This window comes from Roseateles albus (assembly GCF_028595345.1).
In the GTDB taxonomy this organism is placed as follows: Bacteria; Pseudomonadota; Gammaproteobacteria; order Burkholderiales; family Burkholderiaceae_C; genus Paucibacter_A; species Paucibacter_A albus.
Genome location: NZ_JAQQXT010000002.1, coordinates 402321 through 515711, shown reverse-complemented (window position 1 = coordinate 515711; position 113391 = coordinate 402321). Strand labels below are relative to the sequence as shown.

Below are 113391 nucleotides of genomic sequence, written 5' to 3'. Positions count from 1 at the left end.
CAAAAGGTCGGTATTGCTTTCTCCGGCGGCCTGGACACCAGCGCTGCCCTGCACTGGATGCGCAACAAGGGCGCGATCCCCTATGCTTACACCGCCAATCTGGGCCAGCCGGACGAGCCCGATTACGAGGAGATTCCGCGCAAAGCGATGCAGTACGGCGCCGAGAAGGCAGTGCTGGTGGACTGCCGCGCGCAACTCGCCCACGAAGGCATTGCCGCCCTGCAAAGCGGCGCCTTCCACATCAGCACCGCCGGCATCACCTACTTCAACACCACCCCGCTGGGGCGCGCCGTTACGGGCACCATGCTGGTGGCCGCGATGCAGGCTGACGACGTCAATATCTGGGGCGACGGCAGCACGTTCAAGGGCAATGACATCGAGCGCTTCTACCGCTACGGCTTGCTGACCAACCCGGCGCTGAAGATCTACAAGCCCTGGCTGGATCAGCAGTTCATCGACGAGTTGGGCGGCCGCGCCGAGATGTCGGCCTTCATGACCGCAGCCGGCTTCGGCTACAAGATGTCGGCCGAAAAAGCCTACTCGACCGACTCGAATATGTTGGGCGCCACCCACGAAGCCAAGGACCTGGAGTTCTTGAGCAGCGGCATCAAGATCGTCAACCCCATCATGGGCGTTGCCTTCTGGCGCGATGACGTCGTCGTCAAGGCCGAGCAGGTGACGGTGCGCTTTGAAGAAGGCCAGCCGGTCGCGCTGAACGGCGTCGAGTTCAATGACCCGGTCGAGCTGCTGCTGGAAGCCAATCGCATCGGCGGGCGCCACGGCCTGGGCATGAGCGACCAGATCGAAAACCGCATCATCGAGGCCAAGAGCCGCGGCATCTATGAGGCCCCCGGCTTGGCCCTGCTGCACATTGCCTACGAGCGCCTGCTGACCGGCATCCACAACGAGGACACGATCGAGCAGTACCGCATGAACGGCATGAAGCTCGGCCGCTTGCTGTACCAGGGCCGCTGGTTCGACCCGCAGGCCATCATGCTGCGCGAGAGCGCGCAGCGCTGGGTGGCGCGCGCCATCACCGGCGAGGTTAGCATCGAGCTGCGCCGGGGCAATGATTACTCGCTGCTCGACACGCGCAGCGCCAACCTGACCTACAAGCCCGAGCGCCTGAGCATGGAAAAGGTCGAGGACGCGCCCTTCTCGCCGCTGGACCGGATCGGTCAGCTGACCATGCGCAATCTCGACATCGTCGACACGCGCGAAAAGCTGATGACCTATGCCAAGGTCGGCCTGCTCTCCCCGGCCACGGCCAATAGCTTGCCGCAGCTGCAGGGCAAGCCTGAGGACAAGCCGGCCAGCAAACCTTGATCCGGCAGCGCGCGCACCATGGCTTGCCCCGTCAGCTTGGCGGGGCGCTGGCCCGGTTCGCCTTGCTTGCGGTGTTTGCCGTGTTTGCGCTGTTCGCAACGGGGTCGGCTTGGTCCCAGGTGCGACCCAGCGGCAGCGTCGTGCTGACCATCAGCGGCGCGGGTGTGCCGCGCGAAGCGCAGTTTGACATGGCAATGTTGGCCGCCCTGCCCCAGCACAGCTTCACGACCCGCACGCCCTGGTACCCGTCTGCCCGCAAATTCACCGGGCCTTTGCTTCGGGATGTGCTGGGCGCAGCCGCAGCACAGGGCAAGGAGATAGAGGCGATCGCCATCAATGACTACAAGGTCAACATCCCGATCGAGGACGCGCAGCAGCGCAATTTGATCGTGGCGCGCCTGCTGGACGACAAGCCAATGTCGCTGCGCGACAAAGGCCCGCTCTTCATCATCTATCCCTTTGACAGCGACGAAAGCCTACGCAACAGCGTGTATTACAGCCGCGCGGCCTGGCAGCTAAAGGCATTGCGGGTCAAATAAGCCGGCCCCGAGCAAAGCATGAGCACAGCCAGCACCACCGCATCCACAGGAGCCAGCAGCAGCCAGAGGCGCCGCTTGCGCATGTATCTGGCCGGCATGTGCTGCTTGCTGGTGCTCACCTTTGGCGCGGTGGCTTGGCTGCAGACGCGGCAATTCAGCTTGATCAGTTCGGCGCAGCGCTACCAGGACGACTATGTGGTCTGGAGCTTGTTCCAGTTTGAAGTCGACTACCTCAAGCTGCACCAAGCGCTGGACCAAGCTCGGAGCGCGCAATTTGAGCGGCAATCGGCAGAGATCGCGACGGCGGCTGAGTTGGTGGAGCGCCGCTATGAAATTTTCGTCAGCCGTCTCGTGCTGGTTGAGGACGAGCACACCACCCGTTTGCTGCAGCGCGAGCCGGACTACGCGCTGACCCTGGCGAATATCCGCAACTTTGTGCAATGGGCGGACAAGCTGCCCTTGTCGGCCGAGCATCTCCTCAAGAACCCCGAAATTGGCGAGGCTGTTTTAGCCCAGATGAAGGGTCTGGCCGAAGGCATACACGGACTGTCACTGACCGCCTCGCATCAGGTTTCGCTGGATGCCACCGAGCGCAGCGATATGGTGCGCCACCAAGCGCGGCTTAGCCTGTGGCTGACGCTGCTGCAGTGCGCATTGACGCTGGGTTTGGTGGCCCTTGTCGTGCATCAGTTCACAAGCCTGCTACGCCATGCGCGCGAGCAAAAAGACCAGGCCGCCAAGCTGCTCCAAGCACAACATGCGGCGGAAGCCGGCAGCCGGGCCAAGAGCCTGTTCCTCGCCAATATGAGCCATGAGTTGCGCACGCCTATGCACGGTTTGCTGGGCATGCTTGATCTGCTCAAGGCCGCGCCCTTGAATCCCGTGCAACAAGCGCAGCTGAAAGCAGCGGACGACTCCAGCCATCATTTGCTGGCGGTGCTGAACGACATCCTGGACATCTCCAAGATGGAGGCCGGTGGCATCAGCATCACGCGGCAAGCGGTGAATTTGCGCAGCCTGCTGGGCGAAGTGGAGCAGTTGAGCCGCTCGCAGGCCAGCGCCGGCGGGCTGGCATTGGCCGTCAAGGCCGAGCCGGGTCTACCCGACTGGGTCAGCACCGACCCCACGCGCTTGCGCCAGATCTTGCTCAATTTGATCGGCAACGCGATCAAGTTCACACCCAGCGGTCAGGTCGTGCTGCACCTGTTGCGCCAGGACGGGGCAAGCAGCCCGGCGCAGTGGCAGTTTCAGATCCGCGACACCGGCATAGGCATGGATGCGGCCACGATGAAGAAGCTGTTTCAACGTTTCAGCCAGGGCGATGATTCAAGCTCAAGGCGCTATGGCGGCAGCGGTCTGGGCTTGGAAATTTCGCGCAATCTGGCGCGTGCCATGGGCGGCGACATCACTGCGCAGAGTCGACTGGGGCATGGTTCGACCTTTGTTTTGTCCTTGCCGCTGGACGAATGCCCGGCACCTGACCTGCCCGCCGCCGCCTCGCCCCAAGCGCTGAGCGGCAAGAGCTTGCGCATCCTGGTGTCGGAAGACCACCCAACCAATCAAGCCTATCTGAAGGCGGTGCTGGAGCGCCTCGGGCATCACGCCGTCTTCTGCGATAACGGGCTGGAAACCCTGCAGCGCTTGCAGCAAGAAGAAGGAGAAGGCTTCGATCTGGTGCTGATGGATTTGCACACGCCGCTGATGGACGGCTACCAAGCTAGCCAAGCGATACGCGCGCTGCCCGGCCCCAAAGCGGGCATCAAAATCATTGCCTTGTCTGCCGATGCCTTCGAGGAGTCGCGTGCTCGCGCGCTGAGTTGCGGCATGGACGACTTTGTGGCAAAGCCGGTCAGCTTCGAGGTGCTGGCCCGCCTTTTGGGTGGCCAAATCGGGCTGGCCGCTACAAGCACGGCAACCACAGCAGCCCCGGCGACGGCCCTGTGCTCAAGCCTTGAGTTCGAACCGGCCGCTTTGCAAGCCTTGCGCGACAACCTGCCCGAGACCGTAGTTGGCAAACTCTACGCGACCTATATCGCCAGTCTGGCCCAGACCCGCCAAGCGCTCAAGCAAGCCTGTGATCAGTGCGACCGCGACGCCTTGCAGGCGGCCGCTCACGCCGTCAAGGGTGCGGCCGCCAACCTCGGCCTGATCCTGGTTCAGGAGCCGGCCTTGGCCTTGGAAATACGGGCCAAACAAACAGAGGACCAAGGGCTCAGTACCGAGCAAGCTTGGGCCGACTTGCTGGCCCTCACGCAAACGCTATTGCAAGCGCTGCTGCGCAGTGAAGTGCTTTGTGCCGAACAAGGTCTGCTGACCCGACCCTAAAGCAAGAGCGGCTCGGTTTCCAGGCGTATGCCAAAGCGCCCATAGACGCTCTCTTGAATCGCGCGCGCCAAAGTGACGACTTCCGCGCCGCGCGCTTCGCCCCGGTTGATCAAGACCAACGCCTGACGCTCATAGACCGCCGCGCCACCCACGGCCTTGCCCTTCCAGCCGCAGGCATCGATCATCCAGCCGGCGGCCAGTTTGACGCTGCCGTCGGGCATGGGGTAATGAACGATGTGCGGGTCGCGGCCAATGATGTCGCGGCATTGCTCGGCGCTGACCAGCGGGTTCTTGAAAAAGCTGCCGGCATTGCCGATCACGGCCGGGTCGGGCAGCTTGGCGCGACGGATTTCGCAGATCCAGTCAAATATTTGGCGGGCCGTCGGTTGCGGCGTCCCGATTTCGGCCATCTTGCGCTCCAACTCCAGATAACCCAGCACCGGCTGCCAGGGCTTGGGGCAGCGCAGCCTCACATGGGTGATGACGCTCTTGCCGGCCAGCCCGCCAAACCCGCTTTGCTTGAAGACGCTGTCCCGGTAGCCAAACTTGCAAACCGAAGCCGGCAGCAGCGCGCTGCGCCCGGTGACCAAGTCGACCACGGCCACGCTATCCAGCCTGTCCTTGATCTCAAGGCCATAAGCGCCAATGTTTTGCACCGGCGCTGCACCCACCGTACCGGGGATCAGGGCCAGGTTCTCCAGGCCCGGATAACCCTCCTCAATCGTCCACTCAACCAGTTGATGCCAGGAGACACCCGCGCCTGCCTCGATAATCCAGGCGTCCGGCCTTTCTTCCAGCAGGCGAATGCCAGGTATTTCCATCTTCAACACCACCGCTTCGACGTCTTGGGTCAACACGATATTGCTGCCGCCGCCCAAGACAAACTTGGGTGCCCGGCCCAGCAGCGGATGATCTACAACTCGGCGCACGTCGGCCACCGAGCGAATGCGCACCAAGCGCTGCGCGGTCGCGGGCAGGCCGAAGCTGTTGTAGGGCTTCAGATTGACGGCCAACTCGATAGGCAAGGCAAGGCGCGCCGTTTCGAGTTGGGACTCATTCGGGGGATTTACAGCTTGATCCTGCATGGCAGAATTTTCCCAGATCAATCGGGCTATCCTTGGCCCATCAACCACTCAAGCGTAAATAAACATGCCAAGTTTTGACACCACCCTCGAACCCGATATGGCCAAGATCAAGAATGGCGTTGACACCAGTGCCAAAGAGATCGCCACTCGCTTCGACTTCAAGGGCACCAGCGCCGAAGTCGTCTTGAAGGAAAAAGAAAAGGAAATCCACGCCACCGGCGACAGTGATTTCCAACTCGAACAGATCGAGGCCGTGTTCTACGCCAAGCTGATCAAGCAAGGCGTGGTCATCAGCTTTCTGGACAAGCAGGAAAAGATCGAGAAGCTCGGCGGCGACAAGGTGCGCCGGGTCTACAAGATCAAAAACGGCATCGAGTCGGTGCTGGCCAAGAAGATCGTCGCGGCCGTCAAAGACGCCAAACTCAAGGTGCAAGCCTCGATCCAGGGCGACACCGTGCGCATCACCGGCAAAAACCGCGATGACCTGCAAGTCGGCATCGCCTTGCTGAAAAAAGAATTCGCGGACGTGCCGCTGAGCTACGACAACTTCCGGGACTGAAAGCCGATGAAGCTGGCCGCTTTGTTGAGCTTGGCCTGCGCCTGCGGCTTGATGGCCGCGTCAGCCCATGGCCAAACAGCCGGCACGGTCAGCTTCAATGGCAGTTTAGGCAACAAGGCTGCGCTGCTCTTGATCGACGGCGAAGCCCGCACTGTGACGGTGGGCAGCACGGTGCGCGGCGTGCGCCTGGTCTCGGTGGATGAAAGCCGGGCCGAGGTCGAGGTTGGCGGGCGCCGCCAGTCGCTGCTGATGGGAGCGACGCCGGGGCGCATCGGTGACGCCGGCCCCGCCGCCAACGCGGGTCGAAAAATTATTCTGAGCGCCGGCTCCGGCGGGCACTTCACCAGCATCGGCAGCATCAACGGCCAAAGCACCCAGTTCTTGGTGGATACCGGTGCCACCGCCATTTCGATCAGCCAGGCCGAGGCCGAGCGCATCGGCCTGAACTATTCGGCCGGGCGGCGCATCATGACGCAGACCGCCAATGGCGTGGTGCCGGCGCACATGATGCAGCTGGGCAGCGTGCGCATCGGCGATGTCGAAGTGCGTAACGTCGAAGCCATCGTCATTCCGGGCCAGATGAGCCATGTCTTGCTGGGTAATAGCTTTTTGACCCGATTTCAAATGCTCAGGCATAACGATGTGCTGACGCTGGATTTGCGCTACTGAAACTGGTTCGGGCAGGTCCCGTCTTGGCGCCTTCAGGGTCGCCAGCAGACCTTGGCCGTGAAGCAGCTGACGCAAAGCTCACAGAGCACCAGCAGGACGGGCCTGGCGCGCCAGGCATCCTCGCGGACATACATCCCTGCCGCCCCTGCAGCAACTTGTCGCAGCCGAGACAAAAAGAAATAGCACGTTCGTGCTAAAACCCGGTCGGTTTAGGAATGTTCAGAACAAGGCGGGCAAAACAGCATGGACTTGAACTTCACGGCGGAAGAAATGGCCTTCCGCGCCGACATTCGGCAATGGGTGGCCAAACACTTGCCGGCGGACATCAGCGCAAAAGTGCATCAGGCGCAGCGCCTGGACAAGAGCGATATGCAGCGCTGGGCCAAGATTTTGGGCCGACAGGGCTGGCTGGGCTGGGCCTGGCCCAAGCAGTTTGGCGGCCCCGGCTGGAACGCCGTGCAGCGACATCTGTTCGAGGAAGAATGCGCGCTAGCCGGCGCGCCCCGCATCGTGCCTTTTGGCCCGGTGATGGTGGCACCCGTCATCATGGCTTTCGGCACGCCCGAGCAACAGCAGCGTTTCTTGCCCGGCATTGCCAGCGGCGATGTCTGGTGGAGCCAAGGCTATAGCGAACCGGGCTCAGGCTCGGATCTGGCCTCGGTCAAATGCAAGGCCGAACGCCAAGCCAGCGGCAGCTTTCTCGTCAACGGCCAAAAGACCTGGACCACGCTGGGCCAATATGGCGACTGGATCTTCTGCCTGGTGCGCACCGACTCCATGGGCAAGCCGCAGACAGGCATCTCCTTCTTGCTGATCGACATGAAGTCCAAAGGCATCACCGTGCGCCCCATCATCATGCTGGACGGCGAACATGAGGTGAACGAGGTGTTTTTCGACAATGTCGAGGTGCCGGCCGAGAACCTGATCGGCGAGGAGAACAAGGGCTGGACTTACGCCAAATATCTGCTCGCCCATGAGCGCACCAATATCGCCGATGTGAACCGCGCCAAGCGTGAGCTGGAACGCCTCAAACGCATCGCCAAGGCCGAGGGTTTGTTGGACGGCGACGCGCGCTTTCGCGATCAAATCGCACTGCTGGAAGTTGACATCATTGCCCTAGAGATGATGGTGCTGCGGGTGCTGTCTGCCGAGAAAAGTGGCAAGCAGTCGCTTGACGTGGCGGGTCTGCTGAAGATCCGCGGCAGCGAGATCCAGCAGCGCTATGCCGAGCTGATGATGCTGGCGGGCGGCCCCTTCAGCCTGCCCTTCATCTTTGAAGCGATGGAGGCGGGCTGGCAAGGCGACCACGTCGGTGCAGCGCATTGCGCGCCGCTGGCCAGCCACTATCTCAATATGCGCAAGACCACCATCTATGGGGGCTCGAACGAAGTGCAACGCAATATCGTCGCGCAGACGGTCTTAGGCTGAAAGGGACGAAAAATGGACTTTGACTTCACCGAAGACCAAGACTCGCTGCGCGACGCGGTCAGCCGCTGGGTCAGCAAAGACTACGACTTTGCCCAGCGCCAAGCCATTGTGCGGGCCGGCGGCTTCTCGCGCGCAGCCTGGAGCGGTTTGAGCAGCCTGGGGCTGATGGGCTTGGCGGTGCCCGAAGCCCATGGAGGACTCGGGCTTGGCGCTGTGGACGCGATGGTGGTGATGGAAGAGCTCGGGCGCGGCTTGGTGATGGAGCCATTTGCGCAGGCGGCATTGATCGCGCCGGCGGTGCTCCAAGCCGCACCGCCGGCCCTGCAGGCCGCTTGGCTGCCCAGAATCGCCGCCGGCGAGGCCTTGATCGTGTTGGCTCAGCAAGAGCGGGCTGCACGTTATTGTTTGAGCCATGTCAGCACCCGCGCCGTGGACGGCAAGCTCAGCGGTGTCAAAAACCTGGTGGCGGCGGTTGATGAGGCCGATGCCTTCATCGTGCCGGCGCGCGTACAAGGCGAGGTCAATGAAGCCCAGGGCATTGCGCTCTACCTGGTCAAGCGCGGCGCAGCCGGTGTCAGCACCCGCAGCTACAGCCTGCAAGACGGCTCACGTTCTGGTGATCTCAGCCTCATCGAGGCTGACGCCACCCTGCTGGTCGGCCCCGAGCAGGGTCTGGCCGTGCTGGAGTTGGCCGTCGACTTGGGGCTAGCCGCGCTTTGCGCCGAAGGCGTCGGAGCGATGGAAAAGCTGCTGGCCATCACCGCCGACTATATGAACCAGCGCAAGCAATTTGGGGTCTCAATCAGCAGCTTCCAGGCGCTGCGCCACCGCATCGCCGACGTCAAGATGCAGCTGGAGTTGGCCCGCTCAATGAGCTACTTTGCCAGCCTGAAGCTGGGCGAGGAGCCCGCTGCCCGAAGGCGTGCGCTGGCACAAGCCAAGCTGCAGCTGGGGCAGTCGATGCGTTTTGTGGGCCAGCAATGTACGCAGTTGCACGGCGGCATCGGCGTCACCGACGATTACATCTCCAGCCACTATTTCAAGCGTCTGACCGTGATGGAGATGCAGTTCGGCGACAGCCTGCATCAACTCAGTGAGGTCAGCGCTCGCATGACGGATGCGGCCGGGGTGTTTGCCTGAGCCGCCGGTCTTTTCAGGGCGCCAGCCCATCGTCGGCATAAATCGCCAGCACCGGCTGCTCCCCTAGCTTGGCATAGCCCCGGTACATGCCTTCGGAGTTGAAGCTGAAGCAGACATCGCCGTTCGCGGCCACCGCGATCAAGCCGCCGCTGCCGCCCAGGCGCGGCAGCTTGGTTTTGACCACATTGTCGGCCGCCTGCTGCACAGGCAGGCCCAGATAAGCCATCTGCGCCGACACATCAAAAGCCGCACAAGCCCGCATAAAGGCCTCGCCTGTTCCGGTGCAAGACACGGCCACCGTGGCGTCATTGGCGTAACAGCCCGCGCCGATGATGGGCGAGTCGCCGACCCGCCCGGGCTGTTTGTTGGTCATACCGCCGGTCGAGGTCGCGGCAGCCAGATGGCCGGCGGCATCCAGCGCCACCGCGCCGACGGTGCCGAGCTTGCGCCTGTCATCAATTGGCCCCGAACTCGGCGCATCCACATCATGGTCCAGTCGGGCGCCGCCGAGCGAAGCTTGCGCTGCACCGAGTTGCGCCCACCGCAACTCGGTGCCAAACCAAATCGGCTCGACCTGCTCCAGCTGATGACGGGCTGCAAACGCATCACCCGCACTGCCCACAAACATCAGGTGCTCGCTGTGCTGCATCACCGCACGCGCCGCCAGCACCGGGTTGCGGGTTGTGCGCAGGCCCGCCACCGCGCCGGCTTGCAAATTGCTGCCGTCCATCACGCTGGCATCCAACTCATGCGTTCCATCCGCGGTGTAAACCGCGCCACGCCCCGCATTGAAAAGCTCGCACTCCTCCAACTGCCGCACCGCTTCCACAACCACATCCAAAGCCGCAGCACCGGCGGCCAGCTGGGCCTGACCGGCCAGCAAGATGCGCTCCATCGCAGCCAGGTACTCGCTCTCCATCGCCGCCGTCATCTTGCTGCGCAGCAAGGTGCCGGCGCCGCCGTGGATTGCCAAGACGGGCTTGCCCTGAGGGCGGGAGATCGAATTCATATCGCGTCCGTTTCATTTTTATGACCGCAAGACCGGGCCAGCCTGGGGCGCATTCTTGCAGAGCAAGTCCTGCGCCAGTGGCTTGAATACCGAGCCCGGCCTTGAGGGACAATGCCCACATGAAGATGCATATCGCCCAAATCCTGTTTTCCCAAGGCTTCGGCAGCCGCCGCCTGTGCTCCGGACTGCTGTTCAACGGCGAGGTCAGCGTCGGTGGTCACGTCATTGCCGACCCCTGGGAAGAGTTCGAAACCGAAGGCCTGGAGTTCGAGGTCTCGGGCAAGACCTGGCCCTATTACGCCAAAGCCTTGGTGCTGCTGAACAAGCCCAGCGGCTATGAATGCTCGCGCAAACCCAAGCACCACCCGAGCGTGATGAATTTGCTGCCCGCGCCTTTGCGGGAACGCGATGCGCAGCCCATTGGCCGCCTCGACGAAGACACCACCGGCCTGCTGCTGCTCACCGACGACGGCGCGCTGATCCACAAGCTGACCAGCCCCAAGCACCATGTTCCCAAGGTTTACGAGGCGCAGTGCAAGCACCCCGTAACGCCTGAAATGGTGGCACAGTTGCTGGCCGGCGTGGAGTTGCGCGAGCCTGAGTCCAGCAAGCCACCAGGAACCCCAGGCGGCAAACCCGTCCGCACCGTGCCCTACAAACCCGAGCAAGTGCGCGCCGAGGGGGCCGAGGCCTTTGGCACGCACGGCCTGCGTTTGACCCTGATCGAAGGCAAATACCACCAGGTCAAGCGTATGGTGGCAGCCGTCGGCAACCGGGTTGAAAGCCTGCATCGCCCGCAGTTCGGCGCCCTCACGCTGCCGCCCGACTTGAAGCCGGGTGAGTGGATGTGGATCAGCAGCCCCAGCCTGATCACGCCAACATAACAAGTTGATGACACGGCATAGCCGATCGGTGTTTGCCCTAAAAATGCGGCCTGGGTGCAACACCTAGCTAAGGCTTCAGGGTAGACCCGGTTCATCTTGTAACAAAGTGTCTGTAGAACCTCGGACTTAGCACGGCGGTATAAATACCAATGTCAAAGAGCTGCCACAAAAGTGCAGCCGAGTTGTCGAGGGAAACAGATTTATGACTGCAGCATCTGCGCTGGGACAGGTGAGCGCCAAGGCGCCCCACCTGCCATCGCCAAGCCCTGTGAGGCCTGTTGAGTTGACGCGCCCGGACATTTCCGAACAGGTCTTGTCGGAGCGCTTCGCCTCGTTGAGCGAACGCATCACCACCCCCACCTTGATGGGGCTGGCGTTCAGCTTGATGCCGGTGCTGCTGTTTTGGCCTTACCTGCCGCATGCGGTCTTGCTGGCTTGGTTCGGTCTGAGGCTGCTGCTCAGCGGCCTGCGCTGTGCGGATGTCCTGCGCTTTCGGCGTTATTGGCAAAGTTGCCCTAGCACCCCAAGCTCCGCCGAGCTGGCGCCGTGGCGACGTCGCTTCACGGCAACCCTGGCCTTGGACTCCCTCAGCTGGGGCCTGGCCGGTTGGTTCTTTCACGCCGAAGCAGCGCCTGAACTGGAGGGCGTCATTCTGGCCTCGCTGGTAGCCATGGCCGGCATTGCCTTGCTCAATTTAGGGGGCCGCTGGCGCGCCAATCTCGTCTTCAGCAGCCTCGCCCTGGCCCCGCTTATCGCGCATCACCTGAGCCTGGGCAGCCAGTTGGGCGCCTTCACGGCGCTGGGCTTGATGGCCTTCATCGCCATCGGTTTGAATGAATCCCGCCGCGCCGACAAACGCAGCACCGAGTTGCTGCGCATGCGCTTGCTCACCGACCGACTGGCGCAAGAGCGCAAAGAGGCACTGCAATCGGCCGAGCAGTCCAGCACCAGCAAAAGCCGCTTCGTGGCCAATATGAGCCACGAAATTCGCACCCCGCTGAACGGCATTCTGGGCATGACGCAGTTGCTGGAACGCTCGGGCCTGGATGCGCAGCAACGCGAGCAGGTCGACATCATGCGCCGCTCGGGCCATCACCTCTTGGCGTTGGTGAATGACATCCTGGACCTCGCCCGCATCGAGTCCGGCAAGCTCGCCGTGGACGCGGGCCCGGTCAATGTTCGCGAGACGGTCGATGATGTTTGCCGCCTGCTGGGCGAAACCGCGCGCGACAAGGGCCTGGACTTCAAACTGCACCTGAGCCCTACCCTGCCCCATTTCGCCTTGGGTGACGCCTCGCGCATCAAGCAGGTGCTGCACAACTTGATCGGCAATGCGATCAAGTTCACCGACCGCGGTGGCGTTTCGATCGAGGTCGGCACGACCTTGGACATGCGTGCAGGCACCTTGCTGCGCTTTGCCGTGCGCGACACCGGCGAAGGCATTGCCGCCGACCAAATGGAGCGCGTATTTGCGCCCTTCGAGCAAGCCGAACAGGCCGAGGCTGCCCTGGGCCAAGCGCGCAAGCCGCGCCGCCAAGACGGCACCGGTCTGGGCCTGACGATTTCACGCGAGTTGGCGCGTGCCATGGGTGGCGACCTGCGTTGCAGCTCGGTACCTGGCCAAGGCTCCTTGTTTGAATTCACGCTGCCGCTGCAAGCCTGTGTGAGCGAAATCCCGCCGCTGAACAGCGCGCGCGGTGTCGTGCACCCCGCGCCAAAGCTGTCCGGCCGCGTGCTGCTGGTCGACGACAGCATGGTCAATGTGCTGGTCGCCACCGCCATGTTGGAAAGCTGTGGCCTGCAGGTCGAGCAAGCCGAAGACGGCCTGCAAGCCTTGGAGCGACTCGAAGCCGCCGCCTACGACCTCGTCCTGATGGACTGCCAAATGCCCAAGATGGATGGCTTCGAGGCCACACGTCGCTGGCGCGCCCATGAACGCCAGCTGTCGCTCGGCCATGTACCCATCGTCGCCTTGACGGCGAGTGCCGTGAACGGCGACCGCGATCGTTGCATCTCCGCCGGCATGGACGACTATCTGGTCAAGCCCTTCGAGATGGACGACTTGGTGGCCGTCGTGCAGCGGCATATTCAGGTGGCGGAGCTGGTCTGAATCGACCGAAGCCGACCCCATTGCGCATGGCCGGCGAAGCCGACAACCCTGCCGATCAAAAGTCTGGTCGCACCCTGTGGCTGCTGTTCAGCGTTTCGCTGATCAGCGCATTCATCATCGGCTGCGTACTGCTGCTAGTCCGCCAATACCGAGGTGACGGCGCGAGTGCGGTGATCGAAAAGCCGACGGAGATCATCGCCGAGGCCATCACGCTGATGCGAGCCAAGGCACTCAAAGGTGAGCGCTCGGATTGGCCGGAAATTCAAAGCATTGCCAATCAGATCGCCCACAACAATGGCGGAGAGCGTGAAGGCGACCTGGATACAGCCTTGCGCTACCTGGTGTCAAAGCTAGAGGACGGCCACTCCTCCTATCTGTCGCGAGCAGAAGTCCAGGCCTTGCTTGCGCCCGCAACTGCCGCCCCGGGCAAACCGGCGTCGATTGCTGATGCAGCGACCGTTCAGCGCTACGCCATGATTGCAACACATGGCTTCAGCGGCCTTGACCCTGCAACAGAGCTGGCCGCTGCCCAATACTTGAGGGCATTGCTGAATGAAAGCGTGGGCCGCAGCAATTGCGGCTTGTTGATGGACCTCAGAGCGAATTCAGGCGGCAATATGTACCCGATGCTGAGCGGTCTGCTGCCCCTGCTGCCTGAAGGCTTGATGCTGAGCTTCAAGTCGGGAAAAGGCGTTTCAAGCCTGGTCTCCCGCCGAGGCGGTGAGATCTGGGTGGAAGGCGAAAGAATCACCGCAGCGCTTGAGAGCGCCCCTTCGGCACCTGTCTTGCCGATTCATATCGCTGTATTGACCGGGCCGCAAACCGGCAGTTCGGGGGAAATGGTGGCGCTGGCCTTCAAAGGCCGCGCCAAAACCCGCTTCTTCGGTCTGCCTACGGCCGGCGTCACCAGCGCCAACCAGCCTTTTCCACTCAGGCATGGCGGCATATTCAATTTAGCGACCTCGATGACCCTGGACCGAAGCGGCAAGCCGCACCCAGGTCCGATTCAACCGGATGAGCTGATCGAAGCCGCAGCCGCTCAAAAGAGCGCCGAGCAAGCAGCTGCGGCTTGGCTCGACAAAAGCTGCAAGTGAACGCTGCACAATCGATCAGCGGTTTGGCTGCACAGCGCTTGAGGCCTAGGAGCGGCCACACTCAGCCCAGTACTTCGCTTCCGGTCTATTCGCCCGACGGATAATCCGCGCCATGCATGTTTATCGCGGCTTCAACCACCCCGGCATCGCGCCCGCTTGCGCGCTGACCATAGGCAATTTCGACGGCGTCCACCGCGGGCATCAAGCCATGTTGGCCCTGCTCAAATCGGAGGCGCAGCACCGCGGCCTGCCCTCATGCGTGATGAGCTTCGAGCCGCATCCGCGCGACTTCTTTGCCGCCAAGCTGGGCCAACCTCATCTGGCGCCGGCGCGAATCGCCTCCTTGCGCGACAAGCTCAGCGAGCTGGAGCGCTGCGGCATTGATCAAGTGGTGGTGTTGCGCTTTGACGAACGCCTGGCCAGCTTGAGCGCACAAGATTTCATTCAACAGGTGTTGCTGCAAGGGCTGGGCGCCAAATACATCCTGGTCGGCGACGATTTCCGCTTCGGCACCAAGCGCCAGGGCGACTATGCGACCTTGGATGCGGCAGGTCGCGCCAAAGGCTTTGATGTCGCGCGAATGATGAGTTATGAGGTGCACGGTCTGCGCGTCAGCAGCTCGGCCGTGCGGGAGGCACTGAGCAGCGGCGATATGCCGGCGGCGGCCCGGCTCTTGGGTCGCCCTTACTCGATCTCCGGCCATGTGGTGCATGGCAAAAAGCTGGGCCGCAGCCTGGGGGAATCGACCAAGGGCGCGGCCGACGGTTTTCGCACGCTGAATCTGCGCTTTACCCATGACAAGCCCGCCGCCCAGGGCATCTTTGCGGTGCGCGTGCAGGGCTTGGCCGCGCGTGCCCTGGACGGGGTCGCTTCGCTTGGCGTGCGCCCTACCATTGAAGACGCCGGCCGCGTGCTGCTGGAAGTGCATTGCCTGGACTGGCCGGCTCAGCTAGGCGCCAACGGGGCCTACGGTAAACTCGTGCGTGTGGAACTACTGCATAAACTTCGCGACGAGGCCCGCTACGACGGGCTGCCCGCCTTGACGGCCGCCATCCAGCAGGATGTATCGGACGCCCGCGCCTTTTTGGCCACCCATGCTTTGACGCTGCGCCAGACCACCCGCGACCGAATTTGACGCTGCTGCTGCGGCCTTTTGAATCTCGCGCCGCTCGCCTCTAGATTCGCACCAAACGCTGTCTCGCACATGCGCCCTTCCTCCCTAGCTGCGGTTTCATGCATCAAGCGTGAAGACAGCCCCAAAGTTTGAGTTCTGCCATCATGACCACCGACAAAAAAGACTACCGCGCCACGCTGAACCTGCCGGACACCCCTTTCCCGATGCGGGGCGATCTGCCCAAGCGCGAGCCGGGCTGGGTCAAGGCCTGGGAAGAGCAAGGCACTTACCAGCGCTTGCGAGAAGCCCGCGCCGGTGCACCCAAATTCGTCTTGCATGATGGGCCGCCCTACGCCAACGGCCAGATCCATATCGGCCACGCCGCCAACAAAATCCTGAAGGACATGATCGTCAAGGCGCGTCAGCTGGAAGGCTATGACGCCGCCTACATCCCCGGCTGGGACTGCCACGGCCTGCCGATCGAAAACCAGATCGAAAAGACCTTCGGTCGCGGTCTGCAGCGCGACGAGGTGCAGGCCAAGAGCCGCGCCTATGCCGGCGAGCAAATCGACGCGCAGCGCCAGGACTTCAAGCGCCTGGGCGTATTGGGCGATTGGAGCAATCCTTACCGAACCATGGACTTCAAGAATGAGGCCGGCGAAATCCGTGTACTCAAACGCTTGTTCGAACGCGGCTTTGTGTATCGTGGTTTGAAACCGGTTTACTGGTGTTTTGACTGCGGCTCCTCCTTGGCCGAGTTCGAGATCGAGTACCAAGACAAGCAAAGCCCGGCGGTGGACGTCGCCTTCCTGAGCGCCGAGCCGGCCAAGTTGGCCGCAGCATTCGGCTTGAGCAAGCTGGACAAGGAAGCCTTCACCGTCATCTGGACCACCACGCCCTGGACCATCCCTGCCAATCAAGCGCTGAATCTGAACCCGGATCTGATCTACGCGCTGGTCGACACGCCGCGCGGTCTCTTCATGATCGCCGAGGCGCTGGTCGAGAAGTGTCTGAGCCGCTGGCAGCTCGAAGGCAGTGTGCTGGCCACCACGGTCGGCAAGAATCTGGCCGGCCTGAACTTCAAGCATCCTTTGGCCCATGTGGACGCCGGCTATGACCGCCTGAGCCCTGTCTACTTGGCCGATTACGCCACCGCCGATGACGGCACCGGCGTCGTCCACTCGGCGCCCGCCTACGGCCTGGATGACTTTCAGTCCTGCGTGGCGCACGGCATGGCCTTCAAGGACATCATCAACCCGGTGCAGGGAAATGGTGCTTACGAGACCGAGTTGCCGCTGTTTGGCGGCATGCACATCTGGAAGGCCAACCCGGTCATCGCCCAAGCGCTGGAAGACGCCGGCCGCCTGCTCTCGCACGTCAAGATCACCCACAGCTACCCGCATTGCTGGCGCCACAAGACGCCGGTGATCTACCGCGCGGCGGCGCAGTGGTTTGTGCGCATGGACGAGGGCGAGGGTCTGTTCGCGACCGAGCACCCCGAAAAATCGCTGCGCCAAACCGCGCTGGAAGCGATTGACGCGACTAGTTTCTACCCCGAGAACGGCCGTGCGCGGCTGCGCGACATGATCGCCGGCCGGCCCGACTGGTGCATCTCGCGCCAGCGTTCCTGGGGCGTGCCACTGCCGATCTTTTTGCACAAAGACAGCGGCCTGGCGCACCCGAACACGCTGGACTTCATCGAGCGCGCCGCCGTCATCGTCGAGGCCGGTGGCGTCGAGGCCTGGGCCAAGCTGGACCCGGCCGAGTGGCTGGGCGCCGAAGCCGAGCAGTACAGCAAGGGCAGCGACATTCTGGACGTCTGGTTCGACTCCGGCTCGACCTTCCAGCATGTCTTGAAGGGCAGCCATTTGGGTGCAGCTCACGCCGAAGGCCCCGAGGCCGACCTCTACTTGGAAGGCCATGACCAGCATCGAGGCTGGTTCCACTCCTCGCTCTTGATCGCCTGCGCGCTCTACGGCCGCGCGCCCTACAAGGGCTTGCTGACCCACGGCTTTGTGGTGGACGGCCAGGGTCGAAAGATGAGCAAGTCGGTCGGCAATGTGGTGGCACCGCAGACCGTCAGCGACAAGATGGGCGCGGAGATCATCCGCCTCTGGTGCGCATCCACCGACTATTCGGGTGACTTAGGCTTGGACGAAAAAATCCTCGCCCGCGTCGTCGACGCCTACCGCCGCATCCGCAACACCCTGCGCTTCTTGCTCGCCAACACCAGCGACTTCGACGCGGCCAAGGATGCCGTGCCGCTGGATCAGTTGCTGGAAGTAGATCGTTACGCGATGGCCCGGGCGGCCGAGTTGCAGGGCGAAATCCTGGCGCATTTCCAGCGCTATGAGTTCCACCCGGTGGTGGCCAAGCTGCAAGTCTATTGCTCGGAAGACCTCGGCGGTTTCTACCTCGATGTGTTGAAGGACAGGCTCTACACGACCGCGCCCGGCAGCCTGGCACGGCGCTCGGCGCAGACCGTGCTCTGGCACTTGAGCCACGCGATGCTGCGCTGGATGGCGCCCTTCTTGAGCTTCACGGCCGAGGAGGCTTGGGGCGTTTTTGAAGGCGGCCACGAGGGCAAGAGCATCTTTGTCGAGACTTACTGGAAGTTCGAGGCTGTCGATGCCGAGCTGCTGGCCAAGTGGAGTCGCATCCGCGAAATCCGCGAAGCGGTCAACCGCAGCATCGAAGATGTGCGCAAGGCCGGTGATGTCGGATCCTCGCTGCAGGCCGATGTGCTGGTGGGTGCGCCGGCGGCCGATCTGGCCCTGCTGCAGACCTTGGGCGACGATTTGAAGTTTGTCTTGATCACTTCGGCGGCTACCCTGACCGAAGCAGCCGAGTTGACGGTAACGGTCACGCCGTCGACGCAGCTGAAGTGCGAGCGCTGCTGGCATTACCGCGCCGATGTGGGCACAAACGCCGAGCATCCAACGATTTGCGGCCGTTGCGACAGCAATCTGCACGGCAGCGGCGAAACCCGCCTGGTGGCCTGAACCATGGCGAGCAAAGGCAAAAGCAGCGGCGGCAACAAGCTCGGGCTGTGGCTGGGCCTGGCCCTGATCGTGATCCTGCTGGACCAGTTCACCAAGGTCTTGATCCTGGGGAATTTCCAGTTAGGAGATAGCCGCTTCGTCACCAGCTTCTTCAATGTCGTGCGGGTCCACAACACCGGCGCGGCCTTCAGCTTTCTGGCCGGCGCCGGGGGCTGGCAGCGCTGGTTCTTTGTCGGCTTGGGCGCGGTCGCCACGATCTTCATCACCGTGATGCTGCGCCGCCACGGCCAACAGACGCTGTTCGCAACAGCGCTGAGCCTGATTCTGGGCGGCGCCATCGGCAATGTGATCGACCGCCTGCTGCACGGCTATGTGGTCGACTTCATCCAGGTGCACGCGGGCGGCTGGTACTTCCCGTCCTTCAATATCGCAGACAGCGCCATCACAGTCGGCGCGGTGCTGCTGATCTGGGATGAGATCCGGCGCGTGCGGCGCGGCTGAAACTTGAATTAGTTCGCCGCTCTGCTGGAAAGCCCGGTGGCGCGCCGGGCCAGCTGTGCACTACGCTGCGCGGATGATGCCCAACACGCCAGCAGAACCAGCGCCACTCGACAACTCCTTCAACATCCCACTGCGGAATTTGCGGCTGCGCGACCCCTTGTGCTGGCTGGCTGCGGGCTTGCGGGACTTTCGCCGCGCCCCCGCCATCGGCCTGTTCTACGGCCTGTGCTTCATGCTGATGGGTTGGGCGATTCTGGGCGTGTTTCAGCATGCGCCGATTTACACCTTGGCCCTGTCCGCGGGCTTCTTGTTGATGGGACCCTTCATGTGCCTGGGCCTCTACCAAGTCAGCGCGCGACTGGAGAGGGGCGAGAAGCCGACCTTGCTCGACTCGCTGACCGCATGGCGGCGGCGCCTGTCGCAGATCGCCATCTTTGGCGGTGTGCTCTTGATTCTGGAGATGATCTGGGGGCGCGCAGCACTGATTGTTTTTGCTGTTAGCTTTGACGGCATGCCCGATTTTGCCGGCTCGATCACCAAGCTTTTGGACCCCGACAACCTCAGCTTCATCGTCGCTTACTTGGCGGTTGGTGGCCTGTTCGCGGGTTTGATTTTTTCCATCAGCGTGATTGCAATGCCCATGCTTTTGGCCCGCCAGGCCGACGCGGTGACGGCCGGCCTGACGAGTTTGCGCCTGGTGCTTGCGCAGCCGGGCGTGATGCTGTTCTGGGGCTTTTTGATCACCAGCATCGTGGTGCTGGCACTTCTGCCTTGGTTTGCCGGGCTCCTGATCGCCGGGCCGGTGCTGGGACATGCAAGTTGGCACGCTTACCGCGCGGCTGTGATCGATTGAGCACTACTTGGGCGCGGGTCAGGACACAATGTGAGCCCCGCTCCTCCTCTTGTCCGGTCCCCTCTGAATCCCATGCTCGACTTTTCTTGTTTGACGCATTACGACTGGCTCGACGTGCCCATGTGGGTCTTCGACGCCGAGCGCCAGCGCAATCTTTGGGCCAATGCGGCCGCTCTGCGTTTTTGGCAGGCAGGCTCGGCCGAGAAATTTCTCTCCAGTGATTTTTCGGACACCAGCGTAGCCGTGCGTGAGCGTCTGGCCGTCACCGCGGCCGACCATGCGCAGGGCAAGATCGTGCGCGAGCAATGGACGCTCTACCCCAAGGGACAGCCGACCACCGTGATGCTGGTTTCGCGCGGCATCCTGACGCCGGATCGCCGCCAGGTGATGCTGTTCGCAGCCGACTCGCTGGCCAGCGGCGTTGACCTGAGTGCGCTGCGAGGCATCGAAGCGCTGCAACACACCTCTGTTCGCATTGCGGTGTTCAGCCTCAAGGACGGCAGTTGCTTGATGCGCAATCCGGCCGCAGCGCTGGCCTTCGCAAAGCCCGCGCTCGCCAAGCCTGCGCTGCAAAATGAATTGAACGCCGTCTTCGCCCATGCCGATGATGCCGCTCATGTGATCGCACAGGTACGCGCGGGTCAGAGCGTCAAGGCGGATTTCGAGCTACGCACGAGTGCCGGCCTATGCTGGCATGGCATCAACGCCAGCCCGATGCGCGACCCCGCCACTGGCGAGCCGGTCCTGCTCTTGAATGCCCGCGATATCGCCGACTTGAAAGCCAGCCAGGCGGCACTCGAGACCGCACGCGAAGCCGCTGAAGCGGCCAGTCAGGCCAAGAGCAGCTTCCTGGCCAATATGAGCCACGAAATTCGTACCCCGATGAATGGCGTACTCGGACTGACCGAGTTGGTGCTTTTGACAGAATTGACAGACAAGCAGCGCAAGTTCATCGAGTTGGCCCACAACTCGGCCAAGGGCTTGATGGTCATCATCAACGACTTGCTTGACGTGGCCAAGATCGAGGCCGGCCGGGTGCAAATAGATCAGGCGCCCTTCTCCCTGCACGACTGCTTGCGTGAGGCCCTGCACCCCTTGCTGCTGCAGGCGCATGAAAAAGGCATACAGCTGCACGCCCGCGTCCAACCTGGCGTGCCTCAACGCGCCTTGGGTGACGCGCTCAGGCTGCGCCAGGTGCTGGTCAATCTGGTCGGCAATGCACTCAAGTTCACCGAAAAAGGTGAGGTTCGGCTGGAAGTGCAGATCGTAGAGTTCGAACCCAGCGAGGCAGCAGGCCATCAAGCGCCGCCGGGCGAACTCAGGCTTCGCTTCAGCGTGCACGACACCGGCATCGGCATGACCAAGGACCAAATCGCGCAGATCTTTGAGCCCTTCACCCAAGCGGACGGCAGCATCACACGTCGCTATGGCGGGACTGGCTTGGGCCTGACCATCGTGCAGCGCCTAGTCAACCTGATGGGCGGGCGCATCCTGGTGGAGAGCCAGCCCGGCACCGGCTCTTGCTTCAGCTTTGAAGTCGCTTTGCAGTTGGAACCCAAGCCGGCCTCTCCGGCGGGCTCCTGAGGCGCACGGCTTTGCGCCTCAGCGCCCGCTTGGCATTGATGCTGACACTGCCCCCCTTGATGTGGGCAGGCAACGCGGTCGTTGGCCGCTTGATGGTGGGGAGCGTGCCACCCTTGGCTTTGAACGCCATGCGCTGGGCCTTGGCCGCCCTGCTCTTGCTGCCGCTGGCTTGGCGGATTCTGGCAAGGCCCGCACCGCTCTTGCAGCATTGGCGCTATCTGGCACTGACCGGCTTTCTCGGCATGGGTTGCTACAACGCCTTGCAGTACCAGGCCCTGCGCAGTTCTACCCCACTCAACGTCACCCTGATTGCCGCCAGCATGCCGGTCTGGATGCTGGCCGTGGGTGCGGTGCTGTTTGGCGTTAGGCCGAAGCGGCCGCAATTGATCGGCGCGGTCTTGTCGCTCGCCGGCGTGGCCTGTGTGATTGCGCGCGGCCAATTCGCCACCTTGGCGGCGGTGCAATTCGTCAGCGGCGATTTGCTGATGCTGTTGGCGGTTTTCAGCTGGGCCATTTACAGCTGGCTGCTGGCGCGCCCGCCGGCAACGATGCAAGGAGCCGCCAAACCCGACTGGAATTGGGCCGAGCTCTTGCTGGCGCAAGTTCTCTTTGGTCTTTTGTTTGCGGGCAGCATGGCGGGGCTGGAGCAACTCAACACGCCGGCGCCGATTCACTGGGGGCCAAGCCTAGCCTTTGCGCTGGCCTTTGTGGCGATAGGCCCATCCCTGATTGCCTACCGTTGCTGGGCTCAGGGCGTCGCCGAAGCCGGGCCGGCCGTGGCGGCATTTTTCAACAACCTAACGCCAGTGTTCGCCGGGCTGCTGTCGGCAGCGCTGTTGGGCGAATGGCCACATTGGTACCACGGCCTCGCCTTTGCCCTGATCGTGAGTGGAATCTGGGTGTCGGCGAAGGGCCAACAAGGTTGAATTAGGTGCAACGCCCATAGCCCATGAAACTCCCGAAGTTTTTCGCGGGCTGAAATGAGAAAAGGCCCGCTAGAAACTAGCGGGCCTTACTCAATTTCATCTTGGCGGAGTCGGAGAGATTCGAATTCATATCCCTCATAAGCCATTGATTCCTATAGGAATTTAGGAATTTCTGCTCGTACTGTACGCCAATGTGTACGCCATTCAGGCGGTGCAAAACCCGTGACAGGCTGGACAATATCACTGTTCAAAGAACCGAGGCAAGTCAACCAGCTATTTCAAGCAGAGTCTCAAAGCTGGGCAAGAATGGTCTGAAAGGCCTTGTCGCCACGCTTGTAGCCTGACCGAGGGCCAGCGAAAACCTGGGACTGAACGCTTGCGCCGAACATTTCATCGACGTGGAACATTTTCCAGCCTACATGTTCCCCTGACTCACTACCGCCGGCCACCTGGTAGGCTCTTAACGCCATGTGACCCTTCGTGTCCCGGCCCAAGGTGTGAGGTTCAACGACGCGACGCAAGCCGTCATAGGAGAAGGACAAGAGATTACGATTTTGGATTGCTATGGCTATGCTCATCTCGCGCCTTCCGGCTCTGGCTCTTCATCGCAGTAGCTGTCCCACCAGGAACTGGTGTCGACGCACAGTGAATTCTGGACGACCTCAAGCTGTTCTGGTTCAGCCACTCGACTGAAGAATTGGCAAGTCAATGGGTAAGAGTCTTGAATCACCGCCCCCTCATCCCGGCGCACATCGCTATTGGAGCCCCATTGAAGCTGCACGCCTACGGAGCCATGGGCAGTGAAGTGAATCTTCTCGTGGTCAAGCAATGTGATTTCCACCTCGTAGACATCGACATCCTCAATGCAATGATGCGTCGCGAGTTCGTCAAGGGATTGGATGGTGTCGCCGATAGCTTCGCTCACCACATCATCGTGAATGCGTTCCTCGACTCTGCTGCATAGGAGTCGGCGCGCCTCATCTGCGCAGTCAAGAAATGATTCAAGCGCTTCGCATGCATCCAGCACCTGCTTTTCGACTTCTTCGGGGGCACTCCCAAAGGAGTCTTCGTTGACATGAGTGAATTTATTTAGTCGGTCAATACACTTTAGGAGGCCTTTTCGCTCGGCAGCGATGTCTATTCCAAGTTCGTCGGTGACGTACTCCGGGTCCAAGCCACCGTGGATTACAAATGCCACCTTTTGGCTGCGGGTGACTTTGCCCTTTGCCAATGGGTCAGGCTCGAACCACATGCAGGCGGACACGCTCCTTTCGGGAGCCAAGCCAACAAGAATATGCCGAAACAGTTCTCGAAAAGAAGCCGAGAAATTATTCAGCCGCAGTGGGTTTGAATCCTCTCTCGCACTTTGCAACGAGGCTGCGAGTAGCATCCGTTGAAACTCGTTGGCCAGCCTAGGTTTGAGCTTCTCTAAAACATTGAGCGAAGATTGCACTTAAATTTTCTCCTAGGTCAGGCTGCCTTCTTACCCTGAAACGGCAGTTGCAATTCTTCAATGTCTAAGGTGAAGTCGAGCGGCACCTGGATTGGCCTTTGGGCTGGGTCCTTGGCGTTATAGACGTCCACATCGGTCTTTAGCTGAAAACAGTCGCCAACGATTTGCTGGCGCCGTTGGGAGAACGAGCGCACAAAGTGGTCGCGCGGCGCTCGCTCATCGTCCATATCGGCCCAGAGCGACATGGATTTGTCGCCCTTTTTGGAGCGGACCGCATGCATAGCGCGATATCGCTGCCCCTTCGCATCAGTCCGATAGTCCTCGCGGAATTGCTGGGCGATGTCTGTAGCAATAGCATCCACCACCGTGCGAATGCTTGGCTTATGGAGTCCATTTCGGTATGCCCACTCAGCCACGGCATGAGGGTCAAGCAGACCATCGCCGCCTACTTCTACTTGATAGCGCTCGATGTAGGATTTCACCTGATTCGCGTAAGCTGACATAACGACTCCCAACCAATAGTTGATTACTCGGAAAACGAACCCCAACCATCGACATCAGCCGCTGGCAACACAAACGCCCGCACTTTCACTTGATGCTTGCGCAAGAAGTCATGACGACCCAGCCTACGCTGGAGCTGCCCGACGACCAAACCGGGGTGCACATTGATGCGTTGCGCAAAGCGCAGTACCTTTTCTTCTGAAAAGTAAGGCTGTACTCGGGCTATGAAATTTTCGAACTCAAGTGCCGGCACGCAAAAATCCGCACCGGCCGCATTCGCTTTTCGCTCGCACTCGGGTAACTCTTCCTTTGCGTCACCGACATCCATGTCTATGACTGCCTGGTTCTCCGCCCTTCCGTCCTCCTGCAACACATGCTCCAACTCATGGCGCAGAACGAACCAAAAGTTGTCAATGCGGTCGAAACGTAGAGTCATTCCAATGACGGGCTTGTCTCCGTCGAGCCAAAAACAGGCACCGTCCATCTTCGAGCCAGCCATTGGCTCGACAAACACGACCCGCACGCCAGCCTCAGCCAAGATACGCGGCACATTGCGAACTTCCTCTGGCGCCAAGATGAGTGACTTAAGCCTATCCAGTGCATCCAGAAGCTTGGCCTTGGAGTAAGCAGGAAGAACCTGTTGAGTCGCCATTGCTCTAACCCGGAAGAGCCAGGCCAGCTGCAACGGCGTGACCTGCGCCATTGCGTGGGTCTTCTTAGCGTTGTGGCAAAGCTCGGGCTCTGCATCCATGCTGGACACACCGAAAAACTCGCAAAAGCGCTGCTCCACAACATCGATGTTTTCGCTCGCACGCACCCAACCACGGCGCAGCATCTCGCGAACGGGAAATTTGCCGTAGAGGCGCGCCTTACGCGAAACGTTGTCATTGGAGACCTTGACCTTGGAGAGCTGGTACTGGCTCTCCAAGTTCATCCAATAGTCGGGCGACGTACCAAACGCTTCAGCGAGACCCTTGGCGGTCTCAGGGGTAATTGCGCGTTTTCCGGCAATGAGCTCGCTAATGAGACGCGGCGGACGGTCAAGAATATCCGCCAACTCCTTCTGGCTCCAGTCCCGCGCTTCCAACTCCTCCCGCAGGAACTCCCCAGGCGGGAATACTTCAGCAGGCACGCGTGCGTTCATGATTTCTCCAATATTTTTAGTGATAGTCAACGATTTCAATGATTCCGACGACTTTGCAAGGGTGGGTCCCCCGGATTTCCAAGACCAGACGCCACTGCAAATTCAGACGGATTGAGTGCTGTCCCTCCCGATTGCCCTTGAGCTTTTCGAAGTGCAAGGATTTAAGAGCCATGAAGTCGCGCTCATCCTTGAAGGCGCGAATCTGCTGCATCTTCTTTCGAAAAGCACGCACCACCTCCTGCGAGAACCCGGCCGTGAATTGGGCATCTATCTCAAGGCGGTCCAAATCTTCATCGTCGAACTCAACATCCATAACTGAAGTTTAGGTTTCAACGCAAACTGCGTCAAGTCCTAAATTACACCAAGTGTAATGATGGACTTTTAAATCATAATTTTCTTGACAGGACTCTCTGCGGGCCACTTCAGCCGCGAAAGATGGAAGCTCATTCAGCTAGCCCGGTGCGTCTTCGGCCAAAACTCAAAACTTCAACAATCAATTGAATCCTGATTACGCACACGGGAAAAGTCACGCCTTCTAAGTTGTGAGGCCGGCCCTTGTCCCTTCGGTGATGGGCTCGAATTTGCCGCGTGGCCTAGCCCTGCGTGCTGCAACCGCTCCATCTGCCGACTACTCAGTGAGCGCTAGCCTGCCCTCACCTGGATTGCAGCGAGAATGCATCGACTTTGGCCGTTAAGACACAAAACAAAACAAAAGGGAGTTCCGTGAATCATCAAGCGCTTTCATCTTTCATTTGGTCCGTCGCCGACCTGCTTCGCGGGGACTACAAGCAAAGTGAATACGGCCGCGTCATCTTGCCTTTCACCGTGTTGCGCCGCTTGGACTGTGTGCTGGAATCCACCAAGCCCGCCGTCCTGGCCGAGTTCGAGGCCAAGACCAAGGCCGGGCTGAACCCGGACCCCTTCTTGCTGCGCAAGGCCGGCCAGAGTTTTTACAACACCTCGCCGCTGGACTTGGTCAAGCTGCTGGGCGACCAGGACCATATTCGGCAGAACTTGTATGCCTACATTCAGGCGTTTTCGCCGGCGGCGCGGGACATTTTTGAGCGCTTCGACTTCTTGACCATGGTCGAGCGCCTGGCCAAGTCGAATTTGCTCTACCTGGTGGTTGAGAAGTTCGCCAATATCGACCTGCACCCTGACACCGTGGACAACGGCCAAATGGGCTTGGTGTTCGAGGAGCTGATTCGCAAGTTTGCCGAAATCAGCAACGAAACCGCCGGGGAACACTTCACTCCGCGCGAAGTGATTCGCCTCATGGTTAACCTCATCTTCATCGAGGACGACGACGTGCTGACCTCTGGCAATGCTGTGGTCCGTACGATTTACGACCCCACCGCTGGCACCGGCGGCATGCTCTCCGTGGCGGGCGAATACCTGCTGGAACACAACCCGCAGGCGCGGCTGACCATGTTCGGCCAGGAGCTGAATGACGAGTCCTACGCCATCTGCAAGGCTGACATGCTCATCAAGGGGCAAGATGTCGGCAATATCGTCGTCGGCAATACCTTGTCAGACGACGGACATGGCGGGCGCAAATTCGACTACATGCTGTCCAACCCGCCGTTTGGTGTTGAGTGGAAAAAAGTCGAAAAAGCCGTGCGCCAGGAGCATGAGCAAAAGGGTTTTGATGGCCGTTTCGGCCCCGGCCTGCCGCGCGTCAGCGACGGCTCGATGCTGTTCCTGATGCACCTGTTGGCGAAGATGCGGCCCGCCACCGACGGCGGCAGCCGCTTCGGCATCGTGCTGAACGGCTCGCCGTTGTTCACCGGCGGCGCGGGCAGCGGCGAGAGTGAAATCCGCCGTTATGTGCTGGAGAACGACCTGGTCGAGGCCATCGTCGGCCTGCCCAGCGATATGTTCTACAACACCGGTATCGCCACCTACGTCTGGATTATTTCCAACAAGAAGCCCAAGGACCGCCAAGGCTTTGTGCAGCTCATCGACGCTTCGGGCCTCTGGCAAAAGATGCGCAAAAGTCTTGGCTCAAAGCGCAAGGAAATGAGCGACGAGCACATTGCCACGGTCACGCGCCTGTTCGGCAATTTCACCGAGGCCGAGGTGGTGACCGTGTTGGACAGTGCTGGTCAGCAGTTGGAGCAACGCATCGTCACCGGCACGGATGTCGCTCCCGCTGCACCTGAAGGCGGCAAGCTCAAGCGCGTGCCGCTGTCGCGCATCTTCCGCAATGAAGATTTTGGTTACTCGACCATCACGGTGGAGCGCCCGCTGCGTGATGAGGCCGGCCACCTCATGTTGGGCGAGCGCGGCAAGCTCAAGGGAAAGCCACAACCCGACAGTGCCTTGCGAGATACCGAGAATGTGCCGCTATCCGATGACGTGGCCAGTTACTTCAAGCGCGAGGTGCTGCCCCATGCGCCGGACGCCTGGATTGACCCGGAGAAAACCAAGGTCGGCTACGAAATCCCCTTCAACCGGCATTTCTATGTGTTCGAAGCGCCGCGCAGCCTGCATGAAATCGACGAAGAACTGAAAACCGTGACGACCAGCATCATGAAGATGCTGGAGGAGCTGGCGGAATGAGTTTGCCGAAGTACGGAGAGTACAAGGACAGCGGAGTGACTTGGCTAGGCCCGGTGCCGGCACACTGGACAGTCGTTCAGAGTCGCCGCTACTTCGCCAATCGCAACGAGAAGGCTGTTGCGGGGGACAAGCAACTTACAGCTTCCCAGAAGCACGGGGTCATATATCAGACGGACTTCATGGAACTGGAGGGCCACAAGGTAGTGCAGGTTATTGTCGGCGCCGACATCCTCAAGCGCGCCGAGCCGAACGACTTCGTCATCAGTATGCGCAGCTTTCAGGGCGGCATCGAATGGTGTGGCCTACGTGGCAGCATCAGTTCTGCCTACGTGATGCTCGTTCCCAACGACGCCATTTGGTCTCCGTTCTATCGCTATCTGTTTAAAAGCGCTCCCTACATCCAAGCTTTGCAAGCGACGACGAACTTGGTCCGGGATGGCCAGGCCCTGCGGTTCTCAAACTTCGCTCAGGTCACACTGCCGCTTCTCGCCGTCGAAGAGCAACAGAAAATCGCCGCCTTCCTAGACCGCGAAACCAGCAAGATTAATGTGCTGATTGCCGAGCAGGAAAAGCTCATCACCCTGCTCGCCGAAAAACGCCAGGCCACCATCTCCCAAGCCGTCACGCGCGGCCTCAACCCCGAAGCGCCGATGAAGGATTCCGGCGTGACATGGCTGGGGAATGTGCCGGCGCATTGGGATGTCCGACGCCTGAAGCATCTCGTTCAAGACAGCATCGCCGGCCCCTACGGTTCATCGTTAACCAAATCGATGTACGTCTCCGCTGGATATCGCGTGTACGGCCAACAGCAAGTGATACCCGACGACTTCTCACTGGGCGATTACTACATTTCGGAGGAGAAGTTTGCTGAAATGTCCCGCTATCGGGTAAGACCAGACGACGTTCTGATTAGCGTGATGGGGACCATCGGCCGAGCGGCTGTAATTCCAAACAATGCAGAGCCAGGAATCATCAATCCCCGGCTGGTCCTGTATCGAGTTATCGAGCAGCTGATTTCCCCAAGGTACTTGCAAACCTTCCTTAACAACTCTACGAGTCAGAGATACTTTTCGTTGGCAGCGCAGGGCACAACTATGGAGGGGTTGAACATGGCGTCCATTGGCGAACTTTACGTTGCTCTGCCGCCGCCGAGAGAACAGGTGGAGATTTTGAAGTTCATTCGACTTGAATGTCAAAAGCTCTTCGCCCTTTCGGCAGAGGCAGAGCGCGCCGTTTGTTTACTCATGGAACGACGCTCCGCACTCATCGCCGCCGCCGTCACCGGCCAAATTGACGTGCGCCAAGCCTGACCCGATACAACAATTCCTAGGGAGTTTCAATTGACCCAAACACTCACTGCCAAAGAGCAGTCGTTGGCCAAGATTTTCAGCGATGACTATGTCTTCACCATTCCTGGGTTTCAGCGCCCTTATGCCTGGGGCAAGGAGCAAGCCCAGGAATTGCTAGATGACTTGCTGGGCGCACTCAGGAGCGCACCGGAACAACTCAATGAAGCGGCGCCATACTTTCTTGGCAGCATCGTGCTCATCAAGGGCGAAACTTCGGCGGAGGCGACGGTGGTTGATGGTCAGCAACGGCTGACCACATTGACCTTGCTGCTCTCTGCGATACGTGCCACGGTGCAGGACGGTGCAGTTCAGACTGGCATCACCAAACGCATCTATGAACATGGTGATGTGGTGTCGGCCACCGAAGCGCGCTACCGACTCTCGCTGCGCGACCGGGACCGAGATTTTTTTCGTCAGTACATGCAGCATGAAGGAGGCTTAAAAGCCCTCGTCGCCCTCAACGCCAAGCTTCCTGACGCACAGGCCCGGCTGCGAGCCAATGCAGAAGTCTTCTTGAGCGAGTTGGCCAAGTTGGAACAGCCCGAATTGACGCGGTTGGTTCAGTTCATCATTACCCGTTGCTACCTTGTGACCGTGGCGACGCCCGACTTGGATTCGGCCTACCGCATCTTTGGCGTGCTGAATAGCCGAGGGATGGACCTCAGCGCGACCGACATCCTCAAGGCCGAAATAATCAGCAAACTCCCTCCTGAGCTTCGCGACGAATACACCAAGAGGTGGGAAGACGAAGAAGAAAATCTAGGGCGTGAAGAGTTTGGAGACCTCTTCAGCCACATACGGATGGTCTATCGCAAAGCGAAATCTCAGGGCACCTTGCTCAAAGAGTTTGAAGCACATGTGAAGCCGTTCCAGCAGCCACGCAAGTTCCTGGACGATGTCTTGTTGCCCATGGCCAAGGCCTTCGACGAACTTCGCAGCGCCGATTACGCCAGCCAAAAACACGCCGAGCAGGTAAACGAGCATTTGAGCTGGCTCAACCGGCTGGAGTTCACGGATTGGCTACCGCCAGCCTTGGCCTTTTTTGTGCGGCACCGCGATGAGCCGGATTTGGTGCTGAGTTTCTTCAGCGATTTGGAGCGGCTCGGGTATTCGATGTTGGTACGCAAGAGCGGCGTGAACGAACGCATCGAGCGCTTTTCGGCGCTGACCGGCGCCGTTGAAAAGGGCCAAGACCTGTCGGCCTCGTCATCGCCTTTGCAACTCACGCCGCTGGAACAGCACGAGACCTATACCGCGCTCAGCGGCCCCCTGTATGAGACACATTCGTCACGTGCTTTGGCGGTTTTGTTGTTGCGGTTGGACCGCTTGCTGTCTGCGGCGGGCGCGAGCTACCAACACGATGTTGTGTCGGTGGAGCATGTGATGCCGCAACAACCGGCGCCGAACAGCCAATGGCTGAATTGGGTGCCGGACACCCAGATACACCAACGCTGGGTGCACCGCTTGGGTAATCTGACTTTGCTCAGCCGCAAGAAAAACAGTTCGGCCAGCAATCACGAGTTCGAGAAAAAGAAGACAGCCTATTTCACCAAAGGCGGGATTTCATCCTTCGCACTCACGACCCAGGTTTTGCAGCACAACACCTGGACTGAAGAGGTCATGCAGCAGCGTCAAGACGAGATGATGAAGGCGCTGGATGCTCACCTGCGACTGCAAGACCGACGAAGCAAAGTCGATTTGACCAATGCAATGCTTGCCGACTTCGGAAGCATGGGTGTTGAGGCGGTTTTCGAACTTGAAAGTGCCAAACATGGGCTGAGCGCCATTGCACGCGAGAACGGCAAGGCCTTTACCGTACAGGCCGGCTCGCAAGCCAAGCGCGACTGGAGGGGGCAGCCGCATTCCTATTTGCAATTGCGGGACAGCTTGCTCAGCGAGGGGGCATTGAAGGCGTCGGACGATGGCAGCTTCTTGGTGTTTACCAAAGATGTTGACTTTAAAAGCCCAAGTGCGGCATCGGCCACCGTGCTGGCCCGCACTGACAACGGCCGTAACACGTGGCGATTGAAAGGCAGTTCGGTCACCTATGCAGCCTGGCAGGACAACCTGCCAGCGCATCAAGCGGCCACTGGGCGCGGGGAGGAATAGCCATGTCACCCTTGCCGAAAGAACATAACGTCGGAGCGGAAGCCTTGTTAAAGCGAGGCGCCGATGGGTGGCCGCCTGCAACCGGCAAAGTGCGTAAGACCGCCCATTTTTTTGCGGTGACATCAGCATGAGCGACGCAAGCCTCCTGGCAGAAATCGAGTTCGCACTTCCCTCGACGGTTCTAAATGTGGACGTAGGTACGGCCGCCATCAGTGACCTGCTTCGCGCGCTTCACGAAGTCATGACAAAGTCCGGCCGCGACCAAGCAAACTTGATGGCGCAGGTGCAAACCGTCTTTGGGTCCACTGCCATGCATCATCTGGCCCTGGTTCTCGAAGCAGAGACGGAAAACCTAACGACCTACCGCTTGGCAAATGACTGTCCCCTTTACTCAAAGGTAGAGGCAATTTGTCGGGAGCGCGGGTTTACCAAAGACGCCGGCTTTCAATTCTTCAAGCATTTTTTCAAGGCTCTTGATGAAGAGCGCAAAGATAGCGACGGGAACATTGAGTCAGCCACAACCTTGACCTATTGGTCCCTTGGCGGCGAAGCAGCCTACCACCTTGGGGGGCTCTACACCGGTGATTTACTCGATGTGGTGTCGACAGCGCTATGTGGGTATCTCGACAGCAGACTCAACAGGTTTCAAAAGCTGGTGGAGATGTGGAAGATGGAGCTGGCCTGGGACAAGGAGGATGCCGAGTGAGCACGCTTCATAAAGAAATCCACTTCGAGACCGAAATCTGTCAGCACCTGGCAGCCAATGGCTGGCTGTATGCCGACGGCGACGCCGAGCAGTATGAGCGCGGCCATGCGCTCTTTCTGCCTGACTTACTGGCCTGGGTGGAAACCACGCAGGCTGACAGCTATCAGCGACTCAGCAAGACTCATGGCCAGGCCTTGGCCGAGCGACTGGCAGAGCGCTTGCGCAAGAGCCTGAACGAGCGCGGCACGCTCGACGTGCTGCGCCGGGGCGTGGAAATGCTGGGGCTGAAGGAACCGCTGCGCTTGGCGCAGTTCAAACCGGCGTTGGCCATCAATCCGGTGATTCAGCAGCATTACGCCGCCAATCGGCTGCGCGTGGTGCGCCAGGTGCGGCACTCGCCCAACAACACCCAAGACGCGCTGGACCTGGTGCTGTTTTTGAACGGCATCCCGGTCGCTACGGTAGAGCTGAAATCCGACTTCACGCAAAGCGTGCAAGACGCGGTGGACCAGTACCGCTTTGACCGCCTGCCTCAGCCCAAGGGCGGTGTGCTGGAGCCCGTGTTGGGCTTCCCCGGTGGAGCCTTGGTTCACTTTGCTGTGAGCCAGCGCGAGGTGATGATGGCCACCAAGCTCGCCGGCCCGGCCACGCAGTTTTTGCCCTTCAACAAAGGCAATGCAGGCGGCGCCGGCAACGCGCCGAACCCGGCGGGCTTTGCGACCGCTTACCTTTGGGAAGAAGTCTGGGCGCGCGAGAGCTGGTTGGACATTCTGCACCGCTACCTGATTGGCAAGCGCGACGACAAGAAACAGCTCAAGAGCGTCATCTTCCCGCGATACCACCAGCTCGACGCCACACGCAAGCTGGTGGCCGATGTACTCACGCAGGGGGCAGGCCAGCGCTACCTAATTCAACATTCCGCCGGGTCCGGCAAGACCAATTCGATTGCCTGGACCGCACATTTTTTGGCCGACTTGCACGACGCCGAGCACAAGAAAATGTTCGACAGCGTGCTCGTAGTGAGCGACCGCAATGTTTTGGATGCGCAGTTGCAAGAAGCGATTTTTGACTTCGAGCGCACGACGGGCGTGGTGGCGACCATCACCAATGAGCACGGTAGCAAGAGTGCGCAGCTAGGCCAGGCGCTGAAAGACGGCAAGAAAATCATCGTCTGTACTATTCAGACCTTTCCGTTTGCCCTTCAAGCGGTACAGGAGCTGGCGGCCACCGAGGGCAAGCGTTTTGCGGTGATTGCGGACGAGGCGCACAGCTCGCAAAGCGGCGAGGCCGCAGCCAAGCTCAAACAACTGCTGTCGGCGCAGGAATGGGCCGAGTTGCAAGACGGCGGCGAGGTGGATACCGAGGTCATATTGGCTGCGCAAATGGCGGCGCGCAGCGGGGACTCGGCAGGGTCCAAGGGGCTGACTTACGTGGCCTTCACCGCGACGCCCAAGCAGAAAACACTGGAACTCTTCGGCCGCCCTGGCGCCGATGGGCTGCCGGTGGCTTTTCATGTCTATTCAATGCGCCAGGCCATCGAAGAGGGCTTCATTCTCGATGTGCTGAAGAACTACACCAGCTACAAGCTCGCGTTCAAGCTGGCTCATGATGGGCAGGAATACGACGAGACGCAGGTGGAACGCAGCACGGCGATGAAGGGCATCATGAATTGGGTGCGGCTGCATCCATACAACATCTCGCAAAAGGTGCAAATCGTCGTCGAACACTTCCGCGAAAACGTCCAGCCCCTGCTGGCGGGCCGGGCCAAGGCGATGGTAGTGGTGAGTTCACGCCGTGAGGCCGTACGCTGGCAGAAAGCCATCCGCGCCTATATCGCCAAACAGAACTACGCGCTGGGCGTGCTCGTGGCCTTTTCTGGCGAGGTGAATGACCCCGATAGCTTCCCGGCGCCGGTGACAGAAACCAGCAAGGACTTGAACCCCGGATTGAAAGGGCGCGACATCCGCGATGCGTTTGCGGAGCCCGAATATCACTTGCTGCTGGTGGCCAACAAGTTCCAGACCGGCTTTGACCAGCCGCTGCTGTGTGGCATGTACGTGGACAAGATGCTAGGCGGCATTCAAGCGGTGCAAACGCTGTCGCGCTTGAATCGGGCCTTGCCGGGCAAGGACACGACCTACGTCCTGGACTTCGTCAATGACAGCGCCGAGGTTCTGAAGGCCTTCAAAACCTATTACGAAACGGCCGAGCTGGAGGCCACGACCGACCCACACCTGGTCTATGACCTGCGAGCCAAGCTCGACGCCAGCGGCAATTACGATGATTTTGAAGTCGACCGCGTGGCCAAGGTGGACACCGACCCGAACGGCACACAAAAGCAGCTCGACGCGGCGATTGCGCCAGTGGCCGACCGATTGCTGAAACGCTTCAAGGCGGCCAAGCAAGAGAAGGCTGCGGCCGATGAATTGAAAGACGAAAAGGCCGCACAGGCGGCCAAGGATGTGCTGGACGCCTTGCTTCTGTTCAAGAACGACGCGGGCGCCTACGTGCGCCTTTATGCTTTCCTTTCGCAGATTTTCGACTACGGCAACACGGACATTGAGAAGCGATTCTTGTTCTTCAAGCGCCTCATTCCCCTGCTCGACTTCGGCCGCGAACGCGACACCGTGGACCTTTCCAAGGTGGTGCTTACTCATCACACGCTGAAGGACCATGGCAAGCAGCCCCTCAATCTGAATGCCGACGGCAGCTATAAATTGGCGCCGATGGATGCGGTGGGCAGCGGCTCGGTGCAGGAAAAAGAACGGGCCTACCTGGTCGAAATCATTCAAAAGGTGAATGGTTTGTTCGAAGGCGAGCTGACAGACGACGACCAGCTCGTTTATGTGAACGGCGTCATCAAAGGCAAGCTGCTGGAAAATGAAATGCTGATGCAGCAGGCGGCCAGCAACAGCAAAGAACAATTCGCCAATTCGCCCGACCTCAAGGATGCGCTGATGCACGCGATTATGGATGCGCTAGATGCGCATACAACGATGAGTACGCAAGCGCTCGGCTCTGAGCGGGTGCGGGATGGGCTGAAAGACATCCTGCTGGGGCCGGCGCAGTTGTATGAGGCGCTGCGGGCTCGCTCCAATTCTGGCAGCGATATCAGGCCATAGCTCGCTGAGTGTTGGCGCCCCGTCTAAATTGCTCGATGTCTTGACCGTCGAGTCTAAGGAGAAACGATTGTCAGAAAGCGAACTTGCGACAGTATCACTGACTGCCCATGAGGGTCTGGCCATAAAGGAGTCAGCGTATCGGCAAGGGCTTTATCAAGCTTGGTTTGCCACTGCCCTTGAGCAGACAAAGTCCATATTCACGCTCGCCAGCGCTGGTGTCGGCCTGGGACTTACGCTGATTTTCTCTGACCATGTTAAGCCTGTGCAGTCCTGGGCTCCGATATGGTTGCTATTTGCCACCGTTGCGTTCGCACTGTCAGCGGTTTTTTGCATTTGGGTATTCCGGGTCAATGGCCGCCTAGTGGCAAAACTGCTCAAAGACCAGGAGCATGAGTCGCATGAAACGGAAGATTCGTTGGTTGGCCGCGTGGACACCGCTTGCCGCAGCTCGTTTGGAGTAGGACTCGTGTTTCTGATATTCGCCGCTGTGGCGCAGATTTGGCTTTAAATTTAGCAAAGAACTAGATGGCAACTATCAAGAAACCACCTTCGGCAATGAAGGCGGCAGCGCCGGCTAAAAAGGTGGCAACACCGGCTAAAAAGGCGGCAGCTCCTGTATCCCAGGGGGTACGTGAAAAGAAGCGAAGAACCGCCATAGCCATGACCTCGTGCTTTCAAGGCGCGGGAGACTTAAAACCAATATCCAAGACAACCAACCCCAGGAAGTAACAATGGCGCCGAAACCGACTCACTCTAGCCAAATCCTACAAAAGAATTTTCAAGGAGCCGGCTCTTTGCGGCCGGCTGCAAGCCCGGCGCCGACACCCGTTGCCCAGACGCCAGCCCCTGCCCCGGCACAACCCAAGGGAAGCTAATTAAATCCGAGGCGATTCGGCGCTAGGGCTTCGTGTCCTTGCGTAATCAATCCCAAGGGTTCGAATCTATACCGGCACCCCCGCTGTCGTGAATGTCAATGCCAAATGGGCTCCCGGCCACGTCCAAACCGCCAATGCCGCAGTCCGACATAGGCAGGCCTGTGGCCGGATTGACGATGGGAGCGCAAGGCTCATCCTCCATTACTTCGATGCCCGTATCAGTGCCGAAGAAGTGTCGTAGAAAACTGAACATAACTTTTAGTCCCTTCTGAACCGGCGCCTCCGATGGGCGCCGGCTCGGTATCAATCAGTCTTCGCCTGGCAGCATGAGGGTGATGACGGGCTCTAGCTCATCACCAGGGCCAACGACCATCTTCAGGGACACAAGCTGAGGCTTGCCGGCCGAATCGTGCTGAGGCACAACCCGAACGCCAAAACTTACCTGGTTACCCCCCGCCTTTCGAATTGCAAGCCGGGCCATCGTCAAAACGTCCCAAAGTCGCCCAGCTTCGCTCTGTCCGTTCAACCGACTTGCCGCGCGCCACGCTACGCAATCTGCCCACGCTGCGGATGTCAGTGCCACCGGATAGCGAAATCCGGCTTCTTTGGCCAGGTCGGTAACGTCGAGCAAAACACCGTCCGAAATCGCTTGAGCGCGGCTGTAGCTATAAATCAAATCTTCAGATTCCATCATTTCTTGGACTCCTTTTTAGTAATCTGCACAGGGACCAATGCGGTGCCAGCACTGGTCATGCGCAAAACAAAGCGCTGGCCGTCAATTCGAGTTTTGAAGTCCGAATGTGTTTTTGCCCACTCGGTGGGGCTCATGCAAACCGCGTTTGTTGGATTTGTCGGTTTCAGTTCCATGTTTTCCTTTTGGATGCCGGCTTTCAAGATTTAGAGCCAGAATTTCTTGGGGGCCAATGGCGCGAATCCCTGCTCCGCCGTTGCCGCCGTTTTTTCTGAGTTCGTCGCCGGCGACAGCTCGGACGGAGCCATTCATAGTGAAAAGCGCTGGCCTCGAAGCCGCAGTCCGAAGGAACCGGGTGAGTTGCTACCCGTAGGGCTCGGCGCTTGGGCGTTGGATGGCTCTGTCAAGGTCGCAAATAAGAAGACGACTCAGCAAAACGGGCGCAAGGGCCGGCCTATGCGCGAGGGGCCGGGCAAGCAACGCGCGCCATTTGGGGGCCGTGCTCGCACGGGGCAAGGCGTCCAGCCACAGCCGCCAAGCGCTCAGCCGCCCAAGCGGATGACGTAGAACTTGGCCCAGGGGGAGCCGCAAAGAAATGGCCGGCAGGGCTGCAAGCCCGGCGCCGAGCCATAGGGTGCCCCCAGGCACCCGGTTCTGCTGTGGGGGACGCGAGTCCCGGCGCCCCGGGCCGCAGGCTCGGGTAACCCGCATGAGTGAAACGCGCAGCGTGAACCGAAGCCCGAGCAGCGTCCAGCGAGACGTGTCAGGCGGGTTACCCGAGCCTTGAGTGATGCGCAGCTTCACGGAGGGCTGGGGCGCCCTGCTTTACCCCAGGAACACGGAAATCGTCCAGATTTCAGAGGTAGGAGCCGGCCGTACAGGCCGAAGTCTCATGCCGGTGGGCCTATTCACCGTGACGAAGAGCTGACGCTCACCCATGACGCCCCCAGGCGTTAGGGGGCGCGTAACAGCCTGCGTTAACGCAGTCCATCGCTACACGGCTTATTGAAACACCCGGTAGCCGGGTAAGGGAAACAAGACGTGAAAGAAGAAACAGTTCCTCAACGTGACGGCAGAGAAGTCGCAATTGCAAGGCAGACGGAAATTTTGCGCTTGCTATTTCGATTCGGCTGGCTAAGAACCAGGGACATAGCCAGCTTGACTAGCCGAGCCATGCCAAAGACCGCGCCAAAGGGCTGCCCTGCCCTGCAGGCGCCACCGCCGACGAAGGTGGACATTCGACGCACCCAGCGCCACTTGGCAAGCCTGCGGGAAATGCGCTTGATATTGCAGACTCAGGCGCCGAACGGCAGCGTCATTTACGCGCTTTCCGAAAAAGGGGCTCGGGCCTTGCAAGGGATGGGGATTCAAGCCTCGACAGGCAAAGACTTGCTACGCAGCTATCACGCCGCGTACTTTCTGCACCGCAACATCGCCAATGAAGTCGCAATCGCAGCCCTTCGCCAGGGCTATCGAGTCTCAACAGAACGAGAAATTGCTCAAGGCCGATGGCTCGGAGACGCAGCTGGCATCCACGGGAAAAAGCCTGATGTTGCAATCCGAGCCGGAACCGACTTTTGGTTTATCGAAGTAGAGCGGAGTCACAAGAACAAAGCTGACCACCAACATCTCCTTCGCTTTCTTGTCAAGATTTGGGGCAATGTCAGGCTGGGTGCGCCGGCTTGCCTGGACGTTGAAAATCGCCTGCGACAGGTAATTTTTGTGAGTACCGCCGGCTTTGCCAAAAAACTGAGCAAGGACTTGCTGGCTTGCGGTTGGAGCCCTGATGAGCTGGCCGTCCGGGTGAAATTCGAGACGTCGCTATACACGTTCAAGGACATCGCTTTTTACTAAAAGAGTAAAGGGATGCGCTTCGCCGGACGCATCCCTGACAGCTTGATTCAGTTTAGAAAACCTAAACATCAACGGCTCGGCCCCGTTGTCTTCCCTGTTACCTTTACGTCCAATCCTCGCAAGAACCGTTTAGGTCTTCTGCCTGCTTGTCACAGTCCACAGAAACTCATACCCAAGGGTCGAGGGGGCCTCAAAGCCACCACGACCCAAGAAGCAGCTTGTAGTAGAAATAGTAGGGCCTTCAAAAACGACGCAAGTTGTTGATTTAATTGCCTTTTTTCGCATCAGTCTGTTGCCGCTTTGCCGTCGCTTTGTTGCTGCTATGCCGTGACACAGAAACGAGTCGAGCCTGTGCATCTATCGACCAGCCATCGCGCGCAATTTCACACAGGGCCGCACTCAACTTCGACTTTCGGCTTCGAAAAGTGCTGCCCGCTGCGTTGTCGCCCCAAACCGCTCGCTCCAGCCGGGGCCACATGAATGAGTGCTTCCTCCCTAAGCGAATGGCAGTCGACAAGTAAGCATGCAGTGACATTCCCGTCTGAGTGCTCAGTGCTAAACGCTGACCCATCGACACTGAAACATACTGTCCCTCGCCCCATGCCGCGTGCGACAGGCGCTTATTCAATGCCACTCGAGTGCGTCCGCAGCTGGAAATCACGACCGACAGCAGCTTGGAAGTAGCTTCAAAGTCAGTCGCACGAACGCAAACTGTGATGCCGGCCAAGCGTAGGAGCATCTGGCGCATCTGCTCCAAGTTAGCACCGCCGCAGTCCGCATAGCCGCACTTTCGAGCGAGTTCAGACAGGCTCGTATGCACGCTGGCGGTGTCACCATGAAAGAGCTCCCCATCTGCAGCCAGTGCAGACCGAAGCTGATGGCCTGATGGTGTCACGGGCTGCATCGCTAGCCTTTGTTGGCCTGGCCCGGCCAGCGACATCAGGGCAAGCAAAAGCGTTTGCTCGGGGATGCCCGGTGCCTCCGGCGCAGCCCATTCGTACTCTAGCCCGTTGAACGATTGCCTCGCTCTAAAGCTAGGTCGCCGGCAGCGCGCCTGGAGTGGTCTAAATAGGGCCGCAAGCCCCAAGGCCGGCTCATAGCGGACCAACTGCATAGGGTCAGTCATACTGCACCTCGCGCGTAGAAACCCTGCGCGTTGTCGCTTTTTCTTCAGGCAGACGCGTCTTCGTCAGCACGCCACCCGGCAGTCGTCGAAGCCATGCAGAGGGCTGCGGCGGACCATAATTGCTTTTTGAAATATCAAATCGCACCAAGAACTTGGCCTCCTCTGCAGCCAACCCCAGGGCGGATGCTGTTTTGGCCGGCATCGTCGAGAGATTGGCCTGCCACCTAACTCCATCGGTCAGCGCACTTGAACCGCGTGCCGCCTGCTGCGCATCACCTGAGCCGTTCATGGCGGCGGCCTTACTCGTATGGTGCGCCAAAAGCACAGCGGCCTTGGTGCTCTTAGCGATTTGCTCGAAGCCTTGCACCAATCGCGTCATATCACCGCTGTCATTCTCATCTCCATCGTGAAACCTCCGAAGGGGGTCGGCAATCACGAGGCGACTGCCTTGAGCCAGCTTGCTGATGCGGGCCAACACTTCTGTATAGCTCCCCTCGCTCAGGAGGTAAACATCTTGCCCGGACAAGGGAAACACGCGAAGTCGCTGACTGAGCGCCTTGACAATGTCTGCTCTTGACCGACCAGGAAAAAGACCCACGTCGACTAGCGAAGCGGTTACGTCGTGCAGTCGCTGACTCATCACGATTTCCTGCTCCTCAGCAGCCAGAAAAAATACATTTTCGGGAGGCGCTGCGGGAAACAACCCGCCCAGTGCCGGCAATCCCAGGCAACGCGACACGGCGAGTTGCAGCAGGAATTGTGTCTTGCCGGTCGCACCGGGTGCGACCAAATTTCCAACCGTTCCCACCGGCAGGCCTGGCAGCACGAGGTCCAAGACAGGACGCGGGCCGGTCAATGCCTTGGCGATATCAAGGGCAGCCCAACTCATTTCACACCTCCCTGCACGTGGGTGCTAAGCCAGTTCTCCACGTCGGCAACACGCCAACGCAGCAAGCGGGTTCCTGGCAACCGGAGTTGAGGCGGTACCGCAGCAGGGTTTCTCACCAAGTCCTTGCGGATGGTTTCAGGCGAACGCTGCAACAGTGTTGCAAGCTCATTGATATTAAATAGCATTTGTAAAGCCTCCGAGTCCAGTAGGAGGGCACGACGCTGTAGGACTCATTGAGGCGATACGTGCCGCAAGCGGTGGGCTTGCAGCATGTGTAAGGCAAGTATTTTAAATAATTCAAAAAAGATGAAGAATTTTTTAATACGAATTTATCAAAACTCTTTTCTAGGGCTGTTCTAGCGACAAGCCGAGACAGAGCTCGTCGTAAAACCACGAAAATCTCCTGCGGATAAAACTAAATTCCTTTACCTCCCATGACGGTACTGCCTAGAAACGTTCTAGACGCGTCAAAAGTGGAGATGACATGAGCGATACCTACCCGACAAGTCAAGATAAAGGTACCTACAAACTTGAAATTCACGAATCCCGAACAGGAATAACGGATGACGTTTTATTGACGGCCGGCCTAAAAAAGGTGACTGCATTCGTAAGAATTCCAGCTAGCGATGGGGCGCAGCGTTCTAAAAAAGCACGAGAGCGCACGGCGAAAGGCGGAGCCCATCAAGTTAACGTAGTCATGCCAACAGAACATCACGAAAATATAAAAAAACTCGCAAAGCTGTTACGGGAAGGTGCCAGTATTGAAGATTCAATCGGGAAGGTATTTCCCATGAATCAAGGAAAAAATCACGGGGGCCAAGGCCTCATGGAGGCGAAGAATATTTCACTCTCGGCACATTCAGCGCGGTCATGCGATGGACCCTCGCTGCCATCATTGAAGGTTGACTTCGACAAGAAGACCGCTAATCAGCCCCACGGTCAAAGAGACAATCAAACCATCCAAGCTAAATTCCGATTATTGTTTGCACACTTTTCAAACAACATTGAATTATTCAAAGGGAAGATTCGCATCATGTTCGCCCGACTGGACTTGTTTAGTTGAGAGCGTGTCTTAAAAATTTTAAGGCTGGCTCGGTCTAAACGCTGGGCCGCCGTTGCAATACCGAGCGCAGACACCGCCACAGCTAAAAAGGCTGCATTTAGAGCCCAAGAAAGAGAAAGCCCGGCATTCGAGCCGGGTTCGGTGCAGAGCAACTGGAGCTATGATTTCAGCGCGCTCTCGATTCGACTCTGAACTTCCTTGAGCCAGACCGCCAAGGCTTGCGCTTCCGGAATCTTGGCCCTTTGATAGTGTCTTGCTGGGCTTTTATAGCCAAGGGCGGTATGCAGCAGCAGCGCAACTTTCTTCTTCTCGTTTGAATCATCGCACTGCCCGCAAGTCCAAAGAGTGCCCTCTTCCGGGCTCAGCCAAAGCTCATTGACCTGGCCATCGAAATAGTCGCTGGAATTCAATCCATGAAAATACGCTGCAAGCACGGCTTCGGAGCCATCCACAATAGTCTCAGCACGCAGCTCGCACGCATAGTCAACGTCGCACCCGATTGAGGCGATTTCATTCCTCACTGCGGATGGCAAGTTAGCTCTATTTTCTGCGTACGCGTCCAGCAACTTTTCAGAAATCACCCGAAGCAAGTCATCAACTTCGACTGTGCCGCTGTTTTGTTCACATTCGCAAGCGTAGTGCTCAGCCAGACCGTGCAGAGTACCGCCGATTGAGGCCATGCTTTTCAACATGTCGGCAGCATATACGCCCTGCAAAAAATCGCACGCATCCCAAATTGAGACCAGCGCGTAGTCCAGCCCACGGAGCCCGTTTGCCAGCAAGTTAAAAGCCTCGTAGGCGTCGTCATCCAGAACGCCTGCGTCCGTATTCCCGTCCCACTCGACGCGGTGACCACCACGCACACGCTCGAACAGTGAAATAGTATCTGGGCTTAACAAGAAGCTTTGAAGCGCGCCCGCGTCTACGCGACTATTGACGTCCCAAGTTAATAGACGTTGCCGCCGTTTGTCGTCCGGGTACCCGCCACCCCTAGCTTCGTTGTCCAAATAGACAACTCCGTTTGTGTCCATACACACTTCTGTAAACCAGTCTTCACTTTCGTAAAGAGGCGCACGTTTTTCGCTATTCAGTATCTCAATTTTAAAAGATATGGTCGATGTTTTTTTAATTTCGTTCATTTTAAATTTTATACAGATGAATTTTATATTTAATTAAGCCATAGAGTTCGGAGGTGGTCGAGCCCACACATCCTGAACTGTGTATATAGACCACTTATATTTATGGCAAACATGCCTTTAGGCCTAAACAATGGGCCTATAGCCAATACCTCTAAATTTCAAATTCCAGCGGAATGTATTGCAAAGCACTACTTCCATGCTTGATTTAGCAATCGCATCAAGAAGAAAATTTAAGACCGCAATAAGCCTAAACAAGTAAGGCGAGCCTAGCGCGGCCTGTTCAACGCCACTCGCCCTAAAAACCTTCTGAAATGGCCCCAACCCCACAAATTGGTTTTGCAAGACTGTTCGCGCTGACGCGAAGATTTTTTTATATGCCAGTGGCATGGGGCCAGCCCCTGAGCTCAATGGCGCCAGAAAATTAGAAATTTTCAATTCAAACATTTTTCGAAAACACATAAGTTGAAGAAGCTGAAAGTTTCACAGCTATTCAAATAATTTACGAGAGAATTTGAATTGACTTTGTGTGCTGGCGCACAAAGTCATCAAAAAATACTAAGAATCGGTCCACAAAAAACATCAAATGTGGTCTATTTTCGGCCTTCCAGCCGAACCGGCATTGTTGAAATTTGCATTGCATTAAGTGTCAGTTCGGGTTGAAACCTTCCCGCTTTCGCCAACTGTGTATGAATCTATGCTTTGCACCTCCAAGACTTTGGCTACTTGAAGTACGAACGCGAAGCTAAACGTCCCTCGATTCAACTTGTTCGCAAGCGCCTTTGCCTGAATGTTCACGCCAACTCCTTCAAGCAGCCTCGACAGCTTTTTGAGGCTGCAGCCGCGTCGGACGAGCATTGCCCGGACGATTTGCTGAGCCTCCTGTGACCATTTCGTGTCCACAGACTCTGAAGAATTGCCAAGCTCAAGTTCACTGCTCGCCTCAATCTTCTTCATAATTTCCTCTTATTTGATGATTTGACATCAATTATGAGGAAATTATCAAAAAAGTGGGGGAATATATAAACCGGGTGGAGAGACCTGTGACTAGCGAATCAGCGGTCAACAGGACTCCCAGGCGCCAGCTAGTCAAGGGAGTGAGTGGAATCTCACGTGTACAAGAAAGAACGGGTCGGTCAAGCTCAGCGCTGCTCTGCACAACATATCGAACCCAAAAACCGCGCCACGCACCATAACAATGACAAGAACTTTCGGTGTCCATTCCCGGCCGACGCCATCCTGCCCGGCACGACATCTCTCGTTGCAAATCCCGACATCATCATCCGTCTGGGCCAGACTATCAGGTGGCAGCTACTGACTGGCTACCGCGACTTGCATGTCAAACTGCGGGCGAAGGACCAGAGTGCGTTCGAAGATGCGAAGCGCAACGCCCTGGCGACCACGCAAGTTTTACGCGACCAAATGCGCCGGGCAGAACTACAACCAGCCATTGATACGCTGGTCGCGCTCGAATTGCACCTGCATTTCCGCGTCATTGTCGAAACCAATGCTGATTTAGACAGCCTTGTTGTCGAGGTTCATCGCTCTCGGCTTCATGCCTTGCAAGACTGGATAAACGTGCTCGACGGACTGCAAACTATCGACCACGTACTACCGCCAGAGTCAGATTTGCTACCGCTGGGCAGCCTATGGGGCAACACGGCCGAGGATTGCTTCGATGCGTGGAAGGCCCGCCGAAAAAGGGACTGTCCCAAGACAAATGACAAATATGCGTCTATAGCGCGCGCATTCTCGGATGTGCTGGGCGGTGTCTGCGTGGAATACCTGCAGGCGCAGCACGTAGCGCTTTTCGTTTCTCATATGCGCGCAGTCGGCAACATGGACGCCACCATGGCGAACAAAATTGGCATCGCCAAAACTTTGCTCGGCCGCTTCATTCTTTCTAAAGAAGCTCATCAAGCTCTACAGGACGAAAGCCCAAAAATCAAAAAAGGTACTACGGGCTCGGCTTGCAGGGATGGCCTGACCAAGGAACAACTCACCCTGCTCCTGGCTACGGTTTTCAATGACCGCTCATTGCCTGCCGATGACCGAGTAGCTGTAGCCCTTCACGCCCTTTCTGGAACTAGATTGGAAGAAATCTGCGCGATGGATGCCTGCAGAATTAACTGGAGCGGTGAATACTGGCTGTTAGACATCATCGAGCGCGGCGTTTCGCTTACCAAAACAAAGGCCAAAGCTGCAATACGTTCAGGCGACAAAGGCCCCAAGAACAAAGACTCCGTGCGTCAAATCCCTGTCCTTGTTTCCGGCGTTCCAGGTCTGCATGAACGCCTGGGGCAACTGAAGAAACTCGCCGGAGAAGAGGGCAAGCTCTTTTTTCATTTCATCCCGAACAAATACGGCATGCATGGGGGGGCATTCAGCACTCGGATGAACCGTCGAATAGACGAGGTGCTGGGTCCTGACCGTCGCCTGGTACTTGAAAGCCTACGAAACACGGCAGCGCCGACGATGCGACGCGCCGGTGTTGACCCCGATGAGCGCAGAGTATTTATGGGCCATGCCCCCGTTGACATTCATTCAGCCCACTACGACCGTCTCCATGCCGATGACTTGGTCCAAGCATCGACCGCCGTAGCCAACATGGTCGGCGATGCCCTGCGAGGCGTTGACTTTCCCCGCCTGGACTTCGTATACAGCAAACAGCGACGACACCTGAAATCCTTCAATGAAGTTGCTAAAGCGCCGGTGAAACAGTCACAGGCCAGCCGAGAAGTAAATGCCTCGACTGAGCAAAATGCATCAAGGCTCGATGATGGGCAGCACAATTGGCACTCGAATATTGCCGATGGCCTCGACGAGCAGTTCAGTCGGAATCAAGCCATATCCGCGCCCGACATTGCCACCCCCAGAGTGACCCGTCAAGGCATCATGAATATCCTCGGGGATGCGCGCTGCTCGGCAGAGCGTTTTGAAAGTGTGCCGAAACGAGTGAAAAACCAGGCGCCCATCCTCAATGCCGCAGCCATTCTTGGCCCTCATATGTCGGCCCCACCATCGCGAAAAATTCCCGCTGCGATTGCCAAACCGGTCAGCCCTCAAAAGCGGGAACAACCAATCGTCATTGGCGACACGCCGAGCATCAACATAACGCAAGAAGCCGACGCGTTGCAGCTCGGGATGAACGGGGATTGTTCGATTCGAAGATTTGGTCTTGACCCTGGTGATGATACCGTCGCCTGTGATGGAAATCAGCGCTCCATATTTGCGGTCGAGCACTATATCCCTAACCCTAAGTTGACACAGCTCTTCGAGCCTCGCGCCGGTGAGAAGCCCCAAAACTGGAATCCATACAGAAGCCTCACCAGCCCCAGCAATTTCTCGCCGATTGGCTGTGTAGATGCTGGACGCGAAGATAGTCGCAAGGTGCTCTTCACTGAATGGCAAGCGCGACAGAGTCGTATCGCTGCGCGGTACTGGCATCCGCCTGGATACATTGTTGGCCAGCTTGCCTGCGTCCACCGCCGTCTGCAAGACGGCGGACAGATGCCCGAGCCTCTTGATGATGGTCGCGGGCGCAAGGCCAGTCGAAATGAGATGGTCGCGATACGCAGCGATATCGCTGCGAGTGAGCTGCTCCACAGGCACGCCGACAACCTTGTCAAACGACGCGGCCGTCAGTTCGAACTCGGCGACAGAACGCATCAATCGCGACGGGGACAGGTCACGCCAATACTCAAACAAACAGAACATTGTCTGGTCGGCACTTAGCGCGATTGCCCGGCGAGATTCGTTGACCGGCAACGCCATTGATTCCTTAGGCACGTGCGTCGATGTTGTTGAGCTGCCTAGGGTGGACTCAGTCGCCTGCGGCAGACTGGGCAATGCCGGTATGGAACTCTCCAGCCCGCTGAAGCGGGCAAGCCAATGCGAGGCCATGCCATAAGCCAAGGCGCGGGCCACAGCGGCTTCCTTGGTCTGTAGATTCGTGCGTAGCAGTTTGCCGAATCTTTCTCGATGCGCGACTGGCACGCGCATTTGGAAGTAAAAACTTCCATGGTGCAAGGTTAGATAATTCATCGATGCGTCTCCGAAAACGTGGTTAATCCAAGTTCACGGGCATGTCATCGTCTAAAAAACGTACGCCATTTTGTACGCCACCCATAAAGCAAAAGCCCTTGAATCATAAGATTTCTCTTATAAATCAAGGGCTTAGCATATAAATGGCGGAGTCGGAGAGATTCGAACTCTCGATGCAGGTTTTGCCCACATACTCCCTTAGCAGGGGAGCACCTTCGGCCACTCGGTCACGACTCCAGCACAGCCTTGAATTCTATACTAAGAATTCAAGGCTGAGAAGACTTATGTAGGAATTTGTTCCAATTCAAACGCGCGGTGCAGGGCACGCACGGCCAACTCCATGTACTTCTCGTCGATGACGACGCTGGTCTTGATTTCGCTGGTGGAGATCATCTGGATATTGATGCCCTCTTCGCTCAAGGCACGGAACATTTTGGATGCCACGCCCACATGCGAGCGCATGCCGATGCCGACAATAGAAACCTTGCAGATGCGCGCATCGCCGACCACCTTGGCCGCCTGTGTGGCAGGCCCAACCGTCTTCTCCAGCAACTCCATCGTGCGCGCGTAATCGTTGCGGTGAACGGTGAAGCTGAAGTCGGTCTTGCCGTCATGCGAGACGTTTTGGATGATGACGTCGATGTCGATATTTGCGTCGGCCACCGGGCCCAGAATCTGGAAGGCGATACCTGGCTTGTCGGGCACGCCCAGCAAGGTCACCTTGGCCTCATCGCGGTTGAAGGCAATGCCGGATACGACGGCTTGTTCCATTTTCTCGTCCTCTTCAAAACTGATCAAAGTGCCAGACTTGGCTTCTTCTTCGATGGAAATATCCCAGGGTGTGAAGCTGGACAACACGCGCAGCGGCACCCGGTACTTGCCGGCAAATTCAACCGAGCGGATCTGCAAGATTTTGGAGCCCAAGGAGGCCATCTCCAGCATCTCTTCGAAACTGATGGTGTGCAAGCGCCTGGCCTCCGGCACGATGCGCGGATCGGTCGTGTAGACACCATCCACATCGGTGTAGATCAGGCATTCGGCCGCCTTCAAGGCCGCCGCAATCGCGACCGCCGAGGTGTCCGAGCCACCGCGACCCAGGGTCGTGATGTTCTTGTCTTCGTCCACGCCTTGGAAGCCGGCAATGACCACCACCTTGCCTGCCGCCAGGTCGGCGCGCACGCGGGTGTCGTCAATGCTCTCGATGCGCGCCTTGGTGAAGCTGGAGTCGGTCGCGACCGGCACTTGCCAACCGGTATAACTGACCGCTTCGACGCCTTCGGCCTGCAAGGCAATCGCCAACAAGCCAACCGACACCTGCTCGCCGGTGGCGGCAATCATGTCAAGCTCGCGGTTCAGCTCAGGGCTGCCGACGGCGGGGGACAACTCCTTGGCAAGCCCGAGCAAGCGATTCGTTTCGCCGCTCATCGCCGAAGGCACGACCACCATCTGGTGGCCGGCGCGCGCCCATTTGGCAACGCGCTTGGCGACATTGCGGATGCGTTCGGCCGAACCCATCGAGGTGCCGCCATATTTGTGAACAATCAATGCCATAGCTTTGTATTTTTCGCGGAGGGGTCGAAAGGCCCTGTCGGGTCGAAATAAGTAAGAAAGAATCGAAAAGCGCCGCGGTCGCCGGCGCCAATTCTACTGTTGCATTGCAGCAATATGACATTCAATCGGGTTACATCGCTTGCAAGCACCGGGCTTTAGCAACAAATCATCCCGGCTCTACTCATCCCGGATCGACCCGCCAAGCCAAGCTGACTTGAGGCAGGCCGTCCGCTGCCCTATAGCGCGCATTCAAACCGAGCCCAGGCACAAAAAGCAAGACCTCACCCAGGAACAGCAAGGGGCCCCGCCGGCACCAAGCCGGCACAGCCTGTTCTTGATAAACCTTCTTCAGACTGCGCAGCACGCCTTTGGGCTTGAGTTGGAACTGCTCGCCGCCACTACGGGCTCGCTGAGTCAGCTGCGTCAATTGGGATAACTCGATACCGCCAGACCCCACCCGCTCGACCAGCCAAGCGCCCCCCCATTCCGGCGCGGGATGAACACCAACTCTGGACAAGTCGATCGCCTTCGGCTGCAATATGCGGTCAAAGCTTAAGTCGGTATCGGCTTTCGCCAGCCATTGCAAGCTCCCCCTGTAGAGCCGCAGCTCGCCATCACCGCAATGCCAAGTCCCGGTACTGCTCTCGGGCAACTCAAGCATCAGGCGCTGCACCAAACTGGCCGCAGCCGGCCGCCCCAATTGCGCCGCCAACCAAGCACGTAAGGCGTTACTGGCGCGGGCTGGCGACAGGGCCAGCAAGCCCTCGACGGCCAAACCCGTTTCACTTGCCAAGCTGGCCAAGGCCACCAAGTCTGCGCTTGCGATTTCCTGCTGCAAGGCCAAAGCCTGCTGAGCCCAGGTCGCCGCCTGAGCCAGGCTCGTTTGAGCCTGCGGGAAGGCCTGCGCCAAGGCCGGCCAGACCGACAAGCGCAGCCGATTGCGAGCAAAGCGGGGGTCGCTATTGCTGTCGTCTTCAAGGTGGGCCAAGCCATGCGCCAGCACATAAGACTCGATGGCCTCGCGCGGCCGGTTCAGCCATGGCCTCGCCCAGCAGATGCCGTCGCGCCATTGCTGCGACGGCATAGCGGCCAAACCCGCCACGCCTGCACCACGAAGTGCTTGCAGCAGCAAAGTTTCGGCTTGATCGCGCTGGTGATGCGCAAGCAAGACCAAATCGGCGCCCGCCTGCTTGGCCATCGCGGTCAAAGCAGCATAGCGCTGCTCACGCGCCCAGGCCTCGATGCTTTGTGCTGCCGTCGGGCTGTCTGCAAGCTTCGTTGACAAAAATCGGACCGGCAGACCCGCTGCCGACCAGCTTTCGCATTGCTGCTGACAAGCCTTCAGCCAATCATCAGCATAGGCGCTGAGCCCATGATGCACATGCAGCGCGAGCACCTGCACGTTCGCGCCGGCCTCGTTGAGGCTTTTGGCCTGCAGCGCCGTTGCATGCAGCAAGGCGGTGGAGTCTCGGCCGCCGCTGTACGCGACGGCAACAAGACCTGATTCAGCGGGTCTTGGTGTCGCCAAACCGACCATAGGATTGCAGGCGATCGTAACGACGATCCAGCAACTCCTTGGGCTTGAGATCACTCACCTGACGCAAGGCATCGCCAAGTGCGCGCTTCAGATTCGACGCCATCTGCTTGTTATCGCGGTGCGCGCCACCAACCGGCTCGTTGACGATCTTGTCGATCAAGCCCATGGCCTTGAGACGATGGGCGGTGATGCCCAAAGCGCTGGCGGCCTCGGAAGCCCGGTCCGCCGACTTCCACAAAATCGACGCACAGCCTTCCGGCGAAATCACCGAATAGGCCGAGAACTGCAACATCAGCACTTGGTCGGCCACGCCGATGGCCAAGGCACCGCCGGAGCCGCCTTCGCCGATCACGGTCGCAATGATGGGCACTTCCAACTGGGCCATCTCGAAGATATTGCGGCCAATCGCTTCCGACTGGCTGCGCTCCTCTGCGCCAATGCCGGGATAGGCACCCATGGTGTCAATCATCGTGAAGACCGGCAGGCCGAACTTCTCGGCCAGCTTCATCAGGCGCAAGGCCTTGCGATAGCCTTCAGGGCGCGGCATGCCGAAATTGCGCAGCGCCCGCTCCTTGGAGTCTGCACCACGCTGATGGCCGACCACCATGCAGGCCTGGCCATTGAAGCGGGCCAAGCCGCCCACAATCGCGGCGTCATCGGCAAAGTGGCGGTCACCGTGGAGCTCCTGGAACTCGGTGAATACTTCATTGCAATAGTCGAGAGTCTGCGGGCGCTGCGGGTGACGGGCGATTTGGTAGACCTGCCAAGGCGCCACACTGGCGTAAACATCCTTGGTGAGCTGCATGCTCTTCTTGCTGAGTCGGTCGATTTCTTCGGAGATATCGACCGCTGACTCGCTTTGCACGTAGCGCAGCTCTTCGATTTTGGTTTCGAGTTCAGCGATGGGCTGTTCGAAGTCTAGAAAATGTTTCTTGCTCATCCTGCGAATCTTTTCAGTGAGGAAGGTCCTATGCCGGGCCGCCCATTTTAAGGGCAGCCCAAGAACGGAAGATCGTTACTCCACCGGGAGCGGATCGAGGCTACGCCAAATGTACCATGTGGCTACCGAGCGGTAAGGTGACCAAGCGTCACCTACTTCGCGTGCTTCGGCCCTGGAAACCGGCTCGCCTGAGAAGTAGTTTTCGCTGATACCCTTTAAAAGTCTAGGGTCATCCAAGGGCATCACATTGGGCCGCATCAGATGAAAGATCAGGAACATTTCGGCCGTCCAGCGCCCGATACCCCTGATCGCCACCAACTCATCGATGATGGCCTCGTCTTCCATCTGCGCCCATTGCCGCACATGGACCTTGCCGGCCTCGAAGTTCTGCGCCAAGTCGCAAAGATAGTCGACCTTGCGCGCCGACAAACCGACCGCGCGCAAAGCACCGTCTGGCAAAGCGAGCACCGCCGTCGGCTGCACCCGGTTGGCCGAACCACCGATCAAGCCAGCGAATTTCTCCCAGGCAGCTTGGGCCGTCTTGACGGAAATTTGCTGGCCAATGATGGAGCGAGCTAGCGTGGTGAAAGCGTCGCTGCGACTTTGCAAACGCGCCTCGCCAAAGGCTGGAATCAACTTCTTCATCACCCGGTCACGCTTGACCAGGTGCCGACAGGCCTCATCCCAGTACTCCGGGGTCACCCCGGTCACTGACGAGCGCCCCACTTCAGGCCTTCATCCAGGTCGTACCGCTGGCAGAATCCTGCAAGACGATGCCGGCGGCCAGCAACTCGGCGCGAATCCGGTCGGCGCCGGCAAAGTCCCGCGCCGCCTTGGCCGCCGCACGCGCGGCAATTTGCTGCTCTATCGCCGCCTCGTCCAGAGCACTGCTAACACCACCGTTCTGCAGATAGTCACGCGGCCGCTGCTGCAACACACCCAGCACGCCACCCAGCCTCTTCAACAAAGCGGCGTCGGTCACCGAAGCGCTGCGATTGACCTGTCCGGCTAACTCGAACAGCGCCGCAATCGCCCCCGGCGTATTGAAGTCATCATCCATGGCGGCGCGGAAGGCAGCCGCTTGCGGATGCGTCCAATCAATCGCCCCGTCTGCAGCCGGCAAATCCAAACCATCCAACGCGGTATACAAGCGGCACAGCGCGACGCGAGCGTCATCCAGATTCACATCGCTGAAATTGAAGGGGCTGCGGTAATGGGTGCGCAGCATGAAGTAGCGCAGCGTCTCGGCGTCATAGCGCGCCAGCACTTCGCGGATCGTGAAGAAGTTGCCCAGGGATTTGGACATCTTGACCTGATCCACATTCAAGAGACCGTTGTGCGCCCAGATGGTGGCGGGCGGCAAGCCGCTTGCACCTTCGCTTTGGGCAATTTCGTTCTCGTGATGAGGGAATTGAAGGTCAGCACCGCCGCCATGCAGGTCGAACTGCTGGCCCAGGAGCGCGCAGGCCATGGCCGAGCATTCAATATGCCAACCGGGCCGGCCGGGTCCGTAGTCCGAGGCGAACTTGGCGTCCTCGGGCTCCTCGGCCTTGGCAGCCTTCCAGAGCACGAAGTCGAGCGGATCTTGCTTGCCCTCGTCAACGGCCACCCGCTCACCCGAGCGCAGGTCGTCCAGCGAACGCCCACTCAACTTGCCGTAACCCTCGAACTTGCGAACCGAATAATTGACGTCACCATTGCTGGCGCGATAGGCCAGACCCTTGCCCTCAAGCGCACCAATCATGGACAACATCTGCGGCACAAACTCGGTCGCGCGAGGTTCATGGGTGGGCCGCTCGACGCCGAGGGCATCCAGATCAGCATGCATGGCCGCGACCATTTCCTCGGTCAACTGGCGAATCGGAATAGCGCGTTCCAGCGCGCGACGGATGATCTTGTCATCGATGTCGGTGATGTTGCGCACATAAGTAACCCGGTAGTCACTCGCACGCAACCAGCGATAGATCAGGTCAAACGCCACCATCATCCGCGCATGACCGACATGGCAAAGATCGTAAATCGTGATGCCGCACACATACATGCGTGCGTGGCCGGGCTCAAGGGGTTCAAAAGGCTGCACCGCGCGGGTCAGCGTGTTGTAAATGCGAAGGGACATGGAGCTCTCGGGGGCTACGTCGGCAAGGTGCCGACGGGCTGACCTGCGGTTCATGGGGGCCTACAAAGCGCCCCGTCATAAGCCGTCCCAAGAGCGGTCCGGCTTCAGGCGGGTCGCCGTAGAATGGCCGTCAGTATAGCGGTTGACCCGGTCTTTCAAGCCCGGACTGACCCTGATCTAGCGCGCGCAAGCGGTGGAAAACCAGCCCAAATCCTCATGCCATTTAGCAAATATATAAAGCCAAACTCCTTGTTTTTGCTGCTGGCATTGCTACTCACCTTGAGCTCGGCGCGCGCCGGTGACATCGAGACCGCGCAGCGCCAATGGCTGGCCGGCCAACGCCCGCAAGCGGTCGCAACGCTGGAAGCCGCCCTGCTAAAAACGCCGCATGAATTGAAGCTACGCTTCGCCCTGGGCGTGATGCGTATGGAGCTGGGCGAGCCAGCCGCAGCCCTCACGATCTTCACCGCCTTGACGCAAGACTTCCCAGATCTCGCCGACCCATTCAACAATCTTGCAGTCCTGCATGCCGGCATGGGCGAGTTGGATCTAGCCCAGCAGGCCTTGGAGCAAGCCCTGGCCCTGCAGCCCGGTCATGCTCAAGCGCAAGAGAACCTGGGCGACATCTTGCTTCGCCAAGCACACCGCGCTTATCAGCGCGCGCAAGCGAGCCAGACCGCCCCCTCCAGCTCGCTTGGCCTCAAGCTGACGCAAACGCAAGCGCTGCTGCAAACCCTGAAGCTGTCCGCTCAGTGAGCGCCCGAGTCATCAAGCCACGTCACCCGCCTCGAGAGGGTCTTGCAAACGGAGCACGATCCAGCTCTTTCTTGTGAGTGACAATCCAGTCACCCAGACTTTTGTTCCAACAACAGAATCTATGCACGCTCCAACACGCACCCCTTTGATTCGCAGCTTGCTGCTGGCAGCCGGCATTGCCTTGGCGGCCTTCGCAACCCAGGCTCAGACTGTGAAGCTCAGCACCAGTGAGGGCGATATTCGCATCTTGCTCGACGCCGAAAAAGCGCCCAAGACGGTCGCCAACTTTCTGCAATACGTCAAGTCAGGCCATTACAACGGGCTGATCTTTCACCGGGTGATTGAGAACTTCATGATTCAGGGCGGCGGCTTCAGCGTCGACATGAAGCAAAGGCCGACCAAGCCGCCGATCCCGCTTGAGGCCAATAACGGCCTGTTGAATCTGCGCGGCAGCCTCGCCATGGCCCGCACCAACGACCCCAATTCGGCCACCTCGCAGTTCTTCGTCAATACCGTCGACAACGCCTTCCTCGACGCCGCCAATTCGCCCGGCGGCCAAGGCGGTTATGCGGTGTTCGGCCAGGTCATCGAAGGCATGGATGTGGTCGACAAGATCCGCTCGGTGCCGGTTGGCAATAGTGGCCAGCACCAAAACATTCCCCTAAAACCCGTCATCATCAACAAAGCCATTGTGGAGTCCAACAAATGAGCACCAAAACCGTCGAACTGCATACCAACCATGGCCTGATCACTGTCGAAGTCGATCTGGCCAAGGCACCCATCTCGGCCGAAAACTTCCTCGCCTATGTGCGCAGCGGCCACTATGACGGCACGGTGTTTCACCGCGTGATCAAGCGCTTCATGATCCAGGGCGGCGGTTTCGCGGTCGGCATGAAGCAAAAGCCAACCACCGGCGAGATCCAGAACGAAGCCAATAACGGCCTCAAAAACGAGCATTACACGCTGGCCATGGCACGCACCAGCGCGCCGCACTCGGCCTCCAACCAGTTCTTTATCAACACCACCAACAACGACTTTCTGAACTTCAAATCAGAAACCGCTGGCGGTTGGGGTTATGCGGTTTTTGGCAAGGTCATCGCCGGCAAAGAAGTCGTGGACGCGATCGAAAAGGTCCGCACCGGCAACTCGGGCGGTCATGGTGACGTGCCGGTTGAAGACGTGATCATTGAGCGCGCGGTTGAACTCGCCTAAGACGTTTGATGCGGGGCCAGCAAAAGCGGCCCCCTCACTGGCTTTTGACGAGTTGACGGCACCGCCCGAGTGGCGCCGCATCGAATTCCTCTCCGATCTGCACCTATCGCCGCATACGCCGGCGACGTTGGCTGCATTGCAGGCGCATCTCCAAGAGACCAGCGCGGACGCTGTGCTGCTGCTGGGCGATATCTTCGAGGTCTGGGTCGGCGACGATGCCCGCTTTGATGACTTCGAGGCCTCTTGCCTTGAGATTCTGCGCAGCGCAGGCGCACGCTTGAAGCTCTACTTCATGGCCGGCAACCGCGACTTTTTGCTGGGGCCCGACATGCTCAAAGACTGCGGCGCGCAGGCCTTGAGCGACCCCACCGTGCTGTGCGCTTTTGGCCAACGCTGGCTGCTCACGCATGGCGACGCCTTGTGCCTGGCCGATAGCGCTTACCAAGCCTTCAGGACGCAGGTCAGGACACCGCAATGGCAAGCTCAATTCCTTGCGCAGCCGCTGGCCGTACGCCGTGCACTGGCCCAGCAGATGCGCGACGGTAGCAAGGCCCAGCAAGCGATGCAACGAGAGGACTTGTGGGCCGATCTTGACACCGAGGCATGCCTGGCTTGGCTCAAGGTCACCGACTGCAAGGCACTCATCCACGGTCACACCCACCGGCCGGCCGAGCATGTGCTGGCGCCGGGGCTGATCCGCCATGTTTTGTCGGACTGGGACTTCGAGTCCGAGGCACCGCGCGGCGATGTCCTGCGCCTGCGTGCATCCGGCTTGCGTCGCATCCCGCTGGCCTGATGTGGCGCCGCCTGCAGCAGGCTTGGGCCGCTAAGCTTGAGGCGCGCGCGCTGCGCCGCCACCCCATCCCAGAGCCACTCTGGCAGTTGACCTTGCTGCGCTACCCCTTCTTGGCGCAGCGCAGCGCAGCCGATTTGGCCGAGTTGCGCCGACTGTGCTCGCTATTCCTGGCTGAAAAAGAGTTCCACGGGGTTGCCGGCTTCGAGGTCAGCGATGACATCGCCCTGGCCGTCGCGGCGCAAGCCTGCCTGCCGGTGCTGCGCTTGGGGCTGAGCTGGTACGCGAGCTTTGTCGGCATCGTCATCCATGCCGACGAAGTTGTCGCCCAGCGCGAGTTCGTGGACGAGGACGGCGTGGTCCACCAATTCGAAGAAGAGCTGGCCGGCGAGGCGATGGAAGGTGGGCCGCTGATGCTGGTGTGGTCGGCCTTCGAGCCTGATCCGGGCAGCGCATCAGTAGGTGGCGCGATCTTCAATGTCGTCATCCATGAATTCGCCCACATCATCGATATGCATGGTAGCTGGGCCGACGGCGTACCGCGCCAGGCTGACAAGGCCGCCCACGCGCATTGGCTGGCGGTGATCGAAGCGGAGTGGCAATGGTTTTGCGAGCGCGTCGACGCGGGCGCTGCGACGCTGATCGACCCCTATGGCGCCGAGAGCTTGGAGGAGTTCTTCGCCGTCGCGGTCGAGGCCTTCTTTGTCGCACCACTGGCATTGTTGGGCGAACAACCGGCGCTGTACCGGCTGCTCGCCGACTTCTTCAAGCAAGATCCGGCCAGCTAAAAAAAAGAGACCCCGCAGGGTCTCTTTTACAGCTAACTAAGGCAGCAACTCAGCTGGCCGTAGCCGGCTCCGCCTTGGGTTTGTTGTCGCGCACCTTCAGCGGCTGGATGTCGAGCAAGGTCTGACCCTCGTCGTCCACATCCACGCTCAAGCGCCCGCCATCCACCAGGCGGCCGAACAGCAATTCATCGGCCAGAGCGCGGCGAATCGTGTCTTGGATCAAACGCTGCATTGGCCGTGCGCCCATCAGCGGATCGAAGCCCTTGACCGCCAAATGCTTGCGCAACTTGTCGCTGAAGGTGACCTCGACCTTCTTCTCTTGCAACTGACTTTCCAGTTGCAGCAAGAACTTGTCGACCACGCGCATGATGATCTCGGAGTCCAGCGCCCGGAAGGACACGGTGGCATCCAAGCGATTGCGGAACTCGGGCGAGAACAGCTTTTTGATATCGGCCATCTCATCACCCTGCTCGCGCGAGTTGGTGAAGCCAATGGTCGACTTGTTCATCGTCTCGGCGCCCGCATTGGTCGTCATGATGATGATGACATTGCGGAAGTCAGCCTTGCGCCCGTTGTTGTCGGTCAGCGAGCCATGGTCCATCACCTGCAGCAGCACATTGAAGACATCCGGATGCGCTTTCTCGATCTCATCGAGCAAGAGCACCGCGTGCGGCTTCTTGGTGATGGCTTCGGTCAACAAACCACCCTGATCGAAACCGACATAGCCGGGAGGCGCGCCGATCAAGCGGCTGACCGCATGGCGCTCCATGTACTCGGACATGTCGAAGCGGATCAACTCGATGCCCAGAATGTAGGCCAACTGCTTGGCTACCTCGGTCTTGCCCACACCGGTCGGGCCGCTGAACAAGAAGCTGCCGATCGGCTTGTCCGGCTTGCCCAGGCCCGAGCGTGCCATCTTGATCGCAGCGGCCAAGGCTTCAATCGCTGGCGCTTGACCAAACACCACACTGTTGAGGTCGCGGTCCAAAGACTTCAGCTTGCTGCGATCATCGCTGGATACAGAGGCCGGCGGGATGCGGGCAATCTTGGCGACGATATCTTCGACCTCGCTGCGGGTGATGGTCTTCTTCTGCTTGTTCTTGGGCAAGATGCGCTGAGCGGCGCCGGCCTCGTCGATGACGTCAATCGCCTTGTCGGGCAGATGCCGGTCATTGATGTATTTGGCCGACAGCTCGGCAGCAGCCTGCAAGGCACCCAAGGCGTACTTGACGCTGTGATGTTCCTCGAAACGCGACTTCAGACCCTTCAAAATTTCTATCGTCTGCTCGACCGATGGCTCGGCCACGTCGACCTTCTGGAAGCGCCGGCTCAGCGCCGCATCCTTCTCGAAGATGCCGCGGTACTCAGTGAAGGTGGTCGCACCGATGCACTTCATGGCGCCGCTCGACAGCGCCGGCTTGAGCAAGTTGCTGGCATCCAGCGTACCGCCCGAGGCCGCACCCGCACCGATCAAGGTGTGGATTTCATCGATGAACAGAATCGCGTTGGGCTGATCTTTCAATTGCTTCAAGACCGCCTTCAGGCGCTGCTCGAAGTCACCCCGGTACTTGGTGCCCGCCAACAGCGAGCCCATATCGAGTGAATAGACCACCGCCTCGGCCAACACGTCGGGCACTTGCCCCTCGGTGATGCGCCAAGCCAAGCCCTCGGCGATGGCCGTTTTGCCGACACCGGCCTCACCGACCAGCAGCGGATTGTTCTTGCGCCGGCGGCACAGCACTTGCACCACGCGCTCGACTTCCAGCTCACGGCCGATCAGCGGATCGATCTTGCCGTCTTTGGCGAGTTGATTCAGGTTCTGGGTGAACTGATCCAAAGGCGAGCCCTTGCCCTGCCCTTCGCCATCTTCACGCTCAGCCTCAGGGTTAGCGGCGCCATCAGCGCCCTTGGGCGCATCAGGTGGGTCCGACTTCTTGATGCCGTGAGCAATGAAGTTCACCACGTCCAAGCGCGTCACGCCTTGCTGGTGCAAATAGTAGACGGCGTGCGAGTCTTTCTCGCCGAAGATCGCCACCAGCACATTCGCGCCAGTGACTTCCTTCTTGCCGCTGCCGGTGGATTGCACATGCATGATGGCGCGCTGAATCACACGCTGAAAACCCAGCGTGGGTTGCGTGTCCACCTCATCCGAGCCACCCACGGTTGGCGTATTTTCCTTGATGAATTGCGCCAAACTTTTGCGCAAATCATCGAGATTGGCCGAACAAGCCCGCAGCACTTCGGCTGCAGAAGGGTTGTCCAACAATGCCATCAGCAAGTGCTCGACGGTAATAAATTCGTGGCGCTGCTGGCGCGCCTCGACGAACGCCATGTGCAGGCTAACTTCAAGCTCTTGCGCAATCATGCGGCCTCCATAATGCACTGCAAAGGATGGCCAGCTCGCCTTGCGGCGGCCAGCACTAACTCGACTTTCGTCGCTGCGACGTCCTTGCTGAAGACGCCGCACACCCCACGACCATCGTGGTGGATTTTTAGCATGATCTGGGTTGCTGTATCCAGGTCATGACGGAAATACTCCTGCAAAACCATCACGACAAATTCCATTGGCGTGAAGTCATCATTCAGCAGCAGGACTTGATAGAGCCGCGGAGGTTCGGTTTTCTGGGTCGCGCGCTCGAGGATTGTGGTGCCGTCAGAGCTATCGCGACCCGGTTGAATGGGCGGAGGTACTGGCGGTTGGCTGGGGATATCTGGCATGTCTTGATTCTATCGACTAGGCCCAAGCCTCGCTTAGACCTGACTACATCTTGCGCCTTCATGGTCGATTGCAAGCCTTGAATTGGCCCTTGGCACAGGCTTTTTTCACAAACTTCCGCGCAACCAAGGGTCTGCCCCATTCGGGCAGGCCCCGAATTGACACCCCTTCGCCCGAATTTGAAAATTCGCGGCGGTGCAAACAGCACCTTGAATATGGGGAAGGAGTCGATATGGCCTTTGGGACAGTCAAGTGGTTCAACGATGCAAAAGGTTTCGGGTTTATCGAACCAGAAGCCGGTGGGGACGATGTGTTCGCCCATTTTTCAGCCATTCAAATGGACGGCTTTCGAACTTTGCCGCAAGGCGGGCGGGTCAGCTATGAACTGATCCAAGGCCCCAAGGGTCAGCTGGCGCAAAACATCACCCCGATGGATGCCCCTGCAAATCAGAGCTCGGCCCAAGCGAAGGCATTGAGCGAGTTGAGTGAAATGGCCTGAACCGGCGCACGAGAACTCGAACAAGGCGAGCGCTCAGGGCGCCTCAGCGCTCGCCAATCTTTGCGCAAGCGGCTTGAATCAGGCCTGCTCACAGCAAGCATGAAGGCCTTGTGAACAGGTCGCGCCGGCAACCTCGGCTCCATCAAACTGGTCCCGCAACTAGGCATCCGTGGAAGCCCACCGCCACGGCGCCCGCATACTCGCCTTGGGAGTCTGAAGCCCTGTCCGTAGAATGCAGGCCGCTTGACCCATCCGTCAGACCTGTATCAGCAACCGATGGCACAGTGACGGGTCTGCGCAAACCAATAGCGCAAAGCCAAAAGCCATCAGCTCAAACGATGCAACACTCAGCAGCCCTTTCCGGAGATTTGTGAATGACCACCAAGCAGCCGACCATCATCTACACCCTCACCGACGAGGCCCCTTTGCTGGCGACCTGCGCCTTCCTGCCCATCATCCGCACCTTCACGGCGCCGGCCGGCATCCAGATCGAGGAGAGCGATATTTCGGTGGCCTCGCGCGTGCTCGCCGAGTTCCCTGAATACCTGAGTGAAGCCCAGCGCGTGCCGAACACCCTGGCCGAGCTTGGTCGCCTGACCTTGCTGCCCGACACCAACATCATCAAGCTGCCCAATATCAGCGCATCGGTGGGTCAGCTGCAGTCCTGCATCCGCGAATTGCAGTCCAAGGGTTTTGCCATCCCAGACTACCCGGAAGACCCGAAGTCCGAGGAAGAAAAATCAATCCGCGCACGTTACTCAAGGTGCACCGGCAGCGCCGTCAACCCGGTCCTGCGCGAAGGCAACTCTGACCGCCGCGCGCCACGTGCCGTCAAGGAATACGCCCGCAAGCACCCTCATTCAATGAGTGATTGGGCGCAAGCTTCGCGCACCCACGTCTCGCACATGCACCACGGGGACTTCTACCATGGCGAAAAGTCGATGACGCTGGACAAAGCGCGCGACGTCAAGATGGAATTGGTGACCAAGAGCGGCCAGACCATCATCTTGAAACCCAAGGTGTCATTGAAAGATGGCGAGATCATCGACTCGATGTTCATGAGCAAGACGGCGCTGTGCGAGTTCTATGAGCAAGAGATTGAAGATGCCTACAAGCATGGCGTGATGTTCTCGCTGCACGTCAAGGCGACGATGATGAAGGTTTCGCACCCGATCGTTTTCGGCCACTGCGTGCGCATCTTCTACAAGGAAGCCTTCGCCAAGCACGCCCAACTCTTCGAGGAGCTCGGCGTCAACGTCAACAACGGCATGGTCAATCTGTATGACAAGCTCGCCACGCTGCCCAGTTCGCAGCGCGAAGAAGTCATGCGTGACCTGCACGCTTGCCACGAAAAGCGTCCCGAATTAGCGATGGTTGATTCGGCCAAAGGCATCACCAATTTCCACTCGCCCAATGACATCATCGTCGACGCCTCGATGCCGGCGATGATCCGTATGGGCGGCAAGATGTGGGGCGCCGACGGCCGGCCGAAGGACGTGAAGGCCGTGATGCCCGAATCGACCTTTGCGCGCATTTATCAGGAGATGATCAACTTCTGCAAATGGCACGGCAACTTCGACCCCAAAACCATGGGCACCGTGCCCAATGTGGGCCTGATGGCGCAGCAGGCCGAGGAATACGGCTCGCATGACAAGACCTTCGAGGCGCCCGAGGACGGCGTGGCCAACATCACCGACCTCGCCACCGGCGAAGTGCTGCTGAGCCAAAACGTCGAGGCCGGCGACATCTGGCGCATGTGCCAGGTCAAAGACGCGCCGGTGCGCGACTGGGTCAAACTCGCCGTCACGCGCGCACGCAACTCGGGCATGCCGGCCGTGTTCTGGCTGGACCCGTACCGCCCGCACGAGAACGAGCTGATCAAAAAGGTCAAGCTCTACCTGAAGGAACACGACACGACGGGTCTGGACATCCAGATCATGTCGCAGGTGCGCGCCATGCGTTACACCTTGGAGCGCGTCGTGCGCGGCTTGGACACCATCTCGGTCACCGGCAATATCTTGCGCGACTACCTGACCGACTTGTTCCCCATCATGGAACTCGGTACTTCGGCCAAGATGCTGTCGATCGTGCCCTTGATGGCCGGTGGCGGCATGTACGAGACCGGTGCCGGCGGTTCGGCCCCCAAGCACGTCAAACAGTTGGTAGAAGAAAACCATCTGCGCTGGGACTCGCTGGGTGAATTCCTGGCCTTGGCAGTGTCCTTGGAAGATCTTGGCATCAAGACCGACAACGCGCGCGCCAAGCTGCTGGCGAAGACGCTGGACGCGGCCACGGGCCGATTGCTCGACAACAACAAAAACCCTTCGCCCAAGACCGGTCAACTCGACAATCGCGGTAGCCAGTTCTACTTGGCAATGTTCTGGGCGCAGGAACTCGCGACCCAGACCGAGGACAGCGCATTGGCCGCGCACTTCACGGGCCTGGCCAAAACGCTTGCCGACAATGAGCAGAAGATCGTCGACGAGTTCCAGGTCATTCAGGGCCAAGCAGCCGACATCGGCGGCTACTACCTGCCCGACCCGGTGAAGACCCAAGCCGTGATGCGCCCAAGCACGACGCTCAACGCCGCTTTGGCAGCCTCGGCCGCGCTACAGGCCTGAAGCCAAAGCCGCCAAATTGGCGGCTGTTTTCTCATGCACTGCGCGTAAAAAAGCCCCGCTCTCCACAGGAGAACGGGGCTTTTGTCCGTCAGCCAATGCCGACGTTCGTCTTACATATGCTCGATCATGACGGCGCCGAAGCCCGAGCAGGAAACTTGCGTCGCACCGTCCATCAGGCGCGCAAAGTCATAAGTGACCCGCTTGCTCAGAATCGATTTACCCATGGATTCAATGATCAGGTCGGCCGCTTCCAGCCAGCCCATATGACGCAACATCATCTCGGCCGAGAGGATCTCTGAACCCGGGTTCACATAGTCCTTGCCGGCGTACTTAGGCGCCGTGCCATGCGTGGCTTCAAACATCGCGATCGAGTCGCTCAGGTTCGCGCCCGGGGCAATGCCGATGCCGCCGACTTGTGCGGCCAAGGCGTCGGACACATAGTCACCATTCAGGTTCAGCGTGGCAATCACCGAGTACTCGGCCGGGCGCAAGAGGATCTGCTGCAAGAAGGCATCAGCGATCGAATCCTTGATGATGATGTCCTTGCCGGTCTTGGGGTTCTTGAGCTTGCACCATGGGCCGCCGTCGATCAACTCGGCGCCGAATTCCTTCTGCGCCAGGTTGTAGGCCCAATCACGGAAGCCGCCTTCCGTGTACTTCATGATGTTGCCCTTGTGCACGATGGTGACGCTGGGCTTGTCATTGTCTATCGCGTACTGGATCGCCTTGCGCACCAGGCGCTCGGTGCCCTCAATCGACACCGGCTTGACGCCAATACCCGAAGTCTCGGGGAAACGGATCTTCTTGACGCCCATCTCCTCTTGCAAGAACTTGATCAGCTTCTTGGCCTTGTCGCTCTCGGCTTCGAATTCGATGCCGGCATAGATGTCTTCCGAGTTCTCGCGGAAGATCACCATATCAGTCTTGTGGGGCTCTTTCACTGGCGATGGCACGCCGGGGAAGTAACGCACTGGGCGCAGGCACACATACAGGTCCAGCTCTTGACGAAGTGCCACGTTGAGCGAACGAATGCCGCCGCCCACCGGCGTAGTCAACGGACCCTTGATGGACACGACATAGTCCTTCAAGACGGTCAGCGTCTCGGCCGGCAGCCAGACGTCAGGGCCGTAAACCTTGGTCGACTTCTCGCCGGCGTAGATTTCCATCCAGTGGATTTGCTTTTTGCCGCCGTAGGCCTTGGCCACAGCCGCGTCAACCACCTTGATCATCACCGGGGTGATGTCCAGACCAGTACCGTCGCCTTCAATGAAAGGAATGATGGGCTGATCAGGCACGTTGAGCGAGAAGTCAGCGTTGACGGTGATCTTCTGCCCGCCCTCGGGCACCTTGATGTGTTGGTACATGTATGTCGTCTCCACGGAGCGTGATTGAGAAAATTCGCTTTTTATTCTATGCGAGCTATGCCCGCTTGAAACGCCGGTTACTCCCGGTGTCGCGCCAAGCCTGTCGTTGACAGCGGACCGAATCTATCTGTTCACCTGCAGAACGCGACGACCTGCGCCCACACGCCATGACCCAAGGCCCAGCCAGAGGCAACCGCCAAACCCAGACCGCTGAGCCGCACCGACCAGCGCATGCCTGCGACCGCAGCACCGCCCTGCCCTTGCAGTTTGACCCAGAGCAGCGGCCCCAAGGCCAAACCCAAGCCGGAGGCACCCGCAAACAGCGCCATCACCGCAGCACCCTGGGCCGGCCCCGAGGCCAAGGCCGCCACCAGCAAGGCCGACTGCAAGAGCCCGCAGGGCCAAGCGGCCCAGGCAAGCCCAAGCATGCCGGCTCGTGCGGGCCGAGCGAAGATCTTGCCGCCCCCCTTCAAACCGTCCAAGGATGAGGTCACCGAAGGGCGAATGCCGTTGGAGATACGCTGGCCAATGCCTTCGAGCCAGGCCGGCTGGCGCCCATGCCATAGCAAGGCCAAGCCGAGCAGGAAAGCCGCCACATGCAGCAGCACCCAGAGTGGCCGCAACAGGGCCGAGGCCTGCCCCCATTGAGCCAACAAGCCCACGCTGGCTGCGGCCAATCCCCCTGCGAGGGCATAACTGAACAAACGCCCGAGCTGAAAGCCGAGCATGGCCGAACGTGAGGGGCCCGCAATAGCAGTGCTGGCGCCGCCGCACATGGCCAGACAATGGGGAGTGCCGGCCAGCCCCATCAGCAGGGCCGAACCGGCTAAAGCGACATCAAGCATCAAATGATTCTAGAGAATCTCTCGCGGCTCCGGTCGGCTTGCAGATAACGGTCAAACACCATGGCGACCGCGCGCACAAAATACCAACCCATTGGCGTGACTTGAATCGCACCCGGCTCCAGCGTCACCAGGCCTTGTTCGGCCAACTCAGCCATGCGCTCCAACTCGGGCTTGAAATAGGCCCGCATATCAACCAAGTGCGACAACTCGATCGACTCAAACTCCAGCCTGCCCTGGCACATCAAGGCCATGATGACCGCACGCCGGACGATGTCGTCACGACTCAGGGCCAAGCCGCGCACGATAGGCAACTGGCCTTGGCGCAGCGCGTCGTAGTACTCGTCCAGCGTCTTCGCGTTCTGGCTATAACAAGCACCGACACGGCCGATCGCCGACACTCCCAGTGCCACCAGATCGCAATCAGGCTGAGTGCTATAGCCCTGGAAGTTGCGGTGTAGGCGCCCTTGCCGCTTGGCCACAGCCAAGGAATCGGTGGCCAAGGCGAAGTGATCCATGCCGATATAGCTGTAGCCATGGCTTTGGAAGCCGGCGATGGCCCCCGCCAACATCGCAACCTTGTCACCGGCCGGCGGCAGTTGGGCCGTGTCGATGCGGCGCTGCGGCTTGAAGCGCTGCGGCAGATGGGCGTAGCCATAGAGCGCGATGCGATCCGGCTTCAAGGCGCCAACTTGAGCAATCGTGCGAGCAAACGAGTCCGGCGTCTGCAGCGGCAGACCGTAAATCAAATCGACATTGGTGGACTCGAAACCCAGTTCGCGCGAGGCGATCATCAAGGCCTCGACACTCTCGTAGCTCTGCTCTCGGTGCACGGCTTTTTGTACCGCCGCGTCAAAGTCCTGCACGCCAAAGCTGAGTCGGTTGAAGCCCAGTTCACGCAGATGTTTGAGCCGGTCCTTGGTGACCGTGCGGGGATCCACTTCGATCGAGACTTCGGCCCCAGGCGCCACACGAAAACGCTCGCGCAGTGCGAGCATCAACTGGCTCAACTCGGCGTCGCTCAAAAAGGTCGGTGAGCCGCCGCCCAAATGCAGTTGCGACACCGCCGCTCCGCGCCCCAGATGGGCGAGCGTCAGATCCATCTCGGTGACCAAGGCCTGCAGGTACTCGACCGCCTTGTCATGGTGCTTGGTGATGACCTTATTGCAAGCACAGTAGTAGCAGACCGATTCGCAAAACGGAATGTGGATGTACAGCGACAAAGGCGAGGCACTGCCCAAGGAGCCACCTGCTCTTTGCTGCAAGGCCTGCGTGTACTGATCGGCCGAAAAGGCTTCGACAAACCGGTCTGCGGTCGGGTAAGAGGTGTAGCGCGGCCCTGAGACATCGAAGCGGCGCAACAGCTCTTCGCTGATACTGTCCGAGGCTTGGACGGAACCCAAGGCGGGGCTAGCGTGAATGATCTGTACCATGGCGCATACTTTGCCAAGAGTTTGCTTTCACCGCTTGATCAAGATCAAGCTTAAGCTGCTTGGTGAGGCCAACAATGCAGCAGTTCTTGAGATACATCAGGCTGATGATCTCGGGAGCCACTTTCCCCAAAGATTCGCCGCCCCGCTGTTACGGCGGCGCGTCAGTTGAAAAGAGCCAAATGAACGCCACCATCCCGATCAAAATCGAACCCCTGAAGGTTGCCTGCTCGAGTTGCAATTTGCGCGAGCTGTGCCTGCCGGTGGGCCTGTCGTCGGGCGATTTGGAGCAACTTGACAAGCTGGTCGCGACGCGCCGCCAAGTCGGACGCGGCGATACTTTGTTTCGCAGCGGCGACAGTTTTCTGTCTTTGTACGCTGTACGCACAGGCTTTTTCAAAACCTGCGTCACCTCAGAGGACGGCCGAGACCAAGTCACCGGCTTTCAAATGGCCGGCGAGTTGCTGGGCTTGGACGGCATCAGCACCGACCGCCACAGCTGCGACGCGGTAGCGCTGGAGGATTCTTCGGTCTGCGTGATCCCCTACGAGCAACTGGAAGAGTTGTCGCGCGAATTCACCGACTTGCAGCGCCAGTTCCACAAAATCATGAGCCGCGAGATCGTGCGCGATCACGGCGTGATGCTGCTGCTGGGCAGCATGCGGGCCGAAGAACGGCTGGCCGCTTTTTTGCTGAACCTGACCCAGCGCCTGCAAGCGCGCGGCTTCTCCGCTGCCGCCTTGGTGCTGCGCATGACACGCGAAGAAATCGGCAGCTACCTGGGCTTGAAGCTCGAGACGGTCAGCCGGACTTTCTCGAAGTTCCAGGACGACGGTTTGCTGGAAGTCAAACAGCGCCAGTTGCGCATCCTCGACCAAGCCGGCTTGCAGCGCTTGGTCAATAGCACCACCTGCTAAGACGCAAACTCAGCGGGGCCAGGCGCGCGGGTGCCGGTCCTGCGGCAGCTCCGGCAAAGTGGCCATCAGCACGCTCAAACTGGCCGCTAGGCTGATGATCAGCCAGAACAGCAAAAATCCCAGGGTATAGACCGCTTGGCGCGGCAACTCGACCGGCGCGCCGCCAAACCAGGTCAGATCACCCGGATCGACCAGCGCAAACACCAGTGCCGTCAGCACCCCGGCCATCAAGAACGAGGGCCACACCACCGCCATCGCGACCCGGCCCAGGGTCGAACGATCAGTTGGCACTGGGCTCGAGTCTGAAGCTGGGGTGGGCGAATCGCTCATTTCCCACCTGTCGCGGCGTGATTGCGAGCCTCTTTCGCAGGCTGCATGGCTTTGGCAGACGCCTGCTCTTGCAGCACGGGATCGGGATAGCGCAGCGCCAAGCCAAGGGTGATGAAACTCGCCACCACGACCAAGGACGGGCCGCCCACCACCCACCACATCACCGGCTCTCGCCACCAAGGGCGCGTCGCCTCGGGCGCTACAACAGCGGCGGCAGTGGCCGAAGTTGAGCTCAATGAAGACGATGAAGCGGGCGAATTGATATTTTGATGCTCAGTCATGATTCTTTTCCAAAGCTGGGCGGCTGCGCATCAGCGCGGCACCACAAACGTTGATTTTTCGATTGAAGCCTGAACCGGCTCCTTGCCCGCTTGCTGTGGGCGCATCAACTGGAACTGGATCGGGTGAGCGCCAGCACCGGCCTGCGCGGCCACTTCCGGCGGCACACGCACCGCCACAGACACCCAGCGCGCTTCGGCTGCACCCACTGTGAGCGCAACCGGCTGAGCCAAAGCCACGCCCGTCATACCCGTGACCGCCACCGTGAAGTCCTGTGGCTGCTCGGTGGTGTTCATCACCTGCAGGCGGTACAGGTTTTCAATGAAACCGTCCTCGACCAAACGCGCCATCACGCCGCGGTCGCGCACCACATCGAGTTTGACGGGGCTGCGCAGGAACAAAAGACTGCCCAGCAAGGCCGAGCACAAAACCACTAAAACAACCGTGTAAATCACCACACGCGGACGGAACACCCGGCGCAGCTTTTGGGCCGGACTCAGGTGTTGGTTCAGCCCGTTCTCGGTGTCGTAGCGAATCAGCCCGCGCGGGTAATCCATTTTGTCCATCACGCCGTCGCAGACGTCGATGCAGGCCGCGCAACCAATGCACTCGTATTGCAGGCCTTTACGGATATCAATGCCGGTTGGGCAGACCTGAACGCACAAGGTGCAATCGATGCAGGAACCCAGGCCGGCAGCTTTGGCGTCGACCTTCTTGCCGCGCGAACCGCGTGGCTCGCCGCGCTCGGCGTCGTAGCTGATGATCAGCGTATCTTTGTCAAACATGGCGCTTTGGAAGCGCGCATAGGGGCACATGTACTTGCAGACCTGCTCACGCATATAGCCCGCATTGCCATAGGTGGCAAAACCATAGAACAAGACCCAGAACCACTCCCAGGGCCCGAAGCCAAGCGTAAAAGCCTCGGCCCACAGCTGCTTGATCGGTGTGAAATAGCCGACAAAGCTGAAGCCCGTCCACAGGCCGAGCGCAATCCAGCTGAGTTGGGTGGCGCTCTTGCGCCATAGCTTGTTGAAACCCCAAGGTTGGGCATCGAGCTTGATTCGCGCTTGACGATCGCCCTCAAACTGTCGCTCGATCCACATGAAGATTTCGGTGTAGACCGTCTGCGGACAAGCAAACCCGCACCACAGTCGCCCGGCCACCGCCGTGAACAAGAACAAGGCGTAGGCCGACACCATCAGCAGCCCCGTCAGGTAGATGAAATCCTGCGGGTAAAGCACCAAGCCGCCGATGTAAAACCGGCGGGTGGCCAAGTCAAACAAGACCGCTTGGCGGTCATTCCACTGCAACCAAGGCAGGCCGTAGAACAAGAGCTGGGTGAACCAGACCAAGCCCCAACGCCAGCGCGCAAACAGGCCGCTGACTGAGCGCGGATAGATCTTGCTCTGTGACTGGTAGAGAGAAACGATCTCGATGACCGTCTGGCTACCCTTGCCTGCCGAGGCAGGCTGTGGGGTCTTGCTCTGACTCTTGTCCGACTCTGCGCTCATGCCTACCTTGGGTGAAGCTTACTTCTCAGACTTCATTTGGCCGCAGCGGCCACATTGCTCGACATGCCCCACACATAAGCGCCCACGATGTGGATCTGCTCTGGGCTCAGGCGAGTGGACTGCGCGGGCATGACATTGGTCTTGCCGTTGTTGATCATGCTGATCACTGCCTCTTCACCCCAGCCATGCAGCCACACCTTGTCGGTCAGGTTAGGCGCGCCAATTGCTTGGTTGCCTTTGCCGTCCGCACCGTGGCAGGCCGCGCAGACACCGAACTTGGTGCGCCCCATCTGTGCAGCGATCGCGTTATGGGCACTGCCGGAAAGGCTCAGCACATAATTGGCGAGATTGCGGACGTCCTCAGGCGTACCGACTGCAGCGGCCATCGGAGGCATCATGCCGATGCGACCGTTGGTGATGGTCTGGGTGATGGTCTCGTGACTGCCGCCGTAGATCCAGTCGGTGTCGGTCAGGTTGGGGAAACCCTTGCTGCCCTTGCCGTCGGAGCCGTGGCAACCGGCGCAGTTATTGGCGAACAAACGCTCACCGATACCCATCGCCACCGGGTCTTGTGCCAAGACCTCGACCGGCTTGCCCTGGAACTTCGCGAACAAAGTGGCCATCGCCTTGTTGGCAGCCTCTTGCTCTTGGCGGTACTGGCCTTCACTGGTCCAACCCAGCGAACCAGGCTTGCTACCCAGGCCGGGATACATGGCCAAGTAGATGCCGGCGAACACCACCGTCAGCACGAACAGAATCGCCCACCAGCGCGGCAGCGGATTGTTCAGCTCGATGAGGTCTTCGTCCCAGACATGGCCCGTGCTGTTGTCGTCAGCCATGACCTTGCGGCGGCTGGCGATGAAGAGCAAAAAGATGCAAAAAACCAAGCCCAGAATCGTGCCGGCGGCGACGAATATGGACCAGCCATCATGGAAAAAATCACTCATTGCGGCCTCCCATTACCATCTTCACCCAGCGGCAACATGCCCTGCTCTTCAAAGCTTGCCTTGTTGCGGCCGGCATAAGCCCAGCCCACGATACAAAGAAACACCAGCAGCGAAAACACCGTCACTGCCGCGCGCAAAGTATTGATATCCATAGCAATCAACCTTTCACTTCAGCGCAGTGCCGAGCACCTGCAGGTAAGAAATCACTGCGTCCAACTCGCTGCGGCCCTTGACGGCTTCGGCGGCTTCTGCAATTTCCGGGTCCGTGTAAGGGACGCCGACAACGCGTAATGCACGCATCTTGGGCGCCAGCTCGGCCGGATCCAACATATTCTTGGCCAACCAGGGGTAAGCCGGCATATTGGATTCAGGCACCAAGTCGCGCGGGTTGGTCATGTGAATGCGATGCCATTCGTCGCTGTACTTGCCACCGACCCGGTGCAGATCGGGGCCTGTGCGCTTGCTGCCCCACTGGAAGGGGTGGTCATAGACGAACTCACCGGCGGTCGAAAAGTGACCGTAGCGCAGCGTCTCCGAACGGAAGGGACGAATCATCTGCGAATGGCAGTTGTAGCAGCCCTCGCGGATGTAGATATCCCGTCCGGCCAGTTGCAGCGCGGTATAGGGCTTAAGCCCGGGGGTGGCTTCGGTGGTCGAGCGCTGGAAGAACAGCGGAATAATTTCCACTGCGCCGCCGACGATGATCGTCAGCAGCACCAGCACAATCATCAGAAAACTATTGGTCTCGATTTTCGCGTGACCGGTGGCTTTATCGTTTGTCGATGCCATATCAATTTCTCCTTGGTCAGCGAAGCATCAGGCGTGAGCCAGTGTTGTCGGGATAGCGCTGGCCTGAGCACGGCCGACTTGCACCGTCTTGATCACATTCCAGGACATGATCAACATGCCGCCCAGATACAGCACACCACCCAGCAGTCGAACCACATAGAAGGGGTAAGTTGCCTTGACGCTCTCAACAAAGGTGTAAACCAGGCTGCCGTCGGGGTTGACCGCACGCCACATCAGGCCCTGCATCACGCCGGCAATCCACATCGCGGCGATGTACAAGACGATGCCCAGCGTCGCGACCCAGAAGTGCAGCTCAATTGCCGACTTCGAGTACATCTCGGTGCGACCGAACATACGCGGAATCAAGTGGTAGAGCGAGCCCATCGAAATCAGACCCACCCAGCCCAAGGCGCCGGAATGCACGTGACCAATCGTCCAGTCGGTGTAGTGACTCAAGGCGTTGACCGTCTTGATCGACATCATCGGGCCTTCAAAGGTGGACATACCGTAGAAGGACAGCGACACAATCAGGAACTTCAGGATCGGGTCATCGCGCAGCTTGTGCCAAGCACCGCTCAAGGTCATCACGCCGTTGATCATGCCGCCCCAGCTTGGCGCCAACAGCACCAACGAGAACACCATGCCCACGCTTTGCGCCCAGTCGGGCAAAGCGGTGTAGTGCAGATGGTGCGGGCCCGCCCACATATAGGTGAAGATCAGCGCCCAGAAGTGGACGATGGACAGCCGGTAGCTGTAGACAGGACGACCCGCTTGCTTGGGGATGTAGTAATACATCATGCCGAGGAAACCAGCCGTCAGGAAGAAGCCCACCGCGTTATGGCCATACCACCACTGCACCATCGCGTCTTGCACACCGGCGTAGGCCGAGTAGCTCTTGAACAGGCTGACAGGGATGGCTGCGCTATTGACCAGGTGCAAGAGCGCCACCGCCAAGATGAAGGCACCAAAGAACCAGTTGGCCACATAGATGTGCTTGACCTTGCGGATGGCGACGGTGCCAAAGAAGACCACCGCATAAGCCACCCAAACCAAGGTGATCAAGATGTCGATAGGCCACTCCAGCTCGGCGTATTCCTTGCCGCTGGTAATTCCCAAGGGCAGCGTGATCGCCGCCGACAGAATCACCAATTGCCAGCCCCAGAACGTGAACCAAGCCAGGCCGGGCGCGAACAAGCGCGTGTAGCCGGTGCGCTGAACCACGTGGTAAGCGGTCGCGAACAGCGAGCAGCCGCCAAAAGCAAAAATCACGGCATTGGTGTGCAACGGTCGCAAGCGACCGTAAGTGAGCCACGGTATGCCCAAATTAAGTTCTGGCCATGTCAGCTGGGCGGCAATGATCACCCCCACCAACATACCCACAACACCCCACAGTACGGCGGCAAGTGCGAATGCTCGCACTACGCCGTCTTCGTACACTCCTCCGGTAGAACTTACCGGTCCAGCGGTTTTTGCCATTGCGTCGGCTCCTTACGGCTTCTAATTAGACGATGGCGATTCTTTGCCATCGCCAGGGGGGGGAACTTGATGTTCATCAAACCCATCTACATCTTCGAGGATTCGATTGCCTTCACGTTCCAAATCTTCCAGTTGACCGTTGTTAATTGCCCACCCAAAGACTCCAACGATCAACAGGACCAAGAGTACGGACAAGGGAATCAACAAATACAAAATGTCCATAACGGTGTCAATGTGGTGACCGAGCGAGGCGCTGCGCATTCAGCACAACAAAAAGTGAGCTACCCGCCATCCCCAATCCAGCCGCCCAAGGAGGCAGAAAACCGAGCAAGGCCAGGGGAATACAGGCAGCGTTGTAAACGGCGGCCCAAAGCAAGTTCTGACGAATAATTTGAGCGGTACGCAGAGCCAGCTTGCGAGCCATGGCTAGGTCCAACAGGCGATTCGACAGCAGCAAGGCATCGGCACTGGCGCGCGCCAGCATCGCCCCCTGCCCCATCACCACGCTGACGTCGGCACGCGCCAGCACCGGCGCATCGTTGATGCCGTCGCCGACCATCAGCACACAGCGGCCCTCGGCTTGCAGCTGGGCCACCGCGGCCAGCTTCATGGCCGCCGTCGCATCGCCCTGCGCCGACTGCACGCCGGCGCTGGCGGCCAGGCGCGCCACCCGCTCACCGGCGTCGCCCGACAGCAGCAGGCTGCGCAGGCCCTGGCTGTGCAAGGCCGCCAAAGCCTCCCGAGCATCCGCTCGCAACATTTCGCCAAAACGCATGTAAAGGGCCTGCGCGCCGCTGCCAAAAGCCAGTTGGGCGTCGGCGAGCTGGGGCTCAGTAGCTACGCTCGGCTCTTGCTCCCGCACCCAAGCCGGCGAACCCAAGCGCCAGACCTGCCCTGCGGCATCAACTGCCTGCAAACCCAGGCCCGGCAGCTCCTGCACCTGCGCCCAAGCTTCCATCTCCGGCAAGGCAGGCTCCGAAACTTGGCTTGAGTCCGCGCCAACCAAGGCACGCGAAAACGGATGCTGCGAATGCTTGGCCAAGGCCCGCGCCGCGCTCAACAAAGCAGCCGCATCGCCGCCGACCGCCTGCTGCTGCAGCAGCACCATGTCTTCTTGTGTCAGCGTGCCGGTCTTGTCCAGCACGACCGTATCGACCTTGCACAAGGTCTCAAGCAGCTCCAGCCTGACCAGCAAGACGCCCCGCTTGGCCAAGGCGCCGGTCGCCGCCAACCTGGCCGACGGTGCCGCCAGCGACAGCGCGCAAGGGCAAGTCACGATCAAGACCGATACGGCCACCCAGACCGCCCGCGAGGGATCGATAAAGCTCCACAGCAGTGCTCCGCCGATCGCCAGCGCCAATACTGCCCAGAGGAAGGGGCCGGCCACCCGATCCGCCAACTCGGTCGTCGCGGGACGCTGTGTCATCGCCTCGCGCATCAAGCGCTGAATCGCTTGGTGGCGGGTATCGGCACCCACCCGCTGCACCCTCACCAAGACCGGCGACTGCATATTCAGGCTTGCCGCCACCACCTCGTCCCCCACACCTTTGGCCACCGGCAGCGACTCGCCGGTCAGCAAGGATTCATTGGCACTGGTCGCCCCGGACTCGATCCGGCCATCGGCCGGGAAGGCCTGGCCGGCAAAAACCCGCACCAAATCCCCGACCTGCAGGCGACTCGGCGCCACACGGGCGCTGCTGCCGTCTGGCTCAAGGCGCTCCACCGCATCCGGCAAGGCAGCGCTGGACTGCTCCAGCTGCGCAGCGGCGCGGTGTCGCGCGCGCATTTCCAAAAAGCGCCCGCCCAACAAAAACGCCACAAACATCGTCAAGGAGTCGAAATAGACCTCATCGCCGAAGAATCCGCCGGGCTCAAACAAGGCGCCGCTGCTGGCCACAAAGGTCGTCAGCAGCCCCAGGACCACGGGCACATCCATGCCCAAGCGGCCGGAGCGAATCTGCCGCCATGCAGCACTGAAAAAAGGCCCGGCCGAGAACAGCAAAACCGGCAGGCTCAACACCCAGCAAGCCCATTGCAGCAGGCGCTCCAAATCAGGACTGAGATCACCGGGCTCGGCAAAGTAAGCCGGCGCGGCCATCATCATCACCTGCATCATCAGAAAGACGGCGACGAACAAACGCCACAAGGCCTTGCGCTGCTCGCGTTCGCGCAGTTCGCGCGCGGGCGCCGCCGCATCCGGTGCGGCGCCATAACCGGCTCGCTCAACGCGCTCCAAAATCGCGCTCAAGCGGGTGCGTGTCGGCAACCAAGTCAAGGTCAGGCGCGCGCTGGCGGCATTGACCCTGGCCGCCTGCACGCCGGGCAAGTCCAGCAAGGCGCGCTCGATGATGCCGGCGCAAGCGCCGCAGTGCAGCCCAGCGAGCTGAAACTGGGAAATGGCTACAGTCGGAGCGGCATTCGACTGACCGCTCGCGGCCTCACCCTCGGCCGCCCGCCAATGCGTGAACGGGGCGAGCAAATCGGGATCATCCAGCGCGGCGATGCGCTCGGCCGCGCAGGCGGGTTCGGCGTCGTGAGGGTGAAGGTGCTTGGAGTCGGAGATCATCATGCGGGGATCGGTCCCATAATCTAGGCGAGTCCATAGGCAAACCAAATGATATATATCAAGACCACCAGTTTTCTTAAGCGTTTTCACCACGCTGGCGGCGCACCGCACGCCAGCCTGTCGCCTCGAATCCACAAGTCAGCCGCCTTGCTCGCCCTGCTATGCGCCGGCTTGCTCGGCAACCCGTCAGCCATGGCGCAAGACAGGCCGCAAAGCCTGCCCGCCATCAAGCTCGGTGCCGGCATGCATGTGATCAGCGCCGAAGTCGCACAGTCCCCCGAGCAGCGCGCCATTGGTCTGATGAACCGGCCCAGCATGGGCGCCAACGAGGGCATGCTATTTGTCTTTGAGGAAGCCAATCCGCAATGCTTCTGGATGAAGAACACCTTGCTGCCGCTGTCAATTGCCTTCATCGCCGATGACGGCAGCGTCGTCAATATCGCCGAGATGAAGCCGCAGTCGCTCGATTCACATTGCTCCACCAAGCCCGTGCGTTATGCGCTGGAGATGAATCAAGGCTGGTTTGCCAAGCGCGGCATCAAGGCCGGCAGCAAACTGACCGGCCGGCCCTGGGGGCAATAAGCGCCGGGCGAATATCAGCGCGAGGGCAGCACCCAGCGCACCCGCAGGCCCGCAAACTCGGGCCGCGTCTGAACCGACCAAGTGCCGCCCAGCCGCGTGATCACCTCATAGGCAATCGTCAAGCCAAGACCGCTGCCGCCGCTGCTGTCGTCACTGCGGGTATCGGCCCGCTCGCCGCGCCAAAAGGCCTCGGTCAGGCGCGGCAGATCGGCCGGCGCCACGCCCGCGCCGTCGTCCTCGATATCGATCTGAACCGCGTCGGCCAGCGTCCGCACGGTCACCAGCATTTGATTGCCGCCGTAGCGCAAGGCGTTGTCCAGCACATTGGCGAGTGCCTCACCCAGCCAAAGCGAATCTGCTCGGGCCAGCACCGGTTGGCTCGGCAGTTCCAGCAGCAAGCTGCGGCCTTGCCGGGCGGCACGCAGGGCGAAGGGCTCGGCCGCCTCCCGCAAGAGCGGCCTCAGGTCTTGGTAGGCGGCTTGACCGTGCGCATTCTGAAGCGCAATCTGTGGCGCACTCTGCGAGCGCACCAAGCTCAGCAACTGCCCAATCAAACGGGCCAGCCTGTCGCTGGACTGCAGCAAGGCCGTCAACACAGGCTGCCAAGCGCTGGCTTGCACGCCCTGGTATTGACTCAGCTCGGAAGCTAACTCCTGCGTCAGCACGCGCAGACCCGCGACCGGCGTACGCAGTTGATGGGCGGCGTCCGCCACAAAGCGACGCTGCACCGCCACCGATTGCTGCACATCTGCCAGCAAGCTGTTGATGCGCTCGATCAACGGCGCGACCTCGGCCGGCACACCCTCGATAGGCAAAGAGCGCAGATCATCGGGCGCTCGCCGCTCGACCTCCCGCGCCACCGCGCGCAAGGGCGCCAAGCCCCGCCTAATGCCCCAATTCAGCAGCGCCACGGTCAAAAGCGCAATGGACAAGGTCGGCAAAACCATGGCCAAAGACACATCGCGCAAGAGCCGGCTCCGCTTGCTGCTGGCCTCCAACTTGATCACGGTGACACTGCGATCCAACATCGGCGAGCGCAAGGAGAACTGCGCCCCGCGCACACGCTGCCCCTGAAACTCGGCGTCGAATAACTGTGGCTGGCCAAAACTCTGATGCCGCAAGGCCGGGCGCGGCAGCGTCGCGTCGCCGGCCAGCACCTGGCCGGACTCATCCAGCAAAACAAAGCGATTGGGCGTCTCGCCGTCCCAGTTCAAGAGCTCCAGCGCTTGCCGGCTGATATCCAGCAAAGGGCCACGATCGGTCCACACCAGCTTGGCAGCCAGGGCGACGGTTTCGTCCTGCAGCCCACGGTCAAAGGCCGCGTTAGCGCCTGCCGTGGACAACCAGGAGGCCACCGCCACCGCTGCGGCAAGGCCCAGCAGCCACATCCAAACCAGCGGCACCAGCAGTTGCCGGCGCAAGCTCAAGCGCCGCATGCGTTCAAGCCGGGCCATCACCTGGCTCACTGGGCACGCAGGGCTGCGCACAGCATTCCAGCACATAGCCGAAGCCGCGCACCGTGCGTATCGCCAGCCCTAACTCGCCCAGCCGCTTGCGCAGTCTGTGCACATAGACCTCGACCGAGTTCTCGCTGAAATCCGCTTCCCAGCTCGACAAGCGCGCGACGATCGCATCCTTGCTGACGACGCGCCCGACCCGCTGCATCAGCATCTCGGTCAGAGCGAACTCACGCGGACTCAGATAGACCGCCTCACCCATATAGCTGAGCTCACGGTGCGACAGGTCCATCTTCAAATCACCGACCGATAGGGTCTCGCTGACGCGCCCTTCGGCGCGGCGTTTGAGCGCCCGCAGCCGCGCGATCAACTCCGGCAGATCAAAGGGTTTGACCAAATAGTCATCGGCACCGGCATTCAAACCGGCTACGCGGTCAGACAACTCATCACGCGCCGTCAACAGCAGCACCGGCTGTTTGGCTCCCGCCGAGCGCCACGCCCGCAGCACCGTCATGCCGTCCGCACCAGGCAGGCCCAAATCCAAAACCGCCAATTCATACAGATTGATCAAGCCCGGCGCCATCGCCTGGCGACCATCACCCAGGCAATCGACCTGCCAGCCCTCGCGCTCCAGCGCTCGGGTAACGCCCAAACTGAGCGCCGCATCATCTTCAACCAGCAATACACGCATGCCACCACCCCAAGCAAGCCAAAGCCAAGGCGTAAAAAAAAGGCCGGTCAACGACCGGCCTGCTTCAGTGAATCAAGCTCAGGCGTTCACGGGGCTTGCGCCCCGCGTGCGTTTAAGCAAAATTAGCCTGCGCAAAATCCCAGTTCGCCAGGTTGTTCAGGAAAGTCTCGACAAACTTGGGGCGCATATTGCGGTAGTCGATGTAGTAGGCATGCTCCCACACGTCAACGGTCAGCAAAGCCTTGTCGGCACCAGTCAGCGGCGTGCCGGCTGCGCCGGTGTTGACGATGTCGACCGAACCGTCGGCCTTCTTCACCAGCCAAGTCCAGCCCGAACCGAAGTTGCCGACTGCGCTCTTGGTGAAGGCTTCCTTGAAGGCATCAAAGGAGCCCCACTTGGCCGTGATGGCGTCAAGCAGCGCGCCGGTCGGTGCGCCGCCGCCGTTGGGCTTCATGCAGTTCCAGAAGAAAGTGTGGTTCCAGATCTGCGCAGCATTGTTGTAGATCGGGCCACTGGAAGCCTTGACGATGGCTTCCAGATCCATCGCCTCGAACTCCGTGCCTTTTTGCAGATTGTTCAGATTCACCACATAGGCGTTGTGATGCTTGCCGTGGTGAAACTCCAGCGTCTCGGCGCTGTAGTGAGGCGCCAGGGCGTCTTTGGCGTAGGGCAGTGCGGGCAGGGTATGTTCCATATCGATTCCTCGGTGAAAAAATGCTGGGGGGGGTAATGCGCTGTGGGCGCGATTCTAGGTCTTTGCGCAGGCGCCGTCTTGGCTGCCTGCAAGTGCCCTTCAGACTTTCGGTGTAGCAGCCAGTATTTGCATCTGCGCCTCACCGTCAGCTAAGACAGCATGCACTTGTTTACCCACCGCTAACTGCTGGACCGATGTGAGTGCGCGGCCCTGACCGTCGTCCAACCACGCATAGCCGCGAGCCAGGACCTGCCTGGGATCCAACGCTGCCAGCCGCGCCTCCAAGCCGGCCAAGAGTTGGTCCTGCTGGCGCGTCAAGACTGGAGCGGCACGCCTTACGCGCTGCTCCAGATGAGCCAAACGCTGCATCTGCATGGCCTGCACCTTGGGCAAGGCCTGCGTCCAACGCTGGGTCAATAGAGCGACGTGCCGACGCTGACGGGCCAGCATCTCGGTCGGCCGCGCCAAGCGCAGCGCCACCCGGTCAAGGCGCTGCGCGGCCAGATCCAAGCGCTGCTGCACGCGCCGAGTCAAGGCGCTGGACAAGCCGGCCAAGGCATCCAGATTGGCCTGCCGGGATGGCGCGGCCAACTCCGCGGCGGCGGTCGGCGTCGGCGCCCGCAGGTCCGCGGCCAGGTCGGACAAGGTGATGTCTGTTTCATGGCCGACGCCGCAGATCACAGGCAGGCCAGAGCCCGCCACGGCCCGCACCACACGCTCATCGTTGAAAGCCCAGAGGTCCTCCAGCGAGCCGCCGCCGCGCACCAGCAGCAAGGCATCCACCTCGGCGCGGGCATTGGCCAGTTGCAGCGCGGCGACCAGCGCCGCCGGCGCCTGCTCGCCCTGCACCACGCTCGGATAAACAATCACTTCAACATGGGGCGCGCGCCGAGCCAAGGCCGTCAGCACGTCATGCAAAGCGGCACCGGCGGTGGAGGTAATGACGCCGAGCCGGCTGGGAAAGGCCGGCAAGGGCCGCTTGGCGCTCGCATCGAACAGCCCTTGCGCTTCGAGCTTGGCCTTCAAGCGCAAAAACTGCTCATACAGCGCACCGGCACCGGCCCGGCGCATGCCTTCGACCACAAACTGCAACTCGCCGCGCGGCTCGTACAGCGTCAGCCGGCCGCGCATTTCGACCAAGGCGCCGTCGCCTGGCGCAAAGTCCAGCAGGCTGGCCGCGCGGCGGAACATTGCACAGCGCAGCATCGCGGTTTGGCCGTTAGCGTCTTTCAGGTTGAAATAACAATGCCCACTTGCCGCGCGGGTAAAACCGGACAACTCCCCCCCCACGACACAGACGGCGAAGCGCGTGTTGAGGCTCTCCGCCACCGCTGCCAGCAAGGCAGCCACGCCCCAGACCGGACGCGGCGCAGCGGCTTGCGGGCGCTCAAACATGAGCGCAGCCCCAGCCCGAAGAAGACGAGAACTCCACAGCACAGCCAATCATGGCCCGAACGGCGATTTGGCGCGTCACGGCGCTGACATAAGCATATAAACGCTTGTTTTTCAAGATCTTTTTCCTGCCCAAGAATTAAGCAATTTATCCTCAGGCCTTGTTTTTCGGGCTTTGGCGGCCACTAGAACCCGCTTGCCCACAAAGTTATCCACAGCAAAAGTGGATTGTTGGCCAGCGCCTCACCAGAACATGGCGACCAAAATTGTGCCCAAAACCCTGCCTCGGTTCGGGCCATAATCGCCCGCACGCCGGCAGACCGGTGCCAACTTGGCGTCCGCCTGCTATTTCAGCTTTTTTGCACAGGGGTCGCCCGTTGTTTTCGATCATACAAGCCGCCGGTTGGCCAATATGGCCCTTGCTCCTTTGCTCCGTCATCGCCCTGGCCCTGATCATCGAACGTTTCTCCAGCCTGCGCGCTAGCCGTGTGGCGCCCACGCGCTTGCTCGATGAGGTGCTGGGCCTGACCAGCCAAAGCCTGCCCACCCCGGACGTGGTCAATCGCTTGGCCGAGCATTCATTGCTGGGTCAAGTGCTGGCAGCAGGCCTGCGCGCCGTGAGCAGCGAGCCCAAGCTGCCGGCAGCCAAGCTGCAACAAGTGTTCGAGTTGGCGGGCCGCCGCGCCATCCATCAGCTAGAACGTTACTTGAACACCTTGGGCACCATCGCTACTGCCGCCCCGCTCTTGGGTTTGCTAGGCACGGTGGTGGGCATGATTGAAATTTTCGGCAGCCAAGGCGGAGCCGGGGGCAACCCGGCACAAATGGCCCATGGCATTTCGGTGGCGCTCTACAACACCGCACTGGGTCTGATGGTGGCGATTCCATCGCTGATGTTTTACCGCTATTTCCGCGGCCGGGTCGAGGAGTATGTGCTGGAGCTGGAACAGTCCAGCGACCGCATGCTGAGCCATCTGCAACGCTTCACGGGCTGACAAAGCGATGAAGTTCAGACAGCGCCGCAGCGAAGAGCCGGAGATCAACCTGATCCCATTCATCGACGTCTTGTTGGTGGTTTTGATCTTTTTGATGCTTTCGACCACTTATTCGAAATTCACCGAGTTGCAGATCACCCTGCCGGTGGCCGACGCCGAGAAGCTCAAAGACCGTCCGCGCGAGATCATCGTCGCGGTCGCGGCAGATGGTCGCTATGTTGTCAATTCGCAGCCGGTAGAGGGGCGCGCCGTGGAACTGCTGAGCGCGGCGATGAGCCAGGCTTCTGAAGGCCGCGCGGACAGCGTGGTGATCGTCTCGGCGGACGCCGCAGCGGCCCACCAGTCGGTCATCAATGTGATGGATGCGGCACGCCGCGCCGGCCTATCTCACCTGACCTTTGCGGCACAAGCCAATGCGCAGTGATCGTGCAATGAGCGCGACGTGCTGACCCCTTGAACGTGAACGTCTGGGCCCAGCGCTTGCAAGCGCAGTGGTACGGCGGAGGCGCCCTCGCCGCCTCGCTCAGACCGCTGGCTTGGGTTTATGGCCTCTTGCTGTGGATTCGCTCGCAGCTCTACCGAAGCGGCTGGCTGCGCACCGAACAGCTCGCTGTGCCTGTCATTGTGGTGGGCAACTGGATCGTTGGCGGCGCCGGCAAGACCCCCACCATCCTCGCCCTGCTGAAGCAGCTGCAAGCACTTGGCATCCAGGTCGGTGTGATCTCGCGCGGCTACGGCCGCAGCGAAGACGCGCCGCGCCTGGTCAGCCAAGACAGCACGGCGGCTCAGGTCGGCGATGAGCCGCTATTGATCCACCTGCGCAGCGGTGCACCGGTGGCCGTGGCGAGCGACCGGGTCGCCGCCGCCAAGCTCTTGCTGCAGGCGCGGCCAGGCTTGCAACTGCTGCTCAGCGATGATGGCTTGCAGCATCTGCGCCTGCCGCGCCAATTGTCGGTGCTGCTGTTTGATGAGCGCGGCTTGGGCAATGGCCAACTGCTGCCTGCCGGCCCCTTGCGCCAAACAGCCAGCAGCCATGTGGCGGCGCATGAGTTGGTGCTCTATAACGCCCAACGCCCCAGCACGGCATTGCCGGGCTATCTGGCCCATCGCAGCCTGGCCGGTGCGGTCAGCCTGGCGGGCTGGTGGCGCGGCGAGCCGGCGAGCAGCGAAGCCCTGGCTGCGCTGCGCGGCCGCCCGGTTTTGGCCACCGCCGGCATGGCCCATCCGCAACGCTTTTTTGACATGCTGAGCGACGCCGGGCTGACGATACAAGCCATCCCCTTGGCCGACCATTTCGATTTCAGCAGCCTGCCTTGGCAAAGTACGGCCTATGTAGGCATGGAGGACGTGCTGCTGACCGAGAAAGACGCAGTCAAGCTGCTGCCCGCACGGGCCCTCAAGGGCTCCAAAACCATGCGGGTCTGGGTGGTGGCGCTAGACTTCAGCCCCGAACAAGCCTTTCAGCAGGCCTTGCAAACGCATGTGGAGCGTTTGCTGCGTCCTGCCAACAACCTGACCCCGAAAAATGGATAAGCAATTGCTGGAACTGTTGGTCTGCCCCCTGTGCAAGGGGCCACTGGAGCTCAAGCGCAGTGAATCTGCCCAGGAACTGATCTGCTATGCCGACAGACTGGCCTACCCCATACGCGACGGCATCCCCCTGATGTTGGAAAACGAGGCTCGCGCCATTGACCCAGAAACCGAGACCCGCCCCGAAGCTCGGACTACGCGCCACTTGAACCCATGAGTTTCAGCGTTATCGTGCCGGCGCGGCTGGCCTCCAGCCGCCTGCCCAACAAGCCCCTGGCCGATATCGAAGGCCAGCCCATGATCGTACGGGTGGCTCAGCGCGCGGCGCTGTCAAAGGCGACTCAAGTCGTTGTGGCCACCGACTCGCCGCTCATCATCGACGCCTGCCGCGCGCATGGTGTGCGGGCCTTGCTGACTCGTGCCGATCATGTGTCCGGCAGCGACCGGCTCGCCGAGGCCTGCGAGCAGTTGGGCCTGGACGGACAAGACCTGGTCGTCAATGTGCAAGGAGACGAGCCGCTGATTGCGCCGGCGATGATCGATGCTTGCGCCGAGTTGCTCAAAGCGCGGCCGCAATGCGTGATGAGCACGGTGGCCCATGCGCTGGATGACGCCGCAGAGTTCGCCAACCCGAATGTGGTCAAGGTGGTGCTGGACGCCCAGGGGCTGGCCCTGTATTTCTCACGCGCCCCCATTCCCTGGTGGCGTGACGGATCAAGCGCCACCCAAGCGAATCTTGCGGCCGCAGGCGCCTTGCGCCATGTCGGAATGTATGCCTATCACGCGGGCTTTTTACGGCGCTTCCCGACCTTGACCACCAGCCCGCTGGAGCAAATTGAGTCACTGGAGCAGTTGCGGGTCTTGTGGCATGGCGAGCGCATCGCGGTGTACGTCAGCCCCGACAAGCCCGGGCCCGGCGTGGACACGCCGGAAGACTTGGCGCGTGTGCGGGCCATCTTCGCAGCCTCGCAATCACGCCAAGTTACATAGAGGAACAAGCTATGCCTGCGTCAGGCTAACGTAGGCTTGCCCATGCTATCCTCGCCCGCTATCAACACGCGTGCCACTGTGCATCACGCGTGTGCCCGTTGGAAGAGCCGCCGAGCCAGACCGGCGCCTGTTTTGAGACATAACAAGGAGACCCATGCGACTGATTCTTCTGGGCGCCCCCGGCGCCGGCAAAGGCACTCAAGCTGCCTTCATCTGCCAAAAATTCGGCATCCCGCAAATCTCGACCGGGGACATGTTGCGCGCTGCCGTCAAGGCCGGCACCGACATGGGGATTGCCGCCAAAAAGGTGATGGACGCTGGCGGCTTGGTTGGTGATGACATCATCATCGGTCTGGTGAAAGAGCGCATCGCTCAGCCCGATTGCGCAAACGGATTTTTGTTCGATGGTTTCCCCCGCACCATCCCCCAAGCCGACGCCATGAAGGCCGCCGGCGTCAAGCTGGACTTGGTACTGGAAATCGACGTGCCGGACAGCGCCATCATTGAGCGCATGAGCGGGCGCCGCGTGCACCCTGCCTCGGGCCGCACCTACCATGTCAAATTCAACCCGCCCAAGGTCGATGGCATCGACGACGCTACCGGCGAAGCCCTGGTGCAGCGTGATGACGACAAGGAAGAAACCGTACGCAAGCGCCTGGAGGTCTATCAGGCTCAAACTCGGCCGCTGGTAGATTACTACTCGAAGTGGGCGGCAGAAGGCGACGCTAACGCCCCCAAGTATCGGTGCATCGCCGGCATCGGGACGGTCGATGAGATTACCCAGCGCGCCTTGACAGCGCTGGCCTAATTCGCAGCTAAAGCCGCTTGATTGCGGCTTTATTTTTGACTGACAATTGACGCTTACGTAAACGTCAACTCGAGGATTGAAATGGACATCGCAGGCAAGGTATTTATCGTCACCGGCGGAGCGTCGGGCTTGGGTGAAGGCACGGCACGCATGTTGACCGCACATGGCGCAACCGTCGTCATTGCCGACTTGCAGACCGAGCGTGGTGAGGCCTTGGCGGCTGAGTTGGGGGGTGCTTTTGTGCGCGCCGACGTCAGCCAGGAGGCCGATGGGCAGGCCGTGGTCGCCAAGGCTTTGGAGTTGGGTCCGCTGTTTGGCCTGGTCAATTGCGCCGGCATTGCACCCGCCGCCAAAACAGTGGGCAAGGAAGGCGCACATTCTTTGGCTGCCTTCAGCAAGGTCGTGACGGTCAATTTGATCGGCTCTTTCAATATGATCCGCCTGGCCGCAGAGGCCATGTGCAAGAACCAGCCCGAGCCCACCGGCGAGCGTGGCGTCTTGATCTCTACCGCCTCGGTCGCGGCCTACGACGGCCAAATCGGGCAGGCGGCCTATGCGGCGTCAAAGGGTGGCGTGGTCGGCATGACCCTGCCTATCGCCCGTGATCTGGCGCGCAACGGCATCCGCAATATGACCATCGCGCCGGGCATTTTCGGCACGCCGATGTTGTTCGGCATGCCTCAGGAAGTGCAGGACGCGTTGGCGGCCAATGTGCCCTTCCCTTCGCGCCTGGGCACACCGGCTGACTACGCCAAGCTGGTCCACCAGATCGTCACCAACGAGATGCTCAACGGGGAAGTAATCCGGCTCGACGGAGCGATCCGACTGGCACCAAAATAATGCTCTTGTGCGCCAGACCGCCCGAGAGTACTCACAAGTAGCTCTGGCACCAACTGACTAGACAAACAGTCCAGAATTGAAAAAGGGCCTGATCAAATCGATCAGGCCCTTTTCGCGTTCAGGAGGCTATGCAGCGATCAGCGCTTGGCGCCGCGTGTCTGCACAATCCACAGACGCGCCAGATCGGCTGCACCGTCGGTACCCTTGACGGTACGCCAAGTCGCCATTGCCTTGTTCGCATCACCGGCCATCATCTGCGCCATGCCCAGATAGAGCTTTGCATCTTCTGGACGCTTGAGCGCATCCTTTTCGATGCCAGCTTCGATCATCTTGACACCCTTGGCGGCCTCACCGCGGAAGGCATAGGCCAGACCCAAGGAGATCATGGCATTGCCGTCCTTGGATTCATTGGCCGCACGCTCGGCTTCCACTTGGCCTGCCTTGGCTTCAGCGATGCGCTTGTTCATCAGGTCCAGCAAACGCTTGTGACGCGCACCTTCGGCACCCTGACCCAAAACACCTGCGGCCAAGCCCTTGTCCACCACCGACTTGCCCTCTTCTGGGAAGCCAGCCTGAGCGGCCAGCTGCGCATACTCCATATAGTCATTGGCGTCACGCATATTGCCGGTCGCAAGCTTGAGGCGATAGACATCAAGCGTAAAGCGATCGGAGAAGCCCTTCTTCTGCGGCAGCGTGCCCAGCACCTGCGTCCACAGCTCCTTGCTGGGGTAATAGGTCAGCAGCTTGCCAATCGCCAATTGCTCGGCATTGCCATCCTTTTGACGCATGGCAGCGCTCAACAGCAAGTTGAGCTTGTCTTTTGACGGCGTACGGCCGGCCTTTTCATCGGCGTTGATCTCGGCCTCGGTGTCCTTGATGATGGCCCCCATATCGCCGGAATTGAACTGCGCCGTCGTCAAGACTTGCTTCATGGTGGCGCTGTTACCGCCTTCCTTGAAATAGCGCTGCGCCCAGGTCAGGGCGCGGGCATTGTCTTTGTTGCGCAGATAGGTGCCAGAGATCGACTCCATCATGCGCAACTGCTCAGGCTGAGCCAAACGACCGCTGGCCTTCAAGGCCTCGAAGCCTTTGACCATGGCCTCGGTATCACCGGCACCCGAAGCTGCCGCCACGCGCATCGCTTCGATGTTGTAGTTCTCGGTGGCATTGCGGCCGCTGACGGCTTCGGCTTCAGCGACCTTGCCCAGCGCTTCGCGGTACTTGCCGGCCTTGAACAAGGCGCTGGCATCCTTCAAGCTCTTGCCGACCGCAGGGCGCACGCCCTCGGACTGAGCATGCGCGGGCGCAAAGCCCAATTGACCATCGGGAGCCGCACCCATCACAAACGCCAGAGCGCCGACGGCAACCAGGGACAGTGTCTTTAACTTCATCGTTAGCTACTTTCTGCGAAAAATTTTGATCGTGACATTCAAGCGAAAAAAAACGCGCAGCCCCTACAGGCAGCGCGTCTCTCGTCTCACTCGATACTCATGTACCGAGCCGCGTCACTTGACGTATTGTTCGTTACCAACCATGCCCATCTTTTTGACACCGAGGCGCTGCGCCGCAGCCATCACGGCCGCAACACTGCCGTACTCGGCCAGCTTATTAGGCTTGATGTGCACTTCGGACTGATCGGGCTCAGCGGCCACTTCGGCCAGCTTTGCTTCAACCGAAGCATGATTGGCCAAAGCCACGCCGTCCCAGCTGACCGTGCCGTCAAAGTCGATGAAGACTTCATGCACAACCGGATCCTTCAAAGGAACCACATTGCTCGGTGGCGGCATATCCAGATTCACAGAATGCAACTGGATCGGGATGGTAATGATCAACATAACGATCAAGACCAACATCACGTCAATCAGAGGCGTCGTGTTGACGTCCATCATCACTTCGGGTTCGTCGCTGCCGGACGAACTACCTACATTCATACCCATGTCTTATCCCTTCAATCAGCCGCCACGCTCAGGTGGCTGCGTGACAAAGCTGACTTTCATGATGCCGGCGCGCTGAGCGGCATAAACCACACGCCCGACCGACTCGTAACGCGCGCCGCTGTCGCCGCGCACATGAAGTTCTGGCTGAGGGTTCAACACCGAAACCTTGCCCAAACGCTTGACCAACTCATCGGTGTCATTGACTGGGGTGGTGTTCCAATAGATTTCGCCATCCTTGGTCACCGAAATATCAATGTTCTCTGGCTTGGTCACCCGTGCAATATTGGTCTCAGCGGGCAGCTTGACCTTGACCGCACTGACGACCGCCGGAATGGTGATGAGGAAGATGATCAAGAGCACCAACATCACGTCCACGAGGGGTGTGGTGTTGATGGTCGAAACCACTTCGTCTTCGCCGGAAGAGGATCCGACATTCATGCCCATGTTGTCTTCTCCGCGTTAGGTTGATTTGAACGCGAGAATTAACGCTTGGTGACTTGACGGTTGCCCATCAGCACGCCGTGCAGGTCGCCAGCAAATGCCTTCACTTCGCCCATCACTTGCTTGTTGCGGTTGACCAACCAGTTGTAACCCAACACGGCTGGCACAGCAACGCCCAGACCGATGGCGGTCATGATCAGCGCTTCACCCACTGGACCGGCAACCTTGTCGATCGAAGCCTGGCCAGCAACACCGATCGCTGTCAGCGCTTGCAAAATACCCCACACCGTGCCGAACAAGCCGATGAACGGCGATGTCGAACCCACGGTCGCCAGGAAGCCCAGGCCAGTCTGAACGCGCGATTGCACGTCGTACACCGAGCGGTCGATATTCATCGTCACCCAGGTATTGCGGTCGATGTTCTCGGTCAACGCGCCTTCGTGATGCTCGGAAGCCTCAACCGCGTTGGCAGCAATGAAACGGAAGGCACTGCCTTCGCCCAGGCCCTTGATGCCGTCAGCCAAGGAAGCCTTCTTGAAGAAAGTGGCGCGAATTTCTTTCGCCTCTTTCGCCAGCTTGGAGGTATCCCACAGCTTGGTGATCAGGATGTACCAGCTACCCATGGACATGATCAGCAACAGAGCCAACACGCCCTTGGACACAGCATCGCCGTGATCGATCATGGCCTTCAGGCCGTATGGGTTGTCAGTGGACTTAGGAGCAGCGGCGGCAACCGGAGCTGCGGCTTCTGCGGCAGGAGCAGCGCCCTCAACCACAGCCGAAGCTGCGTCAGCAGGCTTGGCTTCTTGAGCGTGGACAGGGGAAACAGCGATTGCCGTGGCAAAAGCGATGGCGGCGAACAGGCCGGAAATACGAGAGATCATGGAGTCAGCTCCTGCGGATGAAATCGAAACAAAAAAGATGAAACAAGGCCGGCGGATAGACCGACCTCGAAGATGGGACTTGGTGAGTTCTTATTCGATCTTGAATTGGAACTCTTGCTCGAACACGTGGTCACCTGGGCATTCATAGGTGTCCCGCAGCGTTTCTTCGATCGCCGCAATCAGCGCTCGCTGAGCCTTGCGATCAACACCGCTGCGCAAGCTTTGCACCTCGATGCCGGACACACGGCCCGACTTCACCGTTGCAACGACCCGGAACAAGGCCTCGCCGCTCCAGTTCACTGAAGGCACTTCTGGCTTGCCCATTTTCGTGCAAACCATACCTGCCTTAACAGGACCGGTACGCACTGGCGGCGGAGCCGGTGGTGCTGCAGCCACGGGAGGCTTGGCCGCTTGCACCTGCTGCTGCGGAGGAGCTACTTGCGTGGAGGCAATAGCCGGCGCCGGAGGTGCGGGTGCCGTCACCTGAAACTCAGGAGGCGGAATAAATGGCGGCGGTGGCGCTTTCAGATCCGGTGGCGGCAGCTCGATCTTCTTGATCTCCTCTGGCGGCTTGACCTTCTCTTCAATCACCTTAGTCTCAATCGGACCCGTGACAGCTTCCACCGCCTTACGAGCCAAACCACTGGCAATCAGCCACACGAACAGGACGTGGATCAAAACCACGATACCGATGCCCATGAAACGTGACGGACCTTCCTTTTCCTGCGCAAAGTTCATGCGCGCTCCTTCATAAGACTGCGAAATTCTTCCATCAAGACGCGAGAGCAATGTTCCGCCCTGCGCAGTGCCCGTCTCGAACCTGAGGCTTTCATCTACTTGCTCGCCGCAGCGACCCCGCCATCACAGCAAGATCCCCATAACAACTCAAGTCAACCGATAGCCACTTCAAAAAAAATGCCCGTCAGCTTTTGGCCGCGGGCCTCACCAAAGGCGAGATCCTTACTTGCAGCTTGCAGCAAGAGCCCAAATCTTCAGCGCCCCGGATCATAAACGAGTTCGAAAGCCACCCGATCATGGGGATTTCCCGAAGAAGAACCCGGCACCAACCAGAGTTACCAAGCAGCGTCAAGCTCCTCTTCCGTCTGGTATTTTACTGGTATCAGCAAGACCGGACACTGCCATTAACCTAGGGTTTTCACTTATTTGTCACCATAAATTACAAAAGCCTGGCCGCAAAAAAAGCCCATGCATTGCATGGGCTTCGTCACTGCAGATTGAGGCTTAGAACTTGGCGTTAAAGCCCAAGGTAACCCGACGGCCCAGCGCGTCATAGACGACCGGATAGGTATTGCCGTTACCAAACGGAGCACCCGTATTCAAGACCGGCGGATCCTTGTCCAGCAAGTTGTTGATGCTGGCGCTGAGCGTGATGTTCTTGGTGAGCTTGTAGCCCATGGCCAAGTCAAGATAGCTGACAGCCTTGATGTTCGACTGGCTCTCAGCCACGTCTCCATGCAACTGCGGGTCGTCGCTGGTCAGCTGGTTTTTGGCGCTGCCGAAATAGCGCCATGTCAGCGTGGTCGACAAGCCGAACGGTGCCGTCCATGTGCCGCGCAACTTGTGGCGCCATGTTGGAGCTGGGTTGCCGCAGGTGGTACCGAAGTAGCCGGCGCAATCAAAAGCACCCTTGCCCGGCTGCGTTTCGGACTTGGCCTCCAACAGATAGGTTCCCATCACGCTGAAGTCCAGCTTGCCCATGTCGCCCATGCGCATGCCATAGTCCAGGCCGAAGTCGACGCCCTTGGTGCCGATCTTGGCCACGTTGATATTGGTCGAAATCACCTGCGCTTGTGGCAACAGCCACAGCGTACCCTTGCTGTCACGGGTGATCAGCTTGCAATAGGCTGGATTGCCGGTGTTCAAGCACTCATTCACCGTGCCGTCCGGCGGCAAGCTGCCGATCGCTTTTTCGATCTGGATGTCGAAATAGTCCACCGAGAAGGTCATGTCCTTGATCGGATTCAAAATCACGCCAAAGGTCATCGAATTTGATGTCTCGGGCTCCAGCAAGGGGTTGCCGCCGAACAGGCCGTTGTACTGACCCGCCGTGCTGTCCACGATCTTGCCGTATTGCGCAGCAGTCACGCCGGTGTTGGCGCATTGAGCTGCTGTTGCGGTAGGCTTATCGCCCGCGCAAGGGTCCGATTCCATATTGAACAAACCGCCCGCCTGGGACGAGAACAACTCGACCACATTGGGCGCGCGAACCGCAACTTGGTAGCTACCGCGAACCTTGATGTCCTTGATGGGCGACCAATCCAGGCCAGAACCCCAGGTATTGGTCTTCGGGCCAGTGCTGTAGTTAGAGTGGCGATAGGTGGCATTCAAGTTCAGTGCATAGGCCAAAGGCATGCGCTCGAACACAGGCACCCGAACCTCACCAAAGATGTCGGTCACCGAATACTCACCCTCGGTACCAATGGTTGGGCCGCCCTGGCCGGCCAAGTCACCGCTGGTAAAGGCCGCATCCGTTTCAAGTTGCAGGCGCTCGGTACGGCGCTCCAAGCCAAAAGCCACACCCACACCGCTCTTGGCGGTTGGCAACTTGATGCCGTATTCGGTCAAATCACCGGCCAAGCTGGCACCGAGTACTTGCTGCTCGGTGTAGCCCTTTTGAAAGCCGGGGGTGGCCAGATACTTCACCGCCGCAGGATCAACCTTGCCCAGTGACCAGATGTCATAAGGCACGCAGTTTGGGTCGACGCCGCTGGCGAAGCTGCGGCAAACCGGCTTGCCATTCTTGTCCGCCACCACGTCCATCGCGCGCTGAATACGAACAGTCGAGAAGTCGTTCTTGTACGTTTCTTGGTAGATCACCTTGCCGATCTGGGCAAATGCGTCATAGGACCAAGCGCCGATATCACCCTTGACACCGGTCACCGTGCGGTAAGAGGTGTGGCGAATGTGGTCCTGCCGCCCGCCGCCTTCAACGTTACGGCGCGCGATCTGCAAGTCCGCAGTGTCACCGGGCTTATTGAAAGTCGTTGGCGTATCTGCCTCTTGGTTGGATGCGTGCAACTGCGCCTTCCAATCTGCGGACAACAATGGATTCTCGAATTTGATCGAATTGACACCGGAAAAGTCGGTACCGAACAAGCCGCTAGGTGCGATCTGCGCCACCGTACTGTCATCGTGGAAGGAATTCAGCGTGTAAACGCGTACCTTGTCATTGATGTCGTAATGGGCGGAAGCGGTGACCGAGTAGCGCGTTGAGGGGCGCTGAAAGTAGTTGGTCGGGCCGAAGTTGAATACATCGGTGGCGGATTTAAATGGACGGGTATTTCCATTCGCATCTGCGACGGTGCGGCTTCCGGTATTGAGGAAGAAGCGGCCTGGGTAGCTGGTACTGGAGCCACCGCAGGTGAAGGTCGCGCCGGCTGGGTTCAGCGCGCAAGACGAAAAGTCGCGCTCCGACTGCAGCAATGCATCGGTTTGGTTGCGGGTGAAGTTGATGGTGGCATTGCCCTTGTTGTCGGCAAAGTTGCCGCCCATCGTCAAGTTGAACTCACGCACCTTGCCGTCGGCGCTCTTGTCGCCTGGCAATGCGAAACCGCGCGCCTCAACAATATTGGCGACCGAATTGCCTTGCTGGTGGTTGAAGAACTGGTAGCTGGCGTCGAACTCAACGCCCTGGAAGTTGTCCTTCAAGATGAAGTTGACCACACCGGCCACGGCATCGGCACCGTACACGGCCGAGGCGCCACCGGTCAGCACTTCAACGCGCTGAATCATCGAGACGGGGATTTGATTCAAGTCGGCGGCCACATTGCGCGGGCTACCAGCCGGCATGCGCCGACCATTGATCAGGACCAAGGTCCGGCTTGAACCCAGATTGCGCAAATTGACTGTCGCGGTGCCGGAGGCGCCGTTGGAGACCGAGCCGCCAAAGTCGGCCATCACCTGAGGCAGATTGTTCAACAAGCCCTCGGCGGTACGGATACCGTCGGCCCGGATCGACTCGGCGCTCAGCACGATGATGGGGCTGGTGCTTTCGGTGTCGATGGTACGAATGCGCGAGCCGGTCACTTCGACCCGTTGCAGGCTTTCCTGGGCCATTGCGACGCCGGACAGCGCGCTGCCCAAGGCCAACAAGACCGCGACATTGATGCGTTTTCTTTGGAACATTGTGAACTCCGTAATAGAAGAACTGGGGGTTGTGTATTGATGCGTACACAGGACAAGCCACAGCTGGGCCCAACACCATGCGGGAGCATGTTCGGCTCTGCATTCGGTAAATTGAGTGTCCTGCCGCGCTTCTCACATGCGCCCCCGTGATCTCCCTTAGAGACACAGCTATTACTTAATTCACCCCCCAAAACGGGCGTTTTCCCTAGGTAAAACGGAAGGTCAAATCGAGAAAACGTTGCCACAACGCGACGGCAAATCGATTCGATATAGGCAAAAAGTGGATAAAGAGGACCAGGGCGGCCAGCTTCTTGCCTGACTTACATCAGAGTTTCAGCGGCGCCTGATGCCTTGAGCGAGATGAAACTGGTCTTGTCCCAAGACGCAAATGTTTCATCCGGTTTCAGGGCCAGCTGAGGCCCTCTGCCCACCCCCACCCAGCGATCAACAAATGCTTAGCGCTGAACAAACTCAAGCCATGGGGCGGCGATTCCTGCGAGCAACTCAGCTTGAGCCAAGCTTTGACCCAGCTTTAGCCCGCAGCTTTCAATGCGGGTGAGCTTGCTCTTGATCGTGTTCATGCTTCAGCAGCGGATCGTTCTGCCAGCCCAGCAGCACATTGCGCCCCTGCACCACCAGATCAACCTTGGCACCGACAGGCAGGCAAACCTTGGTGTCCACATGGCCGAAAGGCAAGCCGGTCAGGATCGGCGTCTTGGTGACGGCGCGCACCGCAGCGATGGCCGACTTCAGGTCATAGCCCCGGTCCAGCGGCGATGCACGCCAGCCGCCAAAGTCACCCAGCACGATGGCTTTTTGCGCATCCAACACGCCCGCTTGCGCCAGTTGCAAGAGGCTGCGCTCGACCCGGTAGGGGTGCTCGTTGATGTCTTCCAGGAACAGCACGCCGCCCTTGATACGCGGAAAATGCGCCGTGCCCAGCATCGAATTGACCATGCACAGATTGCCGCCCCAGAGCTGGCCGCGCAGGCACAAGCCATCAAAGCCCTTTTCGGTGCGAAAGCCCACCGCCTCCAGCTGCCCGCTCATCGCCTCGGTGAAACAGTCCTGCGTAACATCGTCAACGCCGCCGTCTTTGTCGGGGCGACCAAAATCCACGCCAAGCGGGCCGGCCCAGCTTTGCGCCTTGGCATGGGTCAGCAGGCCGAGCTGCAAGGCAGTCAGATCGCTTTGCCCGACCCAGCGGGTGCCCTGCTCCACACTCTTGGCCAGCAGCGCCCAATCGATGCGGTCCAGCAAACGGGTCAGGCCGTAGCCGCCACGCGTGGCCAGCGCCACGCTGGGGGCCGCAGCCGCGACGCGGTGAATGGCGGCGAGGCGAGTGTCGTCATCACCGCCAAAGCGCTGGTGCTTGTCGAATGCCGCTTCGTCAATGCTGACCTCGAAACCAAGCTTGGCCAGACGTTTGGCGGCACGCTTGATAGGCTGGGCCTTGGCCAGCACGCCGGCCGGGGTGTAAAGGGTCAGTGAATTGCTCATTGGGGCTTGTCCGTCAAAGTGAAATCCGGCAGCACATCGAGATGCGTTGCGTCGCCGGTGGGGATGGGATCAAAAGGCGCCTGAGCCAAAGCGCGCAGGGCGGCCCGGCGCTCGCGCGCAGCCTCGCGCCTTTGGGCAAAGAACTCCCGCAACAGCTGCGCCGAAGCGTCGGCCAACACACCGCCCTGAATACAGGTGTGGTGATTGAGTTGCGGCTGCTCGAATAGATTGAGCACCGAGCCGGCCACGCCGGTCTTGGGGTCGGTCGCGGCGAACACCACCCGCTTGATGCGCGCGTGCAGCATCGCCATCGCGCACATCGCGCAAGGCTCCAGCGTCACGAACAACTCGCATTCCGGCAGACGGTAATTGCCAAGCAGCGTGGCGGCATGGCGCAGCGCCACGATCTCGGCATGCGCGGTCGGGTCATGCGTGGTGATGGGGCGGTTGTAGCCGGTGGCGATCACCTGGCCGGCGCGCATCACCACGGCGCCAACCGGCACCTCGCCGGCCAACCAGGCGTTTTGCGCCTGGTCGAGCGCAATGCGCATGGCGAATTCGTCGGTGGCACTGCCCGGCACCGCAAGCGCCGGGGTCAAATCAAGCGAATTAGTCAAGGCATGGCCTCGGAGGCCCGCTGAGCAGCCTGCTGCGCCGCGTCTTGCAATTGCTGCCGCACGGCATCAGGTATGTTCTGAGCCACGCCCGTGCCGCTGGCAGCCGACGCCGCCGAATTAGCCGAAGCAGCCACACCGACCTTGGTCAAGGAGACAGATTGTTTCTTCATCATCGAGAGCACGATGGCAAACGCGATGACCAAACCGAGGATGCTGAGTGCCGCACGCATGATTGTTGGTTTGTTGTCTATTGAATGAATGAGTAGCTTCGTTCACCACCGATGGTGCGGGACAGGCGTCAGAGCCGGCCGGCACCACCGGCAGGATTGTGCCTCAGCAATAGCGGGGCCACGCCCTCAAGCAAGGCCCAGCCAGCGCGCGCGCAAACGCTCTTCCTCAACGGCAACCTCCGCTTCCGCAGCCAAGATGAACTCGCGCATGCGCAGGGCCGGCATACTTAAAGGCCTGTCCTTGAGACTAACCAAGCCGTAGCGCAGCGTCATCCAAGACTGCGAACCGATCAAGGCCAGGCGCTGATCTTCCAGTTCGCTGGCAAGGCAAGACAGCGTCAAGGCCGACAGCGTGTCCGAGCCCGCCACGATGCGCTTGACCGCCGCCACCACATTGCACTCGATCGAGGGAAAGGGCCGCGCCGCCGCCAAGCTGTCCGACAATTTCGCCTTGGCGGCCAACATCGGCGCCAGCAGCCGGGGCGGTATGCGGGCCGGCGCTGCAAAGGGGAAAGCCAAGGCGTCTTCCGGACTGACGCTGCGCTTGCCGCCACTCAACAAGGGATGCCCCGTGCGGCCGACAAAGTAAAGCGCATGCTCGGGCAAAGCTTCCACAAGCAAATCCGCCTCATGGCTGAGCGTGCTGGTCTCGGCCACGAAGAAATCCAGTTCACGGGCGCGCAGCCGCTGCAGCAATTGATCCCAGTCGGCCGAGAGGAGCCGAACGCTGACGAGCGGGTGCTCGGCAATGAATCGGGTCAACGCCGGTGTGATGACCGTCTCGATCGGGTAAGGGCCACTGCCCACGCACAACTGGCCGGTTTGCTGCGCGCCTTTGGCATGCAGCGCCATCTCGAGTTCATCGGCCATCTGCACCAGGTCACGCGCCCGCTGCAACAACACCCGGCCCAGGTCCGTCGGCACGACACCGGCCGATGAACGCAGGAACAAGGCCCCACCCGCCTGCTGCTCCAATGTCTGAATGCTGCGCGACAGGGCCGGCTGGCTCAAACGCAGCACCACGGCTGCCCTGGCAAAGCTGCCCAGCTCGGCCAGCATCAACATTTGCCGCATCTGTCTGAGTTCTAAGGCCATGCGCCAAGTTTATAGCCTCCTTGCATCAAATGCATTTGACAAATATGCCTCGCCCCATTGAAACTGGCCGCCGATTTAGGCCGTTACAGCCCCGCTCCGGGGTTTGCCGAGTTAACTTAACAGGAGCGAAGATTGAAGATATCCAAAATGAAGCTTTCCCTGCAAGCATCGAATGTGGCGCTGATCGCAGCGGCCGCCATTGCCGGACTAACGACAAGCGTCAGCGCACATGCGCAAACCAATCAAGCCAAGGGCGCCTCGGTTGCCCAGCCACCGGCGCAAGTCAAGCATTTCGACCCCAAGGGCAGCCCGCCGTCGACCTACACGCTGGAGGTTCGCAAAGGCATCACCGCCACCCTGCCCTTCAGCGACAAACGCGACTACGACGAAGCAAACAAGGGCTTTATCGCCGAGCCCGCGTACAAGCAGATCAAGGCCGATGCCGGCCACGTCGCCTGGGATATGGGCGGCTACCAGTGGCTGCTGCAAGGCAAAGACTTCCAGAGCATCCACCCCTCGCTGCAGCGCCAGGCGGTGCTGAATATGAGCTACGGCCTCTACGAAGTGGTGCCGGGCAAGATTTATCAGGTCCGCGGCTTCGATCTCGCGAACATCAGCTTCATCAAGGGCGACACCGGCTGGATCATTTTTGACCCGTTGACGGCCAAAGAAACCGCCCGCGCCGCTTTAGAGTTCATCAACGAAAAACTCGGCAAGCGCCCCGTTGTTGGCGTTGTCTACTCACACTCGCACGGCGACCACTTCATGGGTGTGCGCGGTGTGGTGGACGAGGCCGACGTAGTCAGCGGCAAGGTCAAGATCATCGCTCCGGAGCGCTTCATGCAAGCCGCGATTGAGGAGAACGTGTTTGCCGGCAACGCGATGTCGCGCCGCACACAGTGGCAGTACGCGGTACTGCTGCAGCGCGACCCGCATGGCCACGTCGACCAGGCCATCGGCAAAAACGTCGCAAAAGGCAGCATGGGGCTGATCGCACCCAACCTGATCATCGCCAAAGACTTCGAGGAAGTCACCCTCGACGGCGTCAAGATGGTGTTCCAAAACACGCCGGACACCGAAGCACCGGTCGAGATGAACACCTACTTCCCACAGTTCAAGGCCTTCTGGGCGGCCGAGAACGTCACCGGCACCATTCACAACATCTACACGCTGCGCGGCGCGCCGGTGCGCAATGCGCTGAACTGGTCCAAGGAGATCAACAACGCATTGTGGAAGTTCGGCCAAGAAGCCGAGGTGATGTTCGCCTCGCACAGCTGGCCGCGTTTCGGCAACGCCCGCGTGCAAGAGGTGTTGCGCACCCAGCGCGATGCCTACGCGAATCTGAACAACCAGTCGCTGCACTATGCCAACAAGGGCGTGACGATCAACGAGATCCACAACGTCTACGAAGTACCCAAGAGCTTGCAGCAGCAATGGGCCGCACGCAGCTACCACGGTGACTCGAAGAACAATTCACGTGCCGTGATCAACCGCTTCTTGGGCTTCTACGACGGCAACCCGGTCAATCTGCACCCGCTGTCACCGCAAGACTCGGCGCCGCTCTATGTCGAAATGATGGGCGGCTCGGCCAAGATCATGGCCAAGGGCAAGCAGTTGATCGCCAAGGGCAAATATCTTGAAGCCACCGAGATTTTGAACAAGCTGGTGTTCGCCGAACTTCAGAACCAGCCGGCGCGAGATTTGCTGGCCGGTGCCTATGAGCAACTTGGCTACCAGGCCGAAAGCAGCAGCGCGCGCAACAGCTATTTACAAGGCGCTTTCGAATTGCGTAACGGCCTACCCGACACCACAAACGCCCCCAATGCCGCCAGTCCCGACGTGCTGCTCGGCATGTCGACCGAACTGTGGTTGGACTTCCTAGGCATCAGCATCGACCCCAAGCGGGCCGACGGCATGCGCTTCACCATCAACCTCGTCACGCCCGACAACGGCGAGAAGTACCTGATTGAATTGAGCAATGCCACGCTGACCAATATCAAAGGCCAGCAGGCCAAGAACGCTGACCTGACGATCACTCTGAACCGCAGTGAACTGAACCGGGTGATGATGGGCCTGAGCTCCTTCGATGACCTGGTCAAGGCCGACAAGGCAAAATTCGAAGGTGACCGCAAACCTTTTGATCAGCTGCGCAGCCTGATGGTCTCGTTCTCACCGACCTTCGAAGTGCTGCCGGGCACGGCACCCCGGGCGGCCAAACAGCCCAAGGGCTTGCCGGCCTTCGCCTTGCCCGACCAGTTGGACAGCGATTGATCTCGGTTTAACACCTCTTTGAACGCCGGGAAGGCGGCTGCGGCCACCTCCCGGCGTTTGTCTTTTTGGAGAACACCGCCATGACTAAAAACAATACGCAACAGACTTTGTTGGCGACGGCGCTTGCTTGCGCCCTCTTTTCTTTGAGCCCGGCGGTCAGCGCCGGCGGCATCCTGATGTATGAGGTCGGCACAGCCGATGTCGGCCTGGCCGCTGCGGGCTATGCGGCGCGCGCGCAGGACGCGTCAACCGTGCTGACCAACCCGGCCGGCATGACGCGGCTCAGCGGCAATCAAACCACGCTGGGCGCGCAAGTGCTGCACGGCGATGTGGGTTTTTCGATCGGCGACGGCACCTCGGCGGGCTTGGGCAACAAGAGCGGCGGCAACCCGGTCGGCTGGTTTCCGGGCGGCGGCGCGTTCTACACGCACAGCCTGTCACCGGACTTGAAACTCGGCTTCGGCGTGACCGGCAACTTCGGCTCGGCCACCAAGTATGAGGACGGCTGGGTGGGCCGTTACCGCGCCCAAGAAGGCAAGTTGCTGGGCGTGTCGCTGCTTCCCTCTGTCGCCACGCGCATCAACGACAAGCTATCGCTGGGTGCGAGCCTGAACTTGATGTACGGCATGCTGGACAACAAGGTGGCGGTCAACAACATCATCGGCAGCGACGCCAGCCTGACCCTCAAAGACAACAGCTGGGGCGCGGGCGCCAACTTGGGGCTGATGTACGAAGTCGATGCCGGCCGGCGTTTCGGGCTGACCTATACCTCGCCGGTCAAACTGAACTTCAAGGCGCAAGCTCAGTGGAGCGATCTGGCGCCCGGTGTGCGAGCGCTGCTCAACGCCCGAGGCTTGCTGGACACGCAAGTCGATCTCGGCGTAACGGTGCCGCAAGGGCTGATGGCCAGCACCTACCAACAAATCGCGCCGGACTGGGCGCTGCTGGGCAGCGTCGGTTGGCAGCAATGGTCCAAGTTCGGCGAAGCCGAAATCGGCATTGACTCCAACAACCCCACCGCATTGAGCACCCAACTGCCCTTCAGAGACACCTGGCATCTGTCGGTCGGCACGCAGTACAAATGGTCAGATGCTTGGCTGCTGAATGCCGGCATAGGCTATGACTCGGGCTTCCAGAGGAATGGCCAGATCGCCTTGGCGCTGCCGGTCAATGCCACCTGGCGTTTCGGTGTCGGTGGCCAAAAGGAACAGTCCAGCAGCTTCAACTGGGGCTGGAGCTTGGAGTACACGCCGCAAGGAACTTTGCGCAGCAATGCTCAAGGCGGAGTGCCCGTCGTTTTGGGTGGACGCGGCAGCGTGATCGGCGAGTACAAAAAAGTCAACTTCATCTTTCTGGCGATGAATTTCAACTGGAAGTCTTGATCGACGGAAAAGAAAAAAGCCGCTCAGCGATGCTGGGCGGCTTTCAGTAGTTCGGCAAATCAGTCAGCTGGCCAAAGGCTCAACTCACTCCCACTCGATCGTGGCCGGCGGCTTGCTCGACACGTCATAGGTGACCCGGTTGATGCCGCGCACCTCGTTGATGATGCGACCCGACACCTTCTTCAGCAGACCATAAGGCAGCTCGGCCCAGTCGGCCGTCATGAAGTCGCTGGTCTGCACCGCGCGCAGCGCCACCACATAGTCATAGGTGCGGCCGTCGCCCATCACGCCCACGCTCTTGACCGGCAAGAAGACGGTGAAGGCCTGGCTTGTCAGCTCATACCAGTTCTTGCCGGTGGCCTCATCCTTCCAGCCGCGCAACTCTTCGATGAAGATCGCGTCCGCCCGGCGCAGCAGATCAGCATATTGCTGCTTGACCTCGCCCAGAATGCGCACACCCAGGCCGGGGCCTGGGAAGGGGTGGCGGTACACCATATCGGCCGGCAGGCCCAGTGCCACGCCTAAAGCCCGCACCTCATCCTTGAACAACTCACGCAGCGGCTCCAGCAGCTTCAAGCCCAATTGCTCGGGCAGACCGCCGACGTTGTGGTGGCTCTTGATCGTGATTGCCTTCTTGGTCTTGGTGCCACCGCTCTCGACCACATCGGGGTAGATGGTGCCTTGAGCTAACCATTTAGCGCCCTGCAACTTGTCATTGCCGGCTTTGAGCTTGGCGGCCTCGGCCTTGAACACTTCGACGAACTCGCGGCCGATGATCTTGCGCTTTTGCTCGGGGTCGGTGACCCCCGCCAGATGACCGAGGAACTGAGCTTCGGCCTGCACATGCACGACCTTGGCGTGCAGCTTGCCGGCGAACATCTCCATCACCATCGCGCCCTCGTTCAAGCGCAGAAGACCATGGTCGACGAACACGCAGGTCAGCTGATCGCCGACGGCGCGGTGGATCAGCGCCGCAGCGACCGAGGAATCAACCCCGCCGGATAGGCCCAGGATGACTTCTTCATCACCGACCTGCTCGCGGATCTTGGCGACGGCTTCTTCGATGTAGTCACCCATGATCCAGTCGCCCTTGCAGCCGGCAATGTCGCGTACAAAGCGCGTCAGCAGCTCCTGACCCTTGACCGTGTGCGTCACCTCGGGGTGGAACTGCACCGCGTAATAGCCTTTTTCTTCGTTCGCCATGCCGGCAATCGGGCAGCTCGGCGTTTCGGCCATCAGTTTGAAGCCGGGCGGCATCACGGTGACCTTGTCGCCATGGCTCATCCAGACCTTGAGCATGCCGTGGCCTTCCAGCGTGGCGTGGTCCTGGATGCCGTCAAGCAACCGGGTATGGCCATGGGCACGCACCTCGGCATAGCCGAATTCGCGGTGATCACTGGCCTCGACCTTGCCGCCGAGTTGCACGGCCATGGTGAACATGCCGTAGCAAATACCCAAGACCGGCACGCCCAGATCCCACACAGCCTGCGGCGCGCGCAGCTCATGGTCTTCATAGGTCGAGGCATGGCTGCCGGACAAGATGATGGCCTTGGGGGCGAATTCACGGATGAACTCGTCCGACACATCATTGGGGTGGATCTCGCAGAACACCGCCGCCTCGCGCACCCGGCGAGCGATCAGCTGGGTGACTTGGGAGCCGAAGTCGAGGATCAGGACCTTGTCATGCATATTCATCTCACTTCATCAAAAATTATTCAGACGGCCACGGTCGCTGCGGGCCGCGTGCGCGCGAAATGGCGCCAGGCGAAAACGAGCGACAGCGCCTGCAAGGCGGCGCAGAAATAGAACGGTGCGCCGATGCGCCAATCACCTTGCGGCAAGTCGGCGACGAAATAGATCAAGCCCGGCCCAACCACGGGCGCCAGCACCGCCATGATGCTGTTGAGCGAGGACACCGCGCCCATCGTTTCACCTTGGGTCGAGGCGTCGGCAGCGTTCGAGATCAGGCTTTGCATCGCAGCATTGACTGCAAAGCCCAAGAGGTTGAAACCGATGATGGCGTACATCATCCAACCCGCCGTCGAAGCACCCCAGACAAAATTCGTCACCGTGCTGGACAAGAGGCCCAGCACGACCAGGCGTTGCGGCGAGAAAATCTTCAACAGCTTCGGCAGCAAAAAGCCCTGCACCAGCACCGACATCACGCCCACCGCGAACAGCGACCAGCCGTTCTCTTTGGGGCCCCAGCCGAATTTGAAATGCGTGTAAAGCACCCAGCTGGACTGCAAAATCATTTGCGCCAAGCCCGACAAGGCGATCACAAACACCAAGGGGCCGACGCCCTTCAAGCTGCTGAGCTTTTTAAGTGAGTTGACCGGATTGGCGCGCCGCCACGTGAAGGGCCGGCGGTTCTCGGGTTTGAGCGATTCGGGCAGGACGAAAAAGCCATAGCACCAGTTGATCAGCGCCAGCGTTCCGGCCACATAAAACGGCAGGTGCAGGTCGATATCACCCAGAATGCCGCCCATCACCGGGCCGAGGATGAAACCCATGCCGAAGGCCGCGCCCAGCATGCCAAAACGCTTGGCGCGCTCATCCGGCGCGCTGATGTCGGCCACATAGGCATTGGCGACCGAGGCATTCGCCTGCATCGCGCCGCTGACCACCCGCACCGCGACCAGCATCCACAAGGCGGTGGCCATTGCAGTGACGAAGAAGCTCAGTGCCAGGCCGCAAAAGCCGATCAACATCACCGGCCGGCGGCCGTAGCGGTCGGACAAAGCGCCAAGAATGGGCGAGCCGATGAAGTTGGCGAAACCAAAGGCGAAGGCCACCATCAAATAGGCCAGCGTGTGATTGGCGGCCGAATTGGTAAAGCTGCCCACCAGCGGCGGCAAGACCGGGATGATCAGGCCGATCGAGATCATGTCGATCAATACCGCCACCATGATGAAACCCATGCCGGCCGATCTACGCCTGGCCACCTTGCTTGGCTCTGACACTCGCTCGCTCAATCTATTTCCTTGCTGCTCAATGTGAAAAAGGGGCCGAGGCCCCTTCTCTCCTCAGTCTCATTCGGAGCGGTAATTGGGCGACTCTTTGGTGATCTGCACATCGTGGACATGGCTTTCGCGCATGCCCGCCGAGGTGATCTCGACGAACTCGCCCTTGTTCTGCATGTCCTCGATGGTGGCGCAGCCGCAGTAATGCATGGACGCCTTCAAGCCACCGGCCATCTGGAAGATCACCTGCACCACCGAGCCCTTGTAAGGCACCTGGCCTTCGATACCCTCGGGCACCAGCTTGGAGGTGTTGGGGTTGTTGGCCGAGGTGTCCTGGAAGTAACGGTCGGCCGAACCCTTGGCCATCGCGCCCATCGAACCCATGCCGCGGTAGCTCTTGTACGAGCGGCCCTGATACAAGATCAGGTCACCGGGCGCTTCTTCGGTGCCGGCAAAAGCGCCACCCATCATCACGCAATCAGCGCCGGCGGCAATCGCCTTGGCCAGATCGCCCGAGAAGCGCACGCCGCCGTCGGCAATCACCGGCACGCCGGTGCCGCGCAGAGCAGTGGCGACATTGTCGATCGCGGTGATCTGCGGCACGCCAACACCGGCCACGATGCGGGTGGTGCAGATGGAACCTGGGCCGATACCGACCTTGACGCCATCGGCGCCCGCCTCCACCAGCGCCAAAGCGGCTGCGGCAGTTGCGATATTGCCGCCGATCACGTCGACGCCAGGGAACTTGTCCTTGACCCAGCGCACGCGCTCCAGCACACCAGCGCTGTGGCCATGGGCGGTGTCAACGATCAAGGCATCCACGCCGGCCTTGACCAGCATCGTCACGCGCTCTTCGGTGTCGTCACCAAAGCCGACCGCAGCACCGACGCGCAGCTTGCCGTGCGAATCACGCGCCGCGAGCGGGAAGCTGGTTTGCTTGGTGATGTCCTTGACCGTCATCAGGCCGCGCAACTCGAAGGCCTCGTTGATGACGACGACACGCTCGAGCTTGTGCTTATGCATCAAGGCCTTGGCTTCTTCCAGCGAAGCGCCTTCCTTGACGGTGATCAGCTTTTCGGCCGGCGTCATCATCTGGCTGACGGCCAGATCCATGCGGGTCTCGAAACGTACATCGCGGCCGGTCACGATGCCGACCACCTTTTTGCCATCCAACACCGGGAAGCCCGACACGCCGTGCAGGCGCTGCAACTCGATCACTTCGCGCACCGTGGTGCTGGGCGTGATCGTGAATGGCTCAAGCACGATGCCCGACTCATAGCGCTTGACGCGAGCGACTTCGATCGCTTGCTGCGCCGCAGTCAGGTTTTTGTGGACGATACCAATACCGCCCTCTTGCGCGATGGCGATGGCCAAACGCGCTTCGGTGACCGTGTCCATGGCGGCTGACACCAGGGGCAGGTTGAGGCGGATATTGCGGGACAGCCGGGTGGCTAAACTGGTGTCGCGAGGCAAGACTTGCGAGAACGCTGGCACCAAGAGGACATCATCAAAGGTGAGCGCTTTGCCGAGTAGGCGCATAGGGGAAGCTCCAGACGCAAAGCGGCATTATACGGAAGGCGCGCAAGGCACCCATCCAAGTGCGGCCAGGGCTACACTCAAAACATGCAAAAACTAAAGCTCAGCGCTGAGCCCACGCGCACCCTCTCGAGCAACTTTAGGCGCCACACCTTGCGCTTCAGCCTGCTCGGCATGCTGGTGCTTTGTGCTGCAGGCCCGGTACAGGCCCAGTGGAAATGGCGCGACGCCAGCGGCAAGCTGCAGTTCAGCGACCTGCCGCCGCCGCAAGGCACGGCTGAAAAAGACATCTTGCAGCGCCCCAAGAATCAGCAGCAAGAACGCATCGTCATCGTGCCCTACGGCACCAGCAGTAGCGCCGCTAGCGCCCCGCTCCCAGTGGCCAGCGGGCCGAGCAAGACCGACCTCGAGCGCCAAGCCCGCGAGAAACAAGAAGACAAAGACGCACAACGGCGCCAGCGAGAGAACGAAGCCAAGCTGGCCGAGCAGCGCCGAGACAACTGCCTGCGGGCTCAGGAGAATATGAAGCTGCTGCAGGATGGCGTGCGGCTCACGCGCAACAACGACAAGGGAGAGCCCATCGTCATCGATGAAAACCAGCGTGCGGAAGAAATGCAGCGCACCCGCAGCATCATCAACAGCGAATGCCGCTGAATGTAGCGGCCGCTAAAGCCCGATCTTGCCGCCCAAGGGGCGATGCCGCGAAGCAACCCGCTCTGGCGACTTGCGAAAGCGCAGTCGCCGCGATTCTTTCGGATCCACGGTCAAGGGCCGGTAAACCTCGATCCGATCGCGGTCGCGCAGCGGCGTGCTCAAAGGCATCAAACGCCCCCAAACACCGATTTTCATTGCGCCTAAGCCTGGCATTTGATCGGCAAACTCAGGGCAGGCCCGCAGCGCCTGCTCTATGGTCGCGCCCTCAGCCATCTGCAGATACCGTTGTCTAACGTCACCCGCACTCGGACTCCAAACCAATTCAAGATGCATGGTCAGCGCGCACCGTAAACCGCCTCGGCGCGTTGGACAAACCGCTCGACAAAGGTATTGGCGACGCGGTCAAACACCGGGCTGACCACCGCCTCCAGCGCAACACTTGAAAACGCATAGCGCAACTCGAACTCGATCTTGCAGGCCAACTCGGTTTCAGCGTTGCCACCCGGTTTGGTCAAAGGCACAAAACGCCAGTCGCCGTCCAACATTGAAAAAGGGCCGTCGACCAAGCGCATGCTGACGCGGCGGTCTGTTTCGTGACTGTTGCGGGTGGTGAAGGCGTGGCGCACGCCGGCATAAGCCAGCGACAGCCGCGCCGTCACGCCGTCGTCCTGTTGCTCCAAGAGCTCAGCCCGCTCGCACCAGGGCAAGAACTCGGGATAGCGCTCAACGCCGACGACCAAGTCATACATCTCGCGGGGCGAGTACCAGAGCAGAACGGATTTTTTAACATGCTTCATACAATGGCGAGATTGTATTGGCGCGGACGACTCCATTGACGCCCGCCCCGAGCCACCAAAAAAACAGAGCGCTATGTCCACTCCCAATTCGTCATTCAGGCCGCCGGCCAAAGCAAAGCCGGTTGTATCCAGCGCCCCGATCGCCGAAAACCGCCGCGCCCGCTATGACTATTTCATCGAAGAGCGGCATGAGGCCGGCATCGTGCTGGAGGGCTGGGAGGTCAAATCCATCCGTGCCGGCCAAGTTCAGCTGACCGACGGCTACGTGATGATCAAGGGCGGCGAGATGTATTTGATCGGGTGCCGCATCAACCCGCTGCGCAATGCCTCGACCCACATCAGCCCCTTGGCCGACCGGATCAAAAAGCTACTGCTCAAGGGCGAAGACATCCGCCGCTTGATTGGAAAGATCGAGCAAAAAGGCTTCACCCTGGTGCCGCTCAACCTGCATTTCAAAGGCAGCTACGTCAAAGTCGAAATCGGCCTGGCCAAGGGCAAGGCCGAGCACGACAAGCGCAATACCGAGAAAAAGCGGGATTGGGAGAAAGAAAAGGGGCAGTTGATGCGGCACGCATCAAAGTCGAAGACCTAAGCTGAGAAGCAGATTAGCTGCCACTTTCGCCAAAAGGGGCAGTTGATGCGGCACGCCGCCAAAGCCCCTTCCCGAGACTAAAGAATAGCCAGCGCCTGCGCCAGATCGGCGCGCAAATCGGCCTCGGCCTCCAGGCCAATGGCAAAACGCACGACCACACCCTCGGCAAAGTGACGGACCAGATTGCGGCTGCGACTCAAGTCATAGGGCACGGCCAAGCTCATCGGCCCGGCCCATGAGTAGCCGATGCCAAACAGCGCCAGCGCGTCGACAAAGGCGTCGACCTGACGTGCGCTGAACTCGGGCTTGAACACAGCCGAGAACAAGCAAGCCGCGCCGGCGCTGCTGGTCTGTAGCCAATGCGCATGACCAGGCGAGCCGGGCAGCGCCGGATGCAAGACCTGAGCAACTTGCGGCCGCGCCTGCATCCAGGCGGCCAAGGCGCGCGTTGTCGCGTCTTGCGCACGGTAGCGCAGTTCCAGCGTCGGCAAGCCGCGCAAGACCAGCTCCACATCGTTTTGACCCAGGCCATAACCGAGATGCTCGTGGGCATGGTTGAGGCGCTCATGCAGACCTAAGTCTCGCGTGCAGACCGAACCCATCAAGACATCGGCGCCACCCGAGGCGTACTTGGTCAGGGCCTGTATCGACACATCCGCACCGACTCCGGGCGCAATCTCAAAGGGATTGAAGGCCACACCCGAGCCCCATGTGTTGTCCAGCGCCGTGATGACGCCCCCATGGGCTTTACACGCCGCCAGCAAGCCCAGCAGGTCGGGGAACTCCAGCGTGATCGAGCCGGCCGCTTCCAGCCACACCAGCTTGGTCTGCGGCGTCAGCAGCGCCTTGAAGCCCGCCACATCAAGCGGGTCATAGAACTTGTAAGTGATGCCGAACTGCGGCAACCAGGATTCGCTCAGATAGCGGTTCTGACCATAGACGTTGTCAGGCACCAGCACCTCGTCGCCAGGTCGCAGCAGCCCCACGCTCACCAGCGTCACCGCCGCCAAGCCGCTGGGCACAAGCAGGCAGTGCTGCGCGCCTTCCAGGCTCGCAATGCGCGCCGCCAGGGTGTAGCTGGTCGGCGTGCCGTGCAGACCGTAGCGGTAGCTCTGGCCGTCGCGTGGGCGGTATTGATGCAGGTCAGCGGTATTCTTGAATAGCACCGTGGAGGCTTTGAAGACGCCGGGTGGGAACGCATTCCAGCCCTCGGGGGCATGGTAAGGGTGATGGATTTGATCCGTGGAGATGGCGCGTTTGCTCAAGTGAATACTCCGACCAGAAAAAAGAAAACGGGCCGCAGCCCGTTTGGGTTAAGAACAGCGACTAGATTGGCACGCCGATCAAGTCATGGCCTTCGGTCGCAACAATCTTCGCCTTGGTGAACTCACCCACCTTGAGCGTCTTGCTGGCCTTTTGCGGAGCGGCCAGGCGGACCGTGCCGTCGATCTCAGGCGCGTCGGCATAGCTGCGGCCAACACCGCCCTTGCGGCCCATGGCCGGGGCGGAATCAACCAAGACCTGCATGGTCGCGCCGATGCGCGAACGCAATTTGTCGATCGACACCGCTTCGGCGATTTGCATGAAACGCGCCTGGCGCTCTTCACGCACTTCTTGCGGCAGCGCACCGTCCAAGTCGTTGGCGGTGGCGCCCGTCACCGGCGAATAGGCGAAGCAGCCGGCACGGTCGATGCGCGCCTCGGTCATGAAGTCCAGCAAATACTGAAACTCGGCTTCGGTTTCGCCGGGGAAGCCGGCGATGAAGGTTGAGCGGATGACGATGTCGGGGCAAATCTCGCGCCAGCGCAGGATGCGCTCCATATTCTTCTCGCCGTTAGCCGGGCGCTTCATGCGCTTGAGCACGTCGGGGTGGGCATGTTGCAAAGGCACGTCCAGATAAGGCAGGATCAAACCATCGGCCATCAACGGCAGCACCTCATCCACATGCGGATAAGGATAGACATAGTGCAGCCGCACCCAAGCACCGTATTGCTTGGCCATCTCGCCCATTTGCGCAACCAGGTCATACATGCGGGTCTTGACCGGCTTGCCGTCCCAAAAACCGGTGCGGTATTTGACATCGACGCCGTAGGCGCTGGTGTCCTGGCTGACCACCAGCAACTCCTTCACGCCGGACTCGAACAGCGCACGCGCTTCGTTCAACACATCGCCGATCGGGCGCGACACCAAGTCACCCCGCATGCTGGGGATGATGCAGAAGGTGCAGCGATGGTTGCAGCCCTCACTGATCTTCAGGTAAGCGTAGTGTTTGGGCGTGAGCTTGATGCCTGCAATGCCACGCGACTCGGGCACCAGGTCGAGAAAGGGGTCATGCGGCTTGGGTACATGCAGATGCACGGCGTCCATCACCTCTTGCGTCGCATGAGGGCCGGTCACGGCCAGGACGCTGGGGTGCATCTCACGCACCAAGCCGCCGGCATCCGGGCTGCTTGCACCCGCCTTGGCACCCAAGCAGCCGGTAACGATGACTTTGCCGTTTTCGGCCAGCGCTTCGCCGATGGTGTCCAGACTTTCGCGCACCGCGTCGTCGATGAATCCGCAGGTGTTGACGATCACCAAATCGGCGCCGGCAAAGGTCTTGGAGGTTTCGTAGCCTTCGGCCCGCAGCTGGGTCAGGATCAGCTCGGAGTCGGTCAGGGCTTTCGGGCAACCCAGTGACACGAAACCGATCTTGGGCGCAGCGGCAGCGGCGATACCGCTTGTGTTAATTGTGTTCATGCCGGGATTTTCGCTCATCCCGCAAAGACTCACCGCAATGCCGGCTGCAAAACTGCCCGCGCCCTACTTTTTAGGGAAACCTGGCAGCCCAGGAATACCGGGAAAGAGTGCCGAGGCCTGCTGAATTTGCTCCTGCATTTTTTCCTGCATCTGCGAAATCAAGGTCTTTGACTGCTCGGCATAGCCACCCAGCAAACCCTGCATCATCGGTGCCTGCGCACCCAGAAACTGAGTCCACAACTCGGGGCTGAAGGCCAGGCCCTTGCTCTGCTCGGCGAACTTGGTCTGCAAGTCGCCAAAACTCTGCACATTTTTTTCCAGATAGTCACCCATCACGCCCTGCATCGCATGACCGTAAAAGCGAATGATCTGCTCAAGAGCGGCGGTGCTGAACATTGGCACACCGCCGGTTTCTTCTTCCAGAATTATCTGCAAGAGGATGCTGCGCGTCAGATCCTCACTCGTCTTGGCGTCACGCACCTCGAAAGCCTGGCCCGCGAACACCATTTTCTTGACGTCGGCCAAGGTGATGTAACTGCTGGTTTGAGTGTCATAGAGACGCCGGTTCGGGTACTTCTTGAGCACGCGAACGCCGCTGTTGTGCTCGGCGCCGGACTCGGGCGCCGCGCCTCCCGCGGCCTTTTTGCGGGCAGTAACCATGGACAACTCCTCTTCGATTCGGTTAGCAACAGCGCCTGCGGCGCCGCGCCTATTGCCCTCTGCCGTGCAGGGCTGTCAGTGCATCCATCAATATGTGCAGGTGCAACATTATTCTAGAAGACGCTCAGACGCAGCCCGAAGGGGATTACCCCTTAGCCATGGCTTCTTGGCGCACAAGGTGAGCCACGATAAGCAGTTGGTTGGAAGCAAGAGCATGGCCTGAAGATGGGCCAAAAAGCAAAAAGCCCGACAGATCTGCGATCTACCGGGCTTCTTATTTCAACGTTACTTGAAGGTAACGCCTACCGAATTTGGTAGGCGCGATTGGACTCGAACCAACGACCCCCACCATGTCAAGGTGGTGCTCTAACCAGCTGAGCTACGCGCCTCAAGAGCTTCGCAGTATAGCCCGGTTTTCAGGGGTGCGCAAGAATATTTTCAAATTCACTTCATTTTCTTCTGGCAGAGCGCACGCCGTTGACCGTGGCGACATGGCGCAAGGCCTGGGCCAAACGCCCTGAATCTGCCACTTCTACGGTGAAATGGGTCCAGCTGGTTTCGCTGCGCACTGCCCTGCCAGCGTTTTTGGCCGCTTGCGTGTTGACGGCCACCACATTCATCTTCTCTTTCGAAAAGACTTCCAGCACGTCGCGCAGCAGGCCTTGGCGCTCACTGGCCTCCACGACCACGTCGACCGGGTACTGCGCCGCACCGCGCCCCTTGGCATCAAGCTCATTGGGTCGCCCCCCCCACTCCACCTCGATCACGCGTTCGCCGGCCAAGGCCGCCATTTGCCTGAAATTGCTGCAATCGAGCCGGTGGATGGCCACGCCCTTGCCGCGCGTGACGTAACCGCCAATCGCATCGGGCGGTGCCGGCCGGCAACAGCGAGCCAGATTGGTCAGCAAGGAGTCCACCCCCACCACCAACACACCGCCGCGCGGCGCGTTGGCGCCCGCCTTGCTGCGGCGCTGGGCCAAGAGCTCGTCGTCATCGGGCTCGGGCACCGGCGGGCGCAGCAGCAGTTCGATATTACGCAGCGAGTATTCGTCCTTACCCACCACCTCAAACAAAGCGTCAGCATTCTTGAAGCCCAGCCGTCCGGCCAGATCCTCCAGCTTGACCGCCGTTTTACCCTCCCGCTGCAAAAGCTTTTCGACCGCCTCGCGGCCCCGTGCAGCGGTCTGGCGCTGCGCCATCGCGTTGAACCAGGCCCGCACCTTGGTGCGCGAACGCTGGCTTTGCAGAAAACCCAGCTCGGCGTTGAGCCAATCCAACGACGGCCCGCCCTCTTTAGCCGACGTCACCTCGACTGTCTGCCCGCTCTTGAGAGGGGTGTTGAGCGGCACCATCACGCCGTCCACCTTGGCACCCCGGCAACGGTGGCCCAGATCGGTATGCACGGCGTAGGCAAAGTCAACCGGCGTAGCGCCGGCCGCCAACTCGACGATCGAGGCCTGCGGCGTGAACACATAAATGCGGTCATCGAAGACCGTGGCCGAGTCAGCGCCGGCGTCGGCTGTTGCTGCCGCACCTGCTGCTGCCCCTGCGGCGACCGATGCGTCACCCTCAACGAAGTCGCGCTCCCAAGCCAGCAGTTGACGCAGCACCGCCTTGCGGGCCTGTGCCACTTGCTCCTCAAAGTCGCCTGCCGCGCTGACGCCGGCATAGCCTCGCGCCCCGGCCTCCTTGTAGGCCCAGTGCGCAGCCACGCCATGCTCGGCATGCTCATGCATGGCGGCCGTGCGGATTTGCACTTCCATCGCCCGGCCGTCCGCACCCAGCACGACGGTGTGCAGCGATTGATAGCCGTTGGGCTTGGGCCGGGCGATGTAGTCGTCGAACTCACCATCGACCGGCGTGTACAGCTCATGCAGGCGGCTCAACACTGCATAACAGTCCGCCACAGCGGGTACGACCACGCGCAACGCGCGCAGGTCGAACACCCGCTCCAGTTGCAAACCCTTGCCCTGCATTTTTTTGTGAATGCTGTAGAGATGCTTAGGCCGGCCCTGCACCTGCGCCTCAATGCCCAGCGTCAGCAGGTCCGCCTGCAGCGCAGCGCGAGCGGCTTCAATGCTTTGCTCACGGCCCAGCCGCTTCTCGTCCAGCGCGCGCGCCAGTTCCCGGTAGGCTTGCGGCTGCAGAAAGCGAAAGGACAAATCCTCCAGCTCCCACTTGATCTGCCAAATGCCCAAGCGATTGGCCAAGGGCGCAAACACCTGCAGTGACTCGGCCGCCAGACTTCCCGGGCAAGCCTGCTTTGACGACGCAAAAAATCGCAGAGTCTGCAAGCGCGACGCCAGCCGCAAGAGCACCACCCGCAGATCGCGCGAGAAAGCCAGCAGCATCTTGCGGACTCGTTCGGTTTGCTCGGCCCGGGCGGCGGCTTCGACCCGCGCCTCGCGGGCCGCGCGCTGAATCTGCACCAGCTTGCGCGTGTGCATGACCAAGCTGGCATAGGACTCGCCGAAGGCCTTGCTGACCAACTCTTCGGGTCGAGCCAGATAGTCACCCGCGTAAACCAGGTAGGAGGCCGCCTGCATGGCCGGCGCAGCGCCGATGCCGGCCAAAATCGCGGCCACACCGTCGGCATGGACCAAGGCCTCTTCGCCGGTGTCCAACAACTGACCCGTCAGCAAAGGCTCCGCAAAGGCCCGTGCCCTGGCCACGGTGTCCAGCGGAGTGATGCCTGTCGCTGGCGCACCCCCGACCGGCGTCAGTTCAAGCGCCGGTGAGGCCTCCAGCAAACTGACGATCGCTGCGGTCTGCGCCTGCCCGCTCTGTGAACCCGTCTTCATACTGTTCCCAAAAACTCCCGCACGACCTCGATTTGATCGGCTTGTACCAGCGTCGGCGCATGGCCCACGCCGGCAAACTCATGCAGCCGCGCGCGCGGCCCGCGCTGGGTCATGGCCTGCGCGGTGGCGCTGGACAGCAAATCGGACTCGGCGCCGCGCAGCAGCAGGGTCGGGCAAGTTAGGCTGTCGTAGGCTTGCCAGAGTGCCGCCGTGCCGGCCTGGGCCGCCTCGCGCGAGACTTGCGCGAAAGGTGCGGCCAGTTGCGGGTCGTAATGCAGTCGCACACCGCCCTCCACACCGTCACCACCAGCGCCACCTTCAACAGGCTTGAACATAGGCGCCGAAAGCGCCGCCCATTGCGCCGCGCTGTGCGGGCCGAAACCTGGCGAAATGCTGGCCAAATAGGCAGCGCCCTGCTCCTGCGAATCGAAACGCATGTGCTGCCCAAGATAGCTGCCAATACGCTGCAAGGCCTCGAAACCCAGCTCCGGACCCACATCATTCAAGACCATGCGGCGCACCAGGCTGGTCGCCACGCCAGCTTCGCCCGCTGGACCCGACAATGCCGGCAAGGCCGCCAATCCCATGCCGATCAGCCCACCCATCGAGGTGCCGACCCAATCGACCTGTTCCACATCCAAGCGCGCCAGCAGCACCACCATATCCGCCACATAGGTGGGGATCTGGTAGCCAAAGGCCTGAGGCAGCCAGTCCGAACGCCCTCGGCCGGCCACGTCGGGGCAAATCACCCGGTGGCTCTCGCTCATGCGACGTGCCAAGGTATCGAAGTCACGCCCCTGGCGGGTCAGGCCGTGCACACAGACCAGAACCGGGGCCTGCGCGCCAGCTGCGCCCACACAAGCCCATTCCCAATAAGCCATGCGGCGCAGCCCCGCGCTCCCCAGGCATTGCACGTACTTCAGTTGCGGTTCTGCCATTTTTACTGTCCTCCTCGGCTCATCCTAACAAGGCGCTTGATGCGACGCTCAAGGCGCCGTCATCACCACCGAGCCATTCACCGTCACGCTGACCGAGGCTTTGCCTGCCTCCACCGGTAAGGCTTCGTCGGCTGACGCTGCCATCGCCTTGAAACGCATGGGCGGCGCGGCCATAGGCATATTGCCGGGGTCGGCGCTGTTAACGCTGACCTCTCCTATCGAGTAACCATTGAAGCCAAACTGCCGCGCGTAGTCAGCCGCGCGCGCCTTGAAGCGGGCAATCGCCTGCGCTGTCACATCGCCCTCGACCTTCTCGCGCTGCTCCTTGGACAGGCTGTATCCAACACGGGCGATGCTCATAGTGTTGATGCGGCCGCTCAGCTGCGCGATCGCGGCAGCATCCTTGCCCTCTACCAGCAACTCGGCCGAGCCCTGCCAGCCATTGATGCCGCCCTTGGCCGCATAGCGGGGATAGAG

Annotated in this window: 105 protein-coding genes and 2 tRNA genes (2 of these 107 running past the window's edge); 44 read left to right on the top strand and 63 right to left on the bottom strand. The window is 60.0% G+C overall.

Features of this window, described 5'->3' with window-relative positions; translation table 11 throughout:
* The 3 genes in view from argG to PRZ03_RS05195 are tightly spaced (at most 23 nt apart) and all read left to right on the top strand, a layout consistent with a single transcriptional unit that may run on beyond the window.
* Positions 1 to 1326: the 3' portion of an argininosuccinate synthase gene (gene argG, locus PRZ03_RS05205; RefSeq protein ID WP_263532117.1), read on the top strand. The gene continues 36 nt to the left of window position 1, outside the view; the window shows 1326 of its 1362 coding nt (coding positions 37-1362); its start codon lies off the left edge, out of view; the stop codon is at positions 1324 to 1326.
* A 23-nt stretch (positions 1327 to 1349) separates the two neighbouring features.
* Entirely contained in the window at positions 1350 to 1865 is a 516-nt protein-coding gene (locus tag PRZ03_RS05200) for a putative pterin-binding protein (protein ID WP_276595171.1), read from the top strand.
* 18 nt (positions 1866 to 1883) lie between these two features.
* Positions 1884 to 4190 (top strand): ATP-binding protein, encoded by a 2307-nt coding sequence (locus PRZ03_RS05195; protein WP_273599311.1) that lies wholly within the window; start codon positions 1884 to 1886, stop codon positions 4188 to 4190.
* Here PRZ03_RS05195 and murB read toward each other — a convergent pair.
* Entirely contained in the window at positions 4187 to 5215 is a 1029-nt protein-coding gene (murB, locus tag PRZ03_RS05190) for a UDP-N-acetylmuramate dehydrogenase (protein WP_273599352.1), read from the bottom strand. The two genes, PRZ03_RS05195 and murB, sit on opposite strands and share 4 nt — an antisense overlap.
* Positions 5216 to 5339: 124 nt before the next feature.
* Here murB and PRZ03_RS05185 point away from each other — a divergent pair, with 124 nt between their 5' ends.
* The 4 genes from PRZ03_RS05185 (at position 5340) to PRZ03_RS05170 (ending at position 9071) form a co-directional block, all read left to right on the top strand.
* The gene (locus PRZ03_RS05185) at positions 5340 to 5834 is read left to right on the top strand and encodes a YajQ family cyclic di-GMP-binding protein (RefSeq protein WP_263556562.1); all 495 of its coding nucleotides are present in this window, start codon (positions 5340 to 5342) and stop codon (positions 5832 to 5834) included.
* Positions 5835 to 5840: 6 nt separating this feature from the next.
* Positions 5841 to 6503 (top strand): retropepsin-like aspartic protease family protein, encoded by a 663-nt coding sequence (locus PRZ03_RS05180; protein WP_273599310.1) that lies wholly within the window; start codon positions 5841 to 5843, stop codon positions 6501 to 6503.
* Positions 6504 to 6746: 243 nt separating this feature from the next.
* A complete protein-coding gene (locus tag PRZ03_RS05175) occupies positions 6747 to 7931 on the top strand; it encodes an acyl-CoA dehydrogenase family protein (RefSeq protein WP_273599309.1) in 1185 nt (394 codons plus the stop codon).
* A gap of 12 nt (positions 7932 to 7943) precedes the next feature.
* Positions 7944 to 9071 (top strand): acyl-CoA dehydrogenase family protein, encoded by a 1128-nt coding sequence (locus tag PRZ03_RS05170; protein ID WP_273599308.1) that lies wholly within the window; start codon positions 7944 to 7946, stop codon positions 9069 to 9071.
* A 13-nt stretch (positions 9072 to 9084) separates the two neighbouring features.
* Here PRZ03_RS05170 and PRZ03_RS05165 read toward each other — a convergent pair whose 3' ends face one another.
* Positions 9085 to 10080 carry an isoaspartyl peptidase/L-asparaginase family protein gene (locus PRZ03_RS05165; protein ID WP_273599307.1) on the bottom strand — a complete coding sequence of 332 codons (996 nt, stop codon included), beginning with the start codon at positions 10078 to 10080 and terminating at the stop codon, positions 9085 to 9087.
* A gap of 125 nt (positions 10081 to 10205) precedes the next feature.
* Here PRZ03_RS05165 and PRZ03_RS05160 point away from each other — a divergent pair, with 125 nt between their 5' ends.
* The 9 genes from PRZ03_RS05160 to PRZ03_RS05120 all read left to right on the top strand — a co-directional run bounded on the left by PRZ03_RS05160 (position 10206) and on the right by PRZ03_RS05120 (position 22148).
* Positions 10206 to 10964: a pseudouridine synthase gene (locus PRZ03_RS05160; RefSeq protein WP_263532301.1), complete on the top strand. Its 759-nt coding sequence runs from the start codon at positions 10206 to 10208 to the stop codon at positions 10962 to 10964.
* Between the two features lie 202 nt (positions 10965 to 11166).
* Positions 11167 to 13074 carry a response regulator gene (locus tag PRZ03_RS05155; protein ID WP_273599306.1) on the top strand — a complete coding sequence of 636 codons (1908 nt, stop codon included), beginning with the start codon at positions 11167 to 11169 and terminating at the stop codon, positions 13072 to 13074.
* 26 nt (positions 13075 to 13100) lie between these two features.
* Complete coding sequence (locus tag PRZ03_RS05150; protein ID WP_273599305.1) at positions 13101 to 14168, top strand: S41 family peptidase; 1068 nt, start codon at positions 13101 to 13103, stop codon at positions 14166 to 14168.
* Between the two features lie 112 nt (positions 14169 to 14280).
* A complete protein-coding gene (locus tag PRZ03_RS05145) occupies positions 14281 to 15303 on the top strand; it encodes a bifunctional riboflavin kinase/FAD synthetase (protein ID WP_273599304.1) in 1023 nt (340 codons plus the stop codon).
* 143 nt (positions 15304 to 15446) lie between these two features.
* Positions 15447 to 18284 (top strand): isoleucine--tRNA ligase, encoded by a 2838-nt coding sequence (gene ileS / locus PRZ03_RS05140; protein WP_273599303.1) that lies wholly within the window; start codon positions 15447 to 15449, stop codon positions 18282 to 18284.
* Positions 18285 to 18287: 3 nt separating this feature from the next.
* Positions 18288 to 18785 (top strand): signal peptidase II, encoded by a 498-nt coding sequence (gene lspA, locus PRZ03_RS05135; protein WP_263532106.1) that lies wholly within the window; start codon positions 18288 to 18290, stop codon positions 18783 to 18785.
* A 73-nt stretch (positions 18786 to 18858) separates the two neighbouring features.
* Positions 18859 to 19638, top strand: a complete 780-nt coding sequence (locus PRZ03_RS05130) for a DUF2189 domain-containing protein (protein ID WP_273599301.1) — start codon at positions 18859 to 18861, stop codon at positions 19636 to 19638.
* Positions 19639 to 19710: 72 nt separating this feature from the next.
* Positions 19711 to 21222, top strand: coding sequence for an ATP-binding protein (locus PRZ03_RS05125; protein WP_273599300.1), 1512 nt, complete (start codon positions 19711 to 19713; stop codon positions 21220 to 21222).
* A 38-nt stretch (positions 21223 to 21260) separates the two neighbouring features.
* Positions 21261 to 22148: a DMT family transporter gene (locus PRZ03_RS05120; protein ID WP_273599299.1), complete on the top strand. Its 888-nt coding sequence runs from the start codon at positions 21261 to 21263 to the stop codon at positions 22146 to 22148.
* 290 nt (positions 22149 to 22438) lie between these two features.
* Here the strand turns inward: PRZ03_RS05120 and PRZ03_RS05115 are convergent, their stop codons facing one another.
* Genes PRZ03_RS05115 through PRZ03_RS05095 form a run of 5 tightly spaced genes read right to left on the bottom strand, consistent with a single transcriptional unit; the run spans position 22439 to position 25559 of the window.
* Positions 22439 to 22726, bottom strand: a complete 288-nt coding sequence (locus PRZ03_RS05115) for a hypothetical protein (RefSeq protein ID WP_273599298.1) — start codon at positions 22724 to 22726, stop codon at positions 22439 to 22441.
* Positions 22723 to 23601: a pPIWI-associating nuclease domain-containing protein gene (locus tag PRZ03_RS05110; protein ID WP_273599297.1), complete on the bottom strand. Its 879-nt coding sequence runs from the start codon at positions 23599 to 23601 to the stop codon at positions 22723 to 22725. Before PRZ03_RS05110 ends, PRZ03_RS05115 begins: the two co-directional genes overlap by 4 nt.
* Before the next feature lie 17 nt (positions 23602 to 23618).
* A complete protein-coding gene (locus PRZ03_RS05105; RefSeq protein ID WP_273599296.1) occupies positions 23619 to 24083 on the bottom strand; it encodes a hypothetical protein in 465 nt (154 codons plus the stop codon).
* Positions 24084 to 24127: 44 nt separating this feature from the next.
* Positions 24128 to 25246, bottom strand: coding sequence for a HigA family addiction module antitoxin (locus tag PRZ03_RS05100; protein ID WP_273599295.1), 1119 nt, complete (start codon positions 25244 to 25246; stop codon positions 24128 to 24130).
* A gap of 16 nt (positions 25247 to 25262) precedes the next feature.
* On the bottom strand, positions 25263 to 25559 hold the full coding sequence (locus PRZ03_RS05095; RefSeq protein WP_273599294.1) for a type II toxin-antitoxin system RelE/ParE family toxin: 297 nt from the start codon (positions 25557 to 25559) through the stop codon (positions 25263 to 25265).
* 410 nt (positions 25560 to 25969) lie between these two features.
* On the opposite strand from PRZ03_RS05095, the gene PRZ03_RS05090 reads away from it, so the two are divergent.
* From PRZ03_RS05090 to PRZ03_RS05065, 6 genes are all read left to right on the top strand, one after another.
* On the top strand, positions 25970 to 27808 hold the full coding sequence (locus PRZ03_RS05090) for a type I restriction-modification system subunit M (RefSeq protein WP_273599293.1): 1839 nt from the start codon (positions 25970 to 25972) through the stop codon (positions 27806 to 27808).
* On the top strand, positions 27805 to 29118 hold the full coding sequence (locus PRZ03_RS05085; RefSeq protein ID WP_273599292.1) for a restriction endonuclease subunit S: 1314 nt from the start codon (positions 27805 to 27807) through the stop codon (positions 29116 to 29118). Before PRZ03_RS05090 ends, PRZ03_RS05085 begins: the two co-directional genes overlap by 4 nt.
* A 30-nt stretch (positions 29119 to 29148) precedes the next feature.
* Entirely contained in the window at positions 29149 to 31266 is a 2118-nt protein-coding gene (locus PRZ03_RS05080; protein ID WP_273599291.1) for a DUF4357 domain-containing protein, read from the top strand.
* A 127-nt stretch (positions 31267 to 31393) separates the two neighbouring features.
* On the top strand, positions 31394 to 31972 hold the full coding sequence (locus tag PRZ03_RS05075; protein ID WP_273599290.1) for a hypothetical protein: 579 nt from the start codon (positions 31394 to 31396) through the stop codon (positions 31970 to 31972).
* Complete coding sequence (locus PRZ03_RS05070) at positions 31969 to 35094, top strand: type I restriction endonuclease subunit R (RefSeq protein ID WP_273599289.1); 3126 nt, start codon at positions 31969 to 31971, stop codon at positions 35092 to 35094. The genes PRZ03_RS05075 and PRZ03_RS05070 overlap by 4 nt, the downstream gene beginning before the upstream one ends.
* A gap of 67 nt (positions 35095 to 35161) precedes the next feature.
* Complete coding sequence (locus PRZ03_RS05065) at positions 35162 to 35602, top strand: hypothetical protein (RefSeq protein WP_273599288.1); 441 nt, start codon at positions 35162 to 35164, stop codon at positions 35600 to 35602.
* A 674-nt stretch (positions 35603 to 36276) separates the two neighbouring features.
* On the opposite strand, the gene PRZ03_RS05060 is transcribed toward PRZ03_RS05065, so the two are convergent.
* Positions 36277 to 36663, bottom strand: coding sequence for a DUF6573 family protein (locus PRZ03_RS05060; RefSeq protein ID WP_273599287.1), 387 nt, complete (start codon positions 36661 to 36663; stop codon positions 36277 to 36279).
* A complete protein-coding gene (locus PRZ03_RS05055; RefSeq protein ID WP_273599286.1) occupies positions 36660 to 36863 on the bottom strand; it encodes a hypothetical protein in 204 nt (67 codons plus the stop codon). The genes PRZ03_RS05060 and PRZ03_RS05055 overlap by 4 nt, the downstream gene beginning before the upstream one ends.
* A gap of 838 nt (positions 36864 to 37701) precedes the next feature.
* Here PRZ03_RS05055 and PRZ03_RS05050 point away from each other — a divergent pair.
* Entirely contained in the window at positions 37702 to 38514 is an 813-nt protein-coding gene (locus tag PRZ03_RS05050; protein WP_273599285.1) for a replication-relaxation family protein, read from the top strand.
* 265 nt (positions 38515 to 38779) lie between these two features.
* On the opposite strand, the gene repC is transcribed toward PRZ03_RS05050, so the two are convergent.
* Both repC and PRZ03_RS05045 read right to left on the bottom strand, forming a co-directional pair.
* On the bottom strand, positions 38780 to 39628 hold the full coding sequence (gene repC, locus PRZ03_RS24045) for a replication protein C, IncQ-type (RefSeq protein WP_409993922.1): 849 nt from the start codon (positions 39626 to 39628) through the stop codon (positions 38780 to 38782).
* 4 nt (positions 39629 to 39632) lie between these two features.
* A complete protein-coding gene (locus tag PRZ03_RS05045; protein WP_273599284.1) occupies positions 39633 to 40529 on the bottom strand; it encodes a helicase RepA family protein in 897 nt (298 codons plus the stop codon).
* Between the two features lie 484 nt (positions 40530 to 41013).
* Between PRZ03_RS05045 and PRZ03_RS05040 the strand changes: the two genes are divergently transcribed.
* A complete protein-coding gene (locus PRZ03_RS05040; protein WP_273599283.1) occupies positions 41014 to 41592 on the top strand; it encodes a hypothetical protein in 579 nt (192 codons plus the stop codon).
* A gap of 158 nt (positions 41593 to 41750) precedes the next feature.
* Here the strand turns inward: PRZ03_RS05040 and PRZ03_RS05035 are convergent, their stop codons facing one another.
* The 12 genes from PRZ03_RS05035 to cysS all read right to left on the bottom strand — a co-directional run bounded on the left by PRZ03_RS05035 (position 41751) and on the right by cysS (position 52916).
* Complete coding sequence (locus PRZ03_RS05035) at positions 41751 to 42731, bottom strand: hypothetical protein (protein ID WP_273599282.1); 981 nt, start codon at positions 42729 to 42731, stop codon at positions 41751 to 41753.
* Between the two features lie 123 nt (positions 42732 to 42854).
* Entirely contained in the window at positions 42855 to 43175 is a 321-nt protein-coding gene (locus PRZ03_RS05030; RefSeq protein ID WP_273599281.1) for a hypothetical protein, read from the bottom strand.
* A gap of 195 nt (positions 43176 to 43370) precedes the next feature.
* The gene (locus PRZ03_RS05025) at positions 43371 to 43685 is read right to left on the bottom strand and encodes a DUF6471 domain-containing protein (RefSeq protein ID WP_273599280.1); all 315 of its coding nucleotides are present in this window, start codon (positions 43683 to 43685) and stop codon (positions 43371 to 43373) included.
* 690 nt (positions 43686 to 44375) lie between these two features.
* Positions 44376 to 44645, bottom strand: a complete 270-nt coding sequence (locus PRZ03_RS24040; protein WP_409993921.1) for a hypothetical protein — start codon at positions 44643 to 44645, stop codon at positions 44376 to 44378.
* A gap of 294 nt (positions 44646 to 44939) precedes the next feature.
* Positions 44940 to 45101, bottom strand: coding sequence for a hypothetical protein (locus PRZ03_RS24035; RefSeq protein WP_409993920.1), 162 nt, complete (start codon positions 45099 to 45101; stop codon positions 44940 to 44942).
* Between the two features lie 393 nt (positions 45102 to 45494).
* A complete protein-coding gene (locus PRZ03_RS24030; RefSeq protein ID WP_409993919.1) occupies positions 45495 to 46772 on the bottom strand; it encodes a tyrosine-type recombinase/integrase in 1278 nt (425 codons plus the stop codon).
* 144 nt (positions 46773 to 46916) lie between these two features.
* A tRNA-Ser gene (locus tag PRZ03_RS05015) sits at positions 46917 to 47009 on the bottom strand.
* A 45-nt stretch (positions 47010 to 47054) separates the two neighbouring features.
* A complete protein-coding gene (locus PRZ03_RS05010; protein ID WP_263532102.1) occupies positions 47055 to 48323 on the bottom strand; it encodes an aspartate kinase in 1269 nt (422 codons plus the stop codon).
* 181 nt (positions 48324 to 48504) lie between these two features.
* Positions 48505 to 49860: a tRNA lysidine(34) synthetase TilS gene (gene tilS / locus PRZ03_RS05005; RefSeq protein ID WP_273599278.1), complete on the bottom strand. Its 1356-nt coding sequence runs from the start codon at positions 49858 to 49860 to the stop codon at positions 48505 to 48507.
* The gene (locus PRZ03_RS05000; RefSeq protein ID WP_263532100.1) at positions 49829 to 50800 is read right to left on the bottom strand and encodes an acetyl-CoA carboxylase carboxyltransferase subunit alpha; all 972 of its coding nucleotides are present in this window, start codon (positions 50798 to 50800) and stop codon (positions 49829 to 49831) included. The genes tilS and PRZ03_RS05000 overlap by 32 nt, the downstream gene beginning before the upstream one ends.
* Before the next feature lie 75 nt (positions 50801 to 50875).
* Positions 50876 to 51511 carry a DNA-3-methyladenine glycosylase family protein gene (locus PRZ03_RS04995; RefSeq protein WP_273599277.1) on the bottom strand — a complete coding sequence of 212 codons (636 nt, stop codon included), beginning with the start codon at positions 51509 to 51511 and terminating at the stop codon, positions 50876 to 50878.
* A 16-nt stretch (positions 51512 to 51527) separates the two neighbouring features.
* On the bottom strand, positions 51528 to 52916 hold the full coding sequence (cysS, locus tag PRZ03_RS04990; RefSeq protein WP_273599276.1) for a cysteine--tRNA ligase: 1389 nt from the start codon (positions 52914 to 52916) through the stop codon (positions 51528 to 51530).
* Between the two features lie 216 nt (positions 52917 to 53132).
* Here cysS and PRZ03_RS04985 point away from each other — a divergent pair, with 216 nt between their 5' ends.
* The 5 genes from PRZ03_RS04985 to PRZ03_RS04965 all read left to right on the top strand — a co-directional run bounded on the left by PRZ03_RS04985 (position 53133) and on the right by PRZ03_RS04965 (position 56465).
* Complete coding sequence (locus PRZ03_RS04985) at positions 53133 to 53672, top strand: tetratricopeptide repeat protein (protein ID WP_273599275.1); 540 nt, start codon at positions 53133 to 53135, stop codon at positions 53670 to 53672.
* Positions 53673 to 53793: 121 nt separating this feature from the next.
* A complete protein-coding gene (locus PRZ03_RS04980; RefSeq protein ID WP_273599274.1) occupies positions 53794 to 54381 on the top strand; it encodes a peptidylprolyl isomerase in 588 nt (195 codons plus the stop codon).
* Positions 54378 to 54884, top strand: coding sequence for a peptidylprolyl isomerase (locus PRZ03_RS04975; protein WP_273599273.1), 507 nt, complete (start codon positions 54378 to 54380; stop codon positions 54882 to 54884). The genes PRZ03_RS04980 and PRZ03_RS04975 overlap by 4 nt, the downstream gene beginning before the upstream one ends.
* Positions 54871 to 55680 carry a UDP-2,3-diacylglucosamine diphosphatase gene (locus tag PRZ03_RS04970; protein ID WP_273599272.1) on the top strand — a complete coding sequence of 270 codons (810 nt, stop codon included), beginning with the start codon at positions 54871 to 54873 and terminating at the stop codon, positions 55678 to 55680. Before PRZ03_RS04975 ends, PRZ03_RS04970 begins: the two co-directional genes overlap by 14 nt.
* Entirely contained in the window at positions 55680 to 56465 is a 786-nt protein-coding gene (locus tag PRZ03_RS04965; RefSeq protein WP_273599271.1) for a M90 family metallopeptidase, read from the top strand. Before PRZ03_RS04970 ends, PRZ03_RS04965 begins: the two co-directional genes overlap by 1 nt.
* Positions 56466 to 56514: 49 nt before the next feature.
* On the opposite strand, the gene clpA is transcribed toward PRZ03_RS04965, so the two are convergent.
* Positions 56515 to 58830: an ATP-dependent Clp protease ATP-binding subunit ClpA gene (gene clpA / locus PRZ03_RS04960; RefSeq protein ID WP_273599270.1), complete on the bottom strand. Its 2316-nt coding sequence runs from the start codon at positions 58828 to 58830 to the stop codon at positions 56515 to 56517.
* Positions 58827 to 59183 carry an ATP-dependent Clp protease adapter ClpS gene (gene clpS, locus PRZ03_RS04955; RefSeq protein WP_263532090.1) on the bottom strand — a complete coding sequence of 119 codons (357 nt, stop codon included), beginning with the start codon at positions 59181 to 59183 and terminating at the stop codon, positions 58827 to 58829. Before clpS ends, clpA begins: the two co-directional genes overlap by 4 nt.
* 77 nt (positions 59184 to 59260) lie before the next feature.
* On the opposite strand from clpS, the gene PRZ03_RS04950 reads away from it, so the two are divergent.
* Both PRZ03_RS04950 and PRZ03_RS04945 read left to right on the top strand, forming a co-directional pair.
* Positions 59261 to 59680: a cold-shock protein gene (locus PRZ03_RS04950; RefSeq protein WP_273599269.1), complete on the top strand. Its 420-nt coding sequence runs from the start codon at positions 59261 to 59263 to the stop codon at positions 59678 to 59680.
* A 374-nt stretch (positions 59681 to 60054) separates the two neighbouring features.
* The gene (locus PRZ03_RS04945) at positions 60055 to 62301 is read left to right on the top strand and encodes an NADP-dependent isocitrate dehydrogenase (RefSeq protein ID WP_273599268.1); all 2247 of its coding nucleotides are present in this window, start codon (positions 60055 to 60057) and stop codon (positions 62299 to 62301) included.
* A gap of 110 nt (positions 62302 to 62411) precedes the next feature.
* Here the strand turns inward: PRZ03_RS04945 and icd are convergent, their stop codons facing one another.
* From icd to hemN, 3 genes are all read right to left on the bottom strand, one after another.
* Complete coding sequence (icd, locus tag PRZ03_RS04940; protein WP_273599267.1) at positions 62412 to 63665, bottom strand: NADP-dependent isocitrate dehydrogenase; 1254 nt, start codon at positions 63663 to 63665, stop codon at positions 62412 to 62414.
* A gap of 131 nt (positions 63666 to 63796) precedes the next feature.
* On the bottom strand, positions 63797 to 64510 hold the full coding sequence (locus PRZ03_RS04935) for a sulfite exporter TauE/SafE family protein (protein ID WP_273599266.1): 714 nt from the start codon (positions 64508 to 64510) through the stop codon (positions 63797 to 63799).
* A complete protein-coding gene (gene hemN, locus PRZ03_RS04930) occupies positions 64510 to 65940 on the bottom strand; it encodes an oxygen-independent coproporphyrinogen III oxidase (RefSeq protein WP_273599265.1) in 1431 nt (476 codons plus the stop codon). Before hemN ends, PRZ03_RS04935 begins: the two co-directional genes overlap by 1 nt.
* 179 nt (positions 65941 to 66119) lie before the next feature.
* On the opposite strand from hemN, the gene fnr reads away from it, so the two are divergent.
* Positions 66120 to 66854 (top strand): fumarate/nitrate reduction transcriptional regulator Fnr, encoded by a 735-nt coding sequence (gene fnr / locus PRZ03_RS04925; RefSeq protein WP_263532085.1) that lies wholly within the window; start codon positions 66120 to 66122, stop codon positions 66852 to 66854.
* A 9-nt stretch (positions 66855 to 66863) separates the two neighbouring features.
* Here the strand turns inward: fnr and PRZ03_RS04920 are convergent, their stop codons facing one another.
* From PRZ03_RS04920 to PRZ03_RS04880, 9 genes are read right to left on the bottom strand one after another with little or no spacing between them, the layout of a single operon-like run.
* Positions 66864 to 67145: a hypothetical protein gene (locus tag PRZ03_RS04920; RefSeq protein ID WP_263532084.1), complete on the bottom strand. Its 282-nt coding sequence runs from the start codon at positions 67143 to 67145 to the stop codon at positions 66864 to 66866.
* Positions 67146 to 67180: 35 nt separating this feature from the next.
* A complete protein-coding gene (locus tag PRZ03_RS04915; RefSeq protein ID WP_273599353.1) occupies positions 67181 to 67465 on the bottom strand; it encodes a hypothetical protein in 285 nt (94 codons plus the stop codon).
* A 30-nt stretch (positions 67466 to 67495) separates the two neighbouring features.
* Entirely contained in the window at positions 67496 to 68974 is a 1479-nt protein-coding gene (gene ccoG, locus PRZ03_RS04910) for a cytochrome c oxidase accessory protein CcoG (RefSeq protein ID WP_273599264.1), read from the bottom strand.
* Between the two features lie 32 nt (positions 68975 to 69006).
* Positions 69007 to 69921: a cytochrome-c oxidase, cbb3-type subunit III gene (gene ccoP, locus PRZ03_RS04905; RefSeq protein ID WP_273599263.1), complete on the bottom strand. Its 915-nt coding sequence runs from the start codon at positions 69919 to 69921 to the stop codon at positions 69007 to 69009.
* The gene (locus PRZ03_RS04900) at positions 69918 to 70073 is read right to left on the bottom strand and encodes a cbb3-type cytochrome oxidase subunit 3 (protein ID WP_263532081.1); all 156 of its coding nucleotides are present in this window, start codon (positions 70071 to 70073) and stop codon (positions 69918 to 69920) included. Before PRZ03_RS04900 ends, ccoP begins: the two co-directional genes overlap by 4 nt.
* Positions 70074 to 70086: 13 nt before the next feature.
* The gene (ccoO, locus tag PRZ03_RS04895) at positions 70087 to 70710 is read right to left on the bottom strand and encodes a cytochrome-c oxidase, cbb3-type subunit II (protein WP_263532080.1); all 624 of its coding nucleotides are present in this window, start codon (positions 70708 to 70710) and stop codon (positions 70087 to 70089) included.
* Positions 70711 to 70737: 27 nt separating this feature from the next.
* Positions 70738 to 72186 carry a cytochrome-c oxidase, cbb3-type subunit I gene (gene ccoN, locus PRZ03_RS04890; RefSeq protein ID WP_263532079.1) on the bottom strand — a complete coding sequence of 483 codons (1449 nt, stop codon included), beginning with the start codon at positions 72184 to 72186 and terminating at the stop codon, positions 70738 to 70740.
* A gap of 21 nt (positions 72187 to 72207) precedes the next feature.
* On the bottom strand, positions 72208 to 72408 hold the full coding sequence (gene ccoS, locus PRZ03_RS04885) for a cbb3-type cytochrome oxidase assembly protein CcoS (RefSeq protein ID WP_263532078.1): 201 nt from the start codon (positions 72406 to 72408) through the stop codon (positions 72208 to 72210).
* A gap of 7 nt (positions 72409 to 72415) precedes the next feature.
* Positions 72416 to 74755 carry a heavy metal translocating P-type ATPase gene (locus PRZ03_RS04880; RefSeq protein WP_273599262.1) on the bottom strand — a complete coding sequence of 780 codons (2340 nt, stop codon included), beginning with the start codon at positions 74753 to 74755 and terminating at the stop codon, positions 72416 to 72418.
* Between the two features lie 45 nt (positions 74756 to 74800).
* On the opposite strand from PRZ03_RS04880, the gene PRZ03_RS04875 reads away from it, so the two are divergent.
* Entirely contained in the window at positions 74801 to 75334 is a 534-nt protein-coding gene (locus PRZ03_RS04875) for a DUF192 domain-containing protein (protein WP_273599261.1), read from the top strand.
* A 14-nt stretch (positions 75335 to 75348) separates the two neighbouring features.
* On the opposite strand, the gene PRZ03_RS04870 is transcribed toward PRZ03_RS04875, so the two are convergent.
* From PRZ03_RS04870 to xseA, 4 genes are all read right to left on the bottom strand, one after another.
* Positions 75349 to 76788, bottom strand: a complete 1440-nt coding sequence (locus PRZ03_RS04870) for a sensor histidine kinase (RefSeq protein ID WP_273599260.1) — start codon at positions 76786 to 76788, stop codon at positions 75349 to 75351.
* On the bottom strand, positions 76775 to 77482 hold the full coding sequence (locus PRZ03_RS04865) for a response regulator (protein WP_273599259.1): 708 nt from the start codon (positions 77480 to 77482) through the stop codon (positions 76775 to 76777). Before PRZ03_RS04865 ends, PRZ03_RS04870 begins: the two co-directional genes overlap by 14 nt.
* A 112-nt stretch (positions 77483 to 77594) precedes the next feature.
* Entirely contained in the window at positions 77595 to 78176 is a 582-nt protein-coding gene (locus PRZ03_RS04860; RefSeq protein WP_273599258.1) for a superoxide dismutase, read from the bottom strand.
* A 99-nt stretch (positions 78177 to 78275) separates the two neighbouring features.
* On the bottom strand, positions 78276 to 79571 hold the full coding sequence (xseA, locus tag PRZ03_RS04855) for an exodeoxyribonuclease VII large subunit (RefSeq protein WP_273599257.1): 1296 nt from the start codon (positions 79569 to 79571) through the stop codon (positions 78276 to 78278).
* Positions 79572 to 79945: 374 nt separating this feature from the next.
* Between xseA and PRZ03_RS04850 the strand changes: the two genes are divergently transcribed.
* From PRZ03_RS04850 to PRZ03_RS04820, 7 genes are all read left to right on the top strand, one after another.
* Positions 79946 to 80563 (top strand): MotA/TolQ/ExbB proton channel family protein, encoded by a 618-nt coding sequence (locus tag PRZ03_RS04850; RefSeq protein WP_263532072.1) that lies wholly within the window; start codon positions 79946 to 79948, stop codon positions 80561 to 80563.
* 7 nt (positions 80564 to 80570) lie between these two features.
* Positions 80571 to 80987, top strand: a complete 417-nt coding sequence (locus tag PRZ03_RS04845; RefSeq protein WP_263532071.1) for an ExbD/TolR family protein — start codon at positions 80571 to 80573, stop codon at positions 80985 to 80987.
* Between the two features lie 35 nt (positions 80988 to 81022).
* Positions 81023 to 82096 carry a tetraacyldisaccharide 4'-kinase gene (gene lpxK / locus PRZ03_RS04840; protein ID WP_273599351.1) on the top strand — a complete coding sequence of 358 codons (1074 nt, stop codon included), beginning with the start codon at positions 81023 to 81025 and terminating at the stop codon, positions 82094 to 82096.
* A complete protein-coding gene (locus PRZ03_RS04835; protein ID WP_273599256.1) occupies positions 82089 to 82310 on the top strand; it encodes a Trm112 family protein in 222 nt (73 codons plus the stop codon). Before lpxK ends, PRZ03_RS04835 begins: the two co-directional genes overlap by 8 nt.
* On the top strand, positions 82307 to 83083 hold the full coding sequence (kdsB, locus tag PRZ03_RS04830; RefSeq protein WP_273599255.1) for a 3-deoxy-manno-octulosonate cytidylyltransferase: 777 nt from the start codon (positions 82307 to 82309) through the stop codon (positions 83081 to 83083). The genes PRZ03_RS04835 and kdsB overlap by 4 nt, the downstream gene beginning before the upstream one ends.
* Positions 83084 to 83237: 154 nt before the next feature.
* Positions 83238 to 83891 carry an adenylate kinase gene (adk, locus tag PRZ03_RS04825; protein ID WP_273599254.1) on the top strand — a complete coding sequence of 218 codons (654 nt, stop codon included), beginning with the start codon at positions 83238 to 83240 and terminating at the stop codon, positions 83889 to 83891.
* A gap of 81 nt (positions 83892 to 83972) precedes the next feature.
* On the top strand, positions 83973 to 84731 hold the full coding sequence (locus PRZ03_RS04820) for a 3-hydroxyacyl-CoA dehydrogenase (RefSeq protein ID WP_263532067.1): 759 nt from the start codon (positions 83973 to 83975) through the stop codon (positions 84729 to 84731).
* A gap of 137 nt (positions 84732 to 84868) precedes the next feature.
* On the opposite strand, the gene PRZ03_RS04815 is transcribed toward PRZ03_RS04820, so the two are convergent.
* From PRZ03_RS04815 to PRZ03_RS04770, 10 genes are all read right to left on the bottom strand, one after another.
* Entirely contained in the window at positions 84869 to 86122 is a 1254-nt protein-coding gene (locus tag PRZ03_RS04815; protein WP_273599253.1) for a hypothetical protein, read from the bottom strand.
* A gap of 114 nt (positions 86123 to 86236) precedes the next feature.
* On the bottom strand, positions 86237 to 86668 hold the full coding sequence (locus tag PRZ03_RS04810) for an ExbD/TolR family protein (RefSeq protein ID WP_273599252.1): 432 nt from the start codon (positions 86666 to 86668) through the stop codon (positions 86237 to 86239).
* A 15-nt stretch (positions 86669 to 86683) separates the two neighbouring features.
* On the bottom strand, positions 86684 to 87112 hold the full coding sequence (locus tag PRZ03_RS04805) for an ExbD/TolR family protein (protein WP_273599251.1): 429 nt from the start codon (positions 87110 to 87112) through the stop codon (positions 86684 to 86686).
* A gap of 38 nt (positions 87113 to 87150) precedes the next feature.
* Positions 87151 to 87993 carry a MotA/TolQ/ExbB proton channel family protein gene (locus PRZ03_RS04800; RefSeq protein ID WP_273599250.1) on the bottom strand — a complete coding sequence of 281 codons (843 nt, stop codon included), beginning with the start codon at positions 87991 to 87993 and terminating at the stop codon, positions 87151 to 87153.
* 90 nt (positions 87994 to 88083) lie between these two features.
* Entirely contained in the window at positions 88084 to 88731 is a 648-nt protein-coding gene (locus PRZ03_RS04795; protein WP_263532062.1) for a hypothetical protein, read from the bottom strand.
* Between the two features lie 504 nt (positions 88732 to 89235).
* Positions 89236 to 92139: a TonB-dependent receptor plug domain-containing protein gene (locus PRZ03_RS04790; RefSeq protein WP_273599249.1), complete on the bottom strand. Its 2904-nt coding sequence runs from the start codon at positions 92137 to 92139 to the stop codon at positions 89236 to 89238.
* Between the two features lie 546 nt (positions 92140 to 92685).
* On the bottom strand, positions 92686 to 93639 hold the full coding sequence (locus PRZ03_RS04785) for an LD-carboxypeptidase (RefSeq protein ID WP_273599248.1): 954 nt from the start codon (positions 93637 to 93639) through the stop codon (positions 92686 to 92688).
* Positions 93636 to 94190, bottom strand: coding sequence for a tRNA adenosine(34) deaminase TadA (gene tadA, locus PRZ03_RS04780; RefSeq protein ID WP_409993926.1), 555 nt, complete (start codon positions 94188 to 94190; stop codon positions 93636 to 93638). The genes PRZ03_RS04785 and tadA overlap by 4 nt, the downstream gene beginning before the upstream one ends.
* Before the next feature lie 62 nt (positions 94191 to 94252).
* A complete protein-coding gene (locus PRZ03_RS04775; protein ID WP_273599247.1) occupies positions 94253 to 94486 on the bottom strand; it encodes a hypothetical protein in 234 nt (77 codons plus the stop codon).
* A gap of 126 nt (positions 94487 to 94612) precedes the next feature.
* Entirely contained in the window at positions 94613 to 95581 is a 969-nt protein-coding gene (locus PRZ03_RS04770) for a LysR family transcriptional regulator (RefSeq protein ID WP_273599246.1), read from the bottom strand.
* Between the two features lie 147 nt (positions 95582 to 95728).
* Here PRZ03_RS04770 and PRZ03_RS04765 point away from each other — a divergent pair, with 147 nt between their 5' ends.
* Together PRZ03_RS04765 and PRZ03_RS04760 are read left to right on the top strand one after the other, a co-directional pair.
* Positions 95729 to 97852 carry an alkyl/aryl-sulfatase gene (locus PRZ03_RS04765; RefSeq protein ID WP_273599245.1) on the top strand — a complete coding sequence of 708 codons (2124 nt, stop codon included), beginning with the start codon at positions 95729 to 95731 and terminating at the stop codon, positions 97850 to 97852.
* An 80-nt stretch (positions 97853 to 97932) separates the two neighbouring features.
* Positions 97933 to 99234 (top strand): OmpP1/FadL family transporter, encoded by a 1302-nt coding sequence (locus tag PRZ03_RS04760; RefSeq protein ID WP_273599244.1) that lies wholly within the window; start codon positions 97933 to 97935, stop codon positions 99232 to 99234.
* Positions 99235 to 99318: 84 nt separating this feature from the next.
* Here the strand turns inward: PRZ03_RS04760 and guaA are convergent, their stop codons facing one another.
* From guaA to guaB, 3 genes are all read right to left on the bottom strand, one after another.
* Entirely contained in the window at positions 99319 to 100923 is a 1605-nt protein-coding gene (gene guaA, locus PRZ03_RS04755) for a glutamine-hydrolyzing GMP synthase (protein WP_273599243.1), read from the bottom strand.
* A 26-nt stretch (positions 100924 to 100949) separates the two neighbouring features.
* Positions 100950 to 102197, bottom strand: a complete 1248-nt coding sequence (locus PRZ03_RS04750; RefSeq protein ID WP_273599242.1) for an MFS transporter — start codon at positions 102195 to 102197, stop codon at positions 100950 to 100952.
* A gap of 69 nt (positions 102198 to 102266) precedes the next feature.
* Complete coding sequence (guaB, locus tag PRZ03_RS04745) at positions 102267 to 103736, bottom strand: IMP dehydrogenase (protein ID WP_273599241.1); 1470 nt, start codon at positions 103734 to 103736, stop codon at positions 102267 to 102269.
* 84 nt (positions 103737 to 103820) lie between these two features.
* On the opposite strand from guaB, the gene PRZ03_RS04740 reads away from it, so the two are divergent.
* Positions 103821 to 104387, top strand: a complete 567-nt coding sequence (locus PRZ03_RS04740; RefSeq protein ID WP_273599239.1) for a DUF4124 domain-containing protein — start codon at positions 103821 to 103823, stop codon at positions 104385 to 104387.
* Positions 104388 to 104399: 12 nt separating this feature from the next.
* Here PRZ03_RS04740 and PRZ03_RS04735 read toward each other — a convergent pair whose 3' ends face one another.
* Both PRZ03_RS04735 and PRZ03_RS04730 read right to left on the bottom strand, forming a co-directional pair.
* Complete coding sequence (locus PRZ03_RS04735; protein ID WP_273599238.1) at positions 104400 to 104720, bottom strand: RnfH family protein; 321 nt, start codon at positions 104718 to 104720, stop codon at positions 104400 to 104402.
* 2 nt (positions 104721 to 104722) lie between these two features.
* Positions 104723 to 105184, bottom strand: coding sequence for a type II toxin-antitoxin system RatA family toxin (locus PRZ03_RS04730; protein ID WP_273599237.1), 462 nt, complete (start codon positions 105182 to 105184; stop codon positions 104723 to 104725).
* Between the two features lie 73 nt (positions 105185 to 105257).
* Here PRZ03_RS04730 and smpB point away from each other — a divergent pair, with 73 nt between their 5' ends.
* Positions 105258 to 105776 carry an SsrA-binding protein SmpB gene (gene smpB, locus PRZ03_RS04725; RefSeq protein WP_263532048.1) on the top strand — a complete coding sequence of 173 codons (519 nt, stop codon included), beginning with the start codon at positions 105258 to 105260 and terminating at the stop codon, positions 105774 to 105776.
* 77 nt (positions 105777 to 105853) lie between these two features.
* On the opposite strand, the gene PRZ03_RS04720 is transcribed toward smpB, so the two are convergent.
* The 7 genes from PRZ03_RS04720 to PRZ03_RS04690 form a co-directional block, all read right to left on the bottom strand.
* A complete protein-coding gene (locus tag PRZ03_RS04720; protein WP_273599236.1) occupies positions 105854 to 107041 on the bottom strand; it encodes a PLP-dependent transferase in 1188 nt (395 codons plus the stop codon).
* Between the two features lie 61 nt (positions 107042 to 107102).
* Positions 107103 to 108515, bottom strand: coding sequence for a 30S ribosomal protein S12 methylthiotransferase RimO (gene rimO / locus PRZ03_RS04715; protein ID WP_263532046.1), 1413 nt, complete (start codon positions 108513 to 108515; stop codon positions 107103 to 107105).
* Between the two features lie 63 nt (positions 108516 to 108578).
* Positions 108579 to 109175: a polyhydroxyalkanoate synthesis repressor PhaR gene (phaR, locus tag PRZ03_RS04710; protein WP_263532045.1), complete on the bottom strand. Its 597-nt coding sequence runs from the start codon at positions 109173 to 109175 to the stop codon at positions 108579 to 108581.
* Positions 109176 to 109487: 312 nt separating this feature from the next.
* A tRNA-Val gene (locus PRZ03_RS04705) sits at positions 109488 to 109564 on the bottom strand.
* Positions 109565 to 109624: 60 nt separating this feature from the next.
* Complete coding sequence (locus PRZ03_RS04700) at positions 109625 to 111976, bottom strand: RelA/SpoT family protein (protein WP_273599235.1); 2352 nt, start codon at positions 111974 to 111976, stop codon at positions 109625 to 109627.
* Positions 111973 to 112914, bottom strand: coding sequence for an alpha/beta fold hydrolase (locus PRZ03_RS04695; protein ID WP_273599234.1), 942 nt, complete (start codon positions 112912 to 112914; stop codon positions 111973 to 111975). The genes PRZ03_RS04700 and PRZ03_RS04695 overlap by 4 nt, the downstream gene beginning before the upstream one ends.
* A 48-nt stretch (positions 112915 to 112962) precedes the next feature.
* Positions 112963 to 113391 carry the 3' portion of an SIMPL domain-containing protein gene (locus tag PRZ03_RS04690; protein WP_263532042.1) on the bottom strand. Its footprint extends 273 nt past the window's final position, so only the last 429 of its 702 coding nucleotides appear in the window; its start codon lies beyond the right edge, outside the window; the stop codon is at positions 112963 to 112965.

What these genes read in the sequence shown, in the direction of transcription:
- PRZ03_RS05120 (WP_273599299.1), top strand. Translation starts at nt 21,261, where the DNA reads ATGCTGACACTGCCCCCCTTGATGTGGGCAGGCAACGCGGTCGTTGGC.
- PRZ03_RS04870 (WP_273599260.1), bottom strand. Translation starts at nt 76,788, where the DNA reads ATGGCCCGGCTTGAACGCATGCGGCGCTTGAGCTTGCGCCGGCAACTG.
- PRZ03_RS04945 (WP_273599268.1), top strand. Translation starts at nt 60,055, where the DNA reads ATGACCACCAAGCAGCCGACCATCATCTACACCCTCACCGACGAGGCC.
- PRZ03_RS04875 (WP_273599261.1), top strand. Translation starts at nt 74,801, where the DNA reads ATGATATATATCAAGACCACCAGTTTTCTTAAGCGTTTTCACCACGCT.
- PRZ03_RS05175 (WP_273599309.1), top strand. Translation starts at nt 6,747, where the DNA reads ATGGACTTGAACTTCACGGCGGAAGAAATGGCCTTCCGCGCCGACATT.
- PRZ03_RS04975 (WP_273599273.1), top strand. Translation starts at nt 54,378, where the DNA reads ATGAGCACCAAAACCGTCGAACTGCATACCAACCATGGCCTGATCACT.
- PRZ03_RS05045 (WP_273599284.1), bottom strand. Translation starts at nt 40,529, where the DNA reads ATGAGTTGGGCTGCCCTTGATATCGCCAAGGCATTGACCGGCCCGCGT.
- hemN (WP_273599265.1), bottom strand. Translation starts at nt 65,940, where the DNA reads ATGGTACAGATCATTCACGCTAGCCCCGCCTTGGGTTCCGTCCAAGCC.
- PRZ03_RS05060 (WP_273599287.1), bottom strand. Translation starts at nt 36,663, where the DNA reads ATGATGGAATCTGAAGATTTGATTTATAGCTACAGCCGCGCTCAAGCG.
- tilS (WP_273599278.1), bottom strand. Translation starts at nt 49,860, where the DNA reads ATGGTCGGTTTGGCGACACCAAGACCCGCTGAATCAGGTCTTGTTGCC.
- PRZ03_RS05155 (WP_273599306.1), top strand. Translation starts at nt 11,167, where the DNA reads ATGACTGCAGCATCTGCGCTGGGACAGGTGAGCGCCAAGGCGCCCCAC.
- PRZ03_RS04820 (WP_263532067.1), top strand. Translation starts at nt 83,973, where the DNA reads ATGGACATCGCAGGCAAGGTATTTATCGTCACCGGCGGAGCGTCGGGC.
- ccoO (WP_263532080.1), bottom strand. Translation starts at nt 70,710, where the DNA reads ATGGCATCGACAAACGATAAAGCCACCGGTCACGCGAAAATCGAGACC.
- ccoP (WP_273599263.1), bottom strand. Translation starts at nt 69,921, where the DNA reads ATGAGTGATTTTTTCCATGATGGCTGGTCCATATTCGTCGCCGCCGGC.
- guaA (WP_273599243.1), bottom strand. Translation starts at nt 100,923, where the DNA reads ATGCATGACAAGGTCCTGATCCTCGACTTCGGCTCCCAAGTCACCCAG.
- rimO (WP_263532046.1), bottom strand. Translation starts at nt 108,515, where the DNA reads ATGAACACAATTAACACAAGCGGTATCGCCGCTGCCGCTGCGCCCAAG.
- PRZ03_RS05145 (WP_273599304.1), top strand. Translation starts at nt 14,281, where the DNA reads ATGCATGTTTATCGCGGCTTCAACCACCCCGGCATCGCGCCCGCTTGC.
- guaB (WP_273599241.1), bottom strand. Translation starts at nt 103,736, where the DNA reads ATGCGCCTACTCGGCAAAGCGCTCACCTTTGATGATGTCCTCTTGGTG.
- kdsB (WP_273599255.1), top strand. Translation starts at nt 82,307, where the DNA reads ATGAGTTTCAGCGTTATCGTGCCGGCGCGGCTGGCCTCCAGCCGCCTG.
- PRZ03_RS04695 (WP_273599234.1), bottom strand. Translation starts at nt 112,914, where the DNA reads ATGGCAGAACCGCAACTGAAGTACGTGCAATGCCTGGGGAGCGCGGGG.
- PRZ03_RS05125 (WP_273599300.1), top strand. Translation starts at nt 19,711, where the DNA reads ATGCTCGACTTTTCTTGTTTGACGCATTACGACTGGCTCGACGTGCCC.
- PRZ03_RS05185 (WP_263556562.1), top strand. Translation starts at nt 5,340, where the DNA reads ATGCCAAGTTTTGACACCACCCTCGAACCCGATATGGCCAAGATCAAG.
- PRZ03_RS04795 (WP_263532062.1), bottom strand. Translation starts at nt 88,731, where the DNA reads ATGAACTTTGCGCAGGAAAAGGAAGGTCCGTCACGTTTCATGGGCATC.
- PRZ03_RS04740 (WP_273599239.1), top strand. Translation starts at nt 103,821, where the DNA reads ATGCAAAAACTAAAGCTCAGCGCTGAGCCCACGCGCACCCTCTCGAGC.
- PRZ03_RS04935 (WP_273599266.1), bottom strand. Translation starts at nt 64,510, where the DNA reads ATGCTTGATGTCGCTTTAGCCGGTTCGGCCCTGCTGATGGGGCTGGCC.
- smpB (WP_263532048.1), top strand. Translation starts at nt 105,258, where the DNA reads ATGTCCACTCCCAATTCGTCATTCAGGCCGCCGGCCAAAGCAAAGCCG.
- PRZ03_RS04980 (WP_273599274.1), top strand. Translation starts at nt 53,794, where the DNA reads ATGCACGCTCCAACACGCACCCCTTTGATTCGCAGCTTGCTGCTGGCA.
- PRZ03_RS05075 (WP_273599290.1), top strand. Translation starts at nt 31,394, where the DNA reads ATGAGCGACGCAAGCCTCCTGGCAGAAATCGAGTTCGCACTTCCCTCG.
- ccoS (WP_263532078.1), bottom strand. Translation starts at nt 72,408, where the DNA reads ATGGACATTTTGTATTTGTTGATTCCCTTGTCCGTACTCTTGGTCCTG.
- PRZ03_RS04835 (WP_273599256.1), top strand. Translation starts at nt 82,089, where the DNA reads ATGGATAAGCAATTGCTGGAACTGTTGGTCTGCCCCCTGTGCAAGGGG.
- fnr (WP_263532085.1), top strand. Translation starts at nt 66,120, where the DNA reads ATGAACGCCACCATCCCGATCAAAATCGAACCCCTGAAGGTTGCCTGC.
- PRZ03_RS04760 (WP_273599244.1), top strand. Translation starts at nt 97,933, where the DNA reads ATGACTAAAAACAATACGCAACAGACTTTGTTGGCGACGGCGCTTGCT.
- PRZ03_RS04985 (WP_273599275.1), top strand. Translation starts at nt 53,133, where the DNA reads ATGCCATTTAGCAAATATATAAAGCCAAACTCCTTGTTTTTGCTGCTG.
- PRZ03_RS04790 (WP_273599249.1), bottom strand. Translation starts at nt 92,139, where the DNA reads ATGTTCCAAAGAAAACGCATCAATGTCGCGGTCTTGTTGGCCTTGGGC.
- PRZ03_RS04765 (WP_273599245.1), top strand. Translation starts at nt 95,729, where the DNA reads ATGAAGCTTTCCCTGCAAGCATCGAATGTGGCGCTGATCGCAGCGGCC.
- ileS (WP_273599303.1), top strand. Translation starts at nt 15,447, where the DNA reads ATGACCACCGACAAAAAAGACTACCGCGCCACGCTGAACCTGCCGGAC.
- PRZ03_RS05095 (WP_273599294.1), bottom strand. Translation starts at nt 25,559, where the DNA reads ATGGATGTTGAGTTCGACGATGAAGATTTGGACCGCCTTGAGATAGAT.
- PRZ03_RS04810 (WP_273599252.1), bottom strand. Translation starts at nt 86,668, where the DNA reads ATGGGTATGAATGTAGGTAGTTCGTCCGGCAGCGACGAACCCGAAGTG.
- PRZ03_RS04915 (WP_273599353.1), bottom strand. Translation starts at nt 67,465, where the DNA reads ATGACTGAGCATCAAAATATCAATTCGCCCGCTTCATCGTCTTCATTG.
- PRZ03_RS04845 (WP_263532071.1), top strand. Translation starts at nt 80,571, where the DNA reads ATGAAGTTCAGACAGCGCCGCAGCGAAGAGCCGGAGATCAACCTGATC.
- ccoG (WP_273599264.1), bottom strand. Translation starts at nt 68,974, where the DNA reads ATGAGCGCAGAGTCGGACAAGAGTCAGAGCAAGACCCCACAGCCTGCC.
- PRZ03_RS05130 (WP_273599301.1), top strand. Translation starts at nt 18,859, where the DNA reads ATGATGCCCAACACGCCAGCAGAACCAGCGCCACTCGACAACTCCTTC.
- cysS (WP_273599276.1), bottom strand. Translation starts at nt 52,916, where the DNA reads ATGTCCCTTCGCATTTACAACACGCTGACCCGCGCGGTGCAGCCTTTT.
- PRZ03_RS04900 (WP_263532081.1), bottom strand. Translation starts at nt 70,073, where the DNA reads ATGGATATCAATACTTTGCGCGCGGCAGTGACGGTGTTTTCGCTGCTG.
- icd (WP_273599267.1), bottom strand. Translation starts at nt 63,665, where the DNA reads ATGTACCAACACATCAAGGTGCCCGAGGGCGGGCAGAAGATCACCGTC.
- PRZ03_RS04700 (WP_273599235.1), bottom strand. Translation starts at nt 111,976, where the DNA reads ATGAAGACGGGTTCACAGAGCGGGCAGGCGCAGACCGCAGCGATCGTC.
- tadA (WP_409993926.1), bottom strand. Translation starts at nt 94,190, where the DNA reads ATGCGCATTGCGCTCGACCAGGCGCAAAACGCCTGGTTGGCCGGCGAG.
- PRZ03_RS04880 (WP_273599262.1), bottom strand. Translation starts at nt 74,755, where the DNA reads ATGATGATCTCCGACTCCAAGCACCTTCACCCTCACGACGCCGAACCC.
- PRZ03_RS04730 (WP_273599237.1), bottom strand. Translation starts at nt 105,184, where the DNA reads ATGAAGCATGTTAAAAAATCCGTTCTGCTCTGGTACTCGCCCCGCGAG.
- clpS (WP_263532090.1), bottom strand. Translation starts at nt 59,183, where the DNA reads ATGCCAGATATCCCCAGCCAACCGCCAGTACCTCCGCCCATTCAACCG.
- PRZ03_RS04965 (WP_273599271.1), top strand. Translation starts at nt 55,680, where the DNA reads ATGTGGCGCCGCCTGCAGCAGGCTTGGGCCGCTAAGCTTGAGGCGCGC.
- phaR (WP_263532045.1), bottom strand. Translation starts at nt 109,175, where the DNA reads ATGGTTACTGCCCGCAAAAAGGCCGCGGGAGGCGCGGCGCCCGAGTCC.
- PRZ03_RS05180 (WP_273599310.1), top strand. Translation starts at nt 5,841, where the DNA reads ATGAAGCTGGCCGCTTTGTTGAGCTTGGCCTGCGCCTGCGGCTTGATG.
- PRZ03_RS24030 (WP_409993919.1), bottom strand. Translation starts at nt 46,772, where the DNA reads ATGAATTATCTAACCTTGCACCATGGAAGTTTTTACTTCCAAATGCGC.
- PRZ03_RS04785 (WP_273599248.1), bottom strand. Translation starts at nt 93,639, where the DNA reads ATGAGCAATTCACTGACCCTTTACACCCCGGCCGGCGTGCTGGCCAAG.
- PRZ03_RS05000 (WP_263532100.1), bottom strand. Translation starts at nt 50,800, where the DNA reads ATGAGCAAGAAACATTTTCTAGACTTCGAACAGCCCATCGCTGAACTC.
- PRZ03_RS05085 (WP_273599292.1), top strand. Translation starts at nt 27,805, where the DNA reads ATGAGTTTGCCGAAGTACGGAGAGTACAAGGACAGCGGAGTGACTTGG.
- PRZ03_RS05025 (WP_273599280.1), bottom strand. Translation starts at nt 43,685, where the DNA reads ATGAAGAAGATTGAGGCGAGCAGTGAACTTGAGCTTGGCAATTCTTCA.
- PRZ03_RS05010 (WP_263532102.1), bottom strand. Translation starts at nt 48,323, where the DNA reads ATGGCATTGATTGTTCACAAATATGGCGGCACCTCGATGGGTTCGGCC.
- PRZ03_RS05115 (WP_273599298.1), bottom strand. Translation starts at nt 22,726, where the DNA reads ATGAGCATAGCCATAGCAATCCAAAATCGTAATCTCTTGTCCTTCTCC.
- PRZ03_RS24040 (WP_409993921.1), bottom strand. Translation starts at nt 44,645, where the DNA reads ATGAGCTTCTTTAGAAAGAATGAAGCGGCCGAGCAAAGTTTTGGCGAT.
- PRZ03_RS05100 (WP_273599295.1), bottom strand. Translation starts at nt 25,246, where the DNA reads ATGAACGCACGCGTGCCTGCTGAAGTATTCCCGCCTGGGGAGTTCCTG.
- PRZ03_RS05170 (WP_273599308.1), top strand. Translation starts at nt 7,944, where the DNA reads ATGGACTTTGACTTCACCGAAGACCAAGACTCGCTGCGCGACGCGGTC.
- PRZ03_RS05160 (WP_263532301.1), top strand. Translation starts at nt 10,206, where the DNA reads ATGCATATCGCCCAAATCCTGTTTTCCCAAGGCTTCGGCAGCCGCCGC.
- repC (WP_409993922.1), bottom strand. Translation starts at nt 39,628, where the DNA reads ATGCAGTTGGTCCGCTATGAGCCGGCCTTGGGGCTTGCGGCCCTATTT.
- PRZ03_RS04860 (WP_273599258.1), bottom strand. Translation starts at nt 78,176, where the DNA reads ATGGAACATACCCTGCCCGCACTGCCCTACGCCAAAGACGCCCTGGCG.
- PRZ03_RS04735 (WP_273599238.1), bottom strand. Translation starts at nt 104,720, where the DNA reads ATGCATCTTGAATTGGTTTGGAGTCCGAGTGCGGGTGACGTTAGACAA.
- PRZ03_RS05150 (WP_273599305.1), top strand. Translation starts at nt 13,101, where the DNA reads ATGGCCGGCGAAGCCGACAACCCTGCCGATCAAAAGTCTGGTCGCACC.
- PRZ03_RS04815 (WP_273599253.1), bottom strand. Translation starts at nt 86,122, where the DNA reads ATGAAGTTAAAGACACTGTCCCTGGTTGCCGTCGGCGCTCTGGCGTTT.
- xseA (WP_273599257.1), bottom strand. Translation starts at nt 79,571, where the DNA reads ATGTTTGAGCGCCCGCAAGCCGCTGCGCCGCGTCCGGTCTGGGGCGTG.
- PRZ03_RS05195 (WP_273599311.1), top strand. Translation starts at nt 1,884, where the DNA reads ATGAGCACAGCCAGCACCACCGCATCCACAGGAGCCAGCAGCAGCCAG.
- clpA (WP_273599270.1), bottom strand. Translation starts at nt 58,830, where the DNA reads ATGATTGCGCAAGAGCTTGAAGTTAGCCTGCACATGGCGTTCGTCGAG.
- PRZ03_RS04805 (WP_273599251.1), bottom strand. Translation starts at nt 87,112, where the DNA reads ATGGGCATGAATGTCGGATCCTCTTCCGGCGAAGACGAAGTGGTTTCG.
- PRZ03_RS05040 (WP_273599283.1), top strand. Translation starts at nt 41,014, where the DNA reads ATGAGCGATACCTACCCGACAAGTCAAGATAAAGGTACCTACAAACTT.
- PRZ03_RS05165 (WP_273599307.1), bottom strand. Translation starts at nt 10,080, where the DNA reads ATGAATTCGATCTCCCGCCCTCAGGGCAAGCCCGTCTTGGCAATCCAC.
- PRZ03_RS24035 (WP_409993920.1), bottom strand. Translation starts at nt 45,101, where the DNA reads ATGCATGCCGTATTTGTTCGGGATGAAATGAAAAAAGAGCTTGCCCTC.
- ccoN (WP_263532079.1), bottom strand. Translation starts at nt 72,186, where the DNA reads ATGGCAAAAACCGCTGGACCGGTAAGTTCTACCGGAGGAGTGTACGAA.
- adk (WP_273599254.1), top strand. Translation starts at nt 83,238, where the DNA reads ATGCGACTGATTCTTCTGGGCGCCCCCGGCGCCGGCAAAGGCACTCAA.
- PRZ03_RS04770 (WP_273599246.1), bottom strand. Translation starts at nt 95,581, where the DNA reads ATGGCCTTAGAACTCAGACAGATGCGGCAAATGTTGATGCTGGCCGAG.
- PRZ03_RS04865 (WP_273599259.1), bottom strand. Translation starts at nt 77,482, where the DNA reads ATGCGTGTATTGCTGGTTGAAGATGATGCGGCGCTCAGTTTGGGCGTT.
- PRZ03_RS05035 (WP_273599282.1), bottom strand. Translation starts at nt 42,731, where the DNA reads ATGAACGAAATTAAAAAAACATCGACCATATCTTTTAAAATTGAGATA.
- PRZ03_RS05030 (WP_273599281.1), bottom strand. Translation starts at nt 43,175, where the DNA reads ATGTTTGAATTGAAAATTTCTAATTTTCTGGCGCCATTGAGCTCAGGG.
- lspA (WP_263532106.1), top strand. Translation starts at nt 18,288, where the DNA reads ATGGCGAGCAAAGGCAAAAGCAGCGGCGGCAACAAGCTCGGGCTGTGG.
- PRZ03_RS04800 (WP_273599250.1), bottom strand. Translation starts at nt 87,993, where the DNA reads ATGATCTCTCGTATTTCCGGCCTGTTCGCCGCCATCGCTTTTGCCACG.
- PRZ03_RS04775 (WP_273599247.1), bottom strand. Translation starts at nt 94,486, where the DNA reads ATGCGTGCGGCACTCAGCATCCTCGGTTTGGTCATCGCGTTTGCCATC.